We start from the raw sequence: 115,343 nt of genomic DNA on the forward strand, positions 1-115,343 counted from the left end.
GGTAATGTTATGGGTAATTTTCATCCCCATGGTGATTCTAGTATCTATGAAGCAATGGTCCGTCTGAGCCAAGATTGGAAACTACGGGCACCATTGATCGACATGCACGGTAACAATGGTTCAATGGATGGTGATCCGCCAGCAGCAATGCGTTATACCGAAGCGCGTCTGAGCAAGATCGCTGGTGAAATGTTACAAGATATTGATAAGAAAACCGTTGATTTTGTACCTAACTTTGATGATACTGAAGAAGAACCAACCGTTTTACCAGCAAGGTTCCCTAACTTGTTGGTCAACGGTGCGACTGGGATCTCCGCTGGTTACGCAACTGAAATCCCACCGCATAATCTTGGTGAAGTGATTCAAGCCTTAATTTATTTACTGGATCATCCCGATGCGACTTTGGATAAGTTGATGACCTTTGTTAAAGGCCCTGATTTTCCAACTGGTGGGATCATCCAAGGCCTTGATGGGATCAAACAAGCGTATGAAACTGGCCGTGGTCGGATTGTCGTTCGTTCACGTACCGAAACAGTTACCCTACGTGGTGGTCGTGAACAGATTGTGATCAGCGAGTTACCCTATGAAGTTAACAAGGCGCAACTAGTCAAAAAAATGGATGAAATTCGTATTCTGAAAAAAGTAGACGGTATTTCTGAAGTCCGTGATGAATCTGATCGCCGTGGTTTATCGATTGTGGTTGAGCTTAAGAAGGGCGCGAATGCGCAAGGTATTTTGACTTATCTTTTAAAGAATACCGATCTTCAAGTCACTTATAACTTTAATATGGTGGCAATCAACCATCAGCGGCCAGATCAATTAGGCTTAAAGCAATTATTGATGGCTTACTTAGAGCACCAACAAATCGTGATCACACGCCGGACCCATTTTGATTTGGACAAGGCACAAGCCCGGCAGCATATTGTACTAGGTTTGATCAAAGCACTATCGATTTTAGATCAAGTGATTAAAGTGATTCGGCAAAGTAAAAATAAAAAGAACGCGAAAGACAATTTAGTCGCTGCTTTCCAATTTACCGAACCGCAGGCGGAAGCAATTGTTTCGTTACAACTGTATCGGTTAACCAATACAGATATTACCGCTCTACAAAAAGAACAGGCTGACTTAGATAAGCAGATCGCCAAGTTAGAAAAGATCTTAGCTGAACCAAAAGAATTGGGCCGTGTACTTAAAGCACAACTCCGCCAGATCGATCATGATTATGGCAACAAGCGTCTCAGTGAGATTCAAGCAGAGATCGAATCACTAAAAGTTGATACAAAGGTGGTCGTTGCTGATGAGGCTGTCATTGTAGCTGTCAGTCACGATGGTTATCTTAAACGCAGTAGTTTACGTTCTTATAACTCATCGACCGATGATGATAATGGCTTGAAAGACGAAGACTTTTTGATCTTCCAACAACAGTTGAGTACGCTAAATCACTTGTTTATGTTTACTAACAAAGGTCACGTGATCTATCGGCCAGTTTATGAGATCAGCGATGCTCGTTGGAAGGATACTGGTGAACATATTTCACAGACGATCGGTTTAGCCGCCGATGAGGCAATCATTCGTACTTTTGCTTTCAGTGAATTAAAACAGGGTGGCCAGTTTGTGCTGACCACAACTGATGGTTATATCAAACAGACAGAATTTAGTGAATTTTTGCCTGGTCGTGCTTACAAATCACGTGCCGCACAAGCTATGCGGCTAAAAGATGAGTCTGCCTTTGTAACGGATGTCATCTATATTCAACCAGATGAAGTGGCGCAATATGATGTTTTCTTGGCCAGCTATACTGGTTATGGTTTGCGTTACCCACTTAGTGAAGTGCCGGTGATCGGTGCTAAAGCTGCCGGAACTAAGTCAATGGCACTTAAGGATGGCGATCATGTGGTCAATGCAGTGCTAGTGCCACGTGAAAAAGCAACTCCCGTCACGATCATTACTCAACGGGGTGCATTGAAACGGATGGACGTGCAGGAAATCACTGAAACTAGCCGCGCTCGTCGTGGTATGCTGATTTTGCGCGAGTTAAAACGTAATCCACATCGGGTTCAGATCATGACTGGCCCGTTACCAGCCGCTGCAAAATTATTGGTACAAACAGATACACGACAGACGTTTTTCTTAACGCCGGATGAACATCCCATCAGTGATCGTTATTCAAACGGTTCCTTTGTTCTTGACACTGAAAAAACTGGTACACCGGTAATTGGCTACCCTAAAATCCAATTTGCACAAGCTGAATAATCTTAATTTTGAGCAATCGCATTCGCGATTGCTTTTTTGTTTCTGTTATAATATATAATCAAACTGTTATATAAAAAAGTGGAACAGAACAAAAAATAAATTATTCAAGCAAAAAATAAATAATGGCGGTATCGATTATTCTTATGGTTGTCCCAATTGGATTTTTTCCCGAAATATTCATAAAAAAAACTAAAATAAAATCAGGGAAAGGGCTTGCATAACGAACATTTTATGTTATACTAACTTATGAAAACTGTTACATTAATGTTTGACATTTAAGGAGGCACTCAATTATGAAACAGCTCCAAGCAAATGACACGACCACAGATTATTGGGAAGGATTCAACGGCGGCGACTGGCAAGATTCAATTGACGTTCGTGATTTCATCCAGCAAAATTTAGTACAATACGATGGTGACGAAAGTTTCCTAGCTGGCCCAACTGAAGCAACCACAACCTTAAATAACAAAGTTATGGCTTTGAAGAAACAAGAACGTGAAGCCGGCGGTGTACTTGACGCTGATAATGACGTTCCCGCAACTTTAACTTCTCATGGCCCTGGCTATATTGAAAAAGATTTAGAAAAAATTGTTGGCTTACAGACTGACAAACCTTTGAAACGTGCATTCATGCCTTATGGTGGTATCCGGATGGCAGAAGATGCCCTCGAAGCTTATGGTTTCAAGACTGATCCGAAGATGCATCAGATCTTTACTGAATGGCGTAAAACACATAACCAAGGTGTATTCGATGTTTACACACCTGATATGCGTAAAGCTCGTCACTATAAGATTATTACTGGTCTTCCTGATGCTTATGGTCGTGGCCGGATTATCCCTGATTTGCCACGTGTTGCGCTATATGGTATCGATCGTTTGATCGAAGACAAGATCGCTGATCACGGTAATGTTGGCGATGGTGAAATGACTAATGACGTTATCCAATTACGTGAACAAATCGCTGATCAAGTTAAAGCCTTAAAAGGTATGAAGAAAATGGCTGCTAGCTACGGCTTTGATATTTCAAAACCAGCCAAAACAGCTCAGGAAGCCGTTCAGTGGGTTTACTTCGGTTATTTAGCCGCAGTTAAAACACAAAACGGTGCTGCAATGTCTGTTGGCCGGATCGACTCATTCTTGGATATCTTTATCCAACGTGACCTTGATCGTGGCTTACTTGATGAAAAGCACGCACAAGAGTTAATTGATCAATTTGTTATGAAGTTACGGATGGTTCGCTTCATTCGGACAACTGATTACAATGATTTGTTCTCTGGTGATCCTATCTGGGCCACACTTTCAATGGCCGGTGTTGGTATGGATGGCCGTCATCATGTTAATAAGACTAGTTTCCGTGTTTTGAAGACATTGGAAAACATGGGGGCTGCACCAGAACCTAACATTACGTTATTATGGGACAAGCGCTTACCAGACGGCTTCAAACGTTATGCTACAAAAGTTTCAATTGATAGTTCAACGATTCAATATGAAAATGATGCATTAATGCGTAACGAATGGGGTACTGACTACTACGGCATTGCTTGCTGTGTTTCTGCACAACCAATTGCTGATGGTGTTCAATTCTTTGGTGCTCGTGCTAATATGGCTAAAACCGTTTTATATGCCATCAATGGTGGTGTTGATGAAATGGGCCGTGCTCAAGTTGGACCAGCAGCTGAACCAATTACTACTGAATATATTGACTATGATGACTTTATGGAGAAATTTGATCGTCAATTAGACTGGGTTGCTGACGTTTATGTTAATGCCTTAAATGCCATTCATTATATGCATGATAAGTATGACTATGAAGCAGAACAATTATGCTTGAAGAACTCACGCTTAGATTACACCTTTGCAACTGGTATTTCTGGTTTATCACACGCAACAGATTCGCTTTCTGCAATCAAGTATGGTCATGTTAAAGTTATTCGTGACGAAGATGGTATTGCAGTTGACTTCAAAGCTGATCATGACTATCCACGTTATGGTAACAATGATGATCGTGCTGATAACATTGCTAAGATGTTAGTTAAGAAGTTGTTTGACAAGATGAATAAACATCATTTATATCATGGTGCTAAATTATCAACTTCTGTTTTGACCATTACTTCTAACGTTGTTTATGGTAAGAACACTGGTACTACACCTAATGGTCGTCAAGCCGGCGAACCATTCTCACCTGGTGCTAACCCAGCATATGGTGCAGAACAAAATGGTGCCTTAGCTTCCTTGTTATCAACAGCTAAGATTCCTTATAAGTATGCTCGTGACGGTATCTCCAATACCTTTGGGGTAACACCACGGACCTTAGGTAATGATATTAGTAGTCAAGAAGATACTTTAGTTAACATGGTTGACGGGTACATGGAAAACAAAGGTATGCATTTGAATATCAACGTCTTCAATCGTGATACCTTGAAAGATGCACAAGCTCATCCTGAAAAGTATCCAACATTGACCGTTCGTGTTTCTGGTTACTGTGTCTACTTTGCAGATTTAACTAAGGAACAACAAGACGACGTTATTTCGCGGACATACTTCGAAGCAATGTAATAGTTTTCGTTTTTGAAAGTGGATGGATTGATTATGATTCATCCACTTTCTAGTAAAGTACTTAAATTCGGTTTAAGTATTTTACTAGAAAGTGAATGATGGATTTAAATGATGGGGTGATGAGATGAAAATTTTTGAACAAGAACAATCATCAGTTGCAGTAGCAGACGAAACACCAATTGGCTACGTGCACTCAATAGAAACATTTGGTTCAGTTGATGGACCTGGTATTCGTTACGTACTTTTCTTACAGGGGTGTCGGATGCGTTGTCAATTCTGCCATAATCCTGACACTTGGAATCAGGGCGTTGGTGATGAAATGACTGCAGATCAAGTATTAGCTGACGCTGAGCGATATAGAGCATTCTGGGGTAAGCAGGGTGGCATTACTACCAGTGGTGGTGAAGCTTTACTTCAGATCGATTTCTTGATCGATTTATTTAAGAAAGCTAAGGCTAAAGGAATTCGGACTTGTTTGGATACCTGTGGCCAACCGTTTACCCGGAAACAACCTTGGTTTGATAAATTTGAAGAATTAATGCGGTATACTGATATTTCATTAGTTGATATTAAGCAGATCAATCCACGTGAGCATAAGCGTTTGACTGGCTGGAGTAATGAAAATATCTTTGATATGTTGAGTTACATGTTAGAACATGATAAACACGTTTGGATTCGTCATGTGTTAGTGCCACAACGGACTGATTTTGATACTGAATTGATTCAGATCGGTAATTATATTAAAACTATCGCACCAATCGTTGATAAAGTTGAAGTATTGCCATACCATACAATGGGCGTTTCTAAGTATGAAGAATTAGGAATCGATTATCCATTGGATGGCATTGAACCACCGACCCAGGCACGGGTCAAAAATGCTGAGAAGTTATTGCATACTACTGATTACACCAATTATCAGCAATATCCTAATTATTCTAGAGCATAATTAGTAAGTTTAGTTTATAATAGTAGCGTCCACCGCCTAATGCTGGTAAACTAGCTAGGGAAGTGGGGGCTATTATTTTTTTAATGAAAAATTCAGATTATAGTCACAATTTTGATTGCATATTATTGTATAATTATCAGCAGTGCGTCAGATTCCGCTTAACTATTTTTCACAATGAAATAATTGTCTTTATGTAAAGCTTTAGGTTATTATTAGTATAAGCATCAAGTATATTGAAGGGGGATCACGTTTTGAAAACCAAACAGGAAAACATTTTTTCATCTAAAACGTTGACTTATTTTTTACAGCTCGCGGAAACGATGAATTACACGCAAGCTGCCCAACTGCTTGGCATTACGCAGCCTGCTTTAACCCAACAAATTAAAAAGTTGGAACGTAGTGTAGAAGCACCATTATTTTATTCGGTAGGTAAGAAGTTACATCTATCTGATGCCGGCCGAACAATGTTACAAACAACGCACGAAATTTATGAATTATTAAATCAGGCAACTGATGAGATTCAGCAAACGACGAGTGCAACTCAAGGTAAGATTTCAATTGGTTTATTAGCTTCCATTGAGGATCGCGTTTTGGAAGATTTTGCCATTCATTATTATAAGGAAAATCCTGAGATTGAATTAAGTTTCCATATGCTGACACGTAAAGAGATCTGGGAGCGCTTAGAAACCAACCAGATCGATTTAGCGGTTATGTATCTACCCGATGACAGTATCAAAAACTGGAAACCATATAAATCCAAGAAGATCCTCAATGAAGATTTATTATTCTTGCATCATAATCAAAAATTAGCCAAACGTAAGAAGATCAAATATAAGGATACAATCGATAATAATTGGGTCACTTATCCCGAACGTTATTATCTAAATTCACTGATCAATGAATCGTATAAGAATCAATTAGTTGATGCGCCCAATATCGTAGCTCACTTTACAACACCTAATCAAATCTTGCGGTTTGCGCGTTCAACGCAGACTTATACAGCTTTACCAAATTCATTTGTGCAGGCCCATCAGGCAGACATTGATTCATACGTTGCTTCATTTGATCCGGCAATTCACTTTGATTTGGCATTTGTTTTCCGGCAAGATAAAGATCAAATACCACGAATTGCTAGCTTCTTGGATGCATTTGATGATTATATCAAGGCCGAAGATTATATTTCACGGCTTAAGGCCACAACAGAAACTGAATAACCACGAATTTACCAAGATAACTTGCCACACTATATAGCCACCGTGCTATAATTAATTACGATTGTTAGTAGTAAACGCTACTAATATAACTTAGTGGGTATGGGACGTGCCGTGGTTAATAGCATAAAAACCACATGAGTACAATGTTCATGTGGTTTTCGTGTGTTCCCAGAAATTTGTCTAAACAGACGAATAGTTCACAAATTTATAGGGAGTGTTTTTTATGAATAAACAATTGGTTTTTGGCCATCAAAATCCAGATACTGATGCAATTGTTGCTGCAATGGCCTATAGCCATCTGTTAAACGAATTAGGTGCCGATACTGAGGCCGTAGCCTTAGGAACGCCTAATGACGAAACTAAGTACGTTTTAGACTGTTTCAACGCCACAGCACCACGTGTCGTTGAAACAGTGGCTAACGAAGTTAAAGAAGTTATTTTAGTTGACCATAACGAAGCACAGCAAAGTGTTGCTGATCGTGATCAGGTGCAAGTTGTTGCCGTCGTTGATCATCATCGAATCGCTAACTTTGAAACAACTAATCCATTGTATTATCGCGCTGAACCCGTTGGTTGCACTAGCACGATCATCACTAAACTATATCATGAAAGCAACATTGAAATTCCGAAGCAATTAGCTGGTTTGATGCTATCAGCAATCATTTCAGATACGTTATTGATGAAATCACCAACAACGACTGATGAAGATAAAGCGGCTATCAAGGAATTAGCTGAAATTGCGGGTGTTGACGCTAATAAGTATGGTTTGGAAGAATTACGTGCTGGTACTAACGTTGACGGTAAATCAGCCGCTGATTTGATCGATGCTGATGCTAAATCATTTACTTTAGCTGGTAAAAACGTGCGGGTCGCACAAATCAACACCGTTGACGTTAACGATATCTTTAAACGCCAAGCTGATTTTGAAACTGCGATTAAAACAGCAAATGCTGACAATGGCTATGATTTGTTCTTCTTGATGGTTACTAACATCTTGAATAGTGATACGGAAGCTTTAGTTATTGGTGATCCAATTGCACCAGTTGAAGCTGCCTTTGATCAAAAACTCAACGCACAGCAACGGTTAGTTTTACCAGGCGTGGTTTCACGTAAGAAACAAGTTGTCCCACAATTAACTGCAGCGTTTGAACAACAATAGAAGTAATACGATAAACTTAGTTGAAATAAAGCAACTAAGTTTATTTTTTAAGCTAAAAGTAGCAAGTTTGATCAAATAAAATTAAAAAGACACTACTTTGTATAATATATATTATGTAAACTAGGATGAATGAATTAGAATTAGGTCTATTTATTGAACTGATTTTTAGGACTCCCCTTGTCAAAATCCATTTTTAGGTAAATTAAAAAGACACTCGAAAAAGTGTCTTTTTTGATTAAATAATCTCATCTTTGATCCAGCCGATCGCAATGGCTTTTTCACCTAAATGTGCGCCAACTACAGGACCGAAATAACTAATATCGAATTTAACTTGGGGATACTTAGCGGCTAATTGATCACGCCACTCGATTGCTGCTGGCTCATCGTTAGCGTGAATCACATAGGCATGAATCGGATAATCGGTTTGTTGCACGGTCTGCGCGAATAATTCTTCGACGCGTGCATAAGCTTTCTTCAATGAACGAATTTTTTCAAAGGCCACGATTTTATGAGAATCATCATCAAATGTTAGAATTGGCTTGATTCGTAACATACTGCCAAGAAATGCTGATGCATTGGATAAGCGGCCGCCACGAACTAAGTTCTGCAGATCATTGACAATGAAGTATTCGTTAGTCGTTGCGCGTAAAGCATCTAAACGTGCAAGAATTTCTTCAACCGTTTTGCCTTTTTGAGCCATTTTAGCAGCTGCTAAAACCATTTCGCCCATTAAAATAACGGTGATCTGAGAATCATAAGGGATTACATGCGTATTTTTAACTAACTGCGCGGCATTTTTTAAGTTGTTTACAAAACCTGAGATCGTACTGGCTAGATGAATACTGATAACGGTATCGTAACCTTGATCGCCTAAACGCTCGTATAAAGCGACCATTTCACCGATTGAAGGCTGTGCGGTGCTAGGAAAATTTTCCGAATGCCGTAGTTTTTCATAGAATTCAGTAGAAGTGACGTCAACACCTTCATTATAGGTTTGACCATCTAGAACGACGGGAATCGGCACCACCGTAATGTTATTTTCATCGATCAATTGCTGGGGTAAGTACGCTGTACTGTCCGTCACAACAGCAATTTTCATAATTGGACACCTACTTTAATGTTTTCATTATCTAAATAACTATACCATAATATCAACTAACTCACAGCTGAAACTAGTAAATTTTAATCGCCCTATCACCCTACTACTTACCTACCATAGTGGGGGCTAAGCGTTGGGTGCTACTAACTAACCGTTTCAGTAAAACTTTGAGAAGTTGCTGCTCATCAGCGGGCCAATTGGCTAAAATTGCTTGTTCTAGCTCAGCGGTAGCTTGACGAAAGTGCTGAAATTGAGTACGACCAAGCTCGGTTAGAATAAACGTCCGCTTACGACGATCGTGTTGATCACTGTGTTTTTGTAATAATTTTTTATGTGTCAACGCAGTTAGCTGTCGACTGAGCGTTGAAATGTCTAACCCGGTTAAATGATGTAGGTCAGTGATCGTTGGTTGTGCATCGGTTAAAAAACTTAATAAGCGAACATCGGCACGGTTTAAACCAAATTGCTGACCAATTTGCTGCTCATAACGTTGTCGCTGTTCTTCAAATTGTTTAAGGGTGGTAAAAATTGGGTCGATCGAACTCACCTCCTAATTTCATATATACGAATCCGCCGAACTTCACTTACAGCCCGTCCTGATCTAAGAAAACTAGATTACTTGTATTCTACAATAGTCTAGTTGTAACTTACAAGTAAATTTTCATTCAGCTTCTTTGTCACTGAAGCCTAAAACAAGTATAATTAGAAGCATATTGAGAACTTATGAAAGCGAGGTGGCTTAAATGTCATTTGATGGCGTCTTTACCCATACAATGGTGAATGAATTGTCACCCTTACTCACTGGTGCACGCTTAAGTCGTATCAGTCAGCCATATCCCAATGAACTGATTATTACTGTTCGGGCTAATCGGCATAATTATCCGCTGCTACTTTCAGCACATCCGAGCTATGCACGCTTGCAAATTACTGAAATTCCCTTTGTTAATCCAGAAAAACCGACTAATTTTACCATGACTTTGCGGAAATATTTGGATGGCGCAATTCTTAAATCGATCAAGCAAATCGATAATGATCGTGTCGTTCACCTGACCTTTACCGCACGAAATGAAATTGGTGATCAAGAGAGCTTAGTATTGATTATCGAAATGATGGGTCGCCATAGTAACATTGTTTTAGTTAATCAGGCAGATCAGCGGATCATTGATACGATTCGCCACGTTGCTCATGATCAAAACCGCTACCGACTTTTGCTACCTGGGGCCACCTACATTGCCCCACCGCAGCAAAATGAAGCTGATCCATTTACTGCGACAGAACCGTTGTACCGCACGATGCCAGCAACACCAGATATTTTTGCGCAAGCTAAGGCTTTACAGCAGACTTACCAAGGTTTTGGTTTTGATACAGCGCTTGAGCTGGCCACACGCTTAGCACAAGCCACTGATCAGGATCAAGCTTGGCACGATTTTTTCCAGACGCTGGATCAAGCTCCTCAGCCAACGATTACTCATGATCCGACTAAGAAACAGTTGCAATTCTCCCCTGCGCATTTATAAGTCAGCATGGTACGCGCACAAACTACGCGAGCTTAAGCGAGTTATTAGATCATTTTTATCGGGATAAAGCGCAATTAGATCGTGTACATCAACAAGGCAGCGACCTTATTCGGCTGGTACAAAATGAATTAAAGAAAAATAAGAAAAAATATCGCAAACTTGAACAAACTTTAGCGGCTTCCGAAAAGGCGGACACTTATCGAATCAAAGGCGAAATTTTGACTACCTACTTGCATAAAGTTGAGCGCGGCATGACTGAAGTCACATTGCCTAACTTTTACGCTGATGAAGCGCCAATTAAGATCAGCCTGGCTAATCAATTATCGCCTTCTAAGAATGCACAAAAGTATTTTACTAAGTATCAAAAGTTAAAGAACTCAGTCCACTACGTTAACGAGCAACTCGCAGCAACTCAGCAAGAAATTGATTACTTTCAAGGTATTTTGACGCAAATTGATTTAGCTGCACCGAAAGACTTACAAGATATTCAAGCTGAATTACGCCAACAAGGTTATTTACGGACGAAGAGCAAACAAAAAAAGCAGCGGCCTAAATTAAGTCAGCCAGAAACTTTTTATGCCAGTGATGGCACAAAGATTTTAGTGGGTAAAAATAACTTACAAAACGACCGATTAACGTTAAAAACAGCGCGTAAAACGGATATTTGGTTGCACGCTAAGGATATCCCAGGATCACACGTGATCATTACCAGTGCTGAACCAAGTGAACAAACTTTGGTTGAAGCGGCTAATCTAGCGGCTTATTATTCTAAAGCACGTTTATCCGCAACTGTACCCGTCGATACCGTTGCCGTTAAAAAGATCCATAAACCTAATGGAGCAAAACCTGGCTTTGTGATCTATACCGGCCAAAAAACGATCACAGTCACACCTGATGAACAACTCGTACAAAAATTAAGTCAACAACCATAAAAAGAGTGGAAATCTCAACAGATTTCCACTCTTTTTATTTACCCCAATGTTCTGGATCACGTCGCCATTGATGTAGCAACTCACGATTTTTAGCATCGATCGAACCTGAATCAATCGCCGTTTCAACCAGCGCCGTATAATTAGTTAAGGTATAAAAAGGAATACCAGCTTGCGCAAAATTAGTTGTACTAGCAGCTAATTCATAGCTGAAGATGCCGCAAACACCTAATACTATTGCCCCCTCATTTTGTGCGGCAGTCACCGCTTTTAGCACACTACCGCCAGTTGAGATCAAATCATCGATCACAACTACCTTCGCACCAGCGGCTAATTGACCTTCAATTTGGCGTCCCTGACCATGATCCTTTGGTTTAGAGCGTACATAGATCATTGGTAACTCAAGTTCAGCGGCAACCCACGCTGCATGCGGGATCCCGGCAGTTGCTGTACCAGCGATCACTTCAGCTGCTGGAAAATGCTGTTTGATCAATTCAGCTAAGCCAATTGCAATATGTTTGCGGACTACAGGATAACTGATCGTCAAGCGATTATCTGTATAAATAGGACTTTTGATGCCGCTGGCCCAAGTAAAGGGCTGTTCAGGTCGCAGCGTTACCGCCTTGATGGTGAGTAAATCAGTTGCGATTTTGGTTGCCTTATCTTGATTATTGCTGGTCATGAGCTGCCTCCCAAAGTTGTTTGATCTGCCGATAAGCGCTAACTGGATCTGCTGCTTGCGTGATCGGTCGGCCGACTACCAAACGATCACTGCCGTAAGTTGCTGCCGCTGTCGGGGTAACAACTCGTTGCTGATCATCGGTTCGATTAGTTGCCAAACGGATTCCTGGTGTGATGCAGAGAAAATCAGGACTAGTCGCCTGCTTGATTTGTTGCGCTTCTAGCGCGGAACAAACCACCCCAGCTAATCCAGCCTGTTGAGTCAGCTGGGCTGAATGCGTCACACTATTAATCAGTGAGGTGTTGACTAATTGTTCTTGCTGCATTTGCTGTTCACTAGTTGAAGTGAGCTGCGTCACTGCAATCAATTGCGGCGGTAATTTACCAGCTGGTGTACCCGCGATTAGCCCTGCTTGTGCTGCCTGCATCATAGCCACTCCACCGGCAGCATGAACATTGGTTAAGCGCACACCAAGACCAGCCAGCACCTTCATACTCTGTTCTACTGTATGGGGGATGTCATGTAACTTGAGATCCAAGAAAACATCGTGACCCGCAGCAACTAAGAAACGTACAATATCTGGTCCTGCACTATAGAATAGCTCCATACCTACTTTAGCGTATAAACGCATTTCCTGTGGAAATTGAGCTAAAAAAGTTTTAACAGCCGCCTGATCCGGAAAATCTAACGCAATAATAGGTCGACTCATACCGAGGTCACCGCCATTTCCGTGATCAAATCAGTTAGCGTTTTGATCTGATAACGATCCATTACATCAGGTAACGCCTTAATAATCTCTGGGCAAGCTTGCGGATTGCTAAAATTAGCAGTCCCAACGGCAATAGCACTAGCACCAGCCATCATTAATTCTAGAACATCTTCTGCAGTCATAACGCCACCCATGCCGATAATCGGCAATTGGGAAATCTGATGAACTTGATTGATCAAACGCACAGCAACTGGTTTGATTGCGGGGCCAGAAAGACCACCGGTGCGATTACCTAAAAGCGGTTGCCGTGTTTTTAAATCGATCTGCATACCAACCAGCGTATTGATCATAGTAAAGCCATCAGCACCCGCGTCTTCAACGGCACGCGCAATCACACGAATGTCAGTCACATTAGGTGATAACTTAACGTAAACTGGGACTTTACTAACCGCTTTACAAGCCTTAGTTAAGGCATAGGCTGATTTAGGATCGGTACCAAATTCCAATCCGCCATGGGCAACGTTAGGACAAGAAATATTTAATTCAATGGCTTTAACGTTTGGTGCTGTGCTAATTTGGCGACAAACTTCCACGTAGTCACTTTCCGTTGAACCAGCAACATTGGCGATCACCGGTAATTCAGGGTAACGTTCAGCCAGCCAAGGCAACTTATCAGCCATAATTGCGTCAACACCTGGGTTCTGTAGACCAATTGCATTCAACATACCACTGGTTGTTTCTGCTACCCGTGGGGTTGGATTACCGGCACGTGGTTGTAAGGTTGCCGCCTTAACGATGATTGCCCCTAATTGATCAAGATCATAAAATTCGGCGTAGCGCTGGCCAAAGCCAAAGCAACCACTCGCAGGCATGATTGGATTTTTCAAATTTAATCCGGGTAATTCTACAGCTAAACGATTCATTAAATTTCTACCTCCCCGGTTGCAAATACTGGCCCATCGTCGCAGACCTTATACAGTTTGGTACTATTTTGTGCCGGTACAACACAGGCGTAACATTCACCTACACCGCAAGCCATGCGACTTTCCAAAGAGATATAAGCATGTGGGTGCGTGCGGTAACGGTTATTGACTGCCATCAACAAGCCACGTGGCCCACAGGCATAGACCGCATCAAATTCTGTAGTCGCAAATTCTGCATCCAGCAGTAAACCAATGTGACCGTGAAACCCATATGAACCATCGTCGGTTGCATAATGGACGGTACCAAGCTCGCGAAATTCTTTTTCATAAAAAATCTGCTCGCGGTGCCCAAAGCCAATTGCGTGGGTCACAGTCACCCCTTGTGTTACTAATTGACGTGACAGAGCATACAAAGGTGGAATACCAGTGCCGCCACCAATGATCAATGCTCGCTGACCCGCATGTAAAAAGTCGGTTGGAAAACCATGACCTAATGGGCCGATCGTATCCAGTTGTGCCCCGCTAGCGATATGACTAAGCACGGTTGTACCCTGCCCCACTGTACGATAGATCAACCGTAATTGACTTGTTGCCGGGTCAATTTGTGCGATTCCAAATGGTCGCCGCAACAATAGCCGGTCATCAGGTATTTTCACATCAACAAACTGGCCTGCCGTAGTTGTCGCCTTAGCCATCGCACCTTTTAAGGTCAGTTCAAACACATCCGCAGTTAATTGGCGTTGCTTAATCACCTTTAACTTTTCCTGTTGCATGGCCACAATCCCCTTTGTATTTAAATTAGAGTGGTAACGTTGTAAAGGCACGTGATTCTAGAACTCTTAGAATCGCGTTAGCCGTATCTAAGGAAGTAAACAGTGGAATGCCTTGTTCAATTGCCGTTTGCCGAATTTGAAAGCCATCGGAAGCCACATCACGATCTGCATCCATTGTATTGATCACAACTTGCACATGGCCGCTATTTAATAACTGTAAAATACCTTGTTCAGCGTTATCTTTGATTTTGGCCACGGTACTCGTCTTGATTTCAGCGGCACTGAAATAATCAGCCGTCCCGGCAGTCGCAATGACACGATAACCAATTTCACGGAAACGTTTAGCTAAATCGGCAGCTTCGGCTTTATCTTTATCCGCAATGGTAAACAGAACCGTACCAAAATCCGGTAAATGTAATTTACAAGCTTCGAAAGCCTTGTATAGGGCCTTTTCCATGGTAGTATCGCTACCCATGACTTCCCCAGTTGATTTCATTTCTGGACCTAGCAAACTATCCACATTATCTAATTTAGAGAACGAGAAGACCGGCGCTTTAACGTGTACTAGTTTCCCCTCGGGATACAAGCCAGCTTGGTAGCCTAGTTCAGTCAAGGTGGTGCCCAAAATCACTTGTGTAGCCACTTGAGCCATGGGAATACCCGTTACTTTGCTCAAAAATGGCACCGTGCGGCTGGCACGCGGATTAACTTCCAGCACATAAACCTGTTCCTGATGAATAATAAATTGGATATTCATCATACCGATACACTTTAAAGCCACCGCTAACTTTTGTGCGGCACTAACGATCTGCGCTTTAACGTCCGCTGACAGCGACTGTGGCGGATAAACAGCCATCGAATCCCCAGAGTGGACGCCTGCACGTTCAATGTGTTCCATAATACCGGGTAACAGCACTTGCTGACCATCAGAAATTACATCAACTTCACATTCTTTACCAACTAAATATTGATCGATCAAAACGGGATGGTCGTTGGAAACTTTAACGGCATCACGCATATAGACTTCTAAATCAGCCTGATTTTCAACGATCTCCATGGCTCGGCCACCTAAAACATAACTTGGTCGAATTAAAACGGGATAGCCAATCTGGGCCGCAATAGTAACTGCAGCAGCTTCAGTCGTTGCGGTTGCGCCAACGGGCTGCGGAATCGCTAAATCCTTGATCACTTGGTCGAACTCATCACGATCTTCCGCCCGGTTCAAATCAGCCACACTAGTACCTAGAATTTTTACTCCAGCAGCGGCTAAAGGAGCCGCTAAATTAATAGCAGTTTGCCCACCAAACTGGACAATAACGCCTTCTGGTTGTTCTAATTCAATCACGTTCATAACATCTTCAAATGTTAGCGGCTCAAAATATAATTTATCCGCGATCGTAAAATCAGTTGAGACGGTTTCCGGATTATTGTTCATAATAATCGCTTCATAACCGGCTTTTTGAATTGCCTTGACTGAATGTACCGTAGCATAATCAAACTCAACGCCTTGACCGATACGAATCGGGCCGGAACCGATAACTAGTACTGACGGTTTCTTTGTGACTTGGCTTTCGTTTTCTTCTTCAAATGTGCCGTAATAATACGGTGTCTGCGATTCAAATTCTGCAGCACAAGTGTCAACCATTTTATAAACTGGCCAGATATTGGCCTCACGCCGCATTTTACGCAATTGATCGACCGGTAACTGCCATAACTGGCTAATTTTTTCATCAGTAAAGCCATTACGTTTGGCCTGCTCTAAAACCGTCAAATCGCCTTTTTGCGCCGCCAATTGCTGTTCAAGCTCAATGATGTGTAATAACTTATCTAGGAAGAAAATATCGATCTTAGTCAATTCATTTAATTCTTCTAAGCTATAATTACACCGTAATGCTTCGGCGAGATAGAACAAGCGATCATCTTGGGGATGAACTAATTTATCAGTTAATTCAGCGTCACTAACTTGCGCTAATTCTGGTAACTCAAGGTGTAGCGTACCAATTTCTAATGAGCGCACAGCCTTTAAGATTGATTCTTCAAAGTTACGTCCGATTGCCATAACTTCGCCAGTCGCCTTCATTTGCGTACCTAAACGACGCTCACCCTTGGCAAATTTATCGAATGGCCAGCGCGGAATTTTGGTAACAACATAGTCCAAAGTAGGTTCAAACTCTGCGTACGTGGTCCCGGTAATTGGATTCATGATCTCGTCTAGCGTTAAACCAACCGCAATTTTTGAAGCAATTTTGGCGATTGGATAACCAGTCGCTTTAGAAGCTAACGCCGATGAACGCGAAACACGGGGATTAACTTCAATTATGTAGTATTGGAAACTATTAGGATCCAAGGCTAATTGAACGTTACAGCCACCTTCGATTTTTAGCGCGCGAATAATTTTTAATGAAGCGTCACGTAGCATTTGATTTTCTTTGTCTGAAAGTGTTTGAACTGGCGCTGTGACGATCGAATCACCAGTATGAATCCCAACTGGATCAACATTTTCCATATTGCAGACAACCAAGGCATTATCAGCAGCGTCACGCATGACCTCGTATTCAATTTCCTTAAAACCAGCGATACTTTTTTCGATCAAAGCTTGGGTGATCGGTGATAACTTCAATGCATTTGTGGCGATTTCAACTAATTCATTTTCGTTATCACACATACCACCGCCAGTACCACCCATGGTAAAAGCCGGCCGGACAATTACTGGAAAGCCGATTTTTTTGGCAAAATCAACCGCCGCCGCAACGGTGTTGACACTAGTTGAAGCTGGAATTGGTTCGTTTAACTGTTGCATCAGATTTTTAAACAATTCCCGATCTTCAGCTTGATCGATGGCATTAAGTTTCGTGCCTAACAGTTGAATATTTAATTCTTCTAAAATTCCGGCTGTAGACAACTCCATTGCCATGTTTAATCCTTGTTGTCCCCCCAGCGTTGGCAAAATTGCGTCAGGCAATTCTTTGCGTAAGATACGGGTCACAAACTCAATTGTTAATGGTTCGATATAAACTTGATCAGCAATTTCTGTATCAGTCATGATCGTTGCTGGATTGGAATTGACTAAAACAACCTGGTAGCCTTCTTCTTTTAAAGCTAAACAAGCCTGCGTGCCGGAATAATCGAATTCCGCTGCTTGGCCGATGATGATTGGTCCGGAACCGATCACCAATATTTTATGAATATCTGTGCGTTTAGGCAATGTACTGACTCCCCTTTAATCTAATCTGCGCGTTTGTTTATCCTAACTTAAGCTATTTAGGATAAACAGCGTCGGAAAAGCTACTTTTCAACCTGCTCTAAGCACGTTTAGCAAATGCATCGATCATTTCCATAAATTCATCGAATAAATGTGTTGCGTCGTGTGGCCCTGGCGTTGCATCAGGATGGAATTGAACGGAGAAGGCTGGATAGTTACGATGACGTAACCCCTCGATTGTCTGATCATTGATCTCCATGTGCGTGACCAAGAGATTTGCTTGTTCGACCGTGGCTGGATCAACGGTATAGCCATGGTTTTGCGAAGTGAAATCAATTCGTCCAGTGGCAATTTCACGAACTGGATGATTAAAGCCACGATGACCAAATTTCATTTTATAGGTATCCGCACCATTAGCTAAGGCAAATAGCTGATGACCTAAACAAATACCAAATAGCGGAATTTTACCTTGAATGCCCCGAATCATATCTAAGGCTTCGGGAACATCTTTCGGATCACCAGGGCCATTACTTAATAAAACACCATCTGGCGCTAAGTCGAGAATTTCTGCGGCTGTTGTATTGTACGGCAAAACTGTTAGGTTACAGTTACGCTTAGATAATTCACGCAATACACTGTGCTTCAATCCAAAATCGATCACCACGACGTTACGACCAGTGGCCGGGCTAGGATATGGTTTCGTAGTTGAAACTTGCTGCACCTGATTCTTAGGCATAACTAAGGCATTCAATTGGTCAAAAGCATGATCATCAACTGTATCGACAATACTGGCCTTCATGGTTCCTGCGGTTCGTAGCCGCCGCGTTAATCGTCGCGTGTCAACACCACTAATGCCAGGAATATGTTTTCGTTTTAAAAACTCGTCTAATGACATTTGATTACGCCAATTGCTGGCCCGACGCGCAACTTCACGTACAACTACCCCTTTACAGGTAGGGGCAATCGATTCATAATCATCACGATTAATGCCATAATTACCAATCAGCGGATAAGTAAAGGTGATAATTTGACCATTATAGGATTGATCAGTGATCGTTTCTTGATAACCAGTCATACCAGTGTTAAAGACCACTTCGCCAGTGGTTGTCAATGGTGCGCCAAAGCCTTCACCGGCAAAAACCGAGCCATCCTCTAATATTAAGTAACGTTTCATTTTGTTCCGCCTCTCTGGTAAGCAATTTGACCCGCGACAAATGTATAAACAGTTTCGCCGCAAACCTGGGTGTCAATAAACGGCGTATTATGCCCCTTAGACAACAAGCTGGCCGCAGTAATCTGGTAAGGATGATCAAGATCAAATACTGCAATGTCGGCTGGTTGTCCTACGCTTAATTGACCACTAGTTGCCAATTGAAAAATTTGTGCTGGCTTTTGACTGAGCCAATTAATCAGTTGTTTTAAAGTGAAAATTCGTGTTTTAACGAAGTTAGTATACAACAGGCTAAAGGCCATTTCACTACCAATAATACCAAATGGTGCTTGCCGCATGCTCTGCTGCTTTTCCGCATCACTATGGGGTGCATGATCAGTCGCAATACAATCGATTGTTCCATCCAATAAGCCAATGATCAATGCTTGCCGATCATGTTCACTGCGCAATGGTGGATTCATTTTGTAGTTACCGTCGTCGGCTGGAATATCTTGATCACTCAACAATAAATGGTGTGGTGTGACTTCACAAGTCACATTGACACCTGCCTGTTTGGCGTCGCGAATCAGCTGAACAGATTCAGCAGTCGAGACATGACAAACGTGATAATGAACGCCGGTAGCCTGAGCTAGCGCTAAATCACGTGCTAGCTGGGCCGTCTCCACCGTGTTACTAATACCAGGTAACCCCAGTTGTTCGGCTCGTGTGCCGGCATTCATGACCCCTCCGTGAATAAGACTGTCATCTTCTACATGAGCCGCTAAAGGTAAACCGACTTTAGCAGCCGCACGCATAGCCTGTTCCATGGTAGCTGTATTTTGAATGCCAGAACCATCATTGGAAAAAGCAAATGCCCCTGCCGCCTTTAAGGCTGGAAAATCAACCAACTGTCCGCCAGTCCGCTCAGTTGTGATTGTCGCGTACTGACCGATATGGACCACACCTTCAGCACGGTTACGCTGAACCATGGTTTGCACTTGTTGCACATTGTCAGGCACTGGTGTGACATTGGGCATTGCCCCAATAAAGGTAAAGCCACCGTGCGCAGCGGCTAGGCTACCCGTTCTGATCGTTTCCTTATAAGTTTGTCCAGGATCACGTAAATGAACGTGTAAATCAACTAAACCTGGACTAACAAAATTGCCCTGTAAATCGAGCGTCGTTGCTGCTGCCGCGGTTAAATCATTACCTAGTGCCGCAATTTTACCGTCTGTGATCAACAAATCGCATATTTGTAAGTGATCATTGATCAACAAACGGCCATTTTTCAATAAATAATCCATTTTAGGCTAGTCCCCCTAGACGGTTACCCCGCAGTACGCTTTCAATCATTGCCATACGTATGAAAACACCGTTACGCATCTGTTCGACAAATTTTGAGCGGGGACTCTCAACTAAATCACTGGCTAATTCAACACCGCGATTGATCGGGCCGGGATGCATGATGATTGCTTCTGGTTTCATGCGCGCGGCCCGCGCTAAGGTCAAGCCATATTGTTGATGGTAAGCCGCTTGATCAAAGGTCGAATCGTCGTTGTGGCGTTCGTGCTGTACCCGTAACATCATCATAACGTCAACTTGTTCAACTAACTCATCAATTGGTAAATACTGCCCAAACTGATCAAATTGATTATCATACCAGGCTTCTGGTCCAGAAAAATAAACCTGTGCGCCTAATTTTTGTAAAACTTCCATATTCGAACGTGCGACCCGCGAATGGTTCAGATCACCGACAATGGCCACCTTTAAGCCAGCAAAACCACCAAAAGTTTCGCTGATAGTCATCATATCGAGTAAACTCTGCGAAGGATGTTCTCCACTACCGTCACCGGCGTTGATCAAAGCAACTGGTAGCGCTGGTTGGTGCAACAATTCTTGGTAGTAAGCATCTTGTGAATGGCGGATCACTAGCAGACGAACACCAACTGCGGCTAACGTCAAACAAGTATCATACAACGTTTCACCTTTACTAACTGAGCTGGCTTGTGGATTGAAATCAACAACTGACAGCCCTAAGCGCCGCTCAGCAATTTCAAAACTAGTATGGGTCCGTGTGCTATTTTCAAAAAACAGATTAGCCGCATAAACGGGTTCAGTTAGTTCTAATTCAGTCCCGTGTTTAAATTCTTCTGCCCGATGAATTAGGGCTTCAACTGTTCTGACATCCAGATCACGCATTGAAACTAAAGCTGGTTGGCAAGTTAAAGGTTCTGCAATCATAGTATTTTCCTCCGTTCTAATCTTCGTTACGTGCCTGTTTAGGTAAAACTAAGTTTAAGAAGATGCCTAGTAAAGTAGCCAGCGCCACACCCGTTAATTGGAACTGTCCGAGTTGTAAGTATGCCCCACCGATACCGATGACTAAAATCGTGGCGGCGATCATTAAATTGCGCTTTTCGTCGAAATCGATTTTGTGTTCGATCAAGATCCGTAAGCCATTAGCGGCAATGACCCCAAAAAGTAGGAAACTAATGCCGCCGATCACTGGGCTCGGGATACTCATGATCAAAGCACTCAGTTTACCGACAAAGCCGAAGACGACAGCTAAGATGGCCGCACCAACTAGAACAAAGACACTGTGAACTTTAGTAATGGCAAGAACACCAATGTTTTCACCGTAACTCGTAACTGGGGGACCGCCGATAAAACCAGCAACGATCGAAGCTAACCCGTCACCAGAAAGTGTCCGGTGTAAGCCAGGATCCTTGAAGAAGTCACGGCCAGTTAATTGATCCAAAACCATGATGTGCCCCATATGCTCAGTCATCGTAACAAAGGCGATCGGTGCCATACCAAGGATCGCGCCCCAGTAAAAGCCTGGTTGGTAATTGACAAATGGTACTTCAAATGCAGGCAAAGCAATCCAAGCAGCATGCATTACTGGCGCAAAGTTGACTAAGCCAAAGGCCACGGCTACTAGATACCCGCCGACGATCCCTAACAAGATCGGGATCAGGCTGAAAAAACCTTTGAGAAACATATTGAGGAACACGGTCAAGCCTAAAGTGATCAATGCGACAATGAAGAATTTGATATCATAATGGCTGTTGTTCATCATCGCGTCATTAGCGGCACTCCCAGCTAGAGAGAGCCCGATTACCATGACCACTGGACCAACGACGATCGGCGGTAACACTTTATCGATCCAAGCGGAACCGATGCGACTGATGATCAACGCAACGATCAGGTAAACGACCCCGACGGCGATACTGCCTTGGGCGATAGCCGGATAGCCTTGCGTTTTCATTAAAGCCTGCATGGCGACAATGAAGGCAAAACTTGAGCCTAAGTACGCCGGAATCTTACCTTTAGTCATTAAAATATAGATGATCGTGCCGATCCCCGAACTGAGAATGGCGATCCCAGGATTTAAACCGACTAGGATCGGGACTAAAACGGTCGAGCCGAACATGGCGAATAAATGTTGCAGTGATAAGCCAAACCATTGTAGCGGTGCTGGTCTATCGCCGATATCTAAAATTGCATTACTTTTTTTCTGTTGTTCTTGCATGATGTAACCCCCTGTTCCACAAATGTGGAAGTTTTTATCTGCGGCAGCGCTGATAAATGGCTGTAAAAAAAAACGCGCATGATTTACTTAGCTGTCAGCAAGCAAAATGCGCGTTTTATGGGTATACAAAGTGACCCACTAAACTATTTTGCTCTCTCTGGAGACAATTAAATCGTTTTTGGTTGATCCAATTTTTGAATAAAGATACTGTCGCGTTGGTCAATTTCTTCCACCGCAACTTTGATTTGTTCGTGTAATGAAGTCGGAATGTTTTTACCCACAAAGTCAGCCCGAATCGGTAATTCACGATGACCACGATCGACTAGGACGGCTAATGAGATCTTCTTTGGCCGACCAATGTTCATCAAAGCGTCCATAGCGGCACGAACCGTCCGGCCAGTGAATAAAACATCATCGATCAGGATGACATGTTGATCTTCAATGGACACGGGGATATCAGAACCATTTAAGGTTGGTTCTTCCTTGCCTGGTTCATGCAGATCGTCGCGGTATAACGTAATATCAAGCTCTCCAACGGGCACCGTCAAGCCTTCTAATTGTTTCATCCGTTCAGCGATTCGTCGAGCCAAATAGATTCCCCGCGTCTTAATGCCAACTAAAACTAAATCGTCAGTGCCTTTACTCTGTTCAATGATTTCGTACGTGATTCGCGTTAGGGCACGCTTCATCGTCACACTGTCAACGACTTCTTTATCCATGCTAGGTTCCACCTTTCTGCATAAAAAAATCCCCTTGCCCGCGGCGGCAAGAGGATTTACTAAATTAGATTAGACTTTCCCTAATTTAAAAGATCACCTTACTAGCCTCACGGGACTAACTTTAAAGGATTCCGTATTTGTTTTTCATTGATATAAGCATACTTAAATTAATACTATCTGTCAACCTGTTTTCGCAAAGTTGCTAAGGTTTGTTCAAAAATCGACGGTAATGGTGTTGTAAAGGTCATCTGTTCACCGGTTCGTGGATGCTTAAACCCTAACAATGCTGCGTGCAAAAATTGACCATGCCCTTTTAATGTTTTTTTAGGTCCATAAAGCGGATCACCAGCAACTGGATGCCCGATATACTTCATATGCACGCGAATCTGGTGTGTACGGCCAGTTTCCAGAATACATTTGATCAGCGTATATTCATTAAAGCGTTCTAACACTTCAAAATGTGTCACCGCATGTTTACCGCCAGCAACAACGGCTTGTTTCTTCCGATCATTTTTAGCACGGGCAATTGGGGCATCAATGGTACCTTTATCTTCTTTAATCACCCCATGCACCAGCGCTAAATATTCACGCTGCGACGTTTTTGCCTGTAATTGCGCGGCTAAACTGATATGTGCTTGATCATTTTTAGCCACCATCAGTAAACCAGAAGTATCTTTGTCGATTCGATGAACGATACCCGGCCGAATCACCCCATTGATCGTGGATAGCGGGCTGTGATACAACAACGCATTGACCAGCGTATCTTGGGGATGCCCTGGTGCCGGATGAACGACCATACCTTGAGGTTTATTAACAACTAAGACATCATCATCTTCATAGACAATATCTAAGGGAATGTTCTGTGGTTGCACATCTAGAGCGGCAGGAGCTGGTATGCTGACGGTAATTTGATCACCGGCCGCCACCGCGTATTTTGCTTTTTCTAGCTGCCCATTGACTTGAACATGCTCGGTTTTGATCAGTTGTTGAACCTGCGCCCGTGATAATTCTTCAAAATGACTGCTGATCACTTTATCTAAGCGACCATTTTCAGTAGTCACAGTCAACGTTAAATTTTCTTCTTGCATACTTACCCTTTCTCATCTGCGAAAAATATCAAATAAACAAACACTAAAATAACACCAACAGTTAAAGCACTATCCGCAAGATTAAAAATTGGGAAGTTGATAAAATCCAATTGAAACATGTCAACGACATAGCCCAAGCGTAACCGATCGATAAAATTACCTAGTGCACCTGCAATCATGAACGTTAAGCCTAATGCGTAAATGCGGTGTTGTCGCCGAGCTTTATAAAGCAAGTAACCTAACACCAGAATGACGATCGGCGTTAAAAGCATAAAAAATAATTGCTTCCCTTGAAGAATGCTCCAGGCTGCACCATCATTACGCAAATAAGTCAGCGAAAATAAATTAGGAATCAACGTTTGGACTTGTTGTAACGCGAGATTGGTCGTGATCCAGTATTTTAGTAATTGATCGCAACCCACGATCACCACTAACAGAATTAAATAAAGCAAAAGCGGTCCTACTTTCTACAAAAGTTGTTTAAATTGCGCTAAGTCCGCTGCTAAATCGACTTGTAATTGACGATTATAGAAAACCGCAGCTGGATGAAAAGTTGGCATAATGCGATAACTTCGTTGCGTCGGCACAAACTTTTTTTGGTCGTAATCATAACGCCTGACTGGCCCAGTAAATAATTGCCCGTGAACTGAACTAACGCGATAGTCATTACCCAACAGTCGTTGTAAGCCAGTGTTACCAATGGTCAAAATTAAATCGGTTGGTAAATGCGCTAATTCATAATCCAATAGAAACGCTTGACTGATCATTTCCTGTTTGGTTGGTGGGCGGTTATCCTTTTTTTGATACGTTTCGCCAGTGCGTTTAGAAGTTTTAGTGACGAGCTTAAATGGTCGACTACGATAAGCACTGGTAATAAAAACCTCGGCACGAGTCACACCTAATGTAGCCAAAGATTTATCTAATTCAATACCAGCACGACCGGTAAATGGTTTATGCGAAGTAACTTCGGTTTCTCCTGGGGCTTCGCCCACTAAAATAAATCGCGGTGTAAGACTACCATTACCAGGCACTAGACCTTCCACGTTACCGTGAACAGTTTGCCAACCACGTGTCAGTAAATCGGCAGGTAAAATAGTCGCCATTAGAACAAGCCAGTGATCGTACCATCTTCAGCAATATCCATATTTAAAGCGGCTGGTTTTTTCGGTAAGCCCGGCATCGTCAAAACATTCCCCGTCAAAGCCACTAAGAAGCCAGCGCCTAAATCTGGAACAAACTCACGAATATGAATCTTAAAGCCAGTTGGGGCGCCTAACTGTTTAGGCTCGTCGCTAAATGAGTATTGTGTTTTGGCCATACAGATCGGTAACTTATCCCAACCGTTAGTGGTGAAAGTCTGCATTTGTCGCTGAGCCTTGGTTGAAAATTCAACCGCGTCGCCACCGTAAATTTTTTGGACGATCGTCGTTACTTTTTCAGTGATCGATGCTTGATCGTTGTATAGAGGGTTAAACGTAGCTGGTTGCGCTAACGAAGCCAATACCGCATTAGCCAAATCAATACCGCCGGCACCACCATTGGCCCAAACTTCAGTATCAATTGCCTTAACACCTAGTTCATCGCACAGTTCTTGTAAGGCGGCCACTTCGGCAGCCGTATCAGAAACAAAATGATTGATTGCGACGGTTACTGGTAAGCCGTATTGCTGCATATTTTTGATGTGCCGTTTCAAATTGACAAATCCCGCCGTTAAAGCTGCAACGTTTTCAGTTTGTAGATCAGCTAAAGCGACGCCACCATTGTATTTTAATGCACGAATCGTTGCGACCAATACAATGGCATCGGGATGCTTGCCTAATTGTGGGACTTTGATATCCAAGAACTTCTCCGCACCTAGATCAGCTCCAAAACCAGCTTCAGTAATCGTATAATCAGCTAATTTCAAAGCCGCGGTCGTTGCTAAAACACTATTACAACCGTGGGCAATATTAGCAAATGGCCCACCATGAACAAAGGTTGGGGTGTGTTCTAACGTTTGTACCAAATTAGGCTTTAGTGCGTCCTTTAATAACATGGTGATGGCGCCTTGAACTTTAAGATCAGCCACCGTGACTGGTTGTTTTTGATCCGTATAACCAATTACGATCCGCGCAATTCGTGCTTTTAAGTCGGTAATACTAGTGGCTAAACATAAAATTGCCATTAATTCACTAGCAACAGTAATATTAAAGCCGTCTTCGCGTGGCACGCCTTGGAATGGCCCACCAAGACCAATCACAACGTTCCGTAGCGCTCGATCATTAATATCTAGTGCCCGTTTCCAGGTGATCCGGCGCTGATCGATATGTAGTTCGTTGCCTTGCTGAATGTGATTATCGATCAAGGCGGCTAAAGTATTGTTAGCACTAGTTAAAGCATGCATATCGCCAGTAAAGTGTAGATTGATGTCTTCCATTGGTACGACTTGTGCATAGCCACCACCGGTAGCGCCACCTTTGATCCCCATCACTGGGCCTAGTGACGGTTCGCGTAGTGCAATGATTGTCTGCTTATTGAGCCGATTCATAGCGTCACCAAGGCCAATTGTGACCGTTGATTTGCCTTCACCAGCTGGGGTGGGATTAATTGACGTTACTAAGATCAACTTGTGGTCTTTAGGCAACGACCGTTGATCTAACGCAGTCAATTTGACTTTCGCTTTATATTCACCATACTGCTCAATATCATGTTGATCTAAACCAATTTGTTTGGCAATCGTTTGAATCGGCTTGATCTCGCTTTGCTCATTTTGTTGTGCAATTTCAATATCAGACAAGTAGAACACCCCTTAGGTTAATTTTTGATCACAGCTTACCGCAGAACACTAAATGCGATAGCACTAGTATACCGTGTTTTTCGACTAACGTGAAGCCGCGGCGGCACGTAGTTCACTTAATGTGGCAATTAGCTGTTGTTTCTGCTGTTTAGTCATTAAGATTGTGATATAAGGTAAGCGCGTTAACTCGAAGCGTACACCGTGCGGTAAAACCACCACATGCTGTAGCTCACTAAATTTGATCTCACGTGCTTGTTTCGGCCAAAAACGACGCAAAGTCAAACTAGCGTTAGCAGCATCTAGCGTTAAACGACGCCGAAAAATACCTAACGCTGCGACAATTAAAAATAAAATAAACGTTGCAATCGTAAACCATTGAATCGTAGTGATCTCTAACCAACCCGTCCCACTAATAAATAAAATCACAAAAGTCCATGACCAAAAAATAATGCTAGAATATAAATCAGGTTGATAATAAAAAGAACGTTGCATTTTGGCACCTCTCTACTTCATTATTAAAGTTGTTTATTAGCTAAGTACGCTAATAACTTTTTGATGTTACGGCTATTCTTGCGGCACTCTTAAGGAGCGTAGTTACACAGTAATGAAAGGAGCCCACTAATGATTATTCTCGCCACTGACGCGGCCACTAAAGGTTCACCCGGTCCCAGCGCGGCTGGTGCATTGATTACCTATGATCACCAGCGATTACAATTAAAAAAAGTTTTACCCGAAATGGATAACCATCATGCCGAATTTGCTGCGGTTATTTTTGGTCTGCAGGCCCTGCATGAACGACATCTAACCACGGAAATACTTGAATTACGTACCGACAGTAAACTAGTTCATTCTAGCCTGGAAAAAGGCTACGCCAAACATTTTCAGGCTGAGGTTGATCAAATCTTACAACTAGAACAGACCTTTCCGTTAGTACTCCACGTTTGGGAAGCCGATCATCAGCATCGTGGGCCGCATAATTTAGCCCAGCAAGCACTCTTTAACCAATTAAACACAAAAAAATAGTCGAATCAAGTCTGATTCGGCTATTTGATGAAAATATTATTATTTAAGCACACAGAAACGTGATTCGTCGTCCATATATTCTTTTTCACCAGCGGCTGCTTCGATCGAACCAAATGGCATTTGTGCCCGTAAGCGCCAGTTGCTAGGAATATCAAATGCATCATGTACTAATTCATCAATGATTGGGTTGTAATGCTGTAAGCTAGCGCCAATACCGTTTTCAGCTAAGGCTGTCCAAACAGCTAATTGTGCGTTACCTTGCGCTTGTTCAGCCCAATCAGCAAAGTTATCTGCATATAATTCGAATTGTTGTTCTTCATTACGCACGATATCTTCATCGGTAAAGTACATAATCGTACCAAAGCCTGCTTTGAAGCTGGCGATTTTAGCTTTAGTGCTTTCATAAGCTGCTTCTGTTGGTACTTCTGACTTCAAGCGTTTAACCACGATATCCCATAATTGATCGTGCTTGTCGCCGAATAAAATAATTGCGCGGGTCGTTTGACCGTTAAATGCAGTTGGGGCTTCGCGAACGACTGATTTAACTAAGCTCGCAATTTCCTCTTGTGAAGCCGTAACGTTTTTACCTAAAGCATAGATTGAGCGGCGGTTTTTCAATAAATCGACTACAGTTGTTTTCATGTGTGCGTGACACTCCTTTTGGTTAGTTGATGTAAAATAGTATATCAGCTTACAAAAAGTAAGTCAACTAGTTTTTGTATTTTCTGAAATGAGCAGACAAAGCCTATAAAATCAAGGCTTCATTTTTAGAAAACTGAAAGTATTATCTATTTCTGGTAGTATTTAGCAAATTCAAGTGTAAACTTTTGGCGGGATGGAATGTATAAAAAATATCACTTCTTTTCTACGTATTTTATTTTATAGTACAGCACTTTACAGCTTTTCACTGACCCCCGACCAACAAGAAGCCAACCACTGAATCACCACTTTGGCCGGTGTTGTTTTTAACCGCCTTTGCACTTGCCGCGCTAAACTAGCCAAAAACAGCGCCGCTTGAATTTGCCGACTTAACCAGAGTTTGCGTTCACGCAAACTTTTGGTTACCAAAAAAGCTAAACTAGGTTGGGTCAATGGCAATACGATCATCAAGGTATACGCCGTATTCAATAAATGATGATCGGCTTCAATCTTGGCTACTGAACGCACGGCGTAATCACCGAAGTGCCAGAATGTTTTCATTTCATAAAAATAGGTCTCGATCGCCCAACGTTTTTGATAGTAGGCCAACGCTCGTAGCGCTGGCGCAGGGGCGCTGGTCTCCGGCGTCCGATAGGTGAGCTGGGTCGGATCAACGGCTAGGGTTTCGGTTGTGATCGCCGCTAATTCTTCGGGCGCGCACGTCGCCATGAACAGACGACAAGTCGTCTTGCGTTGTACGCGGATCATGTAAACTGGCTGGGGCATCAAGCGTGTCAGACACCGCACTATACCGATCTGATCTCCGGCCGAACAAAGATTTAATGCAATATTTCCCAAATGGATCTGGTCACCATATTTCCGCGGCCGACCGCGCTTACCGGTGCGTTTGGGTAAGCCAAACATGGCGGTATCTTTACGCACATTGGCGATCATAGCTAGATTAGGTTGCGTCATGACCAGTTGGTTGATCTCAGCTTTGGGATACCAACTGTCACACAGTAGGAACACTTGTTGGTCGCTGGCGATCGATTTCAAAGTCGTCTTGATCATTTGCGCCGCTTGCTGGTATTTGGTCGCCTGTTCCGCCTGATAAAGGTGCGTGGCTAACGGCAAGAACGTATAAACTGGCTGGTCATCTTGGTCCCGCTGTGTTGGGATCATCAGACCTAAAGTAACGAAATCATGGGCATTGACGAGCCGCTTACCCGTATGTGCGGCGTGATCGAATAGATATTTGACGCCGGTAAATTTGTGGCCGAACTTGGGTTGGACCGTGTCATCCAGAACCAATAATAAGGGCAAGTCCTGACAAGTAGTGGGAATCAAGGTCAGTAAATACGTCAAGTTGCGCACTTCTAACTGTGGCAAGTGGTTACCGATCACTGCCAAAGCCCGATAAAACGTGTTCAAAGAATGCTTCGTCACCCGGCCCAGAAATTGTTCAAATAAGTGGCGGATCGAGTGGCGGTCACCGATCACTAACAACGCTAGACACAACCAAAAATAGTTAAGGCCCATTGGCTTAGACAAGCCAGCCGCTTTTAAATCAGAAAAATAGGCGTGGAGGGTGGTTAAAAGTGATGATTTTTGATAAAATGAGTTCAACACGAATCCTTCTTTCTAAATGGTTTTTTGTCGAACTCATTTTAGCAAAGAATAGGCATTCGTGCCTTTTTATATCCAAATTTTTTTAAAAAGCTGTAAAGTGCTGTTTATAGTAGAAAAGGAGTTTTTATTATGCCGCGCGTTTTATAATCAAGTTAGCCAAATACTTTTAGCTAATTGATAAAATAAAAAACACCCAGACAAATCTCTGTTATCATTGATGTTCCTACACAAACAATGAAAGAGGTTATTGTCTTGATGCAAGAACAGAATACCACAGTCAGAAAAAAAGGTCAGCACCTAACTTCGTTTGAACGAGGCAGAATTGCTACGCTGCACAGCCAAGGCTATTCCAATCGTGCAATTGCCAGAGCGCTTAATGTTTGTCATCAAACAATCAATAATGAATTGTGCCGCGGCGAGATCGACCAAGTAAAAAAAGTGAATGGTCAACGCCAATATTACGCTGTATACTCACCAGAAACAGCACAAGCTAAGTACGAAGCTAATCGAGCCCACTGTCATCGACCTTTGAAACTCGTCGGTGTCGCTGATTTTATCGACTATTTTACGACTCATTTGCGTCAAGATGGTTGGTCGCCTGATGCAGCAGTAGGACGGGCCAAACTTGAAGGCTTATATCAACCTGAGGAGATGGTCTCGACCAAGACGCTATACCACTATATTGATGCCCAGTTACTTGAAGTCCGTAATCTTGATCTACTCGAAAAAACGCGCCACCGTGCCAAACATCATCACTCGATCAAGCACAAGCGTCTGGCCGGACGGAGTATTGATGAACGGCCTAAAAGTATCGACCAGCGCCAAGAGTTCGGCCATTTCGAATTGGACACCGTGGTGGGCAAGCGCAACGGTCAAGAGAGTGTGATCTTAACGCTGATCGAGCGTCAATCCCGCTGCCAAATTCTACGTTTGATCGATGGTCGTGATGCCGATTCAGTCAACTATGAGCTGGCCAAGATCTGTCAAGAATACGGATCAATCATGAAGTCAGTTACTGCCGATAATGGCGCTGAGTTCTCGGAAGTTGGCGCTGTACTTACCGGTGTCGCTGACCTTTATTATGCCCATCCATATCGTTCCTCTGAGCGTGGGACTAACGAAGCGCATAATCGAATGATCCGCCGCGATGTACCCAAGGGTCTATCCATGGATATTTTGGGTCCTCATGATATCCAAGCAGTTGAGTCAAAGCTAAACAATTTACCGCGCCGGCAAACTGGCTATCAAACACCCAAAGCGCTTTTCTCCGCTGCTTCCGCCGGTTAAGTTAAGTCCATAAAATATGAATATTAATGAAAATACTGATTTAATAGGATTTATCGTGTGGCTAATTTGTTCTTGCAATTTGGAGAAAAATAATGTCATCTTCTAAATCTAGAAGAGACATTATTTACTATTAAAGGTTATTTTTTATTTGAATGTACATGATTATTGTTTACAGCAACAATTAAAGTAACTTCCATAAAACCAAGTCAATTAGAACGTGATAAATTATAATCAACAATCCATTTTAGAGTTATTCTTTATTCGTGTCATTAGTATCTATAATGGCAATCAAAACAAATTTTATATTTTCTGAAATTATAAAAAACCTACCTAGAAATAATTATTCCAGGTAGGTTTTCAATGTTTTATATTGGTGGTTTTATTTTTTAAATATTAAAGTTAAAGTAACTTTTTTATTATTAAGCCAAGTAAAACAAATCTTGGCCTGTTCATTTGTCAGTTCTAGTGCACACGTTTACCCCAAAATTGGAATAAATCAGTCCGTAATGCCCCGTTATACAATTTACGCCGTTTCGTCGCTTTTTCACCGTAATAAGTTTCAAATTGTAAATCACTGGTTAAAATATATTTACTCCAACTAGTCAACGGCCGATACACATCACCCATTTGCTGATACAGCCGATGGACGCTGCTAGCATCACTTAATCGTTCCCCGTACGGCGGATTAGCAACGATCACCCCGTTATGTTTATCCGTTCGGAAGTCCTTCACGGCTAATTGTTTAAAATCAATGTCGTGCAAAACGCCGGCTTCATTTGCATTTAAACGGGCAATTTCAATCATGCTACCATCGATATCGGCGCCCATGATATCTAAAACAACATCGTCACGGCGTGCAGCCGCAGCTTCAGCACGTTGATCAGCTACTAACTCAGCGGGCACCCAATCCCAGCCTTCAAAAGAAAAAGCGCGTTTCAGTCCTGGCGCAATATTTAAGCCTTTTAACGCAGCTTCAATTGGAATCGTGCCCGAACCACACACTGGATCTAAGAATGGCATATCCGTGTGCCAATTAGTAATGGCAACTAAAGCGGCCGCCATATTTTCTTTTAGCGGTGCGTCACCCTTTTCTACCCGATAACCTCGCTTAAATAAGCTAGGGCCAGTTGTATCCAAGGTCAACATCACGTGATCCTTTAGAATACTAACTTCCAAAGCGAATAAGGCCCCAGTTTCAGGTAAACGGCCCCGACGATGATAAACTTGACTCATTTTTTCCACGATCGCTTTTTTTGTCAACCGTTGTACATCAGGTACACTGTACAGCTTGGACTTGATTGAACGACCAGCGACTGGAAATTCGGCATCCAACGGTAAATAATCGTCCCACGGTAAAGCCTTAACTTGTTCAAACAAATCGTCAAACGTAAGTGCTTTAAACTCACCTACGACGATTTTGATCCGATCAGCAGTACGTAACCACAAGTTAGTCCGAATGATGTCCTTAATATCCCCAGTGAAGCGGATCCGACCGTTTTCCGTTTGACCATGGTAGCCTAAAGTCTTTAACTCATTGGCTGCTAGCGCTTCAATTCCGCTGGCAGTTGTTGCAATCAAATTATATGTTGTCATTTGTTCTCCTCATTTACCCTTTATTTTATATTTAAATGTTTCAAATAGACTCTCAAAAAAAAGACCCTCCACCGAAATGAAGGGTCTCCTGATAAGGTGTAAACCTCTGTAAGCCATGTTTTGTCTCACTGATTGGCTCAGGAACACAACCAGTGAGGGCAATCATCTATCTACAGACACTAGATCTGTCTCCATGCGTCGTTCATTTCCATACATGGAGCGCCCCTACCATAAGTTTGGGTTACTCGCTCGCGGGGTTTACCCGTTCCAAACAGTTCGTTTCCAAACTGTATCGTCACTGTGGCACTTTTCAGGATATTAATTGCATAGATTGCTCCTTAGCAACGTTCTCCGCCGTTACTGGTTACCCAGTACCTTAGCTTATTGGGCTAAGCACGAACACTACAAGCATCGCAGCTTGTGCGGGCATGGACTTTCCTCAGCCTACAAAAGTAGACCGCGATCACCCGAAGTTTACACCGGTTAATTAACTATTTAACTTGCGTGGACCATCTTGGTTGCTGTCATCTAGCTTAGCACCAAATACATGCCGTTCAAGATTCGACAGCCGCTTCAAGATATCAAAGTTAGTTACCGTTGGATTAGGTTGCGCACTTTGGACATTTTTGTTCACCGTAACCTGTTTGGTTAACTCATCGTTACGTGACCGTAGGCGCTGATTATTACCAGCTAACTCATCAATTTTGGCATTATATGCCTCATAATCCTTGATCACTTGATCTAGAAATTCATCAACTTCAGCTGGATCATAACCCCGCATCTTAGTTTTGAATTCTTTCTGGAGAATATCCTGAGTTGTAAAATTTAAATTATCCATTCCAATACACCTCATTGCACGTTGTCATTAACATGACTGTTAATAGTATAGCAAAGTTTATTCTGCTTGAAAACCATTTTCTTGATCTTCTTGATAATTATTTGCCATATCTTGTAAATCATCAAAGTCGAGCAAGCTTAATTCGTAATCATGTTGCGCTTGATATCGCTGGATTGCCTCAACTGTATAGTGAGTTTTACCCGGCGCTGTTTCATCATATAATACTAACGCACCATCTGTGTGCGTCAACATGAATTCTTGATAATTTCTTAATTGTTTAGGCGAATGATAGGGTTTATCGCTGACGGCAGCAGAAAAATCGACTTGGCTGCGCAACACTTCTAGCGCCGTTTGGTTCGTCTCATTCCAATTCTTGCCAAAATCAGCAAACGACAGCATCATTGCCGTCTGTAGTTCTGGATAATCTTTTTTTAATTCGGTGGCGACTTCTAGGCCCCACTGCTCAGTTCCTAATTGTCCACCGCTGATCACCCAAGCCAAATGTTGCTCAAAATGGGCAATTATTTCAGCCCGTAACGCGGCTTTAATAATTTTTAACTTTGGTTCGTTAGCGCTGAAAACGCCGAGTTCATAACTACGGTAACCTGTTACCCATAACCGCATAAGCATCCCTTCTTAATTTTATTCCAAAAAAACTTAGTAATTGCTATAATAAAGGCTTAGGAGTGTGATCATATGCCGTTGCATTATCCAAATGGCAACCTCTACCACAATGATGCCAAAGCGCAGCCAAAAAAGCAAATGGCACGCAGCCAAACACGCTTTGATAACCGGGGCATGTCATTAGAAGAGGAAATTAATGAAAGTAACCAATTTTATCGTGCTCACGATATTGCAGTCGTCTATAAAAAGCCGCTGCCATTACAGATCGTTAAAGTTGATTATCCCAAACGTAGCGCCGCAGTAATCAAAGAGGCTTACTTTCGCCAACCATCGACTACTGACTATAATGGTGTGTACCGAGGCTATTATCTTGACTTTGAAGCTAAGGAAACTAAAAATAAAGCCAGCTTCCCGCTGAAAAACTTTCATCAGCACCAGATCGAACACATGCGCCATTGCTTGCGCCAAGCGGGGATCTGTTTTGTTATTATGCGTTTTGTTAGCTTAAATCGTTTATTCGTTTATCCGGCCTCACCATTGATCGCACATTGGGATCAACAAAACACTGGTGGCCGCAAATCTATTCTATTAACTGATATCGAAACCAATGGCTTTGAAGTGCATTACGCTTTAAAACCACGGATCCCTTATCTGACGGCAATCGATCAATTCATTGCCACGTTAACTATTGAAAAAGGAGATCATCATGGCCAATAATAATCAATCACGCGTTGCCCGACATCAAAATGGAGCAAAGAAACCAAAAAAGCGCCATCCGATTCGGCGCATTTTTCTCTGGCTATTAGCCCTATTTGTAGTTATCTTAGTTGCCGGAGGTGGTTTATTCACTTACTACGCAATGAGCGCCCCTAAGGTGACGCAAGCACAGCTTTCTAGTCAATCCTCTTCAGTGATTTACGATAGCTCTGGCAACAAAATTCGCACCTTAGGGCTCGAAAATCGGAGTTATGCTTCTGGCAATGAAATTCCGCAAACTTTAAAGGATGCAATCGTCTCAACCGAAGACCGCCGTTTCTATTCTAATTTTGGGATCGATCCTGTCCGGATACTGGGGGCTGCCTATTCTAATTTTACTGGTAATTCTGGGTTACAGGGCGGGAGTACTTTGACACAGCAATTAGTGAAGTTGGCTGTCTTCTCCACTAAAAAATCAGATCAGACCTTAAGGCGTAAGGCACAAGAAGCTTGGTTAGCAATCAAAGTCGATCGCTCTTACTCCAAGAACCAGATCCTAGAGTTTTACGTCAATAAAGTGCCATTAGCTAACGGTGTCTATGGTATGGGTACCGCCGCTCATTATTACTATAACAAGTCATTAAAAGAATTGGACTTAGCCCAATTAGCGCTGATCGCTGGAATGCCGCAAGCGCCTAACACTTACGATCCTTACACTAACCCAGCAGCAGCTAAGGCACGGCGTGATCTTGTTTTACAGGCAATAGTGACCAACAAAAAAATCACTAGTCAACAAGCAAAACAAGCTGCAGCAGTACCAATCACCGAGGGTTTAGTCGACCAACAAAAGCAAACCAATACGGATACTGATAACGTCACTGATGCCTATATCAGTCAGGTTGTCGCTGAAGTTAAAAAGAAAACTGGATTAAATCCTTATACTGATGGCTTAAAGATCTATACGAACCTAAACATGAAAGTTCAAAAACGACTTTACGATATTGTTAACACGGATAACTACGTTAGTTTCCCAGACGATCTACTACAAACTGGGGTTACGATGACCGACGTTAAAACCGGTAAAGTCACGGCGATGATCGGTGGTCGTAAAACGGGCAACGTTCAGTTTGGACTTAACCGCGCGGTTCAAACTAGTCGTAGTAGTGGCTCGACAATCAAGCCATTACTTGACTACGGTCCAGCAATTGAGTACTTGAATTATTCAACTTACCAACAAATGGAGGATACCAAGTACACTTATGCCGGTACATCAACCCAATTATATGATTGGGACTTTGAGTACATGGGTCGAATCTCACTCCGAACTGCTTTAGCGCAATCACGTAACGTTCCTGCAGTCCGTACTTTAGATAAAGTTGGCTTGACTAAAGCCACGCAATTTATCAACGGTTTGGGCATTACATTCGCAAAACCGTTAGAGTTACAAAATGGGATCGGTGCTGATGTCTCTAGTTTACAAGAAGCTGCCGGTTACGCTGCTTTTGCCAACGGTGGCACCTACTACAAGCCATATTTGATCAATAAGGTGGAAAAGCCAGATGGAACGAGTGAAACCTTTGATCCACAAGGCAAACGCGCTATGAAGTCCTCCACCGCCTACATGATCACTGATGTTTTAAAAGATGTTATCTCTAGTGGTACTGGGACAAGCGCACAAATCAGCGGATTACATCAAGCAGGTAAAACTGGGACTACTAATTACTCCGATGATGAATTAAATAATAGTACTAGCATTTCCAGCAGTATGGCTAAGGATTCTTGGTTCACTGGTTACTCAAAGGATTACGCGATCTCAGTCTGGACTGGTTATGATCAACCGCAACAACATGGATTGACTTCGACCGAGCAACAAGTTGCCGCCAATATTTATCGTGAGTTAATGCAGTACGCAAATACAGAAACAAACGCAAGTGGTGGTAATTGGACTAAGCCAAGTAGCGTGGTTGCGGCCAACATTCTTAAGGGCTCGAATCCAGCACAGTTGGCGGCTAGTGGCGCTTCAAGTAGTCAGGTCACTCGTGAACTATTTGTTCGGGGAACACAGCCGACTACTGTAGCTAGCAGCACTACTTCTAGCAGACGTAAAACGTCAACCAGTAGTTCAAGTATTTCTAGCAGTAGTTCAAGCTTAGCTAGCAGCAGTTTCAGTTCAGCGGTCAGCAGCGCTTCCAGCTCAGCAATTGAACAATCATCAAGTCAAGTTAGTCAAAGTAGTAGCTCAGCAGCTAGTCAAAGTACCAATAACGGTCAATCAAACGCTAATACTGCAACAACAGATACTAACGCAAATCAGAATACGACCAACAGTTCGAACACACAAACACCTAGTAGCAATACTGGTAGTTAAATCAAATAACTAAAAAAGCCTGACGCGGCTACGATTAATTTCGTAATCTACGTCAGACTTTTTTTTAGTTATTTTTTTAATCCTAACCGCCGTTGACCATCAGCACACATACTCAATAACGGACACTGTTCACATTTAGGCGCCCGAGCTAAACAATGATAACGGCCAAAGTAGATCATCCGATGATGGGCAGTGACCCATAGATCTTCCGGTAATAACTTCATCATCCGTTGCTCAATTTCCAACACCGTTGCTTTTTGTGGGACCATCCGTAATCGTTTCGTCACCCGTGTCACATGGGTATCGACTGCAAACGCCGGAATCCCAAAAGCGTCCGCCAGAACGACGTCAGCCGTTTTGCGCCCGACCCCAGGTAATTGCATTAATTCCGCTCTAGTCGATGGCACAACGCCGTTAAAATCGTCTAACAGCGCTTGGCTGGCTGCCTTCATATGTTTTGCTTTATTTCGATACAAGCCAATACTATGAATATCTGCCTGTAAAGCAGTTTCGCTAGCTGCCGCCATCGCTTGTGGATCAGGAAAATCTCTGAATAATTTAGGGGTCACTTTATTGACCGAAATATCCGTTGCCTGTGCACTTAACATTACCGAGATCATATATTGGAATGGTGTTCGTGCATCTAATGATGGCTGGGCGTTAGGAAACATCTTACCCATAATTTCAACCGCTTGTTGTGTTTGCTTTTTTGATAACATCCCCAGTGACTCCTTTCTACTTCACCATTCAGGCTATTAATCAGCCAAAACCGCTAATTAATTTGGCGGTTTTGGACGATGCTGAGCTTGCCGTTGTTCTGCTTAGTCCAATCGACAACGGGCAATCCAACGCTGCTTAAAAATGAACACCCACCACTTGTATACTTGCTAAACAATATTTCTACTTACCGCAAGAATGCCATTTAGTTATTGCTTCTCATCATCGTCAGGCTCCGCCCAATTATACATCGGGATCTGCGGAATATCCTCAGTGGATGATTGCGCTGCCGCACCGGAACTAGGTTGACGTTGTTGCCGCTTTTCCTGTTCTCGTTGGATCTGTTGCTTAGTGGTCAAGTGTTTACGTTCCCAACTTAACAAAATACGATCCATGTATTTCAAACTATAAGCTTGATTCAAAACTGCTTCGCGCAATGCTAACCCGATCACATCTGCTTGATAATGATCTTGGTCTAGCCAAGCCGCAATGGTTTCGTATTCAATCGGTGATAGCGGCCGACCAAACTCGGTTTCGATCTGCTCAAATAATGCTTGCCGCTGATCGGATGATTTTTGTTCGACAACTTGCCGATTTTGTTGACTCAAATAAGTCGCTAATTTGCGATACATCAACGCAAAATCGTATTGATCCTGACTACGACCCTGTTTATCCTGAGTCGTATCGATCGTCAAGATCTTCTTTTGGATCATGCGGTGAATGATCTGATAAACCTGAGTACTAGAAAGCCGCAGTCGCTGAGCGATCGTAGCCATATCTGGAAAATGGTTCCCTGCGTCATAGAAACTCTTTAATTCTAAATAAACCAAAAATTCATCATTGGTGATGCCTAATTCATGAAAATGCGCCAGCAACAGACTGGAAACAGTTGTCTGCCCCGCGTTAATAAATTGCTGCATAAAGGTATCGTCCATATTGCCATCCTTTTCTTAAATATAAAAAGAGTGCCGCAATTGAACCCAACTAGCCGTCCACTTGCCTGACACTCTTTTTATAGCGCTTATGGGTAAATCCGGTTTAACAAACGTGGGAACGGAATTGTTTCCCGCACGTGATCAACACCACAGATCCAAGTCAACGCCCGTTCTAGGCCAAGACCAAAACCAGAATGCGGCACACTACCATATTTACGGAGATCTAGATACCAACTATATTCTTTTGGATCTAACCCAGCTTTTTTGATCTGCTCCAACAAATAATTATAGTCTGTTGCCCGTTCACTACCACCGATGATTTCACCATAACCTTCTGGTGCCAATAAATCAGCACAGATCACCACGTCATCACGGGTTGGATGTGGTTTCATGTAAAACGGCTTGATCTTCTTCGGATAATTTAAAACAAACACGGGTTGCTCAAATTGGTCAGCCAAGAAAGTTTCTTCTGGTGAACCAAAGTCAACGCCCCATTCAACGTCAAAATTATTTTTTTGTAACATCGCAACTGCATCATCGTAACTGATCCGTTGGTAAGGTAATTTAGTGTAGCGTTTTAAGACTTCCTTATCTCGTTCCAATAGATCCAATTCATAATCACAGTGATCCAATACATTTTGAACTAAGTAAGCCACATATTCTTCTTGAATCTTTAGACTTTCTTCTTGATGCATAAAGGCCATTTCTGGTTCTAGCATCCAGAATTCGATCAAATGGCGCCGTGTTTTCGATTCTTCAGCTCGGAAAGTTGGTCCGAAGGTAAAGACCTTGTCAAAAGCTAAAGCACCGGCTTCGGCGTATAACTGTCCACTTTGTGATAGGTATGCATCACGCCCAAAATATTCAGTGTGGAATAATTCAGTCGTGCCTTCTGGCGCACTGCCAGTTAAAATTGGCGCATCCATTTTAATGAAGCCCCGCGCATTAAAGAATTCGTAACTAGCTCGGATCACTTCGTTACGAATCTTCATGATGGCAAAAGGCCGCCGTGAACGTAACCATAAATGACGATGGTCTAACAGAAAATCGATCCCATGTTCCTTTGGTGTGATCGGATAACCTTCACTTTCACCAACAAGCTCTAGATTTGAGATCTCAATTTCATAACCAAACTTAGAACGTGTATCTTGATGGATCGTACCGTACACCCACATACTTGCTTCCTGATGCATTTGCTTAGCCAATTGGAAGATTTCCTCACTGACAGCACTTTTAACTAAAACACCTTGGAAAAAGGCCGTCCCATCACGTAATTGTAAAAAGGCAATTTTGCCGCTGGAACGTTTGTCGGTCAACCAAGCACCGATTTTGACTTCTTCATCGACATGATTTTTGGCATCAATGATATTAATTTGTTGAACCATTAAAAAATTTCCCCTATCTCACTTATTTAGCTATTTTTACTAAAGTAAAAATCACTTATTGCTGCTTTTAAGCTTCCATATTACCTTTAGTTTGAATGAAATCAGCAATACGCTGATAAGCTTCTGCTAGTGAATCTAAGTCATTAGCGTAGCTGATCCGAATATGATCAGGCTGACCAAAGGCGCGCCCTGGCACAACTGCTACGTATGCTTCTTCTAACAATGCATTCACAAAATCTTCAGTAGTTGAATAGCCACATAGCTCAACCGCACGCTTAACATTCGGGAACAAATAAAATGCTCCTTGCGGCTTATCCGCTAATTCAAATCCTGGTAGACTTTGAATCTTTGGGAATAAGTAATTTAAACGCTTTTCAAAAGCTTGACGCATAGTTTCAGCATCCGTTTGTTCACCACTCAAAGCCGCAATCGTTGCGTATTGGCTAACCGCAGTTGGATTACCAGTAGCGTGGCTAGCAACCGTCGTCATCGCCTTAATGATCGCCGCATCGCCCAAAACATAACCCATCCGCCAACCAGTCATCGCATAGGTTTTCGACACACCAGTCACCAATAAAGTATTTTTGCGGATAGCATCACTTAAACTAACGACAGAAGTAAACTGATTTCCATTATAAACTAAATTACTGTAGATCTCATCTGAGATTAGCAAAACATCATGTGAGACCGCCCAATTACCGATTGCGGTCAATTCTGCCGCTGTGTAGATCAAACCAGAAGGATTTTGTGGTGAGTTCAAAACAACTGCCTGTGTTTTTGGCGAGTATTCTTTTTCCAGATCCTCGACCGTTACTTTATGTCCCGCCCCAGTCGTTTTAACGGCTAACGGACGACCACCGGCTAAATTAACTTGTTCAGCATAACTGACCCAAAATGGTGCTGGCAATAAAACTTCGTCACCAGGATTCAAGATAACTTGAAAAATCAGATATAACGCAAACTTTGCCCCCGTCGTTGCGATAATCTGTTTGTTATCATAATGAACACCAGTTTCAGCTTCAATCCGCTGACTGATCGCTGTTTTTAATTCTGGCAAGCCACCAGCTGGTGTATAGAAACTAGTTTTGCCAGAACGAATTGCTGCGATTGCTGCATCCTGAATATACGTTGGTGTAACAAAATCAGGTTCACCAATCGATAAATTGATGACATCAACACCCTTAGCGATCATTTCCTTAGTCTTAGCCGACATCGCCAGTGTTGCGGATGGTTGCACCTTCATTACATTTTTCGATAATGCCATATGACCACTCTCCTGAAGCTATATATTTTTGATCAACTTAACTGATTTACCAGTCTTAAAAGCTAACGTTTGGTAACCAAGTTTGCCATTTTCATCAGCAAACGAAACTTCCCAGACTGGCTTATTGTGATAAAGTCCTAGGGTTGCATTATAAACCTTTTTTGGTGCTTGTGTCCGCCAAACGCGTTTCAAGGCTGTATTGCGGGAAATCCCTGCACTTTGATCAAGCACCGTTATCTTGCCACCCTTTTGGGCAATGATCACAAATACCGCTTTATGCTGTTTGGTTTGTCCCGCCACGGTCAAATAACTATGTTTGCGATTAAACCAATAAAAATCATCCACCGTCGTGACGTGCGCATATTTCTCAGCTAAAGAAACAGCTTCGCGCCGTGCCGTCACTGCAGGCTTATTAGCGGCATGATAAATGAATAACGCACTGACAATGATCAATAAAATCACGCCAATTAAACTATATGATTTCCAATGTTTTCGCATGATTTCCCCTCTACTTCACGATCAAGGTAACTTATTAGTAAAAAACACTAATAAGTTTCGATGTTACGAACGATGACCATTCTTGTGGCAAGGATCGTACCGCAAGAAACATGGCTCTACTTCACAATCAAGGTAACTTATTTAGCGAAAAGCGCTAATAAGTTTCGATGTTACGGACGATGACCATTCTTGTGGCAAGGATCGTACCGCAAGAAACATGGCTCTACTTCACGATCAGACTTTGATCAGTGACTATTCTTTTAACGAATTGGACCATAAAACCTACGCACAATTATTATAGCAGATTTTACAATAACATTTGGCTAGAAAAATTTAAACTTTCCTTGCAAAAAATTCGTCAGTTGTCGCTGCGACTTCCACTAAGCTAGCCGTTGATTTAGGTAGTGATGCCGGTAAGGTTTTCAGCATCCGCTTGCCATAGGCGGTGGTGACGATGCGATCATCCAATACGATCATCACACCGCGATCAGCACTGGTACGAATTAAACGACCAAAACCTTGATGCAAACGCAAAGTTGCCTTAGGTAAAGCCTCCTTGAAGAAGGGATTTAACTTAGCCGCCGTCAATTGACGGTAGCGTGCCTTGGTCAAAATACCATCTGGTGCTTCAAACGGTAGCCGCGCAACGATCAATTGTTCCAAAGCTTCCTTCGGTAGATCGATGCCTTCCCAAAAACTACCAGTACCTAAAAGAATGCCGCGGTGACTTAAACTAAATCGCTTGGTGATCCGTTCCTTACTACCAGTCATCCCTTGGGCAAAAATCTCCCGGTGTAACGGTAAATCAGTCTGCATCAACGCCCGATAAACTTCAGCGATCATCTGCAGGGAATTGAATAGAACCAAAGTTTGCCGTTGATTGTTTTGGGTGAGTTGATAAATCGCCCGCGCCACATAATTAGTATAAGCGTGGTCAGCAGCACCACGAATTGCCGGACCATCGTTGACCACGAAAAAGGCAGCCTGTCGTTTATAACGAAACGGACTGGCAAACCGCTTTTCAATTACAGCAACATCCGCTAATCCCATCTGTTGCTTGAAATAGTCAAATTTATGGGCAACAGTCAACGTCGCCCCAGTGAAAACTGGCGCAGTAAAGTGCTGACACATAGTTTCGACAAGCGGTGTAATATCCAACTGGCTTAGTTGTAAAGTCAAACTAGCCGGATCACCGTAATCTTTAGACGTCAACCAAACTAATCGTCCACCATCAGGTTGTGCTAACTGTGTAAACACCTCGCGTAGCAACGTACGTACCTGCAATAGTTCCTGGATCTGTTGGTTAAAATCAAGCCACAACTTTTGCTCACTAACTAGCCAACTAGCTTGTTCATTTAATAGGCGCTGACTTAATTTGTCAGCTAGTAACAAACAATCGTTGAGTAAGCGCCGTAATTTTTGTCCAGCACCTTGATTAGCTTGAACCCAATCAGCTAATTCGGCTTCATCTAGTGAACGTTCAATATAGCCATTACGTTGCTCCGCCGGAATCTGTTCAAAGATAAAATCAGCATGTAATTGATTTTGTAACTGCAATAATAACTGACTAAACTCATTTAAACCATAATCCAGTGAGATCACATTGTAACGGGCTACTGGATCGTCCGCTAGCAAATCGGCTAATGATGGTTGGCCTTCAACTCCCATCAAGGATTTGTGTAGGCGTTTGATCAACTGCATGATCGCCCCACCAATAATCTGTTTACTGCTAGCTTTTAAAGCCGCATCGGGAAATTGCTGGGCCTCATCAACTACTAAATAGCTTCCTGCAGGGAAAAAGTGATCATCCGCGACATGCTGACTTAAAAAGGCGTGATTTGTTACCAGCACGTCTGCCTTGGCCTGCTGTTTACGCGCCGCCAACCAGAAATCATCAGCGGCAAAGGGATCATCTTTACTGATTACTTCATGACTATGATGACTGATCTCCGCAAATAGCGGTGAATGATATGTCGTCAAATGCAGTTCCGCAAAATCACCAGTTTTAGTCATGGTCAACCAAACTAGCAGTTGCATTTTTAACAGTTGAATCTGCTTAACTTTATCGGCAACGGCCAACGATTGACTAAACTTAGCCAGATCAATGTAATGTTGTGGGCTTTTTACGATTGCCGCTTGCAAATCAATATCGAGTAATTGATTGAGCAACGGAACGGTTTGCTGGACAAATTGGGTCTGTAAAACCGCTGTTGAGGTGCTGACCACTAACTGCCGCTGCCCTTGCAGGCGAAAACTAAACGGCAATAAATAGCCCAACGACTTACCTAAGCCGGTGGCGGCTTCAAGGATCATCGGCTGCGGATCGGCCGCATAATTAGCGTAGATCATGTCCATCATTTTTCCTTGCGTCTTGCGCCACTTCAGTAATGGCTGCAAATAATGCTTTTTGGCGGCATCAGTCGCGGGGTATTCTTTCTCGGCCGTCGTCAAACGCGTTGTTGAAACTGACTTTTTGCGCAAAGCTAACCCATGACTGACATATAAATAGTCCGGTAATGGCTGATCATTGGGCTGCGCTTGAACGGCAAAATACGCGCCGGTTTCCCGGGCTGAGCGCGTGGCACATTTAGCCAAAGCTTGTCGCGTGACTAAAGGCAAATTCGCCAAACGCTGACTCAACGCAATAAATAATTGTGCCGTCACGGCAGCATCACTATCAGCCTGATGAGGATTGGTGTGTTCGATCGCCAATAACTGAGTCAGATCACTAAGGCGATAACTGATCGCCGTCGGCAATAAAATTTGCGCTAGCTCAACCGTATCAATTGCCGCTAACTGCAGTGCTGGTTGACCGACACGCTGTAATTCAGCATCTAAAAATGGATAGTCAAAATTAACATTATGGGCAACAAAAACTTTATCCTGTAACAACTGACTGATCGTCGCGGCCACATCTTCAAAGTACGGTGCTGCTTTTAACCGTTTATTCGTCAGATGAGTCAGCTGCAAAATATTTGCCGGCACCTCACGCTCAGGATTAATATCTAACGCGATCTGATCGATCATTTTACCATGTTGGACTAAGGCACAGCCAAACTGGATGATCCGATCCCCGTCTTTAACGCTGGTTCCGGTGGTTTCTAAATCGACGATGGCGTAGATCGAGTCTTTATTCATGCTCGTCATCTGGTCTCTTTTCTTTAAATTTACTAAGGAATTAGCCTTGGCGCACCTTTAGCATTTATCGCTAGACGCCCGCTAAAACAACTAATAAAAATAGTAGCATTTTCCGGCCGCTACGGCAATCTACGACTGTATGATCATTTAAATTTTTATGTAAGCTATTTCATCTCTGTACAACTAGTATTTACTTTATTCACGACAATGTATAAACTATTGATGAGCACTAAGCTAAAAATCGCAATCAGCTAGCACGGAAACACTAAAGCTATAGTGATCGCCGCAAGCGGCATAATACTTAAAAATATAGAAAAGAGTGGCGCAATGACATTAGAACAAGGTATCGGTGTGAGCAACGCCAAAATTATTTTGATTGGGGAGCACGCTGCCGTTTATGGTAAACCAGCGATCGTCGTGCCCTTGACCGCAGTCAAATTAACTGCCGTTACGACCCCGATCGCACAAGGCCAATTAATTGAAAGTAATTATTATACGGGTCCGTTAGCAAGAGCAATTAACAGCTTTGCTGGAATCAAAAAGTTGATTCAAACCATTTTAGAACGGTTCAATCAGCAGCAAGCCAACTTTAAACTCACCATCACCAGTCAGATCCCGGCAGAACGGGGGATGGGCTCTTCTGCAGCGACGGCAGTGGCGGTTACCCGAAGTTTATACGATTTTTTTGACAAAAAATTAAATCGCGCTACCTTATTAGAACTAGCTAATGTTGCTGAGACGGTCACCCATGGTGCGCCTAGTGGCATGGACGCTGCCACTACCAGTTCAACGGCGCCCATTTGGTTCGTCAAAGGCCACGCTAGCTACAATCTGCCGATCAATTTAAAGGGCAACTTAGTGATCGCCGATAGCGGCATTCGCGGGCAAACTGGCCCTGCCGTAAGAACCGTGCGTGAGCGAATGGCTGATTTTCCGCAAGAAACCAGCGTCTTTATGGATCAATTAGCTGAATTAGCGCTATCGACCCGTAAAGCGATCGCGTCGCAACAACTCGCTCAAGTGGGCCAAAACTTCACGACCGCCCAATTGATTTTACAAACGTTAGGCGTTAGTAACGAAACCATCGATCATTTGGTTTTTGTCGCCCAACGCAACGGTAGCTTAGGCACTAAATTAACCGGCGGCGGCCGCGGTGGCTGCATCATCGCCTTAACCGCTGACCAAGCCAATACCGACCGCCTATTAGCCGCCTTAGCTGCTGAAGGTGTCACCCAAACTTGGGTCCAACCCTTGGCGCACCTTAATCAAACTATTAATCAGGAGTATGATCATGAATAAAGCAATCACCGCCCGCGCACATACCAATATCGCCTTGATCAAGTATTGGGGCAAACTCGATGCCGATTTGATCATTCCACAAAATAGCAGCCTATCGCTGACTTTAGAACCATTTTACACGGATACGACCGTGCAATTTTTACCTGAATTGACCCACGACCAAATCAAGATCGACGGTCAATTGCTGAGCACAGCTGCCGGCCAACGGGTTCACACCTTCCTTGACTTAGTCCGCCAACGTGCTGGCCTGACCGCCTTTGCCCAGGTCGATTCAACCAATCATGTGCCTATGGCTGCAGGGTTGGCTTCGTCAGCGTCTGGCTTTGCTGCCTTAGCGGCTGCCGCCAGTAAAGCTGCTGGCTTAGAATTAAGCTTGCCTGAATTGTCCCGTTTGGCCCGCCGCGGCTCTGGCTCAGCGACGCGCTCCATTTATGGGGGCTTTGTTGAATGGCAAAAAGGCCACGATGATCTAGATTCACAGGCGGTCCCTTTTCAAGAAAAAATTGATTTCGATATTCAAATGATCGCCATCTTATTGGATCCACGGCCGAAAAAAGTCGCTAGTCGTGCCGGGATGGCGCAAGTCGTGGCCACGTCACCTTATTATGCGGCCTGGCCACCGACTGCGGAACAAGATCTGATCGCCATGAAAGCCGCAATTCTTAAAAAAGATTTAAATTTAATCGGACAATTAGCTGAAGCTAACGCAATGAAAATGCACGCCACCACGCTTAGTGCCAACCCACCTTTCACTTATTTTGAATCAGAAACTTTGACCGCTATTGAATTAGTGCAGAACTTGCGCAATAATGGGGTTTCTTGTTATTATACTATGGATGCGGGTCCGAACGTGAAAGTCATCTGTTCGGCCAAGGAGACGCCCGCGATCCTCGCGCAACTCCAGCAGCACTTTCCCGCCGATCACTTATTGGTGGCTAAGCCTGGCCCTGGGGTCACGTACATTTAAACAAAAGCGAGTGTGACATAAGGCGCCCAGCTACTACTTCACAGGAGCAGTTGATTTTCGTACCGAAAATCTTCGATGTTTCGGACGTTGACCATTCTTGTGGCAAAAATCTTGCCGCAAGAAACATGGCTTTGAGTATTAGCCTAGAGCGGCGAATAATTCACGCAGTGATTATTTGACGATCGTAGCTAAGCGGAAAAAGTTGCCTTATGGTACACATTTTAGCTATATTGTTCGGAAGTACAAAGAAAGAGTTTGACATAAACGATTTATGTCAAAAACTCCTAGGGGCGAATGCATGCACCAACTTGTGTACGCCCCTTATCTATTTTGTGGTTGAAAGGAAATGATTGTTTGATAACGGCTCAGGCCCCTGGCAAGCTATATATTGCGGGTGAATACGCAGTTGTAGAAACTGGTTTACCCGCTGTTATTGTCGCATTAAATCAATTTGTGACAGTCAGTATTGAAAAAAGCGCCGATTATGGCAGTATTATGTCCAAGCAATATCAGGAAAACTCATTGTATTGGTCACGTCAAGGTGATGAAATGGTTTTTGATAACCGGGATAATCCATTCCATTACATCCTTTCGGCAATTCGCTTAACTGAAAAATATGCGTTGGAGGCTGGCAAGCGACTTTCTTTGTACCATTTGCGAATCAACAGCGAGCTCGATTCAGCTGATGGAAAAAAATACGGTTTAGGCAGTTCCGCGGCGGTGACCGTGGCGACGATCAAAGCCTTACTCGCTTACTACGAGCTACCCTTAAGCAAAGATAAACTTTATAAATTAGCGGCGATCGCCCATTTGGACGTCCAAGGTAATGGCTCATTAGGCGATATTGCTGCCAGCGTTTATGGCGGTTGGATCGCCTATCAAGCCTTTGACCGTGACTGGCTACAAGCCATTCGCCGTGAATCAAGTCTGACGGAATTGTTAGCTTTAGAGTGGCCGCAGTTGAATATCGAGCTACTGACACCGCCAGCTAATCTACAACTGATGATCGGTTGGACGGGCTCGCCGGCCTCGACCTCACAATTGGTTGATCGGATCACGATCGCCAAGGCCAAAAAACGCGCTGACTACCAAAGCTTCTTGGAACAAAGCGCCGCATGCCTGCAGACGATGATCAATGGGTTTAAACAAAAAAACTTAGCCGTGATCCAAGCACAGATCAAGCGCAATCGCGAACTGTTACAGCAATTAAGCGACTTTAGTCAGGTGTCGATCGAAACACCTTTATTACGAAAGATGTGCGATCTAGCTGAAGGATTTGGCGGCGCTGCTAAATCTTCTGGTGCTGGTGGTGGTGACTGCGGTATCGCTATTATTGATGCCGCCCTTCCCATCCATCAGTTAGCCACTGATTGGGAGCGAAATGGCATTGAACGTTTGGCTTTAGCCGTCCACAACGTCACATTATAGCGAAAAACCGCCAGGCACTGACTTGGCGGTTTTTCTTTGGTAAATGGCACTGATTTCTGATCTAAATTATCCTGAATTGTGAAGTAGAGGAGGCCTTTAAAATGACAAAACTATCCGCCCACGCCCACCGCAAAGATGAACATGTCTTTTTAGCTGAAAAATTTTATCATTCGGACCGCAATGATTTTGACCAAGTGCGATTTGTCCACCAAAGTCTACCGGAGATTGCCTTGGCTGAAGTTGACTTAACTAGTCAGTTAGCTGGGCAAACGATTGCGGCGCCATTTTACATCAACGCGATGACCGGTGGCAGCCCACGGACCCAAGTCTTGAATCAGCAATTAGCGACGCTCGCCGCGAAGCTTAATATTCCGCTAGCTACCGGCTCACAAAGCGTGGCGTTAAAAGAACCTGCCTTAGCACCAAGCTTTGAAATTGTTCGCCAAACTGATCCAACTGGTGTGATTCTAGCTAATTTAGGCGCCGATGCCACCTTAGCCCAAGCTGAACAAGCAATTGAGATGTTACAAGCTAATGCCTTACAGCTCCATCTAAATACTCCGCAAGAAATCGTGATGCCCGAAGGTGAACAACGCTTTTATTGGTTGGATAACTTAGCTACGTTGATTGCTAAGACAACAGTACCGGTAATCGTCAAGGAAGTCGGCTTCGGTATGAGTCGAGCCACGCTAGCCCAGTTAGTGGCGATCGGCGTGCAGTACGTTGATCTCGGTGGCCGTGGGGGGACGAATTTTGTTGAAATCGAAAATGCCCGCCGGCCGCAACGTGAGCTGGACTATTTAGCTGGCTGGGGCCAATCAACCGTCGAGTCACTGCTAGAAAGCCGTGCTTATCAGCAGCAACTCACAATTTACGCCTCTGGCGGCGTGCGGCAACCGCTGGATATCATCAAGGCCCTCGCCTTAGGGGCGCAAGCCGTGGGCGTTGCCGGGACTATTCTACATCATTTGCAAAAAGACGGCATGGCGGCCACAACAAACTTATTACGGGGCTGGATCGAGCAATTAAGGGCGATCTGCGCCCTACTTGGCTGCCGCACGATTAGTGAATTACCGCAAAAGGCCGAATTGATTTTCAGCCCCGAACTGTTAAGCTACATGCAGCAACGGCAAATAAAATGGTGACCCAAATAGCGAGTGTGGCATAAGGCGCTCAGCTTTTTCCGCTTAGCTATATTGTTCGGAAGTAGAAAATAGGCGTTTGACATTAATTACAGATGTCAAACGCCTATTTAATTTCTGAGCAATATCATTAAAATGCTGATACACGCTATTCTGCCACATCCGCGACAAAGCGCAGGCCTTTGGGGAAGAAATTCTTCATCGTCGTACCAGTTAGCTTGCCAAAGCCGACTGATTTATCTTGGTAACGCAATAAATACCAGCCCTTGCCGGTAGCGTCTGTGGTAAAGGTTTCGCCGTGAACGTACTTAACGTATTGAGCCGTCGTTAAATCTAATTGTTGTGGGGCCGACGCTAACGTCAACGCCAAGGCGTAAGCCGGCTCAAAACGATTGCGTTTAAACTCACCTAATGGCAAGCCGGGGCGAACGACTTTTAACCCTTTTAACTCCACGGCCAGTGGTTGGGCAAATAAATGATCACGGTGCACCAGTAAATGACCAAAACTTGTTGTTGGTAGCATAGTTTTAGCAAAATCTTGCCATAATGATTGCTGTTCCTTAGTTAGTGCAGGTGCAGCGTGTTTACGCTGCTTTTTAGTCTTATTTGCTGCGACAACTGGGCCATCCGCCAAGCGTAATTTGGCCATGAAATGGCCTTCACCGTTAAATAAATGCGGGAAGAGACGTAGGGTCCCTGCCAATTCAGGATTACCATCCGCCCATTCTGGCCGGCCTGCACTCATCCCAGCTTGCCGTGTGATCGGCACCACGCTTAGTGGATACTGTTCCAGTAACCAAGCGATGATCTGCTCGTCTTCTTCTGGGCTAAAAGTACAAGTTGAATAGATCAACTCACCACCAGGCCGTAGCATTTTCAGTGTTTCGGTTAGGATCTCACGTTGCCGCTGAGCACAGGCAGCCGGATAATCGGGCGTCCAGTATTGCTTAGCCCCAGGATCTTTACGAAACATACCTTCACCAGAACAAGGCGCATCAACTAAAATACGGTCAAAGTAACCTACAAACTTTTTAGCCAGCCGTGCGGGAGTCTCATTAGTGATCACCGCATTTTCGATACCAAAACGTTCCACATTTTCGGCTAAAATTTTGGCGCGTTTAGGCATGATCTCATTGGCGACTATGAGGCCTTGTTGTTGCATAAAACCAGCTAGATGCGTCGTTTTACCACCCGGTGCCGCACATAGATCCAACACGCGTTCACCAGGTTTAGGCGCTGCCACTGCCCCGACTAACATCGCACTTGGCTCCTGGCTATAAACATAACCAGCCTGATGATCAACTTGACGCCCATTAACTGCGCCATAATAACCCCACTGCGTCATTGGCACCGGCTGGGTCAAATCTAAATTAACCGCCTGCGGATTGGGCTTTAATGGATTGATACGAAACCCTTTATAGCCCTGATTCTGAAAACTAGCCAAAAATGGTGCAGCCTCTGCGCCTAATAATTGTTGATATTTTTCGGTAAATCCTTCTGGTAACAAACTTTTTCCCCTTTTCGTCTAACGTACTGGTAATCGCTTTAAGGTATGCCGCAAGCGTAACGCATAATATAAGGCGCAAATCAGATAATTGATCACTAACAAAACTGTTAATAGGTCATACTGCAAAATATACAACCGCCAAGCACCGACTAACCCGCCAAGAATAATGGCAACTAGTGACCACACCGCAAAATGCCGTAATTCCCGCCAATAAAAAGCAGCCGCATCATCAGTGTAAAAGCTGGCAGTTTTTAACATCCGCCGCGCCAAAACTAACCATAATTCAGCTACACCAACAAACAAAGCCACGATCAAGATCAAAGCCCCACCAAACCACCAATATTCCTGCAACCAGGCAAGACCGACAAACGGTGTACTTTGCGGTACTAAGTGCTTAACTGAAGTCGCGTGAAATAAATGTTTAAATGTGGTCAAATGAGCCAGTTTTGGTTTTCCATCCAAGCGAATATCAAAATTACGCAAAGCTTTGGTACTCAGGCTTTGCTGCGTTGAGGTCGAAATAAAGATCATATCGTCTAATTGACTGTCTTTTTTTGTCCCCACCACCCCAATCACCGATAAATAACGGTCACCATATTTAAGATAACTTTGATTGGTCGGGGTATACAACTTCTGCGCAACATTTTGACCCACCACCGCCACTGGCACTGGCGAAGTAAAGTCACTGTCACTGAAAAAACGGCCCGAAACTAACGGCAAAGTCTTAAAATTACCGGCACCGTACATAAAAATTGTATGTGAATGTGGCCGCCGATATTGAACTTGATAGTCGGTTAATTTAGTTTTGGCAGCTAATTGCTGGTTAGCCGCCACGATCGTTTGATTACTGCTTGTCTTGATCACTTGCGCGTTGGTCGATAAACCCGCATGATCCAATAAATCTTGATAAACGACTCGATTCATCTGACTAAAAAAGAATACACCTAAAAAAGCAACAAGCGCTAGCAATCCGACCAAAATCGATTTACGTTTTAACAAGTCCTGTTCACCTATTTCATGATAATTATTTAATTACAAGCATATACGGCCAGCCACCGAATGTCTAGCGTATCCAAAATAACTGTTCCTGCACTAAGTCTAAGGTTGGAAAATAGCTGTTCAAAGTAGCGACTTGCTCATTTTGTTGAAAATAGGCGTGTTGCCAAAACGCAGCACTATTGGTACAGCCGTTACGTTCACCAATGCATAACAGTGGAATCTGTGGCGTATCCTGTCGCATTAATTGCAATAATTGCCAATCGATTGGCACACCATCAGGGCTCCAAACCATCAAAACATAATCGATCTGGTGGCGGTATTTCCGGTAAGCCGCTAAAGCATCTAACTGTTCGATCGGCGTCAATTGTTGCTTGCCGGTTTCATTTTCGGCTACCCAACCCAGACTATCAGTTGCATAAACTTGCTGCTTAAACTGGCGTAAACCATAACTCAAATAACCGTTACCCGCCATTACTTCAAGGTAACGTTTACCCGGTAAGCGCGCGATTACAGCTGCTGCAGCTTGGGTAATTTGCCCCCAAAAGCCAAATTCATCCTGTAGAAATCCGCGATAGTCCTGTAGACAGCGATCCAAGCGCTGAAATTCATCCGCTGATTGTGTAAAATCCTGTTGCGGTTGCGCAAGTGCCCATTCAACTAAAACTGCTTCCGGTAAAATTAAATTAGGCAATTGCTGGGGTAACTTACCCTGGGCTAACCGCATAATATTACGGCGAATACCGTCTAACCGTTGCGTGGCTGCTGGTAACGTTGCAAAACGCTGCCGCAGTATTTCAACTTCCTGAACATACTTGCTTGAACTTACATCCTGCACACGTGCACCCCTTTTCTGTATAGAATGTACTTGCCACTTCTTCACGAAAAAAAAGAGTCAGACAATTGCTTGTCCCACTCTCCTTAACTATGTTTAACGAATCCCTAATGCGATCCGTGCGTAACGACTCATTTTATCAACTGACCAAGCTGGATACCAAACTAATTCAACCTCAACGTCCTTAACTTCAGGAACTTCACTTAATGCCTGATTGATCTGTTCATTCAATAGATCAGATAGTGGACAGCCCATTGTTGTTAAGGTCATCTTAATGTGGCATAACCCTTCTTCGTTCAAATCAACACCATAGATCAAACCAAGGTTAACAATATCGATACCTAATTCAGGATCAATGACCGATTCCAATGCCGTTAAAATATTATCACGAACGGCATCGACTTCAGCGTCTTCCTCAGTTGGGGCAACATCTTTTTCAATTTCACTCACAGGACTCACCTCTTTTACTTTCCCTCATTATACTTAAAAAAAGGCAATTGAGCAATCATAAATGAGAAGGGCTTTCATTTACGTCAAGATGGGCCATGTCCGCATAAGTTTCACGCTTGATCACCAGCCGGGCTTGACCGTTTTCGACAAAGACCACCGCCGGCCGCGGATTACGATTGTAGTTACTGGCCATCGAGTAACCGTAGGCGCCAGTCACAAACATCGCCAACACATCGCCGGGCTTACTTTGCGGTAACGGTAGGTCCCAAACTAACATATCGCCTGACTCACAATACTTACCGGCGATTGAAACGGTTTCTACCGGTTCTGCTTCTGGTGCGTTGGCTAAAACCGCCGTATATTTTGCTTCATAAAGTGCTGGCCGAATATTATCGCCCATGCCGCCATCGACCGCTAAATAATGGCGGATGCCCGGGAGATCTTTGCGTGAGCCGATTGTATACAACGACGTTCCCGCTTCAGCGACCATTGAACGCCCTGGTTCGATCCAAATTTCTGGTAACGGCAATTGAGCTGCGGCCGCTTGATTCTTGACGATCTTAACGATATCCCGCACATAGTCCTGCGGTGCTAACGGCTGATCTTCAGCGGTGTAGCGCACGCCGAAGCCGCCACCTAGGTTCAACACTTGCGCGGTGAAACCTTGTTGCTGCCACTGAGCCAATAAAGCGATCATCGCTTCCGCCGCCATTTCAAACCCTTTAGTCTCAAAAATTTGTGAGCCGATATGACAGTGGACCCCGCGGAGATTCAGCCGTGGTAAGGCTTGGACTTTTTCAAAAGCGGTCGTTGCTTGGCCGCTCTTAAGGTCAAAGCCAAATTTAGAATCTTCTTGGCCCGTCATGATGTATTCATGCGTGTGGGCTGAGATCCCTGGTGAGATCCGCAACAGCACATCGATTGTTTTGTCTTGGGTCGTTAAAATGTCGTTCAACAAGTCGATCTCATGGAAATTATCGAGTACGATCGTACCAACACCTGCGGTAACGGCATATTCCAGTTCCGCCGCTAACTTATTATTGCCGTGGAAGGACGCGGTCGCCAGCGGGAAGCCGGCTTGTTGCGCCGTGTAGATCTCGCCGCCAGAAACGACATCACAACCAACACCTTGTTCTGCCAATAATTGATACATCGCGATCGCGGTGAAAGCTTTACTGGCGTAGGTCACTTTGTAAGCCACGCCGGCTGCTTCAAACACTTGTTTAAATTCAGCGATCCGTTGTTTGATCAAAGCCACATCATAAACCACTAATGGTGTGCCGTATTTATGAGCCAGTTCAAGTGTATCCACCCCGCCAATACTCAAGTGCCCGGCTTGATTGGTCGTTTGGGTGCCATATTGATAGTAACGCAAAACATCCCCTGCTTTCATTTTTTATCGTGTGCGCAAGTCAAATGATCTAGTGCTCAGCCGCGTAGGTCCCTTTAACCAGTGCCTACCCAGCCTAGCAAAAACGGCGACCACTAGGTGTCACCGTTTACTTATCTATACTATTTAGCACCTTTTTCTTTACCGGCAACAAAATAATGATCATGCGGCATTTCATTTAAGACGATATGGATATCATCGGCGGGCACGTTGGCGTTTTTGGCGATCGCCGTTGTGACGTCAGCCGCCATTTGTTTCAATTGTTCTGGTGTCCGACCAGCTAATAGATCGATATGGACTAATGGCAAATTGATCACTTCTCTTCATTTAAATTTAATCTCTAAAGCGTATTTAGAAAATACCGTTAAGTTAGTTTGGTATAAACATGGTTGAAAAAGCAGATTTCTGCGCCTAGCTATGCAAGCTAAACCCATCACTGCGTGCTACTTATCGTCTTGCTGGGCTAGTGCTCAAAATCCAAACGCTTTTTCAACACACTCTAAATTATACCGAACTTTTAGGCGTTTCTGCAAGTTGACTTTTACGGTCTTCATCCAAAAATTCACCTAAAACTTGGGTGGTGTTTAAAATATTGACAAAAGCCGCGGGATCAACGGTTTTGACTGCTTGTTCAATATCGTATAGCTCGTAACGGGTGATCACGATCATCAGCACATTGCTGTCTTTTTGCGTGTAAGCGCCGCGGGCCGGTAAAATCGTGATACCGCGGATCAAGCGTTCGTGAATGGCTTTGATCAAGGCGGTCGATCGTTGGGTCACGATCATCACCGTCACTTTTTGCTGGCTGGTATTGATACTATCGATCACCCGCGACATGCAGTAAATGGAAATGATCGTGTACAAGGCGCTGGACCAACTGATGGTAAAGCCGGCGATCACCACGATCAAACCGTTGATCGCCATCATCAGCGTACCGATACTTTTACCAGTCGTCTTCGCCAAAGCAAAGGCGACGATATCCATCCCGCCGGTGGAAAAGCCGTATTTCAAGGCGTAGCCGACGCCGATCCCGGTCAAGACGCCGCCGATGATCGCGTTCATCAAGGGATTAGCTGATAAGGCGTGGATCGGCAAGCCCACCGAGAGCAGCGACGTTAATGCCGCCGTTAAAATACTGAACAGCGTAAAGCCACGGCCGATTTTGAACCAGCCTAACCAGCCGATCGGTAAATTAAAGAGCAAGATCCACCAGCCCGTTTGAATCTGCAAATTCGTAAATCGGGCTAATAAGGATGACACTAACTGAGCCAAACCGTTGACCCCTGAGCTAAATACTGCTGCCGGGATCAAAAAATTATTCAACGCCACTGCCACTAATAAACTGGCGATCAAGGTAAAGCTGATCTTCTTACTTAATTCATTTTTAGTCATCCACGCCTATCTCCGTTTCACAATTAATTATCGCTAATATTTCCTGTCAATTCATTGTACTCAATCCGGCTAGACAACGGTCTTTTATGATGATTTTCTTTGTTAATTCTCATTTATTGAAATAAATAATTTAGATTTGCTCATCTAATCCTCAGAAAGGTAACCATAGCCATTTAAAATGGTATAATTATGCTGCTATTCCCCAAATTTATGTATAAAGGAAGCTTAATATGCAAAAACAATTGTTAACTAATCTATCTGCGTGCACCAGTATTTTAGTCGGCAAAAAAGCGAGCGCTGACGGTTCGATCTTTATCGGGCGCAACGAAGACAGTAAAGCCGCGTGGCCCAAACATTTTGTCAGCCATCCGCGGCAGACCCACACCACGGCGCCGGTTTTTAAATCAAACGACACTGGCTTCACCGTGACCCTGCCCCGGGAACAAGCTAAATATAACGCGACGCCGGAATGGACGGCTGAATTTGGCCTGTTCGAAGAAGACGGCTTTAACGAATACGGCGTGGCGATGAGCGCGACTGAAAGTGCCTACGCCAACGAGCGGGTGCTGGCCTACGATCCGCTAGTCGAAAACGGCATCGCCGAAGAAGCGATGGTCACCGTGGTCCTCCCTTACGTCAAAACCGCGCGCGCCGGCGTGCTGCGTTTAGGCGAACTGGTTGAACAATATGGTACTGCCGAAAGCAACGGTATTTTATTTGCCGACAACGATGAGGCCTGGTACATGGAAACTGCCACCGGCCATCATTGGGTCGCGCAACGGATCCCCGATGACGCCTACGCAGTCGTTGCCAACCAGCTGGCGATCCAAGTGATCGACTTTGCCGCTCCGGCCAATTTTTTAAGTTCCACTGGTATTCAGGAATTTGCGGCGGCACACCACCTCTGGCAGCCGGACACGCCCTTCAATTTCCGGGAAATTTTTGGCACCCACACCGCCAGCGATTTTGTTTACAATACCCCGCGGGTCTGGTACGGCCAGAAAATTTTAACACCAACGCACAAGCAAAAGCCGCAAAGCGATGACTTACCGTTCATTCAGCGTGCTGACAAACCGATCACCTTTGAACAGATCGCGCAAATTCTTGGCTCCCACTTTCAAGGGACCAAATACGACCCGGTGGGCAGCGGCAAAGCCAAAAGCAAACGCAAATTTCGGCCGATCAGCTTGGCCAAGACCCAGGAATCGCACATTTTGCAAATTCGGCCGGCGCTACCCACAGCCCTAGCTGATATTCACTGGCTGGCCATGGGCGTGACGGCTGAAAGCATCTACGTGCCCTTTTATGCCGGCGCTGATCAAACTCCTGCCGACTACCAGATCGGGGCGCAAACGTACGATCCAAAATCCAGTTACTGGCTGTATAAACTTGCGGGTGTGCTTGTTGACAGCCATTATCATGAGTTCAATCAATTGTTAGCCGCGGTCCAAACCGCCACGCACACGCAATTGTTGACCCAACTAGCCCAGCACGACATGGCCGCCAAAACCGCCACTGATCTAACGGCCTACTTAAATCAGGCTAACCAAAAACACGCTGACTTAGCGCGGGCTAACTTCGAAGCCTTGATTGCCGACATGGTGACCAAAGCCACCGATCTTTCGCCATTGAACTACAACACTGACGAAAACCTGTAACAAACGAGTGTGACACAAAGCGTCCAGCCTTATGGCACACGTTTTAACGATATCGTTCGGAAGTGCAAAAACGGAGTTGGTACATAAACGACTTATGTCACAACCCCTTGGGCTAAATTATGATCATTAATTGTGAAGTAGAGCCATGTTTCTTGCGGTGACTGAAACGGTTTGAGTTGAAGAAACGCAGTTGCGGGCCTATGCAACTACGTTTCTTGATTTCGCCACAAGAATGGCATCGCCCGTAACATCAAGAAGTTTATTAGCGATTTAGGCTAATAAACTTTACCTTAATTGTGAAGTAGAGGAAATTATAAATGGAAAAACAAAAGAAAATCACCGTGATCGGCTTGATCTTAATGATCTTTGGCTCGATCTTCGGTTTTGCTAACACCACTGTTGCCTATTACCTAATGGGTTACGGTGGCATTATTTGGTACCTTTTTGCGGCAATTTTATTCTTTTTACCATCGTCATTAATGTTCGCCGAGTACGGTTCTAGTTTCAAAGAAGTCCACGGCGGCATTTATTCCTGGCTGGCCGAATCGATCGGCGAGCGGCCAGCCTTTATTGGCACGTTTATCTGGCTGGCTTCGTGGATCGTCTGGATGGTATCGACGGCGTCTAAAGTGTGGATCCCTTTTTCCACCTTTGTTTTTGGCCATGATCAAACGCAGACGTGGTCGTTTTTCGGGCTGACTCCGACGGCGACGATCGGCTTGCTGGGCATTTTATTCTTCCTATTGATCACCTTGCTGGCCACCCACGGCGTGCAACGGATCTCGCGGATCGCCTCATTTGGTGGTTTTTTGATCGCCTTATTGAACGTCGCTTTTATTTTGATCAGCTTGCTCGTACTGTTTAAAAACGGCCTCCACCTTGCGCAACCGGTTCAAGGGCTGCATAGTTTTGTGTCTTCGCCGAATGCTGATTACCACAGTTTGATCGGAATGCTATCCTTTGTTGTTTTCGCAGTCTTTGCTTACGGCGGGATGGAAACGATGGGCGGGGTCACTGATAGCATGGAAAAACCAGAAAAGACTTTCCCGAAAGGCTTGATCATCGCGACCGTTTTGATCGCGATCAGTTATGCGTTGTCGATCTTTATTTGGGGCATCTCCGCTAATTGGCAACAAGTTTTGAACAATAAAACGACTAACCTCGGTAATATTACTTATGTTTTAATGGATAATCTCGGTTATTACTTTGGCCAAAGCTTCGGTTTTTCTTCGGCTACCGCACATTTGATTGGCGTTTGGTTCGCCCGGGTCACTGGTTTTGCTATGTTCTTCAGTTATCTCGGCGCCTTTTTCGTATTGATCTATTCGCCGCTGAAATCCTTCGTCCTCGGGACGCCAAAAGAACTCTGGCCCAAAGGTTTCGCCAGCACCAACCAAGCCGGCATGCCGGTCAAAGCCATGTGGACCCAAGCTATTTTCGTTTCGATTCTTATTTTCATCGTTGCTTTTGGCGGCCAGGATGCGCAGGTTTTCTATAACGTTTTGACGCAAATGGCCAACATTTCCACGACTTTACCGTATTTGTTCCTGGTCACCGCATTTCCTTACTTCAAGCGGCGCCAAGACCTGCAACGGCCATTTGAAATCTACACCAACCAAACGTGGACTTGGGTCATTACGATCTTAGTCGACCTGGTGCTGGTGTTCGGTATTTTATTCACGATCGTTCAGCCGTTGTTGGAAGGTCAATATTTAGATGCTTTCGAAATGGTCATCGGGCCGATTGTCTTTGGCTTGATCGCTTGGCTAATGTACAATCATTATGATCACAAAATACATTTGCGGCCAGCTGCTAAATAACTAAAAAACGACTCTCAGAATTGAGAGTCGTTTTTTTGTTAATACAAGGTTTCAACGTAAGGTTTCATGGCTGTGACCACAGCTTCACTACCAGTACCTTCCATCATTGCCACCATTAAGTAAGAATTATTGTCAGCATCCGCAGCCATTAAGAAGCCGTTTTGTTCACCATCGGTATCTTGTTTTTGCTTTAATTCTGCGGTACCCGTTTTAGCGGCAATATTGTGGCCACTGATTGCTAAATCATGCGCGGTTCCTTGTGCGTCAGCGACAACCTGGACTAACGCCTGCTCAACTGCTGTCGCACTTGCTTTTTTCAGCACTGTTTGCTGTTTAGCCGTTTGATTCAGTAGTAACGTTGGCAACTGCATGGCGCCCGCATTAGTCACCGCACTATACATCATGGCTTGTTGAATCGGTGATAACAACAGTTCGCCCTGACCGTAAGCAGTATCAGCTAAAAGAATCTGACTGGCTAGTTTACCGTTACTGGAAATTTGGGCATTATTCATGGTCAAAGGTAAATCCGTTTTGGCCTTAAAAAATGGTTGCAGACCTTTTAAATAAGCTGAGCTGCCCATCTGCAAACCAACTTGAGCAAACCAAATATTGTCCGAATTGACTAATGCTTGAGTCATGTTTTCACTAGCAGCATCGGTCACCCGTGTCACTTGATAATTACCCCAGCTGCTGTCTTTTTGCCACTTCAATCCACTGATTGATTTAGTTGTGTCAGTGGTGATCGTCCCGTTATCCAAGGCGATTCCTGCAGTCAGCATTTTAAAAGTTGATCCTGGTGCATACCGCTGGGTAAAGCGGCTCAAAAATGGCTGATCCGCATTTTTAGCATATTTATTATAATCCGTCTGGCTGATGCCAGTGGCAAACAAGTTAGGATCATAGCTAGGTGAGCTAACCAAAGTCAACAACTGACCATTCCGTGGATCCATGGTGACTACCGCGCCTTTTTTATCGGCTAATTGTTGGTACGCTTTGACCTGTTTCGTCCGATCAATCGTTAGTTTGATCGTTTTACCATCGTGTTTTTTAGTTTTTAACAACGTCCGGCTAACGGTATCACCGTTGTTGATGGTGATCGTGCCGCCATCTTGTGCTTGTAATTGCTTGTCGTAGTAGCGCTCTAAGCCCGTTTTACCGATCGTATCGCCGGTATGCAACTCGGGATGTTTTTTCAGATCAGCCGCTGTGACTTCACCGACATAACCGATCAATTGTGCACTAGCTGCACCTGTAGGGTAAGTCCGCGCTGAAACTGCACGATAAGTGACCCCCGTCAAACTAGGCTTGGTCGTCACTGTTTTGATCGGCACAAAACTATCGTCAGTGACCCACTGTTGTTGCAGTGATTGCTTCAAAGTCGCCACACTAACATCAAATTGTTGACTAATTTTACTTAAACTAGTGTTGCGCGTGGTGCCACTACCTAATTGGCTCGGCACCATGCCGGCTTGGGTCACTTGACCATCGACAGCTAAAGCTTGGCCATTACGATCAACGATTTTTCCCCGTTCGCCTTGTTGCCACTGCAATTGAACCGTATCAGTCCCATTCATATGCGGAAAAAGCAACGCTGGCGTCCACAGTACGCGCCATTTCCCCTTAACTAACTGAACCGTTGCTTGATAATGCTTAACTTTCAAAGCACCAATCATTGTTTGCATGTTCAAATTAAAGGTCATCCGATAACGTTTAGCGCTTTGCTGTGTCACCTTTAACTGCTTAACTTGCATGTTACTGGCCCCAATCTGACCAAAAACAGCCACATTGCGGGCAACGACTTTTTTAGCGGTATATTGGTAATCGCCACCACTTAATTGATTTTTGTCCACTTGGTCCATCATTTTGGTGAAATCTTGTTGGCTAAACGCTTTTGTATAAGTAGCGGCCACCTTTTCTACAGCTGCAGTAGTTTGTTGCCGTTGGTGCCAATGATAATAATAAAAGCCACCCCCACCAAGTAAAATAGCGGCAATTAAGCCGAGCAATAAGTATTTTTTACGCATCCCTTTACCTCGATTCTTGATCATTTTAGCATAACTTTCACTAGGTTAATTTGCAAGTCAGGTCAGCGAAAAAGGATGCGCTAATACGCATCCCACCAGTAAATTATTTAACTGCTTGCCGCTGATAACGATGGAATAACCACCAAGCCACGACCCCGAATAACGTTGGTCCCGCAATTGAGTAAATCGTTTTCGCCCAATCACCATTGATCGCCGGTTCAATAATCGTAAAGACGTTCGCAAAGCCAACAGAAAACATGACTGCCGCAACGCCTAGATAAGTGGCAAACTTATTTTTATACATCGTAAACGGCTTTTTAATCGCTGTTTGGCGTTTAAAACCAAGAAAAGCGAAAGCGATGAACATATAAGGCAAGGTCATCGACACGTTGGTCATCGAAACTAAAATATCAAAGAAGGCCTTAGCACCACTGCCACCAAATGATACGGCAAAAATGATCACGATCACGATCGCCGCCTGAATCCGCATAGCGTTGATCGGTACCCCGTTTTTGATCACCGTTAATTTACGCGGCCAGATGGCTTTCGGCGTGCCTTCGATCAGTTGCTTTAGTGGTGAAAAAATCAAGGTGAAAAACGCTCCTGATAAAGCCAAAAACATCGACAAGCCCATATAACGGCTCAGCCATTGACCAACCTGAATCGAAGCCGCTTCCGACAAATATAAGGCATGACCTAACTGATAACCCATATTATTCATCGCGATATAGGCCACATTACCTAGCGTCACCTGGGCATCGCCAAACTGGGTAAAAGCAAAATGCCAATTAGTGAAAGCCCCCATAATGAAGATACCGATCGCATAACCTGCCGCAATGATCACAGCTGAAATTGTGATTCCACGCGGAAAAGTGACTGCAGCATTCTCGGTTTCATCAACTAATCCACCGACCACCTCCAAACCACCGTAAGCAAAAATCGCGTAGACCAAAAAGCTAAAAATTGCGATCATTGTAGTGAAGTCCTGATTTGGCGAGACAAAAAATGCCTTAACTGACAGCGGCTCAGCCATTTTGCCATTTAAAAATAGGATCACTAGTCCGCCGGCCAATAAGATAATATTGATCAAGGCCACCGCGGTCCCACCAATCGACGTGATCCGCTTAACTGAATCCAGCCCTTTTGAGGAAATAAAAGTAATCAAGATCACCCACAGAATAGCTAAAACACCTAATGTTTGGACGCCATTTAGGCCAAATAACGACCATTGCTGAGTTTCGTCCACCCCAAAAATCGCGTTAGACAACGGGATCCAAATACCAGAACCCACGTTGACCATCCAGACGATATAGGAAGCGTACCACATAAAGGTCCCAACGAAGGCAAATTGCGGATTCAGTGAATTGGCCATCCATGAATAAATGCCGCCTTTATAATCCTTAAAGGCCGCGCCATATTCTGCTAGCATAAAGGCAAATGGAATGAAGAACATCACCGCCGCAATAATGTACCAAAAAATCGACGCGTAACCCATTAGGTAAAACGCCCGCGGAATATTGGTAAAGCCAAAAACGGATGTAAAAATCATCAGAATAAGTGCCGATAACGTCAGTTTAACGTGTTTTTTTGTTTGCGCCATGCTTGATCCCTCCAGAGTAAATAAATTCTAGGGCTAAGCATATCAGTAAAACGCCTAAAAAAACGCTTGCTAGAGAAAACTCTCATCAAGTTTCACCGCACTAACAGCGACATCACAGGCTTTCATCAGTAAAATCACAGAAAAACAGCCATAGAGGGCCGATTATTCACCTTCCTGGCGGACCCCACACAGTACACACACGAAACCAATTCCGTTAAGCCTGAAATACGAACCGGCGGTGCCAATTGAGAAATGGTGCTGCAGCTGGCGAAAATGAAACTCGCAACCGCGGTCGTAATCCCAGCCGTTCACGATCTAGTAAACCTAATTGTGGTGCAATCAATAAATGGCCCCCGCGACTGAATCCAATCAAGCCTTGTCGCAGCAAAGCCGCATGACTTGGACAGAGCAGCAAACCATTGTCAGCAGCTGTTCGTTCCGCTGGCGCACTATCCTTTAGCGGTTTTAAGCGTGTCGCTTCAAGTAGCGTAGACTGTTCAAGTCCGCAAATTGCACATTGCGGCACTTGTCGTTGCTTAACTGCCAATGTAAAAGTCTGTTGCGTTTGGGTCATTTGCCGCCGATTGATCAAATCAGCATTGACTAATAAACGGACCAACGGATCGGCATCCGTTGTCGTCACCGCTGACATTGCTAAACTCAATTGTTCATTTTGTTTGACCACAAAATAATCGGCTTCGATCAAATCGATCAGTTGCGTTAATAATGCTGAATAACACGGATAGATATAGCCTTGATTACCACTGCCGTCCGCCTGAAATGCGGCGTGTTTTTGCGGTAGTAAGGGCTGAATTTGTGGTAAATGATCACTGATCGTTAGTGGTGTGGGTAACGTATAATACTGTAGTCGTACCGCATTAACTTGCGCGCCAACGGCTTGCCCCAGTAAAAACGCTGGCCGCTTAATTGTATGCACACTAGACTGTGCTTGGCTGACCGCCACAATTTGTCCGGCAACATAGTGAAACAAAATATCTTGCGGCTGTATCTCGTTGATCCGCGCCCAAGTTGGTGGCACCACTTGACCAGTGCCGCGTTTGTGCGTCCAAATCAAACCTGCCGTTTTTTCTTGCTGATACGTGCGTCCTTGCATGACAATAAATGCTTGCATCCTGGCACCTCTCGTTTACTGAAATAATTTATCAAAATAGTGATCGGTCAAAAAATTTTTTAATCGAGGAACATCCAACTCGTTTTGCAAATTCAAAAAAACAAACGTTGGCGTTGCTGGCGAATAGACGCGGTCCATATCGGTTAGGATCACATCATAAGTAGCCGTTGTACTATATAATTCTAACGCAATTTTGATGCCTATTGGCACATAAGCACGAATCTGACCGATCATGGCTTGCGCGGCAGACGTCTCCATCGAAAAATCACAACCCCCGTGTAAAAGTACTTTGATTCCCAGTACTTTGCGTCGCTGTTCCAAAATATACCGCCAGATACGTATTTTCATCGCCTCAGCTTCAGTAAAGGGATACAAACTTTTGTCATAAAAGTATCGATCATCTAATCAGTCATTTCTTGTTCGTTAACCACCGAGGCCACGCAGACCATAATAAATAAAAATAGAAATACCGACTCTGATTTTCAAAGCCAACTAAGCGCCCACTTTGATTGGAATATTATATACAGCCAATAACTGATTTAGTGCATGCAAACGCCGCTTCAAGGTGAACACACTGATTGCCAGATTTGCGGCAAGGCCGTACCGTACCAGCCGCGCCTGAATGCAACAGATCCAGCAAACTTTGGTATTTAAGCGACCGCTTCACAAAGTGATAGTAGAGACGTTGCGCCACTAACCGCCTTGTTTATTGCAGTGAAACTTGATTGTCGCTAAGCTATAGACTGACTTAAAGCTACCCTTTAATACTTAAACATCTAATCCGTTTCAGTTGCGCACACCTGATCCCGGTTAAAAATGTCGGAACAGTCTGATTAGCAAAATAAAACATCATGCACTTCCTTCCTAATTCATTTGGCTTAAATCCAAGTAATCGGATTTTCTACTTTTATTATAACAATAGTTCTAATTAAATCTATAATTGACTTTTGCAGTGCAGAAGTACAAAAAAGAGTTGGCCATAAATGATTTATAGCACAACTCCGCCAGTTAATTATTCATATTTTTCGTGACGACTCTCATCGCCGTTGACTATTTTGCGGAAATCGAGAAAGCCGGCATTTAAGCCGCGGATCAGTATTTCGGCAGTGCCAATGTTAGTGGCGAGTGGAATGCTATAAACATCAGCTAGACGAATCAGAGCATTGACATCGGGTTCGTGGGGTTGCGCCGTCAGCGGATCACGTAAAAAGATGATTAGATCCATTTTATTTTGGGCGATCAGGGCGCCGATTTCTTGGTCGCCACCTAGTGGTCCTGAATTGAAGCAAGTGACCGGCAACTGGGTTGCATCCGCAACGACTTGGCCGGTATGGCCGGTAGCGAATAATTGATGACCGCGCAAAATTTCGCGATACGCCGCCGCAAAACGGGCCATTTCGGGTTTCTTTTCATCATGAGCGATCAGTGCTATTTTCATTTAAGTGACTCCTTATCAGTAGAATGGCTAGCTGATTCTAGCTTACTCAATAAAGCGGTTTCGCGCAAGCTAAATAAAAAACCAGCAACCAAAGCGGCGCTGGTAAGTAGTGATTCTATTCGGCTACGCTGTATGAAGTGTCAGCTAAAGCGGCGTTGAGTTGAGCGACGCTAGCCGTGCCGTCAAAAGTAGCAGTTTTGCTATCAAGGTCAACGTTCACGTTATTAACCACACTGCCTAATTTTTCAGTCACAGTATCGGCACAACCTTGGCATTTCATTCCATTAATAGTTACTTTTTGCATTATGATAACTTCCTTTCGGGGAGGGTTAGTTTTTTGATTTTAAAACGGTTCAAACGTAAAGCGTTGAGTACGACGGTAACTGAGCTAAAGCCCATTGCGCCGGCAGCGATCATTGGGTTCAATAAGGGACCGCCAAATAAGTATAGCAGACCTAAAGCTACCGGAATACCTAATACATTGTAGAAAAACGCCCAGAATAGATTTTCTTTGATATTGATCATGGTTTTGTGGCTTAATTCGCGCGCTGTGACCAACGAACTCAAATCAGAATTCATCAGGATCACTTCAGCTGAATCAACCGCCACGTCAGTGCCATTACCAATGGCAACGCCGATCTCAGCTTGAACCAACGCCGGTGCGTCGTTGATGCCATCGCCGACCATCGCCACTTTATGCCCTTGTTGCTGCAAAGCTTTGATCGCATCGGCTTTGCCTTCTGGTAATACGTCGCTGATCACTTGTTTGATGCCCGCTTGGGCCGCGATCGCCTCTGCAGTCGGACGATTGTCACCAGTCAACATCACTACGTCTACACCTAAATGTTGTAGTCGTTTGATTGCTGCTGGACTATCTGCTTTGATTGGATCAGTCACCCCGAGCACGCCAACTAATTTTTGTGCTTGGGCCACGTAGATCAAGGTTTTACCGGCTGTACTTAAGGCAGCGGCCTGATCAAACAACGGACTAGCGGCAACGTTTTGTTGCTGCATTAGCTTAGCATTACCCAGTGCCACCGTCGTTCCAGCGATTTGACCCGTAACGCCTAAACCAGGTAGCGTCGTAAAATTAGTAACGCTTTGGCGCTGGGCAGCGGCAGCGTCGATCACCGCACTAGCCAAAGGATGATCCGAATAATATTCCAAACTAGCAGCTAATTGCAAAACTTGATTACGCTCACCGTTTGTAATCACATCAGTGACTTGTGGTTGACCTTGTGTAATGGTCCCTGTTTTGTCCAAAACGACAGTGTCCAGTTGTGCCAATTGTTCAAGCGCAGCACCATTTTTAAACAGTACGCCGTGTTTGGCGCCTAGGCCAGTGCCGACCATGATTGCAGTCGGTGTCGCCAAACCTAGAGCACAGGGACAAGCGATCACTAGTACGGATACGAAGATCGTCAGTGAAAAAGCCAGTGACTGCCCGCTAATTAACCAAGCTAAGCCGCCAACTAACGCGATCGCCATGATCACAGGAACAAAAACACCAGAGATTTTATCCGCTAAGCGGGCGATCGGCGCTTTGGAACCTTGGGCGTCAGAAACTAATTTGACGATATGGGCCAAAGCAGTATCATTGCCCACATGCGTAGCTTGGTAAGTGATCTGACCATTTTTATTGGTACTGCCACCGATGACGCGGTCGCCGCTCATTTTGGTGATTGGCAAACTTTCACCAGTTAGCATCGATTCATCCACCGTGGTTTGGCCAGTTAAAACTTGGCCATCCACTGGGATCGTTTGGCCCGATTTGACCAAAATTGTATCACCAACTTGGAGCTTATTCACTGGCACCGACTGTACCGTTTCATCCGCATTGACGCGGTCGGCCATTTTCGGTACCAAAGTCAATAATGAAGTCATCGATGTGGTCGTCTTTTGCTTGGACAGTGCCTCAAAATATTTACCCAGCATGATCAGCGCCAAGATCGTAGCGCTGGCTTCGAAGTATAACGGCTGCTGCGTGCCCGTTGTCCAGATCAACATCGTATTGACCAAACTGTACAAAAAGGCAGTTCCAGTGCCGACAAACACTAACGAATCCATGTTAGGATGACCTTTAAATAAGGTGGTCGCCCCTTTAATTAAGTAATCACGGCCCAGCCACAGTACTGGCAAAGCTAAAATCAATTCAGCGAGCGACGCTGTTGCCGGCGCCATCATTGGATTTAACCACATCACGGTCGGTAAATGTAGATCCCCGGCCATCGCCACGTACATTAATACGGCCGCCCCAATTAGCGCACCGATCATAGCGTTACGCTGTTGTGTTAACTTGACGGCTTTTTCATCCCGCTCTGCCGCCACGTTTTCCTGGGTCAACTCTTGGGCTAACTCGGCGCCATAACCAGCGTTGACCACCGCTTGGATGACCTCTGCTGGTGCTAAAGCCTGATCGGCGAATTCCACTTTCATTCGTTCCGCTGCCAAGTTAACGTTAGCCACCGTCACACCAGGTAACTTGCTGACCGCTTTTTCAATGGTCTGCGCACAACTGGCACAAACCATGCCGTCAATTTTAAATTGTTCAGCTGTCATAAAATTTCACCTCCCTTCATTGAATTGATCGTTAATTTTGCTAAACCCATGATAAAGCCCCCGTTCTGCCGCTTGTTACGTGATAACGGTTTATGTTTACATCTGTAATCGATAAGTTAATCTTAGCACACCGATTACATTTGTCAACGGTTATTGGCTTAAAGCTTTAAATGTAGGCAAAGCCCTGATAGTTACTTGGTAATTAGTTGCTGCAACGCCGTGATTTGGGTTATGCTGATAGGGAAATCTTTATTATCTAAGGAGGACCTTATGCCATCTGAACTCGACTTAATGCGAGCTGGCCAGTTGTACAATTCCACCGCCGCTGAGCTAGTGAAAATGCGCGCCACCGCTAAACAAAAAGTTTATCGCTATAATCAAACGGCCCCGGAAGCCAATGCGTTACGAGCACAAATCCTGCCGGAATTGATCGACTGTCCAAGCCGTGACGCTTATATCGAAGTGCCTTTCCGGATGGACTACGGCAGTAACGTTCACATTGGCGCGAATTTTTACGCCAACTATGATAGTATTTTTCTGGATATTGCCCCGATCACGATTGGTGACAACGTCATGTTAGGCCCGCGCGTGTCGTTATACACTGCTGGTCATCCGTTGGTGGCCAGTGTTCGCAATGAATTTTTAGAGTACGGTCATCCGATCACCATCGGCAATAACGTTTGGATCGGTGGCAATGCAGTCATCTGTCCTGGCGTTACGATTGGCGATAATACAGTCATCGGCGCCGGAGCGATCGTCACCAAAGACATGCCGGCCAATTCATTAATCGTCGGTAACCCGGCGCACGTTTTACGTTCATTGACCGCAGCTGATGAACAATACTGGCAGGCCGAAAAACAGCGCTATCTCGCTGCACGGAACCAATAGAATAAAAATACGATCACGTCAGTTATCATGCTGTACGTGATCGTATTTTTTAATCCTTATTCCAAAAGTCAGTAACCGCGCCCGTTGCTGAGCTAGAAACTAAATGCGCGTATTTTCCTAACACACCACGGGTATACAACGGTGGGATCGTCGTTTCCGCTTTACGCTTCGCTAATTCAGCATCTGAAACGTCCATTGTGATCTCCTTGGTGTCTTGATCAATAATGATCGTGTCGCCATCATGAAGATAAGCGATATTCCCGCCATCTTGCGCTTCTGGCGCGATATGACCAACGACAAAGCCGTGGGTCCCGCCGGAGAAACGGCCGTCCGTCAACAAGGCCACTGATTCGCCTTGACCTTTACCAACTAAAATACCGGATAAGGACAACATTTCTGGCATCCCCGGGCCCCCTTTTGGTCCTTGGAAGCGAATGACGATCACATCGCCTGGTACCACTTCATCAGCCAATACCGCGTTGACCGCATCTTCTTCGTTGTTGAAAACTTTGGCTGGACCAACGTGGCGCCGTGATTTGACCCCAGAAACCTTGGCAACCGCGCCTTCAGTGGCTAAGTTACCGTGCAAGATCAATAATGGGCCGTCAGGACGTTTTGGATGTTCCAGCGGTACGATCACTTTTTGACCTGGCTTCAAATCAGGTGCAGTAGCTAAGTTTTCGGCAACAGTTTTACCGGTACAAGTCAGGCATTCGCCATGGATGTAGCCATTTTGGTACAAATACTTCATGACCGCTTCAACACCACCAGCTTCATAAAGGTCCTGGAAAACATACTGGCCACTAGGCTTCAAATCAGCGATATGCGGTACCTTTTTCTGAAAAACGTTAAAATCATCGATCGTTAAGTCAACATTAGCGGCATGGGCGATCGCCAATAAATGAAGCACGGAGTTAGTCGAGCCCCCTAAAGCCATGATCACGGTCAACGCATTTTCAAAGGCTTCACGGGTCATGATATCTCTAGGGTAGATGCCCTTTTCCAGCAAGTTCATTACGGCTTTACCAGCTGCTTCGACGTCTTTTTTCTTTTCTTCAAAGGTTGCTGGATGGGAAGATGAACCCGGTAAGCTCATGCCCATCGCTTCAATTGCTGACGCCATCGTGTTAGCCGTGTACATACCGCCGCAGCCACCAGGACCAGGGCAGGCGTTACATTCGATTGCACGTACTTCTTCTGCCGTCATATCTTTATGGTTCCAATGACCGACTGCTTCAAAAACGGAAACTAAATCGATGTCTTTGCCGTCTAATTTACCTGGCGAGATCGTGCCACCATAAACGAAGATCGCGGGTACTTCAGTGTTGGCGATAGCGATCATGCTCCCGGGCATGTTCTTATCACAGCCACCAATGGCGACAAAAGCGTCGCAGTTATGCCCGCTCATGGCCACTTCGATCGAATCGGCGATCACATCGCGGGATGGCAATGAAAAGCGCATCCCAGGTGTGCCCATGGAAATACCATCAGAAACGGTGATCGTGCCAAATTGTACCGGCCAACCGCCCATTGACCGAATCCCATTTTTAGCAAGTTTGCCTAATTCCTCTAAATGTAAATTACAGGGCGTATTTTCCGCCCAAGTACTGATGACCCCGATCAGTGGCTTATCAAAATCCTTATCCGTCATCCCAGTTGCACGTAACATGGCGCGGTTAGGTGACTTGACCATCCCATCGTACACATGACTTCTGATCCGTAGATCCTTTTTCGATTGTTCGTTCGTCATTGTGATTCTCCCCTTTCAACTGTAAAAATAAAACGATCATTCATAAATGATCTTAAAAGCTACCCCTTAAGCAGCGCGTTAATCATAGCCAAAACAAAACCATAAGCAGATCTAGCTGCTTTAGTATAGATTTTACCTCTTTACTCATTTCATTCCAATATAAAAATAAGAAAATAAGGGAAAATACTTATTTAAAATTAATAATTAGCTTGAATTTTTTTAATTTTAATGACAAAATACATTTACAACTATTTTTTAACCGCAATTAATCTAGCTTCATTTTTTTGCCTGCAGCTATTACGGTTGCAAAAATTACCATTTTAATTGCGGGTAAGTTAATTGGCTACATAGGCTGAGCAAAACGCCTACTAACCGAATTTTATTGTATGAAAAGGAGCGAATATAATGCGTGAAGATATTAAAATAAATGACCGTGCCGCTGAATTCAGTGAGGCGATCATCGAGCGATTACAAAAGGTCAACGATCCAGAATTGGAATTAGATATTTATAATTTAGGTTTGATTTACGAATTAAATTTAGATGAGAACGACCAGCTGACAGTTGTCATTACTTTCACAGAAATGGTTTGTGGTTGTATTGAATCGATGCCGGTGGACATTAAGGCGGCGCTACAAAATCTGCCGGGGATCAAAGCGGTGGATGTTCAAATCGTTTGGTCACCACGTTGGAATATGAAACGAATCAGCCGTTTAGGTCGGATGGCGCTAGGTATCAGCGTACATTAATTCTTACAAAAAAGTACCGTCAGCACTGAAGTGTGTTGACGGTACTTTTTTGTTTATAAACGCGGATACACATTAACTTACACTGGAACTAAAATAAAATTGGGGTGCTTTTTCTGGACGATTTTGGCGGCTATAACCGTGCCACCGAGCAGCGCACATACTAGTGCTGTGCGATAATTACGTTTGGTCATTTTATCACCTACTCAAGTTATTAATACGCTTAGCTTACGTCGCCAAACTTAAAATAACCTTGGGCTTACTCGGCCAATAATGGTAATTGCGCCTGGCCAAAATAATCACCCTGTAAAAAATTAGTGAACGACTGCTGCCGTAACCAGGCAAATAAGCGCTGATCCGTGACGCCATCAACGGAAAAGCCTAGCTGACGACTTGCGGCCAAAGTACCCCAAAACTTGATCTCTTTGCTAGCTTTCATTTGATCAGGCTGCGCGGCCACCGTGAATTTAATGCCATCAAAGTAATCTAAGCTGGCGTTAATCTTAGTAAAATGGCGATTGGTTCCGATCTGACTTAACACAAGTTTGATGCCGTTAGCATGATAAAAATTAGCCATTGGGACCAATACCTGCAGCGCCGGGATCTGATTTAATTCAATGTAAAGCTGATTTGGCCCATCTGGACCGTTAATGAAAGCCACGATCTTATCGGCAATGGCTTGATTAAGAAAATCAGCCACGGGCAAAGCTTTGACTAACACTTGGGTCCGCGTATTCAGTAAGGCGGTTCGCATCAACTCGATTCGGGTGTCAATATCCAAATAATGTTGCTGCGGTAAAACCCACTGCTGCGCTGTCTGATCATAACGCCGCAATTGCAACTCCTCAGCAATGCGTCGCACCGGCGTAGTGTCTGCATAAACGCCACGCGCAAAGTATGCATACTTGACCTGATTGGAGTCATCCTGCAACTGTTGGGTCGCGCCGTTGACTGTGATCGTATCACGCCCATTTTGCTTACTGATATACAGCGAATGATCGGCCCGCTTATAAATATCATTCGGCGAGCGATCCCCCGCGTACAATTCGGTCATCCCGCTAGATATCGTAACCTTGATCGTTTGCTTATCGTAATCAAACTCGTGGGTGCGAATCGCCTGCCAACAATGTGCCATGATCTGAAACGTTTCTTTGACTGTACTATTAGGAAAAATCACGGTAAACTCTTCACCACCGGTCCGGTAGACCTCGTAATGTTCACCATACTGATGGACAATCTCTTTGAGCGCCTAGGCGACCTTAGCCAATACTTGATTACCCGCTAAATGGCCGTATTGATCATTGACCAACTTAAAATGATCAATATCTAAGGTGGCAACCGTTAACGGCTGTTTGCCAGTGCGAGCGACCCCAAAATGATTAAAAATATCCTTTTGCCTGAATTATGCATATCTTTTCCTAAACCTTAACGAGAATGCTGCTACACCATCGTTTTACCTTTGATTGAGGGTTTCACCAAAATGGTGTACCAAAAAAGCACCTTCCGTGTTATTGTTATAGCGACCAAACAATAACGAACACAGGAGATGCCTCATGACTAACTTACACGAAACCCAACTGCGATTCAACCCTAAAATCAAAATTAAGACTGATGATGTTCAACTTTCAAATAACGCAGGCCTGTTGTTTTACGCCGAATTTAAGCACGCAGCTGGTCTTGACCAAACTATTGATCAAGCGGCGGCACAATTAAGCGAAAAACGTATTGGCCCTCATTATTCTAAAACTAGCTTACTCAATCAAATGCTGGAACTGAATATTGCCGGTTACGGCAATGATGTCGCGGCCGACGCGCTACAACACGACCCAGTCATGAAACAGGTCCATGGGACGACTGATTTAGCACCACAACCGACTATTTCTCGTTTTTTAAGTGCGCTAACTTGTGATGATGTTCTGCACTTGAACCGTTTGATTTTAACCTTGGCGCTCGATTATATCAGGACTAACCATATTGACACGGTCATGCTTGATGTTGATTCGACGCATTGTGATACCTTTGGTCATCAAGAAGCTGCTAGTTTCAATGCGCATTATGGGGTTACTGGTTTCCATCCGCTAGTGGCCTATATCGCGCAGCTGAATTTGCTTTTAGGAATCAAGCAACGTCCAGGCAATCAGTACACCAGCACTGGTGTCAAAGAATTCTTAGCCCCGATCTTTGCGGCTTTTTGCGAATTGCCGTTTGATGTTCAGTTGATTTTACGCGGTGATAGTGGTTTTGCGACGCCTGAGCTTTATACGCTCTGCGAATTTTATGATGTAAAATATGTGATCCGCCTGAAGCGAAACGCCGCTTTAGACCAACTAGCTGATGAATTCACACCAGTAGTGCCCAAGCATTTTGATCAGAATTCGGTCATCTATGGTGAATTCAACTACGCGGCCAAGAGCTGGTCGATTGATCGGCGCGTCCTAGTAAAATCGACGCATCAAGTAGGCGAACTATTCTTTGAACGGCAATATGTGGTCACTAATATGACTGAAGCCGGGGTCAAATTATTGTACTTAGCCTATCAAAAGCGTGGGGCCATGGAAAACCTGATCAAAGAAAGTAAAGCCGGCTTTTTTATGGATAAGACGAATAGCCACACCTTTACTACCAATGCCGCGCGAGCAACTATCAGCGGCATTGCCTATAACTTGATTGCCTTGATGAAGTTAATGGCCTTACCAAAAGAGCAGCGCAACACGACCATTAGTACACTACGCTTTCAAATCTTTCATGTTGCTGGAAAACTAGCCCGTCACGCCGGAAAAATAATCATTCATCTGGCGCAAAGCAACGTCTTTAGCCAGCAGATCGAAGCCTTATTAGCTAACATTCACACGTTAAGCCCCTTAGTGACCAACTAAGAAAATAGCGCAGTTACTTTTAAAATTTTTTAAAATTATTGTGTTTGACCAAGGGATTAGTGGCTACTTTTTTGACGCGATCAAGTATGAAAACTAATCAAACTAACTAAATTAAGTCAAACTTGGCTAGTCATGACTAGCCCAAGTCGTGAATATAGAGAAATTACGTAAAACTGATAATTTGGCCAATCAATTTGATGCATATGCATAATTCAGGTTTTGGTAAGCGGTGAAGTTTTTCGTGCTAGTCAATTCATCATAATTAGCCAAATGTTCCGTTACCAAATTTTGAAAAAAGCGCCGCTGCTGTCTTCCGGTGGAAAGTTTCATCAAGAAAAACATCAATACCGCGCCTGCGGCAATTCCTGGCGTTACAACCATCCCCGCGGGTCGGCTCGGTAATGTAAACCAAAAATCAGCTGCCAAAAAAACGGCAATCGGTAACCGATAACGAAAATTAGGCCCAATCTTCGTTCGATAATGCCGCACTAGAACCAACGTCACTAACAAAACCACCATTGAAACTATAAAACCCCATTGGACAAAATTATTAACGTAGTACTGGCACCACATGTTGATCAATAGTCCACACCGAATCAAGTATTCCCAAATCGATGTATCTTCATCCAGCAATGCTAAAATCAGAATAAACAACCCGATATTGTGATAAAGGATCGCGTTGACACTTCCAGCGTAACCAGCCACATTTAAAACACTGCTAAAAAAAAACGGCTTGAACGATAAGTAACACGCGATACATTAACTGGCGTGAATGACTTAGTGTCTTATCCCGAAAGGCATGTCCCCAATTTTCCAAATAAAAGCTAACAAACCCAGCGATAAAAAAGAGCGCCACCAGTAATTGTGCGTTCCATAATAACGTTTTAAGTAAAAGCGCCTCTAGATTCAAAACCAATCCTCCAATATTAGCCAACTAAACAGCTAACTAATGAACAAGTTTTATTTTTTAATAACTTAAGCATAGCACAAAATTTATCAATTTGATCAATAAATTAAAGTATAGCAACTCCATTAACCCCACACTTTTAATGTATTTACCCAGTGACGCTTTACAATTTTAGCAGAACATCAGTTTGGAGCTTTGTACCATAAAGTAGTATAATTAAGTTACTAAATTGAAAAGAGGTTGAACTGATGAACCCAAAATTTCTTGAAGTCATGCAACATGAAGGACCCGTTACGATCGTGACGATCAACGCCCAACCAGCTAGTGTCGTCAATACTTGGGGCTCCTACGTTAATATAAATGAAGCCGGTAATTACTTATTGATTCCAGCAGCTGGGATGCGTAGTATCGAACATGATTTTGCTACCGATAATACCGTCGTCTTAACGATGGGCAGCAAAGCAGTTGAAGGTACAGTTGGCCCTGGTGCTGGTTTTCACGTTCACGGTACTGGTGAATTTATTGAAGCCGGTGCTGAGTTTGATGCCATGCAGGCAAAATTCCCCTGGATCCGTAAAGTACTTAAAGTCAACATTAAAGAAATTCAACAAAAAATCTAGCCACACAAAAACGACCGCCAATAATGACGGTCGTTTTTCTATTACCTAATTAATGTGCGGCGGTATGTGCCGTCACTTCAGTTACCTTTTCATCAGTGCGTGCTACCTTTTTATGTTCAGGAAAAATTAAATTAGCTAAAATACCAACGATCGTGGTCGCCGCGATACTGTCTTCAAAAATAAATTTAAGCCAGGTTGGTAACCCAACGATCGCATCCGCATGGCCAGCAAAACCAATGCCTAAGGCAAACGTGATGCCCAGTACAGTGATATTACGTTCACTGAAACCGGCTTGTGCCAATAATTTGATCCCATTCAAAGTGATCATCGCAAAAACGGAGATCAAAGCGCCCCCAAGCACTGGCGCCGGAATTGACGCAAAAATATAACCTAATTTAGGCAAAAAGCCACAAACGATCAGTACCCCGGCACCTAAAGTAATACACCATTTATTAACGACTTTAGTCATCGACACAATGCCCACATTTTGACCAAAAGCCGTATTTGGCATTGCCCCAAATAATGACGCCACGGCACAGCCTAAAGCATCCGCTAAAACGGCGCCGGAAGTCTCCTTCTCCGTGGCCTGGCGATCAAATGCAGCGATGGTGATCCCAGAAGTATTGCCGATTGTTTCCATTGAAACTGTGATGTAGATAATCACAAAACTGATGATCGTTTGCGCGTTAAAAGTTGGGATAAACGGTAAAGGCCGCGGAATCGTAGCCCAGGATGAAGCGCCGATCGCACTAAGGTCTACTTTACCAAACAAGAACGCAATACCATAACCCAAAATCAAGCCAAATAACAAGGCCGCAGTTTTGACAATGCCTTTACCAAAGCGTTGCAAAACTAAAACGATCAAAAAGGTGGCAAAAGCGATCGTCAAATTTTGCCACGATCCGTAATCCTTAGCCCCAGCGCCACCGGCAAAATAATCCCGGCCAACGCCTAACAAATTCAAGCCGATCACGATCAGCGCACTACCGATAACTAGTGGTGTAAACAGACGCTTTAAGTATTTATAGAAGACCCCGATCACGCCCTCAGCTAAACTCCCAACCAAGGCGCCCCCTAATACGGCGGGAATCCCACCCGCTGCAGCAGCGGCTGAAGCGGTGGGTACGAAGGCAAAACTAGTCCCCATGACAAATGGCAACCCTGAACCAATTTGGAAACGGCCGATCTTGATCGGATATAATTGCAAAAGTGTTGCCAGACCAGAGATCAACATCCCCGCTTGAATCATGATCACCGTTTCCGCCGGCGTTGCTTTAGCAATCGCCGCAATGATCAACATTGGCGCTAAATTACCCGCAAACATCGCTAAAACGTGCTGCAACCCCATTGGAAAGGCAATCGACAAGCGTGGTCGGCCCTCCAATTGATAAAGCATTTGTTCATCCGACAGACCACTTGTACTGTTATTTTTCACTTTTTTCATGAAAAATCCTCCGTTTCCGTGCACTTGAACTAGCCGACTAGCAACAAAATAACCCGCTCACCGTTTTACTTTAAATAATATTTTCGTTCTAAAAAATATTATTTGCATTAAATCCAAAAAATAATATGTGCCAAATTGCACATATTTGTAAGCGCTTTATTTATTAATAATTTAAGTTTGACACGACCTATCTGTAAATGCAATACCCATTTCTGTACTCAAACTAACCCATAAAAAGGCCACGGACGTTCACTTTCCGCCTTTTGCCCGATGACTTTAACGTCTCAATTTGGCATAGTGGGACTATTAAGTAAAAAGTGAGGCTGATCTGATTGAAACAACCACCAAAATGGCTTTTTAAAGTTGCGCAATTTATGCGCGGTCGCTACGGTATTATGGATAGTTTGAATAAATTTTTAATGACTTGCGGCTTGCTGTTGATCTTCTTGACCCTGTTTATTCACACTAGCTGGCTTAATTTGCTGGGCATTTTATTATTGCTCGTCGCTTATTGGCGCATCCTTTCCCGCAAAATTTACCAGCGGGCCCATGAAAATACTCAGTTCCAGCAGCGAACTGCCTGGCTGACTAAGCCGCTGCGCCGCCACTATCATGAATGGCAGCAGCGGAAACACTATCGCTTCTTCACTTGTAAAAACTGCCACCAACGGATTCGCATCCCTCGTGGCAAAGGGCAGCTTAAAATCACCTGTCCCAAGTGCCGCCATCAGTTTCGGGCACGAACTTAACAGCAAAAAAATCACCCAACACTGGGTGATTTTTTATTCACGGTAAATCGTTAAACCGCTGGGCCAATTCGGCATAAAATGGCGCTGGTATTGCCTGAAAACTGCTGGTAAAGTCAGCGGTTTGTTGATAAGTCGTCAGCGCTTGTATCAATTGTTCCGCCAACCCAGCAGTCGTTACCGAATACCGGTTAAGTAGCTGCTGCACCGCCTGCTGGATCTGCACTTGGTTCAGCGGATTTAGGGCTAATAAGGTATTAAATAATTTATCGAAGAAAATCTGATCAGGCTGTTTTGCCGCTTGTGGAGTTAAATCATCTTCAACTAGCAACTTAAATTGAGCAAATGCTGCTGCCTGTGCTTCCGCCGTAATGCCCCGCCATTGGTTATATAGCTGCAGGGCCGCGATCTGGCTTGCCTTGCTAGCGGGACGCTTTTTTGGCGCTGGTGTACTAGCTGTTGCCTTGACTGATGGCGTTTTTTGTTGGCGCAAGGCTTTACGTAACCCATGACGAAATGCTAACGGGATCTCGTTGAAAAAGTTGTCATCCAAGGGATACCGCCGCGATAGTTCGTACAGATATTTTGAAACTTCTGGCTGAACCATTTTGGTACCCGCTTTAAATGGAAAGGTCTGCCACGCAAACTTCCAGCGTTCTGGGCTTTGCAGGACTTTTAATAAGCCACGGAAATAAAAATCACCTGGTTCAGCCTGATGCTTTTGGGCCCATTCGGTTAGAAATGGCCGCATACTGGGATCCCAAAAGTTTTTAAACTGAAACAGTGGTAATTTAGAATATTCCTGCACGTCCGCTAAATAATGCTCAAAAGTTTCCTTTTGGGCCGGTGCCAGCGGCTCTTTGGCGGCATAAACCAAGCGATCAACTTGCGCGATCTCTTTTTGCACAGTGGTGTAATCAAGAATAAAAATCGGCATGTCAGCCTGTTTGAAGTCCAGTAAACGCAGCCAGAGATGGTGATTCATTTTATAAGGTTGGGCCAGTCGATTATTGGTGAAGTGCGCATAAACGTAGCGCCGCCACAAATCAAGGGGAAACTTGTCGCCACGCTGTTTCAGCCATAATAATTCATCAAACGCCAGATCGATCCGGTGCACGCCAGCTTGAATTTCACTGACGACCTTCATCGGGATCCCTAAATGATCCGAAAAATGCTTGATGCCCAACTTTTTAACCTCGCTGGGATGCTTGCGCGAGCGCAGCACAAATTGATATTTTAACGGCCGATGACAGATACAGTGATACTTGGCCTGCTTACCGCGCACGTAATCGGGGTCAACATTGCGCTGAACAAACTGCCATTCTGCATCACGCATATAACTAATATTTAACATTGCTGAACTGATCTGCCGCCGTTTATAATCGGCCACCACATTCTGCTGCGCCGGCGTTAACGCTTTGTACAGCGCCGTCCGCTCTGCTTCTGTGTACTGTCGTGCACCATTGCGGCGCGGATACGTGCCCAACTGATGATTTTGTGGATACCAATTAGCGTAGGTATCGAGGTACATGTCCATGTTGCTTACGCCACCTATTGTTAATTTCATGAAAACTACTGCAAACTACTTTACCAGAAATACAGCCCTAACGTGACTACCTTTGCCCGTGAAAATTTTAAACAGACTTAGTTGGTGTAGCCGCAAGTAATTTGATGCAGTGCTGTCTTGCGGTTCACAAACCGGCGTACGCGCTTTGTTGCCATAATGACTATCACTTTTCGCTACCGAACGTACGTTCCCGATGGCTAATCTAAGCATACGCTAAATTAGCCACCCTTGCAATACCCAGTTTTTAAATACAGCCGAAGTAAAATGGTTCCATCCCGGATCCGACTTAAAAATGAAATATAATTTACTGACCGACAATGGTAAAATTACTATTATATGGTCAGTCGCTGCTAACGTGTGTTGAAAAAGCGTCCAGATTTTGGGCACTAGCCTAGGCTTTTTCAACCACGTTTACGCTAAATTAGCGGTAAAAACTAATTTAACAGTTAAAATGCAGCCTAGCCAAAAATAGCGATGCGGCCATTCAAATTGATCGCCGCTTGTTGGGTCATACTTTTTGACATAACAACGATATCGCCTTAGTGGAGGAATTACCCAATGCCAGCGCCATTGTCAAAACAAAATAAAATGCCAGCACCAGCTGCTTTATTAGCAGTTGGTGCCTTAGCCGTCACCGGCGGTTTACTATTAAGCAACGATCAACCGGTGGCTGCCGCAGCAACAACAGCCACCGCCACACCAAACAGTGACTCCATGGCGCCGGTAACCACCGCACAAAATGCGGTCACCAGTGCTGCTACCAGTCAAACTGCAGCCAGTCAGACTTTGCAAAGTGCCCAAGAACAGGCGACCAGTGCCAACACGGTCGTCAATTCTGCGGATGCGCAAGTAGCTGTGGCCGCCAGTAATGTTACCCGTGCCAGTGCTAACGTTGACGTGCAGCAAGCCCACCAAACCCAGGCAACCTCAGCCAATGTTAGTGCGCAGCAACAAACCATGGCGCAAGCCCAAAGTCAGGTTGCGGTTGCGCAACAAACTATTGCTGCCAGCCAAACGGTGGTTACCAGTGCGACTAGCCAAGCCAGTGCGGCGCAAACTGAAGTCGACACAGCAGCCAGTGCCGCGATCACCGCGCAAGTGACCGTTACTAGTCAACAAGCTGTGGTTGATCAAGCCCAAACGCACTTAGATCATTTGGCCCCTAGTTCGGTTCAGGCGGCCGTCAGTGCAACTAGTAATCAGGTGACCGCCGCCCAAGCGGCCGTCAGTACTGCCAGTTACGCTAGCTCAACGGCAACCGCTACTGCTGGTCGTGATCAACAAGCCGTCCAGGCCGCGCAAAATACACTGACCACAGTCACGGCGGTGGATAATACCGCGCAAGACGAATTGTCAATGGCCCAAGCTGCTGAAAGTACTGCTCAAATAGCGGTATCCCAGGCGCAAGCCGCTGCTGCCACGGCAACAACTTCGGTGGCGACTACCAGCGCAGCCCGCCAAGTCGCTGACCAAATGACGACTGCGGATTTTAATTTACATAAAGCTAGTCAAGACGTTATCGCCGCGGCGCAACGATCAACATTGACGGCGCAGGTCGTCAGTGTGCAACAATTGCGTTTACGCCGCTTACGCGCTCACTTCGCCCAGCCTGACCAGTTGCGCCGGCAGCGCGTAGCCTTAGCTTGGGCACAGGCGCAGCATCAGGCGGCCCACAACGCTTATGTGCAAGCGCAAACCACGCAGGTTGCCGCGCGTGAAGCTGTAACTGCAGCCCGCCAAGCATGGGCCGCAGCTACAATGCCGGCACCATTACGTACCGCACAACAAGCATTGGCACAAGCGCAGGCGCGGACTGTGGCCCAACAAGCACAGGCAGCGCAAACGGCTGCAGCAGTGATCAATGCACAGCAAGCATTGGTGACGGCTAAAGTAGTCGCTAAAACTAGCTTAGCGCAAGCAGCTAGTGCACAAACTGCGTTAACAACGGTGCAAGCGCGGTTAAGTCAGCGGCAGGCGGCAGCCAGTGCGGCCCAGGCGACTTTGACTTATTTACCACAACGAACAGCCCGCGCACGAGCTGAGCTGGTCTTGGCCCAAAGCAAACTATCTAATGGCCAAGCCACTGCCACAGCGCAACGCCAAGCTTTATCCACTAAGCAACACGCCTTGCAACAAGCCAATACGCAAGTGTTGACCGCGCAAACCCAGTTGACAGTGGCTAAAACACAGATGCAACAGGCCCAACAAACATTAGTCCAAGCGCAACAGACACTAACGGCGCTAAAAAATGCGCCGGCTAATTTGGCCCAAGCCCGCCATGAGCTACTAGATGCCCAAGCAACATTAGCCCAAGCTAAGTTGCAGCAAAAACACGCGCAAGCAGTTTATACGGCCACCGTTACCCCATTGATCATGGCACAGCGCCAGTTGGTCACTAGCAATACCACTTTGGCGGCAGCGGAAGCCGCTTTAACGGCTACCAAACAACACCGCAGCCATTTATTGATTGCGACTAAATAAGCAAAACGATCAAATTAGTTTTTTACGCTAACTTGATCGTTTTTTTATTACTAAATAATAATCAACTTCGGTGCAAGATTTTTCATTACCAAGGTTGATCAGTTGGACCGATGGTAAATTCATTGACGTTGGTGTCTTCTGGTTGATCGATGGCAAAAGCCACCACGTTGGCTACCCGATCAGGGCTGATTTGATATTGTTGATATAATTCAGCGGCGCCTTTAGCGGTATCTGTATCGGTGATCGTGTGTAATAATTCTGATTGGATCGCGGCTGGATAGATCGTAGCGGTGCGAATATGCGATCCCTCTTGAGCGGATTCCATTCGTAAAACTTCCATTAAATCACGAACCGCCCACTTGGTGGCCCCATAAACGGCACCACCAGGATACGCTTTTAAGCCGGCAACAGACGAAGTTGTGATCACATGACCTGATTTTTGCGCTTTAAACAAAGGCAATACCGCAGCGATGCCATTGAGGACCCCTTTGATGTTAACGTCAACCATTTGGTTCCACTCTGCTGTTTTCAAATCTGATAATGGTGAGTTTGGCATTAATCCTGCATTTAAGAAAATCACATCAACCTTACCAAACTGAGTTTGAGCTAATTCAACCAATTTTTGGTTATCCGCTGCCTTAGTTACATCGGTGACTTGAAAAATTGCTTGCCCACCATTTTCTGTGATCTCATCAACCAACGCTTCCAACTTATCTGCACGCCGGGCACCAAGTACTAATTTGGCGCCTTTTTTAGCTAATTTTTTCGCGGTTGCTGCGCCAATACCACTGGATGCGCCAGTAATAATAACGACTTTATCTTTAATTGCCATGTTAAAAACTCCTTACTATTTTTGGTATAATCAAAATATATCACCTAAACTCAACTTTAGGTCAACACTAAAATTCAAAAAAAGAGGTTAAATTAATAATGAAGACTTTTTCAATTGGTGAAGTGGCACAACAGTTTGATTTGTCGATCCCGACGATCCGTTATTATGATAAACAAGGTTTGATCCCCGATCTGGCTAAAGACGCAGCTGGTAACCGAGTGTTTACGCCGTACAATATCGCTACGCTAGAAATAATCCAATGTTTGAAACTGGCGGGGATGCAGATCAAGGATATCAAGGTTTTCATTCGTTGGTGTCTAGCCGGTGACGCTACCCTAAAATTGCGCAAAGCGATGTTCGATAATTTAAAAGTGTCACTGGAACAGAAGATGCAGCAATTAAGTGCCACACTGGACGAAATCAATTTCAAGCAAGCTTATTACAATAAAGCTATCGCCGATGGTACTGAAAAGTACGTACAAACAATGTCGACAGAGCAGATACTAGCGGCCGCACAGAAATTGGGCTAAATAAAAATCTGCTCAACTACAACAAGGCAGTTAAGCAGATCGGCAAAATCAACTAAACAGTTCGATAATTAGCTGCCAAAAATTCACGCATCCCCTGCGGTTGCTGACCAGTGATTCGGGCAAAGTCAGTCGACACATCAGCCAATAAGCCTAACGCGCCAGCGTGGTACATGGAGGCTAATTCTTGACCGTCACCTTCGGCCGCATAGATCGCCGCAAATTCGGCCAGAGTCACCGGTTGATAGCCGATCGGTTCACCAGTAACTGTGGTCATGATCTCGGCCAACTGCGGCATCGTGTAGTTTTGCGCTTGGGATAATAAATAAGTTTGGCCATGATCACGTAGCTGCGGCTGCACCACTAATTTAGCGATGGCAGCGGCGCTATCTTGTTGGGTGATGAACGCTAATGGCTGCTGACCCACCGGATAAATAATGTTGTGTCGCTGGATCAATTCTGGTAAATACGGCACCAACGGATCAGCGTACAACGCATTTTTAACGATCGCGTAGTCAAACTCAGAGGCCGCCAACCGCCGCGGCACATAGCCGTAGTAAGCCGACATTCGAAACGGATTATTGGCTTGATCGGCGAAAAAGCTAACGAAGATGATTTTCTTGACTTGTGCCTGCTGCATCGCGGCCAACGTGTTTTCCAATTCGGTCACCCGCTGCACTAAATCGTAAGTTTTGCTGGGAATATAGATTAAAACGTCAGTACCAACCAGCGCCGTTTTCATTAACGATACGTCTAAATAATCAGCCGTGACGACTTCCAATCCTTGCGCCATCAAATGCGCGGCTTTGGCTGGCGTATGCACCGCAGCACGAATTTCGTTAGGTGCGACCAGCTGTAACATGGCTTGGACCACTAACCGTCCTAAATGGCCGGTGGCACCGGTAATCGTATATTTCATTGCAAAATTTCCTCCTTTAACTTCAAGTCGACCATTTAATGACAAGTGCTGTTAGTTCAAGCATAGCGACTTTTATCATGCTGAGCAACTTATCTTATTGATCGGGGGTCAGATTCTTGCACCCTAGCGCAAAAATACTTATGATTAGCTTATAAGTTAGGACGAACCATTTTATTAAGCGCCTTAACCATTGCCTTTGTGTAAAATGAGCGTAGAATGAAATGATAATATGAACGAAGGAGCACGCTATGTATCAGCTATTAACCGATTCAGCCGTTGATCTACCTTACCAAACGCTTGCCGACAATCAGGTCGATTTTGTGTCGATGCATGTGGATATCGCCGGGCAAAACTACGATGATGATCTGGAACACCATTTTGACCTTGCACATTTCTACCAACAAATCGCTAACGGCGTGATGCCATCAACTGCCCAGATCAATATTGGTCAGTTCGTTGAGTTTTTCAAACCCTACGTGGTGACCAAAACGCCACTGCTCTACTTAGGTTTCTCTTCTGGGCTCAGCGGAACCTTTAACAGCGCTGTGCAGGCACGGGCAATGTTACTGGAGGATTATCCTGACGCCCAGATCTACTTAGTCGACTCACTGGCGGCCAGTTGTGGTCAAGGCTTGATGTTGCTGGATGCCATTGATAAAAAAGCCGCTGGCATGAGTATCACTGAATTGACCGATTGGCTGACCACTAATCGGCTGCGCTACCGCCAGTGGTTCACCGTGGATGATCTGAATTATTTGTACCACGGCGGCCGCGTTTCCCGCACTTCCGCGGCGGTGGGTTCATTGCTCCACATCAAGCCAGTGATGGACGTTGACACGGCTGGCCATTTGCGCGTGGTTAAAAAAGCCCGCTCACGGCGGAAATCGCTGGAAATGTTGGCCGCCAATACAGTGGCCACTTTAGCCGAGCCCACGACTCCGCGAATCTTGATTGCCACCACCCAAGCAGAGGATGCGGCTAACGTGGTGCGGGAACAGATTTTACGTCAGGTGCCCGGTGCTCAAATCTCACTGCAGCATATTGGACCGACGATCGGCAGTCACACCGGCCTCGGTTGTGTCGCCGTGTTCTCACTGGGAGATACGGAACGGGCATAGAAACTTGAACATGCCATAAAAAATAGACGCTTGCGACGTACGTTACGTATGCCACAAGCGCCTATTTTTTCACGGCAAAACCACAACTTTCCCAAAACTATCGCTACTAGCTAGGTATTCGTGATTATGATCTGTGGTGAAAAATAAGCGCCGTTAAAATGCCACTTCGACCCACGAATCAGCGCGGGTCACCAATTTAGTTACCCCCGCATTGACGATCTCGGTGTGGGCACTAAATCCTGGTGCGTAGCGCAATTTAAGCATCCGGATATAATTGCCGTGGGGCACCAACAACACCTTGGCGGTAGCTGCGTTTTCCCGCCGGATCTTGGCCAAACCTTGGTCCAACCGCGCCTGCATCTGCGCATTATCTTCAGCATCGTGGTACGGATCAACCGCCTTGAACGTATCCAAAATCGTCGCCAACGACGTGTGAGTAAATAAGGCATCCAACGATGGCTGGCCCAAAGCCTGACAGATCTGCGCCCAAGTTGGTGCATTTTTGGCGCCTTCAAATCCACCAAAGGCCGTTTCGCGAAATAAACGGCTGGTTTCAACCGCTAAATTGCCGGTTAGACTAGGCAATAATAACTGCGCGGTGGCCTGAGTGCGACCTGAATCGCTGGCGTATAGCCGCGTAAATGGAATACCAGCTAGTTTTTGCCCACAAGCACGCGCTTGGCTTTCACCCCGCGGCGTCAAAAAAGAATCACTCCAACCTTGCATCCGCTGATAACGATTTAAATAAGTCTCCCCGTGGCGCACTAAATATAGTTCCATTTTATCGCTCTCCTAACGATATCGCTTACATACTTGATTATACCAAAAAAGGTCGCAATCAGTCCTGCGACCTTTTTTGGTTACTTCTTTGCTCGTGTTAAAGTTGGCTTAGCCTAAACGTGATTGAAAAACACTTTTTCAACACACGCTAACTTTCATAAATGCTTTTCAGTCCAGCGATATCCGCTGCGGTCAAACTAGTTTTACCTTGATCGACCGGATACATCACTGAATCTTGGCTGTCACTGTGATCAAGCCCTAGGGCGTGACCGAGTTCGTGCACCGCCACCGATTTGCGGAACGAAGCGGTGTAAGTAGCGTTCAAACTCGCGCTGGCGTGATTAGCCGTATAAGCGCCCCAACCGATGCGCTGAATAATGTTGGGCCCGCCGTGACCAAGCTCGATCGTGCCGCGTTCCGCCGCCGTCATCGTTTTATGATAGATCGAAAAAGTGATTTTATTTTCCTCACTATCACCGGTACCGGCGACTAATTTAACGATCCCCGTTTGGTTATAAACCGCAATGGCTTGGGCAAACGCCTGCCGCGCGGCGGCCGGAACATCGTCGTCAAACTGATAATAATACGTATTGGCCAACATTTTGCCTTGAACATTAGGTTCGATCGGCGTAGCTGTCGTGGTCGCCGCGCTAGAGCTGCTGGTCGCCACCGAACTGCTAGTCGAATTGGTGGAACTCGCTTGACTGGCGGCGCTGGACGTTGCTTCCGGTGCGACTCCCGCCGTCCACTGCGCCACTTCATTGGTTAATTTATCTGATAGTGCTTTAAAATCACTGGTGGTAAAAATATATAGACCGGCAAGCAAAACAACTGCCCACACAATTGCCCACAATAAGCCTTTGATAGCTTTCAATCACATAGCTCCCTCTTAAGCTAATTTCCTCATCTAAAGGGTAAACATATGCTACCACATTTTATTACCGAACATTGCTGACTTAACTCTTTTTTAACAAACGGCTACGCAATTTTTTGGTTACAGCTTTTTTGAATTTTTCATGATAAAATAACAATCAGTGCCTATTCGCGGTCAACGAATAATTATACGGAGGGGTTTAGATGAAACACAAAGGGAATTTACTGGTCAGAATTGGGGTCACTTTATTAACGCTGACTTTGGTCGGTCTGGGGACCAACCAAACAACGGCCACCGACAGTACCACCACTGTTCACGCGGCCAAAGTCACCAAAAAGCAAGTCGGTAGCAAAACTGCTTTACAACAACAAAATGATGCATTACTTAAGTTAACTTATAATGGCACGCAAACGGTCGAGGTCAACAACAATCAGCCCACGTTCACTCAAGCCAACTTGAGCACGGCTAAAGGCGCTTGGCAGAAATACGCCAACTTAGATTCATTGAACCGCCCCGTGGTCGCCAACGCCCTACTTAGTAAAAGCCTGATGCCAACGGAAAAACGCGAACCACTAACCGTTGATCCAACTGGCTGGCGGAATAAGAAGATCAAAAGTGGCTATTTATACAATCGGTCACACTTGATTGGCTTTCAATTAACGGGTCAAAACAACAATCCGAAAAATTTGATCACTGGTACCCGTTCGTTAAATAGCCCAGAAATGCTGCGCTACGAAGACGACATTGCCTACTACATTAAAAATAATCCGAAAGCCTACGTCCGTTATCAGGTCACGCCGGTTTTCAAGGATAACGAATTGGTTGCCCGCGGCGTCCACATGCAAGCTGAGGCGGTCAATGGCGCTAACTTGAAATTCAACGTTTACATTTTTAACGTGCAGGATGGCGTCACAATCAATTACGCGGACGGCACTAGCCAGATCAGCGCCGCCGCCCAAGCAACAAGTTCAGCGGCTAGCACAGCAACTAGTTCGTCAGACGCCACTACGACAGCGGCAGCACCGACCACTAGTTCCAGCGCTACCACCGGTCAGATCAGTACCGATGAGCAAGGCCAAATCGTCGGTAATGTAAATAGTAAGATCTACCACACGCCTGACCAAGCCGGCTACAACATGAATGCGGCCAACGCGGTTTACTTCAATACTGAGGCTGAAGCGCAAGCCGCCGGTTATCGTAAATCGTTGCGGTAAAATAAGTTTAACGCGAACACCATTATTGGTGCGTCGCGTTTTTTTATTTCCCCAGCCAACGTGGTAAACTAAAATTAGTTTTTATCATTGATTTAGCATCAACGTGGTTGCAAAAGTAGCTTTTGCAACCACCCTCAAACCAAGCAAGTGAAGTGAATCGATATGGAACAAGAATCATTATTCGCCGCTGATAGCCAGCAAAATAGTCCGCTAGCTAATCGCGTGCGGCCGCAAACGTTGGCTGAGTTCTCTGGCCAGCAACATTTACTGGCACCGGGCAAAATTTTGCGCGAGATCATCGACCATGATCAGCTTTCCTCAATGATCTTCTGGGGCCCACCTGGCGTCGGCAAAACGACCTTGGCGCGGATCATCGCGAACCAAACAAAATCGCATTTTGTCACCTTTAGCGCCGTCACCAGCGGCATCAAGGATATTCGTAAAATTATGGAAGAAGCGGAAATGAACCGTGAAATCGGTGAGCGGACCATTGTGTTCGTCGACGAAATTCATCGTTTCAACAAAGCTCAGCAGGATGCTTTTCTGCCCTTTGTTGAACGGGGCAGCATTATTTTGATCGGCGCCACCACCGAAAATCCTTCGTTCGAGATCAATTCCGCCCTACTTTCGCGCTGTAAGGTATTCGTGCTCCATGAGCTACAAGTCAGCGATATTGTGGCTTTGTTGACTAAGGCTTTGCAGAATCCCCACGCCTTTCCTGATCTGACCGTTAATATCAACGCTGATGCCTTGCAATTACTGGCCGAATTTGCCAACGGGGATGCGCGGGTGGCGTTGAACACGCTGGAAATGGCCGTTTTGAACGCCGACCATCAAGACAAAAAAGTCACCATCGACACCGCAGCGTTGAGCCAGTTGATCAACACCAAATCGTTGCGCTACGATAAACATGGTGAGGAACACTACAACATTATTTCCGCACTGCACAAATCGATGCGCAATAGTGACGTCAACGCGGCGATCTACTGGCTAACACGCATGCTGACCGGCGGTGAAGATCCGCTGTACATCGCGCGGCGGTTGGTGCGTTTTGCCAGCGAAGATATTGGCTTAGCCGACACCCGCGCCTTATCGTTGGCGGTGGACGTTTTTCAAGCGTGCCAGTTCCTCGGGATGCCCGAATGTAACGTTCATTTGACCGAAGCGGTGATCTATTTGTCGTTGGCGCCTAAGTCCAACGCAGTTTACGCCGCCACCGAAGCGGTCAAAGCCGACGTTAAAAAAACCGGTAATGAGCCGGTGCCGCTACAGATCCGCAACGCGCCCACTGGTTTAATGAAGGAACTCGGTTACGGCGCTGATTACCAGTACGCCCACGATAGTCAAGAAAAACTGACCACGATGAAAACCATGCCGCCAGCGCTGGAGGGCCATGAGTACTACGCGCCAACGGAACAAGGCAACGAAAAACGCTTTAAACAGCGGCTGGCCTTTTTGCAACAATGGCATCGCGAACATGATCAAGATGAATAAAAAATGGCAGCGACTTGTGAGCAGTCGCTGCCATTTTATTGTCCTAAAACGTCACCTGTTGCACGCCGTTACCTAAACCTTGATCGACTTCTGCGCTGGTGATGCGGATTTCGTACAACGCTAATTTAGGGCCGATCAATTCTAAAACGTGGGCAAAATCCGGGACCTGTGCTAAAAATTGCGGCTGCATCTGCGCCAAAGTCCGTTGCGACGCCTGCCCAGTCGCCTGATTGCTGGCCACGTGCGCGTTGCCCGTTTCTGGTACAGTGGAAAAAGCAATGCGGTCGCTGGCAAGAAATTCTTGAACGCCGCGGGAGTCACGCACCGACGCGAAATACAGCACGTTTGGCGTGGTTTCATCCCAGACAAAATTGACGATCCGTAAATTGGGTACATTATCTAAGCTGGTGGCGTAAGCAACTTTGTTGGCGCCGCCGAGCACCTGAGCTAAAGCGGTTAATGACATTTAAATTCCTCCATTTTTGACAAAATGTGCCTGAAATTTATCATTCCAAACCTTTGTAGTGTAAACGTGGCTCAAAAGGCAAATTTCTGCGCCCTTTGAGCCACACTCAGATTACACGCGTAAATGCATGCCTAACTTGACCAATACCAGTAACGCCACGCACAAAATCGTGCCGACGACGGCGATTTGGTTGATGACTTTTTGCATTTTATCGCTATTTTGCACTCCTATTTTAACACCTTGATAGACGAATAAGCCAATGATCCCGCCTAGCGTATTGTTGATTACGTCGGTGATATCGGTGGCACCGATCCCGAAAATAAATTGGACGACTTCGCAAAAAACGCTGACGGCGATGATCAATTTGACTTTAAAGCCGATTGGTTTGAATAAATTAGCGGCATAGAGCCCAAACGGCACGAAAACCAACACGTTTAGCAGCGGTTCGGCCCAATCGATGTGGCCGTTGATCGCCGCTGAGGCCGCAAACGGGATCAAGTTGATACTACGGCGACTGCCCAGTGGAATCAATGACAAGTTTAATTTGACAATGATGATCCAAAATAACGCGATCAGATAAATACCGAACAGGCCTTGAGTTAATTGTTTACTTTTAAGTTTGCTGGACATAAGCTCACTCCTCGCTGACTTATTTATTACGCCTAGTATCGCAGAGCGAGCCTAAATTAACCTTAATAAATAACAAATTTTTTCATAAGCCGCAGCAGTTTAACTTGCATTGACACCAATCTGCACATTCAATGCAGACAACGTCGAGCTATTTTCGTTCTAGGGCGACCACCATTGACGTTTGCCCAATATGTGCACGATTTTTTGTAATCGCGCAAAAAAGCAGCCATTGCGGGCTGCTTTTTTAGTACTTAATTTATTTAAAGCGTACTAGTCACCATAAATTTCTTTCGCCAAAGTAAAGGCAGACCAAGCTTTTGGCCAGCCAGCGTAAAAGGCCAGATGTGTGATCAATTCGACCATCTCATCTTTAGTGACGCCATTTTGCTTCGCAATTTTCATATGCGCTTCCAGTTGGGGCACGCCTTGGGTAAACAAGCTGGCAACGGTGATCAAACTCCGATCACGGGCCGATAATTTATCCTCGCGGGACCAAACTTCGCCAAAAAGAACATCATCATTCAATTCCGCAAATTTAGGCGCAAAGTCACCTAAATTATCGCGGCCAGCAGTTTGTTTTTTAGCCATTTTATTTAGCCTCGCTTTCAACAGCAGCATATTGTTCGTCAGTAACGGGTTCTAACCATTCTGGTGTCCCTGCCGTGATCGCAACATGAGAAAACCAGCTATCTTTAGTAGCGCCATGCCAATGCTTAACGCCATCATGAGTCACGATCACGTCACCAGGAACCAAGTGCTGGGCTGGTTGGCCTTCTTCTTGGTACCAGCCTTCGCCGCCAGTGACCAACAAAATCTGGAAACCATCGTGATGGATGTGCCAGTTATTGCGACAACCTGGTTCAAAGGTAACGTTACCGACACCAACGTTGACCGCTGGATCAGCGACTAAACCTTGTAAATAACTTTGCCCGACAAAATACTGTGCGTACGCATCATTTTTAGCGCCGCGGGGAAAAATAACCCCGTCTTTAACATTTTCATTTTTAGCCATCATTATCATGCTCCTTTGAGATTTTTTTGCGGAAACGTGCTAAAAAAGGCAGCTTATTGCATCTAGCTACGTAAGCTTAACGCCTTTTTTAGACACTCTATGCTTGTTTCGTTGGGTAGATCGTAAATTCGTTGACGTTAACGTCTTCTGGTTGGTCAATGGCAAAGTTGACAACGCGAGCGACGGCGTCTGGGGTGATGCCAACTTGGGCGTAAAACTGTTCCATGCCGGCTTTGGCGTCTTTGTCGGTGATCGTGTGCAGCAATTCAGTATTGATCGCCGCCGGGTACAAGCTGACGGTGCGAATATTAGTGCCTTCTTGCGCGCTTTCCATCCGGATGACTTCCATTAAGTTACGCACGGCAAATTTGGTGGCCCCATAAACGCCGGCGCCAGTGAAACTCTTGATCCCCGCCACTGATGAGGTGGTGATGATCTGACCGTGTTTTTGCTTAGTGAAGTCTGGCATCACTGCCGCTACGCCGTTCAAAACACCTTTCAAATTAATATCGACCATGTCGTTCCACTCTTCAGTATGCAAAGCACTAACTGGTGAAGTGGGCATGATCCCAGCATTGTTGAAAATCACATCAATGCCGCCAAATTGCGTTTTGGCTAAGTCGACCAAGGCCTGTACTTCGGCTGGTTTGGTCACATCCGTCACGCGGTATGCGGCTTGGCCGCCGGCAGCTTCGATTGCCTGAACGATCTCTTGCAAACGCGCTTCACGCCGTGCACCTAAAACGACTTTGGCCCCATTGGCGGCTAATAATTTAGCACTGGCTTCACCGATGCCGGAAGAAGCGCCGGTAATAACGACGACTTTGTTTTTAACTGTCATTTGAAAATCTCCTTATGTGTTCATTTAAGTTGCAACGACTGCAACCAATTGGTCAGCGCTTGATCGGCTTTATAAGCGTTGGAACCGCGCACGGCCAACCCTGGCAACAACTGCGCTTGCGGCGCTAATTTCTGTAATGCATCCAAACTGCGGCCAAAACCGCTGCCTTCATGCGTGCAAAAAGGATAAAGTTGCTTGCCGGCTAAATCGACTTGCTGTAAAAAGGTGACCACCACTTGCGGTAACGTGCGCCACCAAATTGGAAAGCCGAGAAGAAGTTGCGTTTGCGCAGTTAAATCAACGGTCAGCGGCGCCAGCTGGACTGCGGCGGCTTGCGCCAATTCTGCTTTGGTCCGCTGCAATGTTGCCGCATAATCCTCCGCCGCGTAAGCCGGAATCGCCTGCAAGGCCACCGCTGGACAACCCAGTTGAGTCGCTAATTTGTCCGCCACCAACGCGGTATTACCCACATTGATGAACTGCGCCGCACCATGTTGCTTATTCTGTCCGGCGCGGGAAAAATAGATCACCACCGCCAACCTGTTCACCACCCTTCGCTTAACTTACGAGTACTAGCATAAAGCCAAAAGTGATATACGTCTAATGCTTATTTTTAAGTTATGTATGCTTTTTGAGCATGATTAATTAACGACAACCGTAAACTAAAAATAACCCCCTGATCAAATTAATTTGATCAGGGGGTTATTTTGCTCAGTCCCACTAAATATCGATTAATATACTTTCACTATTCCCGATTAGCTGCTAAAACAGGTGTAGCACCTTTTGCAACTGATTTTAAGAATTGCCGCTGCAATTGCCAATGCTGCCAACCAGATAGAGATGTATAACTAACTGCCGCGCGATACAACGTCCGATCAGCCACAGGTAATTCTAGCTGATAATTCCGTGCTGCTATCGCCAGTTTAGTTATGATCTTCCGCGGTGCAGTTGGCTCATAATGTTGTTGCCAATACTGAATAACATTCTGCTGTGCAAGTCTTGATTCTTGTAAATTAATTACGAAAACACCTTTCGCTTTCTGAAAACGTAACAAGCAATGTAACTAGTATTATACAAAGCTTATGCTAAGTCAATGATTTAGCCTTCCAAACTAAATTAAATTTTGATTATCTGTAAATAAAATACAGTATTTATCATTGGCATTAGTAGACTTTCATGAAAACTGCTTTTATACTCAAGTACCATCTAGATAGTATTCCCCAGATAAAAATAGTATTCCGCCAAATGTTGAAGTCGACTACGGTTATTACAATAATATAGTTTCTCAACCAATTTTTCATATCGATAAGTTACCATTAACGCATGACGAGTTGGTTCTAAAGCCTTTATTTAATACGAATGGCACTAAATAATTATTTTTCGGAAAGCGATTTGTCTTGATCAGATATTCGCCGATTAATTTGTGCAAGTAGCGTCACTGTCAAAAAGATCCGGAGCAAGCAAACTGCTGATCACCAGACTAAACCTAGATTTGATTCCCACAATCGCCCGCATTCGAATTGGTCCCGTATAACTAGTGCTAAGGTTGTCGGCGCTAAAATCACTGAACCCAGCCCTGTGAGGCGCGAGTTGTCACGACCATTGTGACACTGTGGAAATACCCACCAACAATGACCCCAAGCTGAACACCAACCTGGTAACAAAAAACCGCCAAAGATCAGCATATACATCTTAATAACAAAAAAAGTGCTCACGGATTCAACTTTAAATCGGAGACACCATGCCGTATTCTTGTTTACTCTTTTCACAGCTAAAATTTGATCAATAGCCACACTTTAAGCCCTGAAGCTCATTCCAGGGCAAGGGAGTTGGTTGGAAAAGTTTTATTTTCTGAAATTAAGCGCAAAAAGGCACTCAGCGTGTTACTCTGAGTGCCTCAATTTACTTCAAATACCGCCGAAAGAAATTCAATTCAGCTAAATTGCATTCCTGTGCCAACGGATCTTTTTGATCAATATGGAAAACATGCCCACGTGGATCATGCGTATTACCATACATATGCGTTTCATGAAAAATTTGTTTAGCTCGCAAGAAACCAGTTAACTGCCAAGTTTTATCTCGTAAAAAGTCCTGATTAGCGGTCATGATAAAAAGTGGCGGCAACGCTGGTGTTAAAAAGTTTTCTACCTGCAGCTCAATACGTTTTTGTTGCAAAATGGTTAGTGGTAGATAAGCTTGTACGGCGCCGGTGATCATCCCTGGGTCGGTAATAAAATACGCGCCAGAATTCAAAGCTGCAGCACGAATTTGTAGCTTGGGTACAGTGTAATCAAAATAACGCCGATATAGTGGGTTTGTGTAAATAGCTAATAGTTGCTCAGCCATTTGTGCACCTGCGCTATCGCCAACGATAAATACATTGTTAACGTCAAGATTATATTGAACATGATTAGCCGCTATCCAATGAAAGACTTGGTCCATGTCAGTCAATTCGCTCGGATAAACGACATCTGGTCCCAGTCGATAACTCGCATTAATGAAGGCAAAGCCGTTTTGGGCTAGATTCAAACCATAAAATTGATAAGTTTCCTTAGTGCCATACACCCAACCGCCACCATGAATATTGATGATCACTGGCAGTTTGGCGTGAGCTACGTGTGGTAGATAAATATCCAATAAATTATATTTTGGGTCATCACCGTACCTAAGATTATCGAACCGTTTTACACCAGAGAGCGTCGTGGGCAAACCAGCATCCCGCACCGCGTCACTTTTTTGCCACGCCACACGTATTGTCGCAACCGCAGTCAAAATTTCCTGTTCATCCATACTAGATTTCCTCGTATTCTATAGAAAAACTATAACTTAGCACCGTTACTTTGAATCACCTGTTGATACCAATAAAACGAATCTTTCTTGATTCGACGTAAACTACCGTTACCGGTATCATCTTGGTCAACATAAATGAACCCATAGCGTTTACTCATTTCCGACGTAGAAAAACTGATCAAATCCAGCGGTCCCCACATGGTATAACCCAGCAAAGCAACACCATCGGTAATGGCTTCCCGCATTTGCGTAATATGTTGCCGCAAATAATCGATTCGATAATCATCATGCACTTGGCCATCAACTAATTCATCAACGGCGCCGAGACCATTCTCAACGATGAATAGCGGTTTCTGATAACGATCCCACATTTCGTTCAACGCAATCCGTAAGCCAATCGGATCGATTTGCCAACCCCAAGCAGAAGTTTGCAGATAAGGATTAGCTTCCCCTAACGCTAAATTTCCCGCAGTAGTCGCCGTGCTGCCGTGGCGCGTTACCGTCGTCATGTAATAACTAAAACTAATGAAATCAACTGGGTACTGAGCTAAAATCTTTTCGTCATCGGTCGCCATTTTGATTTTGATCTGATGTTCGGCAAAATAACGATTCATATAATTGGGATACGCGCCTCGCGCCTGAACGTCGGTGAAAAAGAGATTCTGTTGGTCAGCTTGTTGCGCAGCGAGAACGTCTTGCGGATCTGGTGCGGCCGGATAAGTCTGCATTCGGGCTAACATACAGCCAATCTTCGCCTGCGGATCAATTTCATGTAACTGTTTAGTGGCCAGGGCACTGGCCACAAATTGATGATGCAACGCTTGGTAACGAATCTGCAGCTGAGCCTGTTTGTCTAGGTCAGTGTCCACGGCGCCAGTTTCGTGAAATCCCCAAATGCCAGTATTGATCTCATTAAACGTTAACCAAAATGGTACTTGACCGCGGTAACGTTTAAAAACCGTTTCCGTAAAATGATTAAAGGCGGCGATTGTTCGGCGATCGACCCAACCATTCCACTTCTGGGTCAATGCAATCGGCATTTCATAGTGTGATAAGGTGACCAAGGGTTGAATGTGATACTTGGCTAATTCGGCCAAAACGTGATCATAAAAGGCTAAGCCGGCCGCGTTAGGTTGCGCTTCATCACCTTGGGGGAAGATTCGCGCCCAGGCCATTGAGAAACGATAAACCTTGAAACCCATTTCCGCAAAAAGTTTAACTTCCTTATAGTGATGATAAAAATCGACCCCACGGCGCTTAGGATAGGCCGTATCGGTGGGATCAGCGATAGCCGCTTTAATTGAATCAGCGGTCACATCGCCCATTGACGCATGGTCACGATCACCTTTGCGAACCACTTCGGCCGTGGTTAAGCCTTTGCCGTCAAGATTCCAACCACCTTCAACTTGATTAGCGGCTGTAGCTCCACCCCAAAGAAAATCAGTTGGAAACTCGCTTGTTAGTTGTTGTTTGTACATTTTGCTCCTCCTTGTCGTAAGCCATTATAAAATGATACAGTGCGCCATAGAGATTGGCATCATTGTGAAATTGGCTGGTGACGATTTTAGGCCGACTTAAAGTCGCCGCAAAAACGGCATTATCCTGGCGTAACTGATCAAATTCGGCATTGATCGTTGCACCCACGATCGGCTGTGCCGAAATACCGCCACCGATCACATAACAATCGCCATCGATGATTGTTTGAACATTATGGATCATTAACGCCACTGAACGACAAAATTGCTTAAAAAGTGGCCAAACTCGTGAATCATGCGCATTGATTGCTTGAAAAACTTGTAAACCATTCGTTTCATCAACTAGATCAAGTTTTTGCGCCGCTGCCTTGATCATTTGTACGGCAGAACTTTGATCGCCAAAAGTGCTCTGCATCGTCGTTCCTGGATCACTTTGCATAAAGCTAAATTCGCCAGCTTGTTGGTGACTACCGTAGATCAACTGCCGATTCAAGACAATGCCACCACCAACCGCGGTTCCTAAAACAACGACGGCACCACTATTTTGTTGGGCCAAAGCCCCGCACCACAGTTCGGCTAAAGTTGCTGCCTTACCATCATTTTCCAATGCAATTGGTAGTGTTGTCTGCAACTGCTCTGCGAAGTTAACCCCATCAAGAAAGGGCAGCGTACCACCAAAATGAACTTGTTGTGTCAGCAGATCAACTTGTCCAGGTAAACTAATGGCAATACCAGCAATTTCTTGGGCATATTGACCAATGATTTTTTGTAACATCGCGATGAACTGAGGTAACCCAGCTGTCGGCGTTGCAACACTGCCTTTAACTAATAATGCCCGCTGTGGTGTCATTATGGTGTATTTTAAATTAGTGCCACCAATATCGAATACAAGTATTTTTTTCATTTTCTCACCTACCAGACATAGATTTTTACTTAAAACGCACCTAAAATTATAGCCAGATTATAATTTTTATAGCAATTCTTGAACACTTCATACATTGCTATCTACAAAACAAATAAAGCGTTAACAACCATTATTATGCCTATTTTCCAATTAATTTTTTGTTAATTAGAGTAAAATTTTATCTGATCCTGCTTTTTAAACGTAAGTCTGCTACAATATAGCTAAAATTAACGTATTAAAATACAGCAAAGGATTTGATGATGATCGATCATACTGAACTAGCCATCACTTTTTATAATGCGACAGGACTGAGTATTTTAATTAGCGATAATGCTGGGCGGCAACTGGCATTAGCTAAAAATCCATTGTTGCCTGAAATACCAACGACCTTATTGACTAAATTAATTGAACTTAGTCGTGACCAAGTCCAACTGCTGACGGTCATAAATTTTGGGTTTGTTGCGGTCTATGCTGCAGCACCAGAAATAGTGATTATTTGGGCAGCAACTAATGCAATCAGGGCTAACGGTATTTATGATGATAAGGTACCCCTAGTCGATTTACATCATTTTCGTGCACAAGTCACTCTCTTTTATGTGGCACAACTACAGCAAACGCCTAGTTTTGGTAATGAACAACAATTAGCAATGGAAGACTTTGCCATCATTGACCGCGCACCAAAAACTATGGAAATAGAAAAGCAACCTTCTCACGCTGGCTATTTGGCCGAACGCAAAATGTTGCTTGGCGTTGAACATGGTAATGTGAATGAATTTAATACCAATTACTTACCCTTTATGCAAGAAGGTAATTTTGGCGAATTGGCTGCTTCTGATCTACGTAGTAAGAAAAATTTGACGATCGCAGCTACGACTTTGTTTACCCGCGCAGCGATCCGCGGTGGTCTATACGCCGAGAACGCTTATAATTTAAGCGATCTTATCATTAAACAATCAGAACGTTTACCAGAGATCACAAACGTTTACGAATATACGCGTACGATTGGCGAACGCTTCACCCTTAACGTGGCGCGAATCAAGCGTCAAAGCTTACCAACAGTTGTCTATCGTGCGCAAGAATACATTTATGACCACCTCGCAACGATCACTAATGTGGCCGCCTTGGCTGAACAAGTCCAATGTAGCCCCTCTTATTTGATGCACCTATTCAAAGCATCAACTGGAGTCAGTGTCATGCAATTTATCACTGAGCAACGTATTCTATCAGCTAAACAACTGCTGATTTTCACCCAAGAACCTATAAGCGAGATTGCAGCGACGCTTGGCTACCCTAATCAGGCCCAATTAGCCCATATTTTTAAACAGAATACCGGCCTGACACCAACCCAGTTCCGTAAGAGTCAACAGCTTTAATTAAGTTGCTTATTCCAAATCCGCTGTTTGCTAAAAATAATATCACCCTCGATGCCATCTTGCCGATTAAACTCATTATCGGCTTTTTTGGCGATAAAAGCATGATTACCCATAAAATCGAATGGAATATCATCAGCCTTACCAGCTATAATATCATCGCAAACATCAATCAGATTTTGCAAAATATTAACATCAACTTCCATCACATGATGAGTAATATAAACGTGCTGATAACGCCCCGCCAAACGCTTTTGTATTCTTACTAAATTGGCGCGATAAGTTTCAACTGGTGCTGAGAAGGTGTCAAACAGAAAAGTCGATTTATTAGCTGCATCACCTGAAATTAAAACAGCTAATTCAGGGATCAGTAATACCATTGTCCCAGCAGTATGTCCAGGCAAGCTATAGCACTCAATATGAAGACCACCTAAATCAAATATCTGACCATCACTGAGATCATGAAATTTAAAATCAGGCTCTGGTGGTACCAATTGTTGCTCGATCGTAAGGGCAATTTCCGGAGCTAACCCCATCTCCAGATAGCCCTTTCGTACATCCAGCTGACAGTGTTCACGATACAACTCATTGTCAACCGGATTTAAATAAACCTCAGCAAATTCGGGTGCGCCCGGCGCATGATCAACATGTCCATGTGTCAAAATAACTGTCACCGGTTTATCAGTTAGACTGCTAACTAATTTGTGCAGTCCTTGCACACCAACACTAGTATCAACTAGCACACTGCGCTGATCACCTTGGAGCAAATATAGAATTTCACCAGTCAACGTCGCTAACGTAGTTAAACGTGAATTAATTTCTTTTACTTTGAAAAAGTCCAATTTTTATACCTCCGCTTTTTCTGGAGATTTATGCATATGCTTCAGCACTTCCATAACTAGCATTACCAGTACTGTTAAAACAACCAATGCAATGCCGCCATTCCGAAAAGCAATTGCGGCCGTAGTGCCACCCAATATCTGGCCATAAAATGGTGCAGCAAAGGAACCTAAGTTAGAACCAACTAGCACAATTCCATTAAATAATGGTGCGTTCTTTGTTGTCGTTACATCCGATATTTTGATGAAAAAATACGGCAATGCTAATCCACCAATCGCTCCAATCACAACAAATAACAACAAGATTAAATTACCGTTAGTTGTCATTGCCATACCGATTAATGGTAACGCAGTGGCAAACATACCTAGATATAGAATCTTTTCGTGCAATACCTTATATAGCGGACCGAATAAAGCACCACTAATCAATTGTGAGATATTAAGTACTGATAACGCGGTACTAGCTTGAGTTGGAGTCCCGATTCCCTGCTGTACGTATAAAGTGGCAATTTTAATATATGCAATCATATATGTAACCATATATAAGAATAAAACTAGTGTTAATCCAAGAACAACTAATAAACCAGCTTTATGCTCAGGTTCATGACTCTTTTTAGCCGCTATTGCCTCTGCTTTAGCACGTACACCATATTTTTCTGGCTCAGGTACGAAAATATAAAACAAGATCAAAGCTGGAATAAATAATAGATAAACAAGATATGCCGCATGCCAACTTATCTCTAGTAGGTGACCAGCGCCAAATGTCATAAAAGCAACACCTAATGCTGCAATTGACGAACGCCAACCAAGTAAATTAGCCCGTGCTTCATCGGTGAAGAATTCACTAATCAAGCTTATAGCCAAGGGATTAGCTAACCCAATACCAATACCCATGATTGCTCGCGAAATAATGACTAAAATCAAACTATTAGCAAAGGCAGGAATCAAGGCAGCAATTGTTGCAATCGTCATCCCCAATAATGCAGTTTGTTTCTGACCAATTTTAGTTGTAATAAAACCAGAGGTCAAAACAAAAATTGTGACAAAAATTGAAACCACAGTGGTAGAAAGTTCAACTTGAACCAATGAATATCTTGGAAATGCCTTAGCCATTTGGGGAATTGTTGCCGATATAGCACCAGCAGCTTGTTCCATAATATTTAAGGCAAGTAACGAAATAATTAACATCCATTTTTTATAACCTTTTTGATACATCTTCGACATAGTAGTCCCTCCTCGTATTCAATAACTATTCCTTAGTATTGGCTAAAGCAACATGTGCAAAAAGTTGATTGATTTTATCTATCTGTGCAGGCGTCATTTCCGGAAACCCGATCCCCCGCATTTCATGACTTAGTTGTAACAACGAATAGGCTTGAAAGTTCTGCATATTACCTGGTAAAGTCAGAAAGCTCCAAAATGGGACCAGTGTCGCTAATTGAGTCGTTAAAGTTTTATCTTGATTGTAGGCTGATAACGGTGTGTACACAGTAAACTGATCTACAAAGGCTTTTGTCGGCGTATACATGATTTCATAATGGCCTGGTTGCAATTGGGTACCATTTTTATATTGTCGATCAGCAATTTGCCAATTTTTTGCTCGCGGTAAGTTGACTGTAGCCGTAGCCCCATATGGAATATCAAGCGTTACTTTAATTTGATCACCTTGGATATTCATGATCTGCCACGCTACTGCAACTTGTCCATTAGCTAATTCTGTACGCCCAGCTACCTGTCTAAATTTAGCGGTGATGCCTGGTTGAATTGTCACTTGAGTGGGGGTTATTGGTTGAATGCCAATTAATTGTTCATAAGCCCATTGCATCACCGCCCCAGTGGAATAGTGATTTAAGGAGTTCATCCCATTTTCAGCAATTTTTCCGTTGGAATCAATTGAATTCCAACGTTCCCAAATCGTTGTTGCCCCATGTTTGACCTGATATAGCCAGCTGGGATAATCATCATTGAGAAAAATCTGACAGGCCAATTCATGTTGACCGTTTTTCGATAAGGCCGGCAATAACACTGGTGTACCGACAAAGCCAGTTGTTAAGTGATTGCAATCTTTCTCTAACCGTTTAACCAATTCACCAGTTAAACTTTGTTGCGTATTTGCTGGGTATAGATCAAACTCCAAGCACAACGCTAATGCAGTTTGTGTATCAGTCAGCAGACGCCCGCTACCAGTGAAAAATTCATTGATAAAGGCATCATGGATCTTGTTAGCTAATAATTCATAATATTCAGATTCATGCTTGGCTTGTAATAATTTAGCTGTCTGTGCAACAATTTTTGCTGAATAATAGTAGTAAGCACTAGCAATTAGATCATCTGGTGTCCGTCCCTTTAGATGTAAAATATCTTCTGTATCTAACGCTAACCAATCGCCTAACTGATCGCCATCTAACCAAAGAAACTCGTTACGTGTCCCTTTAGCATAATCATGGACCCAATCGACCCACGACATCATTGCACCAAAGTTTTGCTTAAGTACAGCTAAATCGCCGGTTCTGGTATAGGTGACCCAAGGAATAATCGTTGCAACGTCACTCCAAACCGCTTTGCCACCATCATGCTCATCGACTGCGGGACAATATAACGGCACTTTGCCGTTGTGTAAACTTTGCTCAACGGCCACATCAAACATGAATTTACGATTAAAGCTAAAAGTGTTCATATTATAACTGGCTGTTTGGGCAAAGATTGCTGCATCCCCAGTCCAGCCTAGTCGTTCATCTCGTTGCGGACAATCGGTTGGCACATCAAGAAAATTACTTTTCTGGCCCCAAAGAACATTTTTAAATAGTCGATTAACTAACGGATCATTAGTTGTAATATTACCAATTGATTTCATATCCGAGTACAAAGCCCATGCACTAAAATCGGTTACATTTATATTTTTTGGAAAATCGATCAATTTAACATAGCGGAAACCAAAATATGTGAAATGGGGTCGAACTCTGTGGGTTGTACCATCGCTAACGTAAGTAAATGTTGCCCGCGCTGAACGCAGATTACCCCGATATAATTCACCGTCTTGCAACACCTCACCATATTCCAATGCAACTTTACTCCCCCGGGGTAAACGATTGGTAAAGGTGACCCAGCCAGCCATATTCTGTCCAAAATCCAGAACAGTTGTGCCACTTGGTGTCATAATCTTTTTAACGACTGGTAATTTTTCATGGGTAGTGATTGGCAAACTCAAGCGATCAAATAAATACTTAGCTGGTTGTTCAAACTGTGCCAGCGGCAATTCAGTTAGACTAACCGTTTCATCAAGATCCTCTCCATAATAAATACCCGAATGCGAAATTCGAGAACGCATACATTTCCATGTAGCATCGGTTGTGATAACTTTTTCGACACCCGCCTCATCAGTAAAACATAATGCGGCAACGGCCATTAACGCATTGCCGTATTGATTCATTTTACCGCCATGTTGTTTAATGCCTAATTTACCGCGGAACCAGCCATCACCGAGACTGATTGTTAATGTATGTACACCAGCTTCGGTCAACAAGTCGGTAACATCATGTGTGGCAATCTGCGTGTAATAATTGTAGTTAGTAAAGCCAGGTGCCAAATATTCTGCGCCAACCTTATGCCCATCAATATAGGCCTCGTAAAGTCCTAGCCCACTAATATATAATCTTGCCTGTTTGATCCCCCTTGGAATCGTCACTTGTTTGACTAATTGCAGGCCATGGACACTGGCATCAGCCGAACCGATCCAGTGCGCACCAAGGCGTTGATCCATCAGCCCAGTTTCAAAATAAGTTGCTTTAGTTTCAGTATAATCAGCTGCCCGTAAGGAAACGTGAACTACATATCGCGTACGTGGTGCTAAATCCAAGGCTGGTTGAAAATCCAGACTTGTTGCCGCCTGCCATTCGGATTCGTAGACTACTTTGTCTGCCGCTTGAATCGTTAGCTTTTTCTCAAGCTCAGTCGGATAGTCCATTCCGACTACTGAACAATGAATGGTGATTTGATCAAATTTATACCCAATTGGTGTTTGCATCTGATTAATACTAATGGTATTAATTTTCAATATTAGGTCCTCCTCATCAGTTTGCCGCAATCGCTTACAAGGTTTATTATGCTTTATTTTTAGCGCTTATTTTATTTATTAATGCTTTTTATTATTAATAAGTGCTATTAGTAGGCAAATTTATTTAAAATAAAAACCACTAAAAAATAGTTTTTCAACTTATTTTTAGTGGTTTTTTCTATCGCCTAAGCTTTTAATGCTTCTTTAAAATTCAAGGTTAATTACCAAAAAATAGATAACGCACCATCCAGCATAGAATTTCTTCTTATGCTTAAATTACTTGATAAAATTTGACAATGTACATTCATTAATAATCAAACTATAGGACGCCATTTTAAACTTTACAACCCGACAAATCAAGTTCATGACTATAAAGCTGTCTTTCTTTGACCCTGTACTCCAAAACAGTTATCGATAAACAAGAGGAACAGCTTTTATGGATGAAAAACAAACTGCAGATACGAAAAATATTTGCCCAAAACTTTTATTACCCACTAATCGTCTGCGCCCCCAGCAACCGCAAAATCCCCGCGGCACTTTTCTGATTCTGACACAAAAATTGTAGAAACTGTAAAAATTCCGCCGCATCCTGTTGCCGGTACAAAAATTCGCCTAAACAGTACAGTTCATCCTTAGCCGACACCGGCCGATCCAAAAAGTCGTGGCGCGCCAGCTCATGGTCTAAGGGAATGCCTAAATCAGTCATTGAAGTCCTCCTTTGTTTATATGAAAGAAAAGCGACCTAAATATGCAGATCCTGGCCCAGCATTGCAGTGAGTTCTTGCTGCCATTTGTGCGCGGCGACCAGCACCACGCAATCGTTGGTGCGCATATTGCGGATCACCACCACGCCGTCGCTGCGATCAAGCTCGCGGACGAGGCGATTGAGGTGCATTTTGGCGTTACTGACGGGGAGTGTTTCGATCATCGGCTTCACCTCCTTTTTAATTGCGCCGCATTGTTGGCGGCACCACATCTTGCTGCATATTTACCGTCCCGTTGCCCGCTGCCACCGGCGTATCCAGCACCAACTGCGGCGTAAAGCGCATTTGCCCTGGGGTAAAGGTAAAGGCCAACTCGGTCAGGCAGCCAGAACGGTTTTTGCGGAAAATTAAGTTTAGGTGGCGGACTGCCTTGTGTTCTTCGTCATTGCTGATTGGATAAAGAAAACTGACCGTATTGGAATCTTGCTCGATACTGCCGGACTCGCGCAGGTCGGCTAGTTGCGGCGTGCGGTCAACGCGTTTTTCCAGCTCGCGGTTTAATTGCGAGAATAAAATGATCGGGATGCCCATTTCGTTGGTCAACAACTTTAACTCGCGGGTGATCGTTTCGATCTCCAGCCGCCGATCGGTGCGCGCCGCCAGTCGTTCTAAACTGATAATTTGCAAATAATCGATCACCGCTAAATATTCGCCGGCGGCAGCTTTGGCGGCGTGGGCGCGGATCGTCTTGATGATCTGCGGCAAAATCAGCAATTTATCATGTAAATACAACTGTTGTCGATTCAACTGTTCGATGCCGGCACGGACTTTTTCTTTCTCAGCGGCACTCATTTGGTACGGGTTAGTGAACTTGCCAGCCGCCACGCCAGTTTCGCAGGCGACGATCCGCTGGTAGTTATCCTGGGCGGTCATTTCCAGCGAAAACAGATCCACCGTCAGATTCGGTGTGTACTTGATCGCCTGTTCGATCAGATTCAGCGCAAAGGCCGATTTACCGACACCGGGGCGGGCGCCGATCGTCCACAACATCCCGCCGCGCAAGCCGCCGTTGAACACGCGATCGACATTGGCGAAAGTTTTGATGCCCAACGGCTGTGGCTGTGCCAGTTCCGCCGCTAACGTCGCCCCGTGTTCAGTGATCGGTTGCGTTGGTGTCGGCGGTTCGTTTAAGCCCAGCAACAAGCGACTTTGCGCCTGCAACGCCGCCAAATTTTCCGCGTTCGGCGTGGCAAAATAGGCTTGGGCCGCCATTTGCGTGTTGCCCTGTTCGTACCAAAAATGCTGCGCCTGCACGCTGTCACGAAAAATTTGCTCGTTGTCACAAGGTTGGGCAAACGTCTGCCAATCAGCCTCTTCAAACGCCAGCGGGTACGCCGCCTGAAAGCGCCGCTGCACATCCACAAAACTCTGAAACGGTCCCGGATCAGTCACCATAAATTCGACAAACTCACGGCAGCTCTTGCCACTGAACCATTCCGGCGCGATCGTCACTGTTTTGATCGCCGCCGGATGTTGCAATAAATAATGGACCACATTAGTATCCAAGGTCACGCCCAATCGCCTCCACTTCTTCTTCGGTCACGTCAACTACCTCATCAGCCGCCCGCCGCAACACCATTGCCACATCACCGCAGCTTAACTGATACAGATCACGCAAATACTGCGTCCGCGTCAGCTGAGCTGCCGGCTGCACGTGCGCCGGTGGCGGCGCCTCCAACAAATACTGCTTAAACTTCGGTCCAAACAACGTCTGCGGCCGCACAAACTTCCAAAAATCAGTCTCGTACCAATCCTTGCACTTCCAATCGATCACCTGTTTGATCTGCTTGATCGTCACTTTTTGATCAAATAAGCCCGCCAATAAAATCTGTGTTGCCGGCTCGTTGCTAAATTGCTTGCCCGACTGCTGGTGCAGGTACGCCAGAATTTTGCCGGTGGTCGTTACTAATTTAGCGCGTTGTGCTGGGGTGTATTTTTGCAGGGCCAGTGGCGTGACGCCGGTTAATGGCGGTGCTGGTGGGGCTGGCTGCGGATCATCCACGTCGTAAAATTTAACTAGCCCGCAATAATTAGGATCGACATCGTCAACTGCATAGCGTTCCCAGTGGCTGATCTGATAGCGGTCATCCGCATGTCGTTGCAGTAAACCAGCCTTTTCTAGTAGCGCCAATAACTGCGGTACATAGTTAGCACGAGTAATATGCGCTAGGTGTGCATATTCGCTGTTAGTCAACGCTGGTTGATCAGTACCAGTAACGTAGCCAGCACAACCCGCACGGCCAGCAATACAAGCTAAACGCAACCAAAGTGCTTGTGCAGTTCTTTCTTGACGACCATTACTTGCCAACTGTTCTAGTTTTATAAATTCAGGTAATTCAAATAAGTTAATTGGTATTTTAATAACCGTTTCCAAAACCCTCACCTCAAATTAGCTATTCATTTATATATACGTTTGAGCGACCGCTTTTGTCCCGCTATTTTGGCAAAAAAATAAAGTTAAGCACGAAACACTGATTTAACAGCGTTTACTTAACTTTATTTTTCTCATGTTAGTTATTTTTTACTTGATCTTAGATCAAGTTCAGGTGATCTTAGATCAAATTCAAGTGATCTTAGTCGAGTTCAAGTGATCTTAGATCAAGTTCAAGTGATCTTAGATCGACCCTAAAATCATATCGGTGCGCGCATAGTTACAGCCACTTCACCCCACGTACCCGCTAATCCGCCTTACTTTTCCGGTGCTTCAAACCGCGCGGTGGCCGTATATGATAATCGGCCGACGCAGTGGCTTCGCGGACTGACATTTGTCCCACTTCTGCCAACTGACAAACATCTTCGCTGAAACAATCATAAATAAATTGCCGGAGCTGCGCCGGCTGTACTTGCGGAATATCCAAGGCCGTCAACTTCGGTAAATTGGCCGGCACCATGAGATCACAAGTACTTGACGGCAACAATTCTTTAAAGCCTTGCTGAACTACATTGGTCAGTGCCAGCAGAAATTCGCGCACCAAACCTAATTGGGTGGTCAAGCTGCGCACACTAAGTTGCACCCGAATCACCACTTTGGGCTGGCGCTCATCTGCTTGACTAAAAGTTACCAGCACCGCATTTGCGTATGCGCGCATCGTTGAATACCAGCGGCTGCACACCCAAGCCGCCTGTTGCCGCTGTGGACTAGAATCCGGAATAAATGAATTTTCACCGTGAAAATAAGGAAAGTTCTGTAGCCCCAACTCATCGGCCATCCACCGTGATAGTCGACACGTTAACAAATTATGCTGACTGTACACGGTCATTAACTGCACTGCTGTCCGCGAACATAGCACCACTTTACCAGAAACATCGATCACCGCCGTGCGGTAGATCACGTTGCCAAGCTTTAAGTCATCCGCCAAGCTGCCAACAAAAATAGTGGTCTTGCGAATCGCAAAATCAGCGCATAATTCTGCCGTTTCTGCATACGTCGTCTGATCCGCCAAATCATAATAAAAACAATTATTTGGCAATCCCTTTGGTCGTTGTCCCATCTGATCCCCTCCAATTGGTCGCTGCAATCGCGCCATCTTTCAGATTAGCATAAGCTAAATCTTATTTAGTTGGAAGCGGTTAACTATTTACTAAAAATTTAATGAAGACTAGATTAGAAAAAATCGATTGCCGTAATGAAAGCCTTTTCTTATTGTATTTTCAATTAACCAGCGCTGCATTTTTACAAAATGCGCTGTTTGTCGTTTTTATGGCCAAGCCGGTATGCTAAATAGCGTCCTAGACGTCTGGGATCACTACAAGCAAAGGTTGTGATCCAATGACAAATCAATTGATCAATACGGCATTTAACGCCGCACTCAACGATAAAAAACTAATCGGCGGTGCGCTGAAACACTGCCACATCACCCGCCAACGCTCAGATTACGATGATTTTTTTCAAGAATGCCTGCTAGCTTACGTCGATGCCTACTGCCAATACGAACAGTTGCCGGCGCCGCAGATCAGCCGCAATAACTATCTCTATACCAAGCTGTGCCAACGGATCTATGATCACTGGCGCAAAAATCAATGCTATCACAAATATTTCGGCAACGAGGCCACCGTTGAACCAACGACTAACGCCGACTTGATCAACCATCTGATCTTAGAAGACCTCGTTGCTGAACTGTCGATCGTCGAAAACCAAATCTTCAACCACCTGTATCTACAAAATGATTCCGTGACTGAAACTTGCCGGCAATTAAAAATCAGTCGCAGCGCCCTCTATCGTCGCCGGGCCAAACTTTTTAAGAAAATTCACCACTTTATTTGAAAACAGCGGGACAAAACGGCAGGCTCAAACGTATATATAAGTGAGGGCTAAATGACGGCCGCATTGACCCTTAAAAAAACTGGGTTTCTGGCTCCAGAAACCCACACTAAAATTGACGAGGAGGTCATCCCATGGCTATTTTGAAAACAGACTTGCAGATCAAAACCGTCGGCGACAACATCGACGGCGAAGCGACGCACAAGTTCATGAACGTCAAAGAAGGCACCACCCCTGAACAACTGGACACATTCGGCAAAACCATCGCTAAACTAGCCAACGAAGGCTACAGCGCTGCGGTCACCGTTGTATATGATCGACATGACTACGCAGGATAGAGTGGTAAATTAGGCGCTCAGGATTTGAGGTCTAGCCTACTACTCCACAAAAGTAGTTGATTATTAGCAAACACCACTAATAATCTTGATGCTACGGACGTTGACCATTCTTGTGGCAAAATTCATGCCGCAAGAAACATGGCAGCTAGGAGATAAGAGACACGCAGTGGCGCGTTCTCATAGCGTAGCTGAGCGGAAGATCCTGCCTAATTTATCACGTTTCCACTACCCCTGAGTAACGCGCACCGCCCCATTTCCGCCGCCAAGCGTACGCCCCGACGCTAAATCGCGGAAATACCGCACCACTGAATTATCTACTACTACGCAATACACCACTACACCCAATCCACCACAGAGAGGAGCATTCCCATGAAACAACTTGATATGGAGTTCAAGAACGAAATCGGCAAAACGAAACATATGCGCCTGAACTACGCTTCCCAGACCCTGGACGAAACTACGATCAAAACAGCGATGCAAACGATCGCCGATTTGAAGATGTTTGAGTTGGAAGCGGTTAATCCGTACGCAACGCCAATCAAGGCGCAGTACATTGAACGGACAGTGACACCAATTTTTGGCGGTGAAACTGAATCTGAACCAAAAGCTAAGATTGCCGAATAATTACTGTATGCAAAGAAGCCACACTTTAGCCGGTGTGGCTTCTTTGCGTTGAGAACCATGGTTGTATAACTTACACATTATTCGATGAAACTAACTAAAAATAGCTACCGAACAGTAATTATTTGCAAGAATACAAAATATTATTAGTTGGTAAGACCAAACTATTTATCCTTACTATCAAAACCGCCGCCTAGATAAACCCCACCAAAGAAGCCGCCCCACATATCACTTAAATTCAGATTAGGCTGATAATGTGGCTTGACCCTTGTGCGGGTGGTCATGGTTAAATAAGTTTCGTGATAGTTGTTATCCGGTCGGCTTAAGGTAGTCGACGGGTTGAAGACTTTTTCCAAGTCTGGCAGCTTGCCGGTTGCCTTTTCTTTTTCGGTAGCCGGCGTTAGATAGTAGCCATAGCTACCGGAGTAAAGCTTGCGGCGTTTAAGGTCTACCGGATAACTATACGCTTCCAAGCCTTTGTATAACCGTGATAAATCAGTGTTACCTAAGGTCAAACCGGTGTTCAACCCTAACCAACGCAAGTCCCCGCTGTTCATGATATCGGGACCGAACACTAAATACCGGATAAAACCCCGTTTAGCATCATTAGCCGCCTCGATTTTCGGCAACTTAGGCTCCCACGTGTAAGGACTATTCACAAAGTAATAACGAGCGGTTAACCCAAACTTACTAAACTCGTAATAGTAACTATCCTTTAACTGGTAGGTGTCGCCCTGTAAGTCTAAGCCAAAATGAATCTTAAAAGCACCATTTACCCAAAAGTTAGTTAAATCAGCGGTGTATAGGCTCAAGGCGTACGGCTCTTTGCCTTGGCTTACCCCGTTTTTAAGTGTTTCCCGCTGGTAGATATCTAAGCGCTGAATAAGCATAAGTTATTCCCCCTTTTTTAACCAAATTCACTTTTAAACACAGCTTACTACTTTTCACAATAATAGTTAATGAGCCAGCACCTATTGAAAGACATTAATTCGATAAGGAACCTCTTGTTTTGGCACTGCTAAGCTACGTAATCGCAGATCAATGTTTACTAGATCATCCTTGTATCTCATTATATAGTAAATTGCTCGCAGTCGTTAATTGCCAGCTCTTGTTTTACTTGCTTAAAACAACACCATTCAGGGACAACGTCAAACGACGAAGCATAATTCCGTGCCATATCAGTGTCTACTTGCAAAATAATCATATACATTTCAATTGAAAAAACAGTGATATATGGAAACCCAAACAAACTAACTTAAAATCAGCTTATTTGTCATCAATTTCGGAATATCTGTTGTTTTTAAATTCCCGGATGATACTTTATTGGCTAAACGCAATAATACCTCAGTTGTCATCGCACCGCCATCCATATTTGTTTGGTTATGCGTGCGAGTTAATTGATCCAGATACTTACCTGTAAAGCCACCTGCTACCCATAAATAATATATATTATTTTTTAACAGCGTCGCTGGAAAGGCCTCCCACCAGCGGTTTGGTGTTACATTCTGGTTTTTATCAATCACATCTGTAATATAATCAACCATTTCACGTTGTTGATCCACTGGGATGTTATAACCATTCGAATAAGCTTTCGTATCCAGAATAATTCCATAAGTAGAGTTATAATAAACTGCTCCATCTGGCCTATTTTGTCCGCCAAGATGTTCTCCATTCAATTCAAAGTACTTTTTAAAAATTTCAACTACTTTTACTTCAAACAAAGTAGCTTCAAGGGTGTTTTGAGAACGTGTAGTTGCCTTTTTCCACGACATTTCAATAACTTCTATATCGGCAGGATCAATTTCTGTAAGTTCATTGAGTAGCGTATTTTTAGTTTTTTGTAAGGCGGCATCCTTTAGTACCGGTGTCATATTAACACTTGGTACTTCAAAATTATTAACGCTATCTCTAAAATAGATATTCCCACCATCTCTATCAATGTTTAGACCAAATCGAATTAATCCTTGAATATCAGCTTGTAGAACACCCATACCGTCAAATAATCCGCGTTCTTTAAGATATTCACTTAACGCCGATATCTTTGTAATTTGCTGCATCCCTTTAAGCGTGTATGCACGACGAATTTTTACATAATTTTTATTAGTGACCTTAGTTGCCAACATATGCCAGGAAACGTACTTCTCTATAGCATGGTGGCGAGAAAAACCCTTGGCCAGCTTCAAAGCTCGCCGACCCCTCATACCATTAATTTGATAAGCATGCGGTGTATATTCTTCATCACCATCGACTACTCGAACTAATTTACGTGACTTGATCAGATCAAGAGCAATTAACCATCTAGAAATAGTTCGTGCCCATTTATCTGCAGACCCTTCTACATCACTACGAACATCGCCCTTTTTATTTTGTGGTGTATCATGTAAATATTCAAACCATTCGGATTCCTCAAAAGAAGTAAAACCTGGTTCCCCAGAAAATCCTAACTCATGACCAATTTTAAATTTCGATAACAAAACAGTAGTGTCTTGATTATCTGATTTTACATTATTTAACAAATATAAGAACCGTACGGCTGGTGGATAAGCCATAACTACGGGAACTAGAAATGCTTTTTCTTCAGCGCTTAAAATGTATGTTTTCTCCTTACCATTCTTCCAAGTTCCATCTGGTTGTTGTGCAAATCTCTTGCCTAGCTCTGTAATGCTTAATAAATCAGTATCTTCACTTACTTCAAAGAAATGTAATGTCAACGCCCAATTCAAGAATCCTTCTGCCGTCCATTCATCTGTCCATGCCTTTTCTTTCTTATTATCACCACCTGACAATTGAGCTAAACCAAATGCTACTTGATGCTTTCTGTCCTTTACTCCCGTATAATTCTTTGGAAAAACAGCCTTACCTTTCATTTGGTTATAAGTTATCTGAATCTCAGGCCGTGTAAGCCTATTCCTTAAAGCATTTCTCTGCACACTATCTTCAATATAGTCTAATCCTGTATCTAATAAGTACGTATAATAAGGTGAATCTCTCACCAATATTTGAACAGTTCTTTTTAATTTACCAAAATTGGATGGATTCTGAATCCATCCAAATTCATGTGCGCCCATGTTAACCACTCCCAATAAGATTATGATAATTGTAACGCATTGAAATATCAAAATCAGTACACTGTCAGAACAATATGCACATTAAAATAAATAATCGTGTAATGCGTATATTAATAAATAGATACGCCATATAGTATTTGCAGAAGAATGGCTACTAATGCTATACTAGCGTTGATAGGATGTAATAGGATGTGAGATAATGAGATTTATCGGAAGCAAAGCCCATCTACTAAAAAAAATAGATGAAATATTATTACCAAATTTAACAGGAAAAGAAAAAACGTTTGTGGATTTATTTGCTGGTTCAAATAGTGTTGCACAATATTATAAAAGAAGATACGCAGTAACTAGTAATGATCTTTTAGCATTTTCAAATTGTATTGCTAAAGGAACAATTGAACTTAATACAACCCCTACTTTTGGCACCCTTAGAGGAGTTGGAATTACTGATCCCTTAAAGTATTTACAATCTACAGACCTAAGCAAATATGATGGTGACTTTATAACAAAAGAATACTCTCCTGCTGGACCAGATGGACGTATGTATTTCACTATTGAAAATGCCAAACGTATTGACTTTATCAGAAATACCATTGATAAATGGCACACAAATAGCTTGATCAACGAGCAGG

Annotated in this window: 101 protein-coding genes, 1 other RNA gene and 2 pseudogenes (2 of these 104 only partly in view); 31 read left to right on the top strand and 73 right to left on the bottom strand. The window is 44.3% G+C overall.

Features of this window, described 5'->3' with window-relative positions; genetic code table 11:
* The 5 genes from parC to LC20001_RS07665 all read left to right on the top strand — a co-directional run.
* Positions 1-2,253, top strand: the 3' portion of a protein-coding gene (gene parC / locus LC20001_RS07645; RefSeq protein WP_010009946.1) for a DNA topoisomerase IV subunit A. 207 nt of this gene lie to the left of the window's left edge; the window shows 2,253 of its 2,460 coding nt (coding positions 208-2,460); its start codon lies off the left edge, out of view; it ends in the stop codon at positions 2,251-2,253.
* Between the two features lie 293 nt (positions 2,254-2,546).
* Complete coding sequence (pflB, locus tag LC20001_RS07650) at positions 2,547-4,808, top strand: formate C-acetyltransferase (RefSeq protein ID WP_010009944.1); 2,262 nt, start codon at positions 2,547-2,549, stop codon at positions 4,806-4,808.
* A gap of 124 nt (positions 4,809-4,932) precedes the next feature.
* Positions 4,933-5,754: a pyruvate formate-lyase-activating protein gene (gene pflA, locus LC20001_RS07655; RefSeq protein ID WP_003679083.1), complete on the top strand. Its 822-nt coding sequence runs from the start codon at positions 4,933-4,935 to the stop codon at positions 5,752-5,754.
* 251 nt (positions 5,755-6,005) lie between these two features.
* Entirely contained in the window at positions 6,006-6,968 is a 963-nt protein-coding gene (locus LC20001_RS07660; protein ID WP_056943263.1) for a LysR family transcriptional regulator, read from the top strand.
* Positions 6,969-7,191: 223 nt separating this feature from the next.
* Positions 7,192-8,127: a manganese-dependent inorganic pyrophosphatase gene (locus LC20001_RS07665; RefSeq protein WP_010009941.1), complete on the top strand. Its 936-nt coding sequence runs from the start codon at positions 7,192-7,194 to the stop codon at positions 8,125-8,127.
* Between the two features lie 235 nt (positions 8,128-8,362).
* Here LC20001_RS07665 and LC20001_RS07670 read toward each other — a convergent pair whose 3' ends face one another.
* A complete protein-coding gene (locus tag LC20001_RS07670) occupies positions 8,363-9,226 on the bottom strand; it encodes a DegV family protein (protein WP_003679088.1) in 864 nt (287 codons plus the stop codon).
* Between the two features lie 103 nt (positions 9,227-9,329).
* Positions 9,330-9,773, bottom strand: a complete 444-nt coding sequence (locus LC20001_RS07675; protein ID WP_010009940.1) for a MarR family winged helix-turn-helix transcriptional regulator — start codon at positions 9,771-9,773, stop codon at positions 9,330-9,332.
* A gap of 196 nt (positions 9,774-9,969) precedes the next feature.
* Here LC20001_RS07675 and LC20001_RS07680 point away from each other — a divergent pair.
* A pseudogene (locus LC20001_RS07680) lies at positions 9,970-11,675 on the top strand (NFACT RNA binding domain-containing protein).
* A gap of 34 nt (positions 11,676-11,709) precedes the next feature.
* Here LC20001_RS07680 and pyrE read toward each other — a convergent pair.
* From pyrE to LC20001_RS07755, 15 genes are all read right to left on the bottom strand, one after another.
* Complete coding sequence (gene pyrE / locus LC20001_RS07685; RefSeq protein ID WP_010009938.1) at positions 11,710-12,354, bottom strand: orotate phosphoribosyltransferase; 645 nt, start codon at positions 12,352-12,354, stop codon at positions 11,710-11,712.
* A complete protein-coding gene (pyrF, locus tag LC20001_RS07690) occupies positions 12,341-13,063 on the bottom strand; it encodes an orotidine-5'-phosphate decarboxylase (protein ID WP_010009937.1) in 723 nt (240 codons plus the stop codon). Before pyrF ends, pyrE begins: the two co-directional genes overlap by 14 nt.
* Positions 13,060-13,986, bottom strand: a complete 927-nt coding sequence (locus tag LC20001_RS07695) for a dihydroorotate dehydrogenase (protein WP_003679096.1) — start codon at positions 13,984-13,986, stop codon at positions 13,060-13,062. The genes pyrF and LC20001_RS07695 overlap by 4 nt, the downstream gene beginning before the upstream one ends.
* Entirely contained in the window at positions 13,986-14,765 is a 780-nt protein-coding gene (locus tag LC20001_RS07700; RefSeq protein ID WP_099267195.1) for a dihydroorotate dehydrogenase electron transfer subunit, read from the bottom strand. The genes LC20001_RS07695 and LC20001_RS07700 overlap by 1 nt, the downstream gene beginning before the upstream one ends.
* 19 nt (positions 14,766-14,784) lie before the next feature.
* A complete protein-coding gene (gene carB, locus LC20001_RS07705) occupies positions 14,785-17,964 on the bottom strand; it encodes a carbamoyl-phosphate synthase large subunit (protein WP_010009930.1) in 3,180 nt (1,059 codons plus the stop codon).
* A gap of 97 nt (positions 17,965-18,061) precedes the next feature.
* Entirely contained in the window at positions 18,062-19,135 is a 1,074-nt protein-coding gene (locus LC20001_RS07710; protein WP_003679102.1) for a carbamoyl phosphate synthase small subunit, read from the bottom strand.
* A complete protein-coding gene (locus tag LC20001_RS07715; protein ID WP_003679104.1) occupies positions 19,132-20,415 on the bottom strand; it encodes a dihydroorotase in 1,284 nt (427 codons plus the stop codon). The genes LC20001_RS07710 and LC20001_RS07715 overlap by 4 nt, the downstream gene beginning before the upstream one ends.
* A gap of 1 nt (position 20,416) precedes the next feature.
* Entirely contained in the window at positions 20,417-21,352 is a 936-nt protein-coding gene (locus LC20001_RS07720) for an aspartate carbamoyltransferase catalytic subunit (RefSeq protein ID WP_010009928.1), read from the bottom strand.
* A gap of 16 nt (positions 21,353-21,368) precedes the next feature.
* Complete coding sequence (locus tag LC20001_RS07725) at positions 21,369-22,643, bottom strand: uracil-xanthine permease family protein (protein WP_010009927.1); 1,275 nt, start codon at positions 22,641-22,643, stop codon at positions 21,369-21,371.
* Positions 22,644-22,810: 167 nt separating this feature from the next.
* Positions 22,811-23,362 (bottom strand): bifunctional pyr operon transcriptional regulator/uracil phosphoribosyltransferase PyrR, encoded by a 552-nt coding sequence (pyrR, locus tag LC20001_RS07730; RefSeq protein ID WP_003679110.1) that lies wholly within the window; start codon positions 23,360-23,362, stop codon positions 22,811-22,813.
* Between the two features lie 173 nt (positions 23,363-23,535).
* On the bottom strand, positions 23,536-24,450 hold the full coding sequence (locus LC20001_RS07735; protein WP_010009926.1) for an RluA family pseudouridine synthase: 915 nt from the start codon (positions 24,448-24,450) through the stop codon (positions 23,536-23,538).
* Positions 24,451-24,452: 2 nt separating this feature from the next.
* Positions 24,453-24,902 (bottom strand): signal peptidase II, encoded by a 450-nt coding sequence (lspA, locus tag LC20001_RS07740; protein ID WP_010009925.1) that lies wholly within the window; start codon positions 24,900-24,902, stop codon positions 24,453-24,455.
* 15 nt (positions 24,903-24,917) lie between these two features.
* The gene (locus tag LC20001_RS07745) at positions 24,918-25,553 is read right to left on the bottom strand and encodes a uracil-DNA glycosylase (RefSeq protein ID WP_010009924.1); all 636 of its coding nucleotides are present in this window, start codon (positions 25,551-25,553) and stop codon (positions 24,918-24,920) included.
* The gene (locus LC20001_RS07750; RefSeq protein ID WP_010009923.1) at positions 25,553-27,226 is read right to left on the bottom strand and encodes a formate--tetrahydrofolate ligase; all 1,674 of its coding nucleotides are present in this window, start codon (positions 27,224-27,226) and stop codon (positions 25,553-25,555) included. Before LC20001_RS07750 ends, LC20001_RS07745 begins: the two co-directional genes overlap by 1 nt.
* A gap of 84 nt (positions 27,227-27,310) precedes the next feature.
* Positions 27,311-27,718 (bottom strand): EbsA family protein, encoded by a 408-nt coding sequence (locus LC20001_RS07755; protein WP_010009922.1) that lies wholly within the window; start codon positions 27,716-27,718, stop codon positions 27,311-27,313.
* A gap of 129 nt (positions 27,719-27,847) precedes the next feature.
* Here LC20001_RS07755 and LC20001_RS07760 point away from each other — a divergent pair, with 129 nt between their 5' ends.
* Entirely contained in the window at positions 27,848-28,249 is a 402-nt protein-coding gene (locus LC20001_RS07760) for a ribonuclease HI family protein (protein WP_003679121.1), read from the top strand.
* A 39-nt stretch (positions 28,250-28,288) separates the two neighbouring features.
* Here the strand turns inward: LC20001_RS07760 and LC20001_RS07765 are convergent, their stop codons facing one another.
* Both LC20001_RS07765 and LC20001_RS07770 read right to left on the bottom strand, forming a co-directional pair.
* Positions 28,289-28,891, bottom strand: a complete 603-nt coding sequence (locus LC20001_RS07765) for a nitroreductase family protein (protein ID WP_010009920.1) — start codon at positions 28,889-28,891, stop codon at positions 28,289-28,291.
* A 252-nt stretch (positions 28,892-29,143) separates the two neighbouring features.
* Positions 29,144-30,517 (bottom strand): IS701 family transposase, encoded by a 1,374-nt coding sequence (locus LC20001_RS07770; protein ID WP_145955957.1) that lies wholly within the window; start codon positions 30,515-30,517, stop codon positions 29,144-29,146.
* Between the two features lie 255 nt (positions 30,518-30,772).
* Between LC20001_RS07770 and LC20001_RS07775 the strand changes: the two genes are divergently transcribed.
* Positions 30,773-31,804 carry an IS30 family transposase gene (locus LC20001_RS07775; protein ID WP_169925062.1) on the top strand — a complete coding sequence of 344 codons (1,032 nt, stop codon included), beginning with the start codon at positions 30,773-30,775 and terminating at the stop codon, positions 31,802-31,804.
* Positions 31,805-32,266: 462 nt separating this feature from the next.
* Here LC20001_RS07775 and LC20001_RS07780 read toward each other — a convergent pair whose 3' ends face one another.
* The 4 genes from LC20001_RS07780 to LC20001_RS07795 all read right to left on the bottom strand — a co-directional run bounded on the left by LC20001_RS07780 (position 32,267) and on the right by LC20001_RS07795 (position 34,859).
* Positions 32,267-33,397, bottom strand: coding sequence for a THUMP domain-containing class I SAM-dependent RNA methyltransferase (locus tag LC20001_RS07780; RefSeq protein ID WP_010011207.1), 1,131 nt, complete (start codon positions 33,395-33,397; stop codon positions 32,267-32,269).
* 104 nt (positions 33,398-33,501) lie between these two features.
* Positions 33,502-33,872, bottom strand: an RNA gene (gene rnpB, locus LC20001_RS07785) — RNase P RNA component class B.
* A 12-nt stretch (positions 33,873-33,884) separates the two neighbouring features.
* Positions 33,885-34,235: a cell division regulator GpsB gene (gene gpsB / locus LC20001_RS07790; RefSeq protein WP_010011206.1), complete on the bottom strand. Its 351-nt coding sequence runs from the start codon at positions 34,233-34,235 to the stop codon at positions 33,885-33,887.
* Positions 34,236-34,292: 57 nt separating this feature from the next.
* On the bottom strand, positions 34,293-34,859 hold the full coding sequence (locus LC20001_RS07795) for an SLOG family protein (protein ID WP_010011205.1): 567 nt from the start codon (positions 34,857-34,859) through the stop codon (positions 34,293-34,295).
* Between the two features lie 72 nt (positions 34,860-34,931).
* Here LC20001_RS07795 and recU point away from each other — a divergent pair, with 72 nt between their 5' ends.
* Together recU and LC20001_RS07805 are read left to right on the top strand one after the other, a co-directional pair.
* Positions 34,932-35,576 carry a Holliday junction resolvase RecU gene (recU, locus tag LC20001_RS07800; RefSeq protein WP_010011203.1) on the top strand — a complete coding sequence of 215 codons (645 nt, stop codon included), beginning with the start codon at positions 34,932-34,934 and terminating at the stop codon, positions 35,574-35,576.
* Positions 35,566-37,923, top strand: a complete 2,358-nt coding sequence (locus LC20001_RS07805; RefSeq protein WP_010011201.1) for a PBP1A family penicillin-binding protein — start codon at positions 35,566-35,568, stop codon at positions 37,921-37,923. Before recU ends, LC20001_RS07805 begins: the two co-directional genes overlap by 11 nt.
* A 68-nt stretch (positions 37,924-37,991) precedes the next feature.
* Here the strand turns inward: LC20001_RS07805 and nth are convergent, their stop codons facing one another.
* From nth to LC20001_RS07835, 6 genes are all read right to left on the bottom strand, one after another.
* Positions 37,992-38,642: an endonuclease III gene (gene nth / locus LC20001_RS07810; RefSeq protein WP_010011200.1), complete on the bottom strand. Its 651-nt coding sequence runs from the start codon at positions 38,640-38,642 to the stop codon at positions 37,992-37,994.
* A 207-nt stretch (positions 38,643-38,849) separates the two neighbouring features.
* Positions 38,850-39,560, bottom strand: a complete 711-nt coding sequence (locus LC20001_RS07815) for a DnaD domain protein (protein ID WP_225358945.1) — start codon at positions 39,558-39,560, stop codon at positions 38,850-38,852.
* A gap of 101 nt (positions 39,561-39,661) precedes the next feature.
* Complete coding sequence (asnS, locus tag LC20001_RS07820; RefSeq protein ID WP_010011198.1) at positions 39,662-40,960, bottom strand: asparagine--tRNA ligase; 1,299 nt, start codon at positions 40,958-40,960, stop codon at positions 39,662-39,664.
* Positions 40,961-41,027: 67 nt separating this feature from the next.
* The gene (locus tag LC20001_RS07825; protein ID WP_010011197.1) at positions 41,028-42,224 is read right to left on the bottom strand and encodes a pyridoxal phosphate-dependent aminotransferase; all 1,197 of its coding nucleotides are present in this window, start codon (positions 42,222-42,224) and stop codon (positions 41,028-41,030) included.
* An 18-nt stretch (positions 42,225-42,242) separates the two neighbouring features.
* Positions 42,243-42,722: a cell wall elongation regulator TseB-like domain-containing protein gene (locus tag LC20001_RS07830; RefSeq protein WP_003678006.1), complete on the bottom strand. Its 480-nt coding sequence runs from the start codon at positions 42,720-42,722 to the stop codon at positions 42,243-42,245.
* A 333-nt stretch (positions 42,723-43,055) separates the two neighbouring features.
* Positions 43,056-45,869 carry a helicase C-terminal domain-containing protein gene (locus LC20001_RS07835; RefSeq protein ID WP_244901102.1) on the bottom strand — a complete coding sequence of 938 codons (2,814 nt, stop codon included), beginning with the start codon at positions 45,867-45,869 and terminating at the stop codon, positions 43,056-43,058.
* Positions 45,870-46,187: 318 nt separating this feature from the next.
* Between LC20001_RS07835 and mvk the strand changes: the two genes are divergently transcribed.
* The 4 genes from mvk (at position 46,188) to fni (ending at position 50,699) form a co-directional block, all read left to right on the top strand.
* On the top strand, positions 46,188-47,159 hold the full coding sequence (gene mvk / locus LC20001_RS07840; protein ID WP_010011194.1) for a mevalonate kinase: 972 nt from the start codon (positions 46,188-46,190) through the stop codon (positions 47,157-47,159).
* Positions 47,152-48,126 carry a diphosphomevalonate decarboxylase gene (mvaD, locus tag LC20001_RS07845; protein WP_010011193.1) on the top strand — a complete coding sequence of 325 codons (975 nt, stop codon included), beginning with the start codon at positions 47,152-47,154 and terminating at the stop codon, positions 48,124-48,126. Before mvk ends, mvaD begins: the two co-directional genes overlap by 8 nt.
* Positions 48,127-48,480: 354 nt before the next feature.
* Positions 48,481-49,554 (top strand): phosphomevalonate kinase, encoded by a 1,074-nt coding sequence (locus LC20001_RS07850; RefSeq protein WP_010011192.1) that lies wholly within the window; start codon positions 48,481-48,483, stop codon positions 49,552-49,554.
* A gap of 101 nt (positions 49,555-49,655) precedes the next feature.
* A complete protein-coding gene (gene fni, locus LC20001_RS07855) occupies positions 49,656-50,699 on the top strand; it encodes a type 2 isopentenyl-diphosphate Delta-isomerase (RefSeq protein ID WP_010011191.1) in 1,044 nt (347 codons plus the stop codon).
* Between the two features lie 145 nt (positions 50,700-50,844).
* Here fni and LC20001_RS07860 read toward each other — a convergent pair whose 3' ends face one another.
* From LC20001_RS07860 to LC20001_RS07890, 7 genes are all read right to left on the bottom strand, one after another.
* Positions 50,845-52,203, bottom strand: coding sequence for an RsmB/NOP family class I SAM-dependent RNA methyltransferase (locus LC20001_RS07860; protein WP_010011190.1), 1,359 nt, complete (start codon positions 52,201-52,203; stop codon positions 50,845-50,847).
* A gap of 18 nt (positions 52,204-52,221) precedes the next feature.
* The gene (locus tag LC20001_RS07865; RefSeq protein ID WP_010011189.1) at positions 52,222-53,202 is read right to left on the bottom strand and encodes an ABC transporter permease; all 981 of its coding nucleotides are present in this window, start codon (positions 53,200-53,202) and stop codon (positions 52,222-52,224) included.
* 64 nt (positions 53,203-53,266) lie between these two features.
* Entirely contained in the window at positions 53,267-54,037 is a 771-nt protein-coding gene (locus LC20001_RS07870) for a hypothetical protein (RefSeq protein ID WP_010011187.1), read from the bottom strand.
* Positions 54,038-54,130: 93 nt separating this feature from the next.
* On the bottom strand, positions 54,131-54,475 hold the full coding sequence (locus LC20001_RS07875; protein WP_029507650.1) for a metal-sulfur cluster assembly factor: 345 nt from the start codon (positions 54,473-54,475) through the stop codon (positions 54,131-54,133).
* A gap of 64 nt (positions 54,476-54,539) precedes the next feature.
* Positions 54,540-55,859, bottom strand: coding sequence for a diaminopimelate decarboxylase (lysA, locus tag LC20001_RS07880; RefSeq protein ID WP_010011185.1), 1,320 nt, complete (start codon positions 55,857-55,859; stop codon positions 54,540-54,542).
* A gap of 137 nt (positions 55,860-55,996) precedes the next feature.
* On the bottom strand, positions 55,997-56,182 hold the full coding sequence (locus LC20001_RS07885; RefSeq protein ID WP_010011184.1) for a 2-hydroxymuconate tautomerase: 186 nt from the start codon (positions 56,180-56,182) through the stop codon (positions 55,997-55,999).
* A 196-nt stretch (positions 56,183-56,378) separates the two neighbouring features.
* Entirely contained in the window at positions 56,379-57,266 is an 888-nt protein-coding gene (locus LC20001_RS07890; protein WP_003677987.1) for a YitT family protein, read from the bottom strand.
* Between the two features lie 230 nt (positions 57,267-57,496).
* Here LC20001_RS07890 and LC20001_RS07895 point away from each other — a divergent pair, with 230 nt between their 5' ends.
* Both LC20001_RS07895 and yjeM (LC20001_RS07900) read left to right on the top strand, forming a co-directional pair.
* The gene (locus LC20001_RS07895; protein ID WP_010011183.1) at positions 57,497-58,924 is read left to right on the top strand and encodes a C69 family dipeptidase; all 1,428 of its coding nucleotides are present in this window, start codon (positions 57,497-57,499) and stop codon (positions 58,922-58,924) included.
* A gap of 317 nt (positions 58,925-59,241) precedes the next feature.
* Positions 59,242-60,744, top strand: coding sequence for a glutamate/gamma-aminobutyrate family transporter YjeM (yjeM, locus tag LC20001_RS07900; RefSeq protein WP_010011181.1), 1,503 nt, complete (start codon positions 59,242-59,244; stop codon positions 60,742-60,744).
* Between the two features lie 38 nt (positions 60,745-60,782).
* Here yjeM (LC20001_RS07900) and pbp4 read toward each other — a convergent pair whose 3' ends face one another.
* The 8 genes from pbp4 to LC20001_RS07935 form a co-directional block, all read right to left on the bottom strand.
* The gene (gene pbp4, locus LC20001_RS07905) at positions 60,783-62,768 is read right to left on the bottom strand and encodes a penicillin-binding protein PBP4(5) (RefSeq protein WP_010011179.1); all 1,986 of its coding nucleotides are present in this window, start codon (positions 62,766-62,768) and stop codon (positions 60,783-60,785) included.
* 103 nt (positions 62,769-62,871) lie between these two features.
* Positions 62,872-64,368 (bottom strand): glutamate/gamma-aminobutyrate family transporter YjeM, encoded by a 1,497-nt coding sequence (gene yjeM / locus LC20001_RS07910; RefSeq protein ID WP_056943258.1) that lies wholly within the window; start codon positions 64,366-64,368, stop codon positions 62,872-62,874.
* Positions 64,369-64,582: 214 nt separating this feature from the next.
* Positions 64,583-65,500, bottom strand: coding sequence for an HNH endonuclease signature motif containing protein (locus LC20001_RS07915; RefSeq protein ID WP_010011178.1), 918 nt, complete (start codon positions 65,498-65,500; stop codon positions 64,583-64,585).
* Positions 65,501-65,515: 15 nt separating this feature from the next.
* The gene (locus LC20001_RS07920) at positions 65,516-65,848 is read right to left on the bottom strand and encodes a hypothetical protein (RefSeq protein WP_056943257.1); all 333 of its coding nucleotides are present in this window, start codon (positions 65,846-65,848) and stop codon (positions 65,516-65,518) included.
* 144 nt (positions 65,849-65,992) lie between these two features.
* Complete coding sequence (locus LC20001_RS14775) at positions 65,993-66,133, bottom strand: helix-turn-helix domain-containing protein (protein WP_141707607.1); 141 nt, start codon at positions 66,131-66,133, stop codon at positions 65,993-65,995.
* A gap of 379 nt (positions 66,134-66,512) precedes the next feature.
* Positions 66,513-66,938, bottom strand: a complete 426-nt coding sequence (locus LC20001_RS07925; protein ID WP_003677980.1) for a methylglyoxal synthase — start codon at positions 66,936-66,938, stop codon at positions 66,513-66,515.
* A 115-nt stretch (positions 66,939-67,053) separates the two neighbouring features.
* Positions 67,054-67,242: a heavy-metal-associated domain-containing protein gene (locus LC20001_RS07930; RefSeq protein ID WP_010011176.1), complete on the bottom strand. Its 189-nt coding sequence runs from the start codon at positions 67,240-67,242 to the stop codon at positions 67,054-67,056.
* A complete protein-coding gene (locus LC20001_RS07935; RefSeq protein ID WP_010011175.1) occupies positions 67,242-69,497 on the bottom strand; it encodes a heavy metal translocating P-type ATPase in 2,256 nt (751 codons plus the stop codon). Before LC20001_RS07935 ends, LC20001_RS07930 begins: the two co-directional genes overlap by 1 nt.
* 270 nt (positions 69,498-69,767) lie before the next feature.
* Here LC20001_RS07935 and LC20001_RS07940 point away from each other — a divergent pair, with 270 nt between their 5' ends.
* On the top strand, positions 69,768-70,385 hold the full coding sequence (locus tag LC20001_RS07940; RefSeq protein ID WP_010011174.1) for a sugar O-acetyltransferase: 618 nt from the start codon (positions 69,768-69,770) through the stop codon (positions 70,383-70,385).
* 49 nt (positions 70,386-70,434) lie between these two features.
* Here LC20001_RS07940 and ilvD read toward each other — a convergent pair whose 3' ends face one another.
* On the bottom strand, positions 70,435-72,135 hold the full coding sequence (gene ilvD, locus LC20001_RS07945; RefSeq protein WP_010011173.1) for a dihydroxy-acid dehydratase: 1,701 nt from the start codon (positions 72,133-72,135) through the stop codon (positions 70,435-70,437).
* Positions 72,136-72,540: 405 nt separating this feature from the next.
* On the opposite strand from ilvD, the gene LC20001_RS07950 reads away from it, so the two are divergent.
* Complete coding sequence (locus LC20001_RS07950; protein ID WP_003677975.1) at positions 72,541-72,882, top strand: metal-sulfur cluster assembly factor; 342 nt, start codon at positions 72,541-72,543, stop codon at positions 72,880-72,882.
* A gap of 256 nt (positions 72,883-73,138) precedes the next feature.
* Here LC20001_RS07950 and LC20001_RS07955 read toward each other — a convergent pair.
* A pseudogene (locus LC20001_RS07955) lies at positions 73,139-74,266 on the bottom strand (diguanylate cyclase).
* 166 nt (positions 74,267-74,432) lie between these two features.
* Between LC20001_RS07955 and LC20001_RS07965 the strand changes: the two are divergent.
* Positions 74,433-75,755, top strand: a complete 1,323-nt coding sequence (locus LC20001_RS07965) for an IS1380 family transposase (protein WP_099267139.1) — start codon at positions 74,433-74,435, stop codon at positions 75,753-75,755.
* Between the two features lie 189 nt (positions 75,756-75,944).
* On the opposite strand, the gene LC20001_RS07970 is transcribed toward LC20001_RS07965, so the two are convergent.
* Entirely contained in the window at positions 75,945-76,460 is a 516-nt protein-coding gene (locus LC20001_RS07970) for a hypothetical protein (RefSeq protein ID WP_056943269.1), read from the bottom strand.
* A 450-nt stretch (positions 76,461-76,910) separates the two neighbouring features.
* Between LC20001_RS07970 and LC20001_RS07980 the strand changes: the two genes are divergently transcribed.
* Entirely contained in the window at positions 76,911-77,282 is a 372-nt protein-coding gene (locus LC20001_RS07980) for a hypothetical protein (RefSeq protein ID WP_003679417.1), read from the top strand.
* A gap of 49 nt (positions 77,283-77,331) precedes the next feature.
* On the opposite strand, the gene LC20001_RS07985 is transcribed toward LC20001_RS07980, so the two are convergent.
* Positions 77,332-78,726 (bottom strand): uracil-xanthine permease family protein, encoded by a 1,395-nt coding sequence (locus tag LC20001_RS07985; protein ID WP_010011165.1) that lies wholly within the window; start codon positions 78,724-78,726, stop codon positions 77,332-77,334.
* 332 nt (positions 78,727-79,058) lie between these two features.
* Between LC20001_RS07985 and LC20001_RS07990 the strand changes: the two genes are divergently transcribed.
* On the top strand, positions 79,059-79,475 hold the full coding sequence (locus tag LC20001_RS07990) for a zinc ribbon domain-containing protein (protein WP_010011163.1): 417 nt from the start codon (positions 79,059-79,061) through the stop codon (positions 79,473-79,475).
* A gap of 37 nt (positions 79,476-79,512) precedes the next feature.
* Here LC20001_RS07990 and LC20001_RS07995 read toward each other — a convergent pair whose 3' ends face one another.
* Positions 79,513-81,039 (bottom strand): hypothetical protein, encoded by a 1,527-nt coding sequence (locus tag LC20001_RS07995; RefSeq protein ID WP_225358936.1) that lies wholly within the window; start codon positions 81,037-81,039, stop codon positions 79,513-79,515.
* Between the two features lie 558 nt (positions 81,040-81,597).
* Between LC20001_RS07995 and LC20001_RS08000 the strand changes: the two genes are divergently transcribed.
* Positions 81,598-83,520, top strand: a complete 1,923-nt coding sequence (locus LC20001_RS08000) for a hypothetical protein (protein WP_010011161.1) — start codon at positions 81,598-81,600, stop codon at positions 83,518-83,520.
* An 85-nt stretch (positions 83,521-83,605) separates the two neighbouring features.
* Here LC20001_RS08000 and LC20001_RS08005 read toward each other — a convergent pair whose 3' ends face one another.
* Positions 83,606-84,352: an SDR family oxidoreductase gene (locus LC20001_RS08005; protein ID WP_010011160.1), complete on the bottom strand. Its 747-nt coding sequence runs from the start codon at positions 84,350-84,352 to the stop codon at positions 83,606-83,608.
* Positions 84,353-84,447: 95 nt separating this feature from the next.
* Here LC20001_RS08005 and LC20001_RS08010 point away from each other — a divergent pair, with 95 nt between their 5' ends.
* Positions 84,448-84,882, top strand: a complete 435-nt coding sequence (locus tag LC20001_RS08010) for a MerR family transcriptional regulator (RefSeq protein WP_029508026.1) — start codon at positions 84,448-84,450, stop codon at positions 84,880-84,882.
* A gap of 52 nt (positions 84,883-84,934) precedes the next feature.
* On the opposite strand, the gene LC20001_RS08015 is transcribed toward LC20001_RS08010, so the two are convergent.
* A complete protein-coding gene (locus tag LC20001_RS08015) occupies positions 84,935-85,798 on the bottom strand; it encodes an NmrA family NAD(P)-binding protein (RefSeq protein WP_010011157.1) in 864 nt (287 codons plus the stop codon).
* Between the two features lie 248 nt (positions 85,799-86,046).
* Here LC20001_RS08015 and LC20001_RS08020 point away from each other — a divergent pair, with 248 nt between their 5' ends.
* Positions 86,047-86,916, top strand: a complete 870-nt coding sequence (locus LC20001_RS08020; RefSeq protein WP_003679426.1) for a DegV family protein — start codon at positions 86,047-86,049, stop codon at positions 86,914-86,916.
* A gap of 153 nt (positions 86,917-87,069) precedes the next feature.
* Here the strand turns inward: LC20001_RS08020 and LC20001_RS08025 are convergent, their stop codons facing one another.
* Both LC20001_RS08025 and LC20001_RS08030 read right to left on the bottom strand, forming a co-directional pair.
* Positions 87,070-87,696 (bottom strand): histidine phosphatase family protein, encoded by a 627-nt coding sequence (locus LC20001_RS08025; RefSeq protein WP_010011155.1) that lies wholly within the window; start codon positions 87,694-87,696, stop codon positions 87,070-87,072.
* A 148-nt stretch (positions 87,697-87,844) separates the two neighbouring features.
* Complete coding sequence (locus LC20001_RS08030; RefSeq protein ID WP_010011154.1) at positions 87,845-88,570, bottom strand: M57 family metalloprotease; 726 nt, start codon at positions 88,568-88,570, stop codon at positions 87,845-87,847.
* A gap of 203 nt (positions 88,571-88,773) precedes the next feature.
* Between LC20001_RS08030 and LC20001_RS08035 the strand changes: the two genes are divergently transcribed.
* Entirely contained in the window at positions 88,774-89,784 is a 1,011-nt protein-coding gene (locus LC20001_RS08035) for a DNA/RNA non-specific endonuclease (protein ID WP_010011153.1), read from the top strand.
* A gap of 162 nt (positions 89,785-89,946) precedes the next feature.
* Positions 89,947-91,278 (top strand): replication-associated recombination protein A, encoded by a 1,332-nt coding sequence (locus LC20001_RS08040; RefSeq protein WP_010011152.1) that lies wholly within the window; start codon positions 89,947-89,949, stop codon positions 91,276-91,278.
* Positions 91,279-91,321: 43 nt separating this feature from the next.
* Here LC20001_RS08040 and LC20001_RS08045 read toward each other — a convergent pair whose 3' ends face one another.
* From LC20001_RS08045 to LC20001_RS08090, 10 genes are all read right to left on the bottom strand, one after another.
* Positions 91,322-91,744: a hypothetical protein gene (locus tag LC20001_RS08045; protein WP_010011150.1), complete on the bottom strand. Its 423-nt coding sequence runs from the start codon at positions 91,742-91,744 to the stop codon at positions 91,322-91,324.
* 111 nt (positions 91,745-91,855) lie between these two features.
* Entirely contained in the window at positions 91,856-92,374 is a 519-nt protein-coding gene (locus LC20001_RS08050) for a VanZ family protein (protein WP_010011149.1), read from the bottom strand.
* A gap of 270 nt (positions 92,375-92,644) precedes the next feature.
* The gene (locus LC20001_RS08055) at positions 92,645-92,962 is read right to left on the bottom strand and encodes a carboxymuconolactone decarboxylase family protein (RefSeq protein WP_010011148.1); all 318 of its coding nucleotides are present in this window, start codon (positions 92,960-92,962) and stop codon (positions 92,645-92,647) included.
* 1 nt (position 92,963) lies between these two features.
* Complete coding sequence (locus LC20001_RS08060; protein WP_010011146.1) at positions 92,964-93,386, bottom strand: cupin domain-containing protein; 423 nt, start codon at positions 93,384-93,386, stop codon at positions 92,964-92,966.
* A gap of 97 nt (positions 93,387-93,483) precedes the next feature.
* Positions 93,484-94,227, bottom strand: a complete 744-nt coding sequence (locus tag LC20001_RS08065) for an SDR family oxidoreductase (protein WP_010011144.1) — start codon at positions 94,225-94,227, stop codon at positions 93,484-93,486.
* A gap of 20 nt (positions 94,228-94,247) precedes the next feature.
* On the bottom strand, positions 94,248-94,760 hold the full coding sequence (locus LC20001_RS08070; RefSeq protein WP_225358941.1) for a flavodoxin: 513 nt from the start codon (positions 94,758-94,760) through the stop codon (positions 94,248-94,250).
* A gap of 212 nt (positions 94,761-94,972) precedes the next feature.
* Positions 94,973-95,281, bottom strand: a complete 309-nt coding sequence (locus LC20001_RS08075; RefSeq protein ID WP_010011142.1) for a hypothetical protein — start codon at positions 95,279-95,281, stop codon at positions 94,973-94,975.
* 848 nt (positions 95,282-96,129) lie between these two features.
* Positions 96,130-97,017, bottom strand: a complete 888-nt coding sequence (locus tag LC20001_RS08080; protein ID WP_010011141.1) for an alpha/beta hydrolase — start codon at positions 97,015-97,017, stop codon at positions 96,130-96,132.
* A 29-nt stretch (positions 97,018-97,046) separates the two neighbouring features.
* Positions 97,047-98,495, bottom strand: coding sequence for a glycoside hydrolase family 1 protein (locus LC20001_RS08085; RefSeq protein ID WP_099267141.1), 1,449 nt, complete (start codon positions 98,493-98,495; stop codon positions 97,047-97,049).
* On the bottom strand, positions 98,458-99,396 hold the full coding sequence (locus LC20001_RS08090; protein ID WP_010011138.1) for an ROK family protein: 939 nt from the start codon (positions 99,394-99,396) through the stop codon (positions 98,458-98,460). Before LC20001_RS08090 ends, LC20001_RS08085 begins: the two co-directional genes overlap by 38 nt.
* 257 nt (positions 99,397-99,653) lie before the next feature.
* Here LC20001_RS08090 and LC20001_RS08095 point away from each other — a divergent pair, with 257 nt between their 5' ends.
* The gene (locus LC20001_RS08095; protein WP_099267142.1) at positions 99,654-100,769 is read left to right on the top strand and encodes a helix-turn-helix domain-containing protein; all 1,116 of its coding nucleotides are present in this window, start codon (positions 99,654-99,656) and stop codon (positions 100,767-100,769) included.
* Here LC20001_RS08095 and LC20001_RS08100 read toward each other — a convergent pair.
* From LC20001_RS08100 to LC20001_RS08135, 8 genes are all read right to left on the bottom strand, one after another.
* Complete coding sequence (locus LC20001_RS08100; protein WP_010011135.1) at positions 100,766-101,608, bottom strand: MBL fold metallo-hydrolase; 843 nt, start codon at positions 101,606-101,608, stop codon at positions 100,766-100,768. The genes LC20001_RS08095 and LC20001_RS08100 overlap by 4 nt on opposite strands.
* A 3-nt stretch (positions 101,609-101,611) precedes the next feature.
* Positions 101,612-102,829 carry an MFS transporter gene (locus LC20001_RS08105; protein ID WP_010011134.1) on the bottom strand — a complete coding sequence of 406 codons (1,218 nt, stop codon included), beginning with the start codon at positions 102,827-102,829 and terminating at the stop codon, positions 101,612-101,614.
* Between the two features lie 25 nt (positions 102,830-102,854).
* Positions 102,855-105,659, bottom strand: a complete 2,805-nt coding sequence (locus tag LC20001_RS08110) for an alpha-L-rhamnosidase (protein ID WP_010011133.1) — start codon at positions 105,657-105,659, stop codon at positions 102,855-102,857.
* Positions 105,660-106,146: 487 nt separating this feature from the next.
* Complete coding sequence (locus LC20001_RS08115; protein WP_010011132.1) at positions 106,147-106,365, bottom strand: hypothetical protein; 219 nt, start codon at positions 106,363-106,365, stop codon at positions 106,147-106,149.
* A 36-nt stretch (positions 106,366-106,401) separates the two neighbouring features.
* Entirely contained in the window at positions 106,402-106,587 is a 186-nt protein-coding gene (locus LC20001_RS08120) for a hypothetical protein (RefSeq protein ID WP_010011131.1), read from the bottom strand.
* A gap of 16 nt (positions 106,588-106,603) precedes the next feature.
* Positions 106,604-107,935, bottom strand: a complete 1,332-nt coding sequence (locus LC20001_RS08125) for a DnaB-like helicase C-terminal domain-containing protein (RefSeq protein WP_069700501.1) — start codon at positions 107,933-107,935, stop codon at positions 106,604-106,606.
* On the bottom strand, positions 107,919-108,797 hold the full coding sequence (locus LC20001_RS08130) for a conserved phage C-terminal domain-containing protein (RefSeq protein ID WP_010011128.1): 879 nt from the start codon (positions 108,795-108,797) through the stop codon (positions 107,919-107,921). The genes LC20001_RS08125 and LC20001_RS08130 overlap by 17 nt, the downstream gene beginning before the upstream one ends.
* A gap of 304 nt (positions 108,798-109,101) precedes the next feature.
* Positions 109,102-109,914, bottom strand: a complete 813-nt coding sequence (locus LC20001_RS08135) for a hypothetical protein (protein ID WP_010011127.1) — start codon at positions 109,912-109,914, stop codon at positions 109,102-109,104.
* 278 nt (positions 109,915-110,192) lie between these two features.
* Between LC20001_RS08135 and LC20001_RS08140 the strand changes: the two genes are divergently transcribed.
* The 3 genes from LC20001_RS08140 to LC20001_RS08150 all read left to right on the top strand — a co-directional run bounded on the left by LC20001_RS08140 (position 110,193) and on the right by LC20001_RS08150 (position 111,646).
* Positions 110,193-110,687, top strand: coding sequence for a sigma-70 family RNA polymerase sigma factor (locus LC20001_RS08140; protein WP_010011125.1), 495 nt, complete (start codon positions 110,193-110,195; stop codon positions 110,685-110,687).
* A 131-nt stretch (positions 110,688-110,818) separates the two neighbouring features.
* On the top strand, positions 110,819-111,022 hold the full coding sequence (locus LC20001_RS08145) for a DUF1659 domain-containing protein (RefSeq protein WP_010011124.1): 204 nt from the start codon (positions 110,819-110,821) through the stop codon (positions 111,020-111,022).
* 369 nt (positions 111,023-111,391) lie between these two features.
* Entirely contained in the window at positions 111,392-111,646 is a 255-nt protein-coding gene (locus LC20001_RS08150) for a DUF2922 domain-containing protein (protein WP_010011123.1), read from the top strand.
* Positions 111,647-111,807: 161 nt separating this feature from the next.
* Here the strand turns inward: LC20001_RS08150 and LC20001_RS08155 are convergent, their stop codons facing one another.
* Both LC20001_RS08155 and LC20001_RS08160 read right to left on the bottom strand, forming a co-directional pair.
* Positions 111,808-112,533, bottom strand: a complete 726-nt coding sequence (locus tag LC20001_RS08155; protein ID WP_010011122.1) for a hypothetical protein — start codon at positions 112,531-112,533, stop codon at positions 111,808-111,810.
* Between the two features lie 360 nt (positions 112,534-112,893).
* On the bottom strand, positions 112,894-114,711 hold the full coding sequence (locus tag LC20001_RS08160; protein WP_010011120.1) for a restriction endonuclease FokI C-terminal domain-containing protein: 1,818 nt from the start codon (positions 114,709-114,711) through the stop codon (positions 112,894-112,896).
* Positions 114,712-114,910: 199 nt separating this feature from the next.
* Between LC20001_RS08160 and LC20001_RS08165 the strand changes: the two genes are divergently transcribed.
* Positions 114,911-115,343, top strand: partial view of a Dam family site-specific DNA-(adenine-N6)-methyltransferase gene (locus LC20001_RS08165; protein ID WP_010011119.1) — the 5' end (the start) only. 1,532 nt of this gene lie beyond the right edge of the window; only the first 433 of its 1,965 coding nucleotides appear in the window; its start codon is at positions 114,911-114,913; the stop codon falls past the right edge of the window.

Source organism: Loigolactobacillus coryniformis subsp. coryniformis KCTC 3167 = DSM 20001, from assembly GCF_002706425.1.
Lineage (GTDB): Bacteria > Bacillota > Bacilli > Lactobacillales > Lactobacillaceae > Loigolactobacillus > Loigolactobacillus coryniformis.

Bases quoted from the DNA above. Each gene is read 5' to 3' on its own strand.
- LC20001_RS07815 (WP_225358945.1), bottom strand. From the start codon at position 39,560: ATGCAGCAATTTATTAACGCGGGGCAGACAACTGTTTCCAGTCTGTTG.
- LC20001_RS08055 (WP_010011148.1), bottom strand. From the start codon at position 92,962: ATGGCTAAAAAACAAACTGCTGGCCGCGATAATTTAGGTGACTTTGCG.
- LC20001_RS08005 (WP_010011160.1), bottom strand. From the start codon at position 84,352: ATGGCAATTAAAGATAAAGTCGTTATTATTACTGGCGCATCCAGTGGT.
- LC20001_RS08015 (WP_010011157.1), bottom strand. From the start codon at position 85,798: ATGAAATATACGATTACCGGTGCCACCGGCCATTTAGGACGGTTAGTG.
- LC20001_RS08080 (WP_010011141.1), bottom strand. From the start codon at position 97,017: ATGGATGAACAGGAAATTTTGACTGCGGTTGCGACAATACGTGTGGCG.
- yjeM (WP_010011181.1), top strand. From the start codon at position 59,242: ATGGAAAAACAAAAGAAAATCACCGTGATCGGCTTGATCTTAATGATC.
- nth (WP_010011200.1), bottom strand. From the start codon at position 38,642: ATGTTATCAAAAAAGCAAACACAACAAGCGGTTGAAATTATGGGTAAG.
- LC20001_RS07830 (WP_003678006.1), bottom strand. From the start codon at position 42,722: ATGCGAAAACATTGGAAATCATATAGTTTAATTGGCGTGATTTTATTG.
- LC20001_RS08150 (WP_010011123.1), top strand. From the start codon at position 111,392: ATGAAACAACTTGATATGGAGTTCAAGAACGAAATCGGCAAAACGAAA.
- LC20001_RS07895 (WP_010011183.1), top strand. From the start codon at position 57,497: ATGCAAAAACAATTGTTAACTAATCTATCTGCGTGCACCAGTATTTTA.
- fni (WP_010011191.1), top strand. From the start codon at position 49,656: ATGACAAAACTATCCGCCCACGCCCACCGCAAAGATGAACATGTCTTT.
- LC20001_RS08140 (WP_010011125.1), top strand. From the start codon at position 110,193: ATGACAAATCAATTGATCAATACGGCATTTAACGCCGCACTCAACGAT.
- LC20001_RS08060 (WP_010011146.1), bottom strand. From the start codon at position 93,386: ATGGCTAAAAATGAAAATGTTAAAGACGGGGTTATTTTTCCCCGCGGC.
- LC20001_RS07795 (WP_010011205.1), bottom strand. From the start codon at position 34,859: ATGCGGTTATGGGTAACAGGTTACCGTAGTTATGAACTCGGCGTTTTC.
- pflB (WP_010009944.1), top strand. From the start codon at position 2,547: ATGAAACAGCTCCAAGCAAATGACACGACCACAGATTATTGGGAAGGA.
- LC20001_RS08050 (WP_010011149.1), bottom strand. From the start codon at position 92,374: ATGTCCAGCAAACTTAAAAGTAAACAATTAACTCAAGGCCTGTTCGGT.
- LC20001_RS07665 (WP_010009941.1), top strand. From the start codon at position 7,192: ATGAATAAACAATTGGTTTTTGGCCATCAAAATCCAGATACTGATGCA.
- ilvD (WP_010011173.1), bottom strand. From the start codon at position 72,135: ATGACGAACGAACAATCGAAAAAGGATCTACGGATCAGAAGTCATGTG.
- LC20001_RS07710 (WP_003679102.1), bottom strand. From the start codon at position 19,135: ATGAAACGTTACTTAATATTAGAGGATGGCTCGGTTTTTGCCGGTGAA.
- mvk (WP_010011194.1), top strand. From the start codon at position 46,188: ATGACATTAGAACAAGGTATCGGTGTGAGCAACGCCAAAATTATTTTG.
- LC20001_RS07775 (WP_169925062.1), top strand. From the start codon at position 30,773: ATGCAAGAACAGAATACCACAGTCAGAAAAAAAGGTCAGCACCTAACT.
- pyrF (WP_010009937.1), bottom strand. From the start codon at position 13,063: ATGAGTCGACCTATTATTGCGTTAGATTTTCCGGATCAGGCGGCTGTT.
- pbp4 (WP_010011179.1), bottom strand. From the start codon at position 62,768: ATGCGTAAAAAATACTTATTGCTCGGCTTAATTGCCGCTATTTTACTT.
- LC20001_RS07935 (WP_010011175.1), bottom strand. From the start codon at position 69,497: ATGACAGCTGAACAATTTAAAATTGACGGCATGGTTTGTGCCAGTTGT.
- LC20001_RS07985 (WP_010011165.1), bottom strand. From the start codon at position 78,726: ATGAAAAAAGTGAAAAATAACAGTACAAGTGGTCTGTCGGATGAACAA.
- LC20001_RS08000 (WP_010011161.1), top strand. From the start codon at position 81,598: ATGCCAGCGCCATTGTCAAAACAAAATAAAATGCCAGCACCAGCTGCT.
- LC20001_RS07890 (WP_003677987.1), bottom strand. From the start codon at position 57,266: ATGACTAAAAATGAATTAAGTAAGAAGATCAGCTTTACCTTGATCGCC.
- LC20001_RS07940 (WP_010011174.1), top strand. From the start codon at position 69,768: ATGCCATCTGAACTCGACTTAATGCGAGCTGGCCAGTTGTACAATTCC.
- LC20001_RS07745 (WP_010009924.1), bottom strand. From the start codon at position 25,553: ATGGCGACTATTTTACCTGCCGATTTACTGACACGTGGTTGGCAAACT.
- LC20001_RS07805 (WP_010011201.1), top strand. From the start codon at position 35,566: ATGGCCAATAATAATCAATCACGCGTTGCCCGACATCAAAATGGAGCA.
- LC20001_RS07950 (WP_003677975.1), top strand. From the start codon at position 72,541: ATGCGTGAAGATATTAAAATAAATGACCGTGCCGCTGAATTCAGTGAG.
- LC20001_RS08160 (WP_010011120.1), bottom strand. From the start codon at position 114,711: ATGGGCGCACATGAATTTGGATGGATTCAGAATCCATCCAATTTTGGT.
- LC20001_RS07995 (WP_225358936.1), bottom strand. From the start codon at position 81,039: ATGAAATTAACAATAGGTGGCGTAAGCAACATGGACATGTACCTCGAT.
- LC20001_RS07760 (WP_003679121.1), top strand. From the start codon at position 27,848: ATGATTATTCTCGCCACTGACGCGGCCACTAAAGGTTCACCCGGTCCC.
- LC20001_RS08120 (WP_010011131.1), bottom strand. From the start codon at position 106,587: ATGATCGAAACACTCCCCGTCAGTAACGCCAAAATGCACCTCAATCGC.
- LC20001_RS07735 (WP_010009926.1), bottom strand. From the start codon at position 24,450: ATGCAAGAAGAAAATTTAACGTTGACTGTGACTACTGAAAATGGTCGC.
- LC20001_RS07755 (WP_010009922.1), bottom strand. From the start codon at position 27,718: ATGCAACGTTCTTTTTATTATCAACCTGATTTATATTCTAGCATTATT.
- gpsB (WP_010011206.1), bottom strand. From the start codon at position 34,235: ATGGATAATTTAAATTTTACAACTCAGGATATTCTCCAGAAAGAATTC.
- LC20001_RS08025 (WP_010011155.1), bottom strand. From the start codon at position 87,696: ATGGAACTATATTTAGTGCGCCACGGGGAGACTTATTTAAATCGTTAT.
- LC20001_RS08035 (WP_010011153.1), top strand. From the start codon at position 88,774: ATGAAACACAAAGGGAATTTACTGGTCAGAATTGGGGTCACTTTATTA.
- LC20001_RS07925 (WP_003677980.1), bottom strand. From the start codon at position 66,938: ATGAAAATAGCACTGATCGCTCATGATGAAAAGAAACCCGAAATGGCC.
- LC20001_RS07930 (WP_010011176.1), bottom strand. From the start codon at position 67,242: ATGCAAAAAGTAACTATTAATGGAATGAAATGCCAAGGTTGTGCCGAT.
- LC20001_RS08065 (WP_010011144.1), bottom strand. From the start codon at position 94,227: ATGACAGTTAAAAACAAAGTCGTCGTTATTACCGGCGCTTCTTCCGGC.
- LC20001_RS07720 (WP_010009928.1), bottom strand. From the start codon at position 21,352: ATGATTGCAGAACCTTTAACTTGCCAACCAGCTTTAGTTTCAATGCGT.
- LC20001_RS08090 (WP_010011138.1), bottom strand. From the start codon at position 99,396: ATGAAAAAAATACTTGTATTCGATATTGGTGGCACTAATTTAAAATAC.
- LC20001_RS07920 (WP_056943257.1), bottom strand. From the start codon at position 65,848: ATGAAAATACGTATCTGGCGGTATATTTTGGAACAGCGACGCAAAGTA.
- LC20001_RS08020 (WP_003679426.1), top strand. From the start codon at position 86,047: ATGTATCAGCTATTAACCGATTCAGCCGTTGATCTACCTTACCAAACG.
- LC20001_RS08115 (WP_010011132.1), bottom strand. From the start codon at position 106,365: ATGACTGATTTAGGCATTCCCTTAGACCATGAGCTGGCGCGCCACGAC.
- LC20001_RS07825 (WP_010011197.1), bottom strand. From the start codon at position 42,224: ATGGCATTATCGAAAAATGTAATGAAGGTGCAACCATCCGCAACACTG.
- LC20001_RS08095 (WP_099267142.1), top strand. From the start codon at position 99,654: ATGATGATCGATCATACTGAACTAGCCATCACTTTTTATAATGCGACA.
- LC20001_RS07715 (WP_003679104.1), bottom strand. From the start codon at position 20,415: ATGGATTATTTATTGAAAAATGGCCGTTTGTTGATCAATGATCACTTA.
- LC20001_RS07835 (WP_244901102.1), bottom strand. From the start codon at position 45,869: ATGACGAGCATGAATAAAGACTCGATCTACGCCATCGTCGATTTAGAA.
- LC20001_RS07980 (WP_003679417.1), top strand. From the start codon at position 76,911: ATGAACCCAAAATTTCTTGAAGTCATGCAACATGAAGGACCCGTTACG.
- LC20001_RS07670 (WP_003679088.1), bottom strand. From the start codon at position 9,226: ATGAAAATTGCTGTTGTGACGGACAGTACAGCGTACTTACCCCAGCAA.
- pyrE (WP_010009938.1), bottom strand. From the start codon at position 12,354: ATGACCAGCAATAATCAAGATAAGGCAACCAAAATCGCAACTGATTTA.
- yjeM (WP_056943258.1), bottom strand. From the start codon at position 64,368: ATGGCGCAAACAAAAAAACACGTTAAACTGACGTTATCGGCACTTATT.
- LC20001_RS07725 (WP_010009927.1), bottom strand. From the start codon at position 22,643: ATGCAAGAACAACAGAAAAAAAGTAATGCAATTTTAGATATCGGCGAT.
- LC20001_RS08085 (WP_099267141.1), bottom strand. From the start codon at position 98,495: ATGTACAAACAACAACTAACAAGCGAGTTTCCAACTGATTTTCTTTGG.
- pflA (WP_003679083.1), top strand. From the start codon at position 4,933: ATGAAAATTTTTGAACAAGAACAATCATCAGTTGCAGTAGCAGACGAA.
- LC20001_RS08045 (WP_010011150.1), bottom strand. From the start codon at position 91,744: ATGTCATTAACCGCTTTAGCTCAGGTGCTCGGCGGCGCCAACAAAGTT.
- LC20001_RS07915 (WP_010011178.1), bottom strand. From the start codon at position 65,500: ATGCAAGCATTTATTGTCATGCAAGGACGCACGTATCAGCAAGAAAAA.
- LC20001_RS07780 (WP_010011207.1), bottom strand. From the start codon at position 33,397: ATGACAACATATAATTTGATTGCAACAACTGCCAGCGGAATTGAAGCG.
- pyrR (WP_003679110.1), bottom strand. From the start codon at position 23,362: ATGGATAAAGAAGTCGTTGACAGTGTGACGATGAAGCGTGCCCTAACG.
- LC20001_RS08105 (WP_010011134.1), bottom strand. From the start codon at position 102,829: ATGTCGAAGATGTATCAAAAAGGTTATAAAAAATGGATGTTAATTATT.
- LC20001_RS08040 (WP_010011152.1), top strand. From the start codon at position 89,947: ATGGAACAAGAATCATTATTCGCCGCTGATAGCCAGCAAAATAGTCCG.
- asnS (WP_010011198.1), bottom strand. From the start codon at position 40,960: ATGGTTCAACAAATTAATATCATTGATGCCAAAAATCATGTCGATGAA.
- LC20001_RS08145 (WP_010011124.1), top strand. From the start codon at position 110,819: ATGGCTATTTTGAAAACAGACTTGCAGATCAAAACCGTCGGCGACAAC.
- recU (WP_010011203.1), top strand. From the start codon at position 34,932: ATGCCGTTGCATTATCCAAATGGCAACCTCTACCACAATGATGCCAAA.
- mvaD (WP_010011193.1), top strand. From the start codon at position 47,152: ATGAATAAAGCAATCACCGCCCGCGCACATACCAATATCGCCTTGATC.
- LC20001_RS07965 (WP_099267139.1), top strand. From the start codon at position 74,433: ATGACTAACTTACACGAAACCCAACTGCGATTCAACCCTAAAATCAAA.
- LC20001_RS08155 (WP_010011122.1), bottom strand. From the start codon at position 112,533: ATGCTTATTCAGCGCTTAGATATCTACCAGCGGGAAACACTTAAAAAC.
- LC20001_RS08135 (WP_010011127.1), bottom strand. From the start codon at position 109,914: ATGGGACAACGACCAAAGGGATTGCCAAATAATTGTTTTTATTATGAT.
- LC20001_RS07695 (WP_003679096.1), bottom strand. From the start codon at position 13,986: ATGAATCGTTTAGCTGTAGAATTACCCGGATTAAATTTGAAAAATCCA.
- LC20001_RS07765 (WP_010009920.1), bottom strand. From the start codon at position 28,891: ATGAAAACAACTGTAGTCGATTTATTGAAAAACCGCCGCTCAATCTAT.